The sequence below is a fragment of the Streptomyces sp. NPDC000983 genome (genome assembly GCF_040299205.1).
Classification (GTDB): domain Bacteria; phylum Actinomycetota; class Actinomycetes; order Streptomycetales; family Streptomycetaceae; genus Streptomyces.
This window is the reverse complement of record NZ_JBEPBM010000003.1, coordinates 169,305-283,905: the sequence shown is the minus strand read 5'-3', so window position 1 is coordinate 283,905 and position 114,601 is coordinate 169,305. Positions and strand designations below refer to the sequence as shown.

The 114,601-nt window shown below is 71.6% G+C and carries 101 protein-coding genes, 2 tRNA genes, 1 pseudogene and 1 riboswitch (2 of these 105 only partly in view); of the genes and pseudogenes, 61 read left to right on the top strand and 43 right to left on the bottom strand.

Features of this window, described 5'->3' with window-relative positions:
* The 3 genes from ABT296_RS05320 to ABT296_RS05310 all read left to right on the top strand — a co-directional run.
* Nucleotides 1–370, top strand: partial view of a trypsin-like peptidase domain-containing protein gene (locus ABT296_RS05320; protein ID WP_351923406.1) — the 3' end only. It extends 1,634 nt beyond the left edge of the window; only the last 370 of its 2,004 coding nucleotides appear in the window; its start codon lies off the left edge, out of view; the stop codon is at nt 368–370.
* 218 nt (nt 371–588) lie between these two features.
* On the top strand, nt 589–1,020 hold the full coding sequence (locus ABT296_RS05315; protein WP_351923404.1) for a sec-independent translocase: 432 nt from the start codon (nt 589–591) through the stop codon (nt 1,018–1,020).
* A gap of 231 nt (nt 1,021–1,251) precedes the next feature.
* Nucleotides 1,252–1,908: a hypothetical protein gene (locus tag ABT296_RS05310; protein ID WP_351923403.1), complete on the top strand. Its 657-nt coding sequence runs from the start codon at nt 1,252–1,254 to the stop codon at nt 1,906–1,908.
* An 82-nt stretch (nt 1,909–1,990) separates the two neighbouring features.
* Here ABT296_RS05310 and ABT296_RS05305 read toward each other — a convergent pair whose 3' ends face one another.
* Genes ABT296_RS05305 through ABT296_RS05295 form a run of 3 tightly spaced genes read right to left on the bottom strand, consistent with a single transcriptional unit; the run spans nt 1,991 to nt 5,034 of the window.
* A complete protein-coding gene (locus ABT296_RS05305; protein ID WP_351923402.1) occupies nt 1,991–3,124 on the bottom strand; it encodes an Mrp/NBP35 family ATP-binding protein in 1,134 nt (377 codons plus the stop codon).
* Nucleotides 3,125–3,167: 43 nt separating this feature from the next.
* On the bottom strand, nt 3,168–3,755 hold the full coding sequence (locus ABT296_RS05300; protein WP_351923401.1) for a DUF1003 domain-containing protein: 588 nt from the start codon (nt 3,753–3,755) through the stop codon (nt 3,168–3,170).
* Complete coding sequence (locus ABT296_RS05295; protein ID WP_351923399.1) at nt 3,745–5,034, bottom strand: magnesium transporter MgtE N-terminal domain-containing protein; 1,290 nt, start codon at nt 5,032–5,034, stop codon at nt 3,745–3,747. Before ABT296_RS05295 ends, ABT296_RS05300 begins: the two co-directional genes overlap by 11 nt.
* A gap of 178 nt (nt 5,035–5,212) precedes the next feature.
* On the opposite strand from ABT296_RS05295, the gene ABT296_RS05290 reads away from it, so the two are divergent.
* Nucleotides 5,213–5,950, top strand: a complete 738-nt coding sequence (locus ABT296_RS05290) for a hypothetical protein (RefSeq protein ID WP_351923397.1) — start codon at nt 5,213–5,215, stop codon at nt 5,948–5,950.
* Nucleotides 5,951–5,955: 5 nt separating this feature from the next.
* Here the strand turns inward: ABT296_RS05290 and ABT296_RS05285 are convergent, their stop codons facing one another.
* Nucleotides 5,956–6,468 (bottom strand): hypothetical protein, encoded by a 513-nt coding sequence (locus ABT296_RS05285; protein WP_351923395.1) that lies wholly within the window; start codon nt 6,466–6,468, stop codon nt 5,956–5,958.
* 33 nt (nt 6,469–6,501) lie between these two features.
* On the bottom strand, nt 6,502–7,629 hold the full coding sequence (locus tag ABT296_RS05280; RefSeq protein WP_351923393.1) for a magnesium and cobalt transport protein CorA: 1,128 nt from the start codon (nt 7,627–7,629) through the stop codon (nt 6,502–6,504).
* 485 nt (nt 7,630–8,114) lie between these two features.
* Between ABT296_RS05280 and ABT296_RS05275 the strand changes: the two genes are divergently transcribed.
* Nucleotides 8,115–8,699: a suppressor of fused domain protein gene (locus ABT296_RS05275; protein ID WP_351923391.1), complete on the top strand. Its 585-nt coding sequence runs from the start codon at nt 8,115–8,117 to the stop codon at nt 8,697–8,699.
* A 30-nt stretch (nt 8,700–8,729) separates the two neighbouring features.
* On the opposite strand, the gene ABT296_RS05270 is transcribed toward ABT296_RS05275, so the two are convergent.
* Complete coding sequence (locus tag ABT296_RS05270) at nt 8,730–9,953, bottom strand: MFS transporter (RefSeq protein WP_351923389.1); 1,224 nt, start codon at nt 9,951–9,953, stop codon at nt 8,730–8,732.
* Nucleotides 9,954–10,149: 196 nt separating this feature from the next.
* Between ABT296_RS05270 and ABT296_RS05265 the strand changes: the two genes are divergently transcribed.
* The 3 genes from ABT296_RS05265 (at nt 10,150) to ABT296_RS05255 (ending at nt 12,531) form a co-directional block, all read left to right on the top strand.
* The gene (locus ABT296_RS05265; RefSeq protein WP_351923387.1) at nt 10,150–10,791 is read left to right on the top strand and encodes a DUF6758 family protein; all 642 of its coding nucleotides are present in this window, start codon (nt 10,150–10,152) and stop codon (nt 10,789–10,791) included.
* A gap of 220 nt (nt 10,792–11,011) precedes the next feature.
* Nucleotides 11,012–11,869, top strand: coding sequence for a PHP domain-containing protein (locus ABT296_RS05260; RefSeq protein WP_351923385.1), 858 nt, complete (start codon nt 11,012–11,014; stop codon nt 11,867–11,869).
* Between the two features lie 56 nt (nt 11,870–11,925).
* Nucleotides 11,926–12,531, top strand: a complete 606-nt coding sequence (locus tag ABT296_RS05255; protein ID WP_351923383.1) for a MarC family protein — start codon at nt 11,926–11,928, stop codon at nt 12,529–12,531.
* A gap of 80 nt (nt 12,532–12,611) precedes the next feature.
* Here ABT296_RS05255 and ABT296_RS05250 read toward each other — a convergent pair whose 3' ends face one another.
* Nucleotides 12,612–12,764, bottom strand: a complete 153-nt coding sequence (locus tag ABT296_RS05250) for a DUF8834 family protein (protein WP_018544351.1) — start codon at nt 12,762–12,764, stop codon at nt 12,612–12,614.
* A 227-nt stretch (nt 12,765–12,991) separates the two neighbouring features.
* Here ABT296_RS05250 and ABT296_RS05245 point away from each other — a divergent pair, with 227 nt between their 5' ends.
* Nucleotides 12,992–13,885: an NYN domain-containing protein gene (locus tag ABT296_RS05245; protein ID WP_351923380.1), complete on the top strand. Its 894-nt coding sequence runs from the start codon at nt 12,992–12,994 to the stop codon at nt 13,883–13,885.
* 27 nt (nt 13,886–13,912) lie between these two features.
* Here ABT296_RS05245 and ABT296_RS05240 read toward each other — a convergent pair whose 3' ends face one another.
* Together ABT296_RS05240 and ABT296_RS05235 are read right to left on the bottom strand one after the other, a co-directional pair.
* On the bottom strand, nt 13,913–14,788 hold the full coding sequence (locus ABT296_RS05240) for an alpha/beta fold hydrolase (protein WP_351923378.1): 876 nt from the start codon (nt 14,786–14,788) through the stop codon (nt 13,913–13,915).
* Between the two features lie 135 nt (nt 14,789–14,923).
* The gene (locus ABT296_RS05235; protein ID WP_351923376.1) at nt 14,924–17,512 is read right to left on the bottom strand and encodes a DEAD/DEAH box helicase; all 2,589 of its coding nucleotides are present in this window, start codon (nt 17,510–17,512) and stop codon (nt 14,924–14,926) included.
* A 482-nt stretch (nt 17,513–17,994) separates the two neighbouring features.
* On the opposite strand from ABT296_RS05235, the gene ABT296_RS05230 reads away from it, so the two are divergent.
* Entirely contained in the window at nt 17,995–18,759 is a 765-nt protein-coding gene (locus tag ABT296_RS05230; protein WP_351923374.1) for a ferritin-like fold-containing protein, read from the top strand.
* Between the two features lie 267 nt (nt 18,760–19,026).
* Here ABT296_RS05230 and ABT296_RS05225 read toward each other — a convergent pair whose 3' ends face one another.
* The 4 genes from ABT296_RS05225 to ABT296_RS05210 all read right to left on the bottom strand — a co-directional run bounded on the left by ABT296_RS05225 (nt 19,027) and on the right by ABT296_RS05210 (nt 20,920).
* Nucleotides 19,027–19,296 (bottom strand): hypothetical protein, encoded by a 270-nt coding sequence (locus tag ABT296_RS05225; protein ID WP_351923372.1) that lies wholly within the window; start codon nt 19,294–19,296, stop codon nt 19,027–19,029.
* A gap of 195 nt (nt 19,297–19,491) precedes the next feature.
* On the bottom strand, nt 19,492–19,719 hold the full coding sequence (locus tag ABT296_RS05220) for a DUF3107 domain-containing protein (RefSeq protein ID WP_351923370.1): 228 nt from the start codon (nt 19,717–19,719) through the stop codon (nt 19,492–19,494).
* A gap of 134 nt (nt 19,720–19,853) precedes the next feature.
* Nucleotides 19,854–20,498 (bottom strand): TetR/AcrR family transcriptional regulator, encoded by a 645-nt coding sequence (locus tag ABT296_RS05215; protein ID WP_351923368.1) that lies wholly within the window; start codon nt 20,496–20,498, stop codon nt 19,854–19,856.
* Nucleotides 20,499–20,695: 197 nt separating this feature from the next.
* The gene (locus tag ABT296_RS05210; RefSeq protein ID WP_351923366.1) at nt 20,696–20,920 is read right to left on the bottom strand and encodes an Rv3202a family protein; all 225 of its coding nucleotides are present in this window, start codon (nt 20,918–20,920) and stop codon (nt 20,696–20,698) included.
* Nucleotides 20,921–21,240: 320 nt separating this feature from the next.
* Here ABT296_RS05210 and ABT296_RS05205 point away from each other — a divergent pair, with 320 nt between their 5' ends.
* The 7 genes from ABT296_RS05205 to moeZ all read left to right on the top strand — a co-directional run bounded on the left by ABT296_RS05205 (nt 21,241) and on the right by moeZ (nt 30,308).
* Entirely contained in the window at nt 21,241–22,254 is a 1,014-nt protein-coding gene (locus ABT296_RS05205) for an alpha/beta fold hydrolase (RefSeq protein WP_351923364.1), read from the top strand.
* Between the two features lie 7 nt (nt 22,255–22,261).
* On the top strand, nt 22,262–23,749 hold the full coding sequence (locus tag ABT296_RS05200; protein WP_351923362.1) for a DUF3152 domain-containing protein: 1,488 nt from the start codon (nt 22,262–22,264) through the stop codon (nt 23,747–23,749).
* A gap of 255 nt (nt 23,750–24,004) precedes the next feature.
* Nucleotides 24,005–25,756 carry a DUF3492 domain-containing protein gene (locus ABT296_RS05195; RefSeq protein ID WP_351923360.1) on the top strand — a complete coding sequence of 584 codons (1,752 nt, stop codon included), beginning with the start codon at nt 24,005–24,007 and terminating at the stop codon, nt 25,754–25,756.
* A gap of 275 nt (nt 25,757–26,031) precedes the next feature.
* Nucleotides 26,032–27,240 (top strand): hypothetical protein, encoded by a 1,209-nt coding sequence (locus ABT296_RS05190; RefSeq protein WP_351923358.1) that lies wholly within the window; start codon nt 26,032–26,034, stop codon nt 27,238–27,240.
* Between the two features lie 129 nt (nt 27,241–27,369).
* Complete coding sequence (locus ABT296_RS05185; RefSeq protein ID WP_351923356.1) at nt 27,370–28,329, top strand: NAD-dependent epimerase/dehydratase family protein; 960 nt, start codon at nt 27,370–27,372, stop codon at nt 28,327–28,329.
* Entirely contained in the window at nt 28,317–29,066 is a 750-nt protein-coding gene (locus tag ABT296_RS05180; protein WP_351923354.1) for a spherulation-specific family 4 protein, read from the top strand. The genes ABT296_RS05185 and ABT296_RS05180 overlap by 13 nt, the downstream gene beginning before the upstream one ends.
* A 63-nt stretch (nt 29,067–29,129) precedes the next feature.
* Nucleotides 29,130–30,308: an adenylyltransferase/sulfurtransferase MoeZ gene (gene moeZ / locus ABT296_RS05175; RefSeq protein ID WP_351923352.1), complete on the top strand. Its 1,179-nt coding sequence runs from the start codon at nt 29,130–29,132 to the stop codon at nt 30,306–30,308.
* Between the two features lie 65 nt (nt 30,309–30,373).
* Here moeZ and ABT296_RS05170 read toward each other — a convergent pair whose 3' ends face one another.
* The 3 genes from ABT296_RS05170 to ABT296_RS05160 form a co-directional block, all read right to left on the bottom strand.
* A complete protein-coding gene (locus ABT296_RS05170; protein ID WP_351923350.1) occupies nt 30,374–31,927 on the bottom strand; it encodes an alpha/beta hydrolase in 1,554 nt (517 codons plus the stop codon).
* Between the two features lie 136 nt (nt 31,928–32,063).
* A complete protein-coding gene (locus ABT296_RS05165; RefSeq protein ID WP_351923348.1) occupies nt 32,064–33,608 on the bottom strand; it encodes an alpha/beta hydrolase in 1,545 nt (514 codons plus the stop codon).
* Between the two features lie 95 nt (nt 33,609–33,703).
* Nucleotides 33,704–36,451 (bottom strand): lysylphosphatidylglycerol synthase transmembrane domain-containing protein, encoded by a 2,748-nt coding sequence (locus ABT296_RS05160; RefSeq protein ID WP_351923346.1) that lies wholly within the window; start codon nt 36,449–36,451, stop codon nt 33,704–33,706.
* A gap of 185 nt (nt 36,452–36,636) precedes the next feature.
* Between ABT296_RS05160 and ABT296_RS05155 the strand changes: the two genes are divergently transcribed.
* The 5 genes from ABT296_RS05155 to nudC all read left to right on the top strand — a co-directional run bounded on the left by ABT296_RS05155 (nt 36,637) and on the right by nudC (nt 46,913).
* Nucleotides 36,637–37,023, top strand: coding sequence for an MGMT family protein (locus ABT296_RS05155; RefSeq protein ID WP_351923344.1), 387 nt, complete (start codon nt 36,637–36,639; stop codon nt 37,021–37,023).
* A 257-nt stretch (nt 37,024–37,280) separates the two neighbouring features.
* A complete protein-coding gene (locus tag ABT296_RS05150) occupies nt 37,281–40,724 on the top strand; it encodes an ATP-dependent helicase (protein ID WP_351923342.1) in 3,444 nt (1,147 codons plus the stop codon).
* Between the two features lie 109 nt (nt 40,725–40,833).
* Nucleotides 40,834–44,388: an ATP-dependent helicase gene (locus tag ABT296_RS05145; protein WP_351923340.1), complete on the top strand. Its 3,555-nt coding sequence runs from the start codon at nt 40,834–40,836 to the stop codon at nt 44,386–44,388.
* A gap of 10 nt (nt 44,389–44,398) precedes the next feature.
* Nucleotides 44,399–45,811 carry a dipeptidase gene (locus ABT296_RS05140; protein ID WP_351923338.1) on the top strand — a complete coding sequence of 471 codons (1,413 nt, stop codon included), beginning with the start codon at nt 44,399–44,401 and terminating at the stop codon, nt 45,809–45,811.
* 157 nt (nt 45,812–45,968) lie between these two features.
* Nucleotides 45,969–46,913 (top strand): NAD(+) diphosphatase, encoded by a 945-nt coding sequence (nudC, locus tag ABT296_RS05135; RefSeq protein WP_351923336.1) that lies wholly within the window; start codon nt 45,969–45,971, stop codon nt 46,911–46,913.
* 65 nt (nt 46,914–46,978) lie between these two features.
* On the opposite strand, the gene ABT296_RS05130 is transcribed toward nudC, so the two are convergent.
* Nucleotides 46,979–47,221, bottom strand: a complete 243-nt coding sequence (locus ABT296_RS05130; RefSeq protein WP_351923334.1) for a mycoredoxin — start codon at nt 47,219–47,221, stop codon at nt 46,979–46,981.
* Nucleotides 47,222–47,427: 206 nt separating this feature from the next.
* On the opposite strand from ABT296_RS05130, the gene ABT296_RS05125 reads away from it, so the two are divergent.
* From ABT296_RS05125 to ABT296_RS05105, 5 genes are all read left to right on the top strand, one after another.
* Nucleotides 47,428–49,623: an ATP-dependent DNA helicase UvrD2 gene (locus ABT296_RS05125; RefSeq protein WP_351923332.1), complete on the top strand. Its 2,196-nt coding sequence runs from the start codon at nt 47,428–47,430 to the stop codon at nt 49,621–49,623.
* 164 nt (nt 49,624–49,787) lie between these two features.
* Nucleotides 49,788–50,117: a hypothetical protein gene (locus tag ABT296_RS05120; RefSeq protein ID WP_351923330.1), complete on the top strand. Its 330-nt coding sequence runs from the start codon at nt 49,788–49,790 to the stop codon at nt 50,115–50,117.
* A 173-nt stretch (nt 50,118–50,290) separates the two neighbouring features.
* Entirely contained in the window at nt 50,291–50,659 is a 369-nt protein-coding gene (locus tag ABT296_RS05115) for a WhiB family transcriptional regulator (protein ID WP_351923328.1), read from the top strand.
* Nucleotides 50,656–50,979, top strand: a complete 324-nt coding sequence (locus tag ABT296_RS05110) for a putative WhiB-interacting protein (protein ID WP_351923326.1) — start codon at nt 50,656–50,658, stop codon at nt 50,977–50,979. The genes ABT296_RS05115 and ABT296_RS05110 overlap by 4 nt, the downstream gene beginning before the upstream one ends.
* A 199-nt stretch (nt 50,980–51,178) precedes the next feature.
* A complete protein-coding gene (locus tag ABT296_RS05105; RefSeq protein WP_351923324.1) occupies nt 51,179–51,385 on the top strand; it encodes a hypothetical protein in 207 nt (68 codons plus the stop codon).
* Nucleotides 51,386–51,388: 3 nt separating this feature from the next.
* Here ABT296_RS05105 and ABT296_RS05100 read toward each other — a convergent pair whose 3' ends face one another.
* Together ABT296_RS05100 and ABT296_RS05095 are read right to left on the bottom strand one after the other, a co-directional pair.
* Nucleotides 51,389–52,756, bottom strand: coding sequence for an ABC1 kinase family protein (locus ABT296_RS05100; protein ID WP_351923322.1), 1,368 nt, complete (start codon nt 52,754–52,756; stop codon nt 51,389–51,391).
* Nucleotides 52,749–53,978, bottom strand: a complete 1,230-nt coding sequence (locus ABT296_RS05095; protein WP_351923320.1) for a TOMM precursor leader peptide-binding protein — start codon at nt 53,976–53,978, stop codon at nt 52,749–52,751. The genes ABT296_RS05100 and ABT296_RS05095 overlap by 8 nt, the downstream gene beginning before the upstream one ends.
* Before the next feature lie 237 nt (nt 53,979–54,215).
* Between ABT296_RS05095 and ABT296_RS05090 the strand changes: the two genes are divergently transcribed.
* The 4 genes from ABT296_RS05090 to ABT296_RS05075 all read left to right on the top strand — a co-directional run bounded on the left by ABT296_RS05090 (nt 54,216) and on the right by ABT296_RS05075 (nt 58,112).
* Nucleotides 54,216–54,812, top strand: coding sequence for a M48 metallopeptidase family protein (locus tag ABT296_RS05090; protein WP_351923318.1), 597 nt, complete (start codon nt 54,216–54,218; stop codon nt 54,810–54,812).
* A 132-nt stretch (nt 54,813–54,944) separates the two neighbouring features.
* Complete coding sequence (locus tag ABT296_RS05085) at nt 54,945–56,645, top strand: TerD family protein (protein ID WP_351923316.1); 1,701 nt, start codon at nt 54,945–54,947, stop codon at nt 56,643–56,645.
* Nucleotides 56,646–56,658: 13 nt separating this feature from the next.
* On the top strand, nt 56,659–57,339 hold the full coding sequence (locus ABT296_RS05080; RefSeq protein WP_351923314.1) for an AIM24 family protein: 681 nt from the start codon (nt 56,659–56,661) through the stop codon (nt 57,337–57,339).
* 17 nt (nt 57,340–57,356) lie between these two features.
* On the top strand, nt 57,357–58,112 hold the full coding sequence (locus ABT296_RS05075; protein ID WP_351923312.1) for an AIM24 family protein: 756 nt from the start codon (nt 57,357–57,359) through the stop codon (nt 58,110–58,112).
* A 53-nt stretch (nt 58,113–58,165) separates the two neighbouring features.
* Here ABT296_RS05075 and ABT296_RS05070 read toward each other — a convergent pair whose 3' ends face one another.
* Nucleotides 58,166–58,693, bottom strand: coding sequence for an NUDIX hydrolase (locus ABT296_RS05070; protein ID WP_351923310.1), 528 nt, complete (start codon nt 58,691–58,693; stop codon nt 58,166–58,168).
* Complete coding sequence (locus ABT296_RS05065) at nt 58,690–60,126, bottom strand: zinc-dependent metalloprotease (protein ID WP_351923308.1); 1,437 nt, start codon at nt 60,124–60,126, stop codon at nt 58,690–58,692. Before ABT296_RS05065 ends, ABT296_RS05070 begins: the two co-directional genes overlap by 4 nt.
* 193 nt (nt 60,127–60,319) lie before the next feature.
* Between ABT296_RS05065 and ABT296_RS05060 the strand changes: the two genes are divergently transcribed.
* The 4 genes from ABT296_RS05060 to ABT296_RS05045 all read left to right on the top strand — a co-directional run bounded on the left by ABT296_RS05060 (nt 60,320) and on the right by ABT296_RS05045 (nt 63,494).
* Complete coding sequence (locus tag ABT296_RS05060) at nt 60,320–61,432, top strand: SDR family oxidoreductase (RefSeq protein WP_351923306.1); 1,113 nt, start codon at nt 60,320–60,322, stop codon at nt 61,430–61,432.
* A 181-nt stretch (nt 61,433–61,613) separates the two neighbouring features.
* Nucleotides 61,614–62,075, top strand: a complete 462-nt coding sequence (locus ABT296_RS05055) for a molybdenum cofactor biosynthesis protein MoaE (protein ID WP_351923304.1) — start codon at nt 61,614–61,616, stop codon at nt 62,073–62,075.
* A 129-nt stretch (nt 62,076–62,204) separates the two neighbouring features.
* Entirely contained in the window at nt 62,205–62,363 is a 159-nt protein-coding gene (locus ABT296_RS05050) for a hypothetical protein (protein ID WP_351923302.1), read from the top strand.
* Between the two features lie 36 nt (nt 62,364–62,399).
* Complete coding sequence (locus ABT296_RS05045; RefSeq protein WP_351923300.1) at nt 62,400–63,494, top strand: YlbL family protein; 1,095 nt, start codon at nt 62,400–62,402, stop codon at nt 63,492–63,494.
* A 24-nt stretch (nt 63,495–63,518) separates the two neighbouring features.
* On the opposite strand, the gene ABT296_RS05040 is transcribed toward ABT296_RS05045, so the two are convergent.
* The gene (locus ABT296_RS05040) at nt 63,519–64,061 is read right to left on the bottom strand and encodes a PPA1309 family protein (RefSeq protein ID WP_351923298.1); all 543 of its coding nucleotides are present in this window, start codon (nt 64,059–64,061) and stop codon (nt 63,519–63,521) included.
* A gap of 166 nt (nt 64,062–64,227) precedes the next feature.
* On the opposite strand from ABT296_RS05040, the gene ABT296_RS05035 reads away from it, so the two are divergent.
* From ABT296_RS05035 to ABT296_RS05020, 4 genes are all read left to right on the top strand, one after another.
* Nucleotides 64,228–67,158, top strand: a complete 2,931-nt coding sequence (locus ABT296_RS05035; protein WP_351923575.1) for a UPF0182 family membrane protein — start codon at nt 64,228–64,230, stop codon at nt 67,156–67,158.
* Between the two features lie 41 nt (nt 67,159–67,199).
* Nucleotides 67,200–67,273 (top strand) — tRNA-Met (locus tag ABT296_RS05030).
* Between the two features lie 206 nt (nt 67,274–67,479).
* Complete coding sequence (locus ABT296_RS05025) at nt 67,480–69,297, top strand: tetratricopeptide repeat protein (protein WP_351923296.1); 1,818 nt, start codon at nt 67,480–67,482, stop codon at nt 69,295–69,297.
* Between the two features lie 72 nt (nt 69,298–69,369).
* Nucleotides 69,370–69,443: transfer RNA gene (locus ABT296_RS05020), tRNA-Met, on the top strand.
* Between the two features lie 122 nt (nt 69,444–69,565).
* Here the strand turns inward: ABT296_RS05020 and ABT296_RS05015 are convergent.
* A complete protein-coding gene (locus tag ABT296_RS05015) occupies nt 69,566–69,985 on the bottom strand; it encodes a Fur family transcriptional regulator (protein WP_351923294.1) in 420 nt (139 codons plus the stop codon).
* Between the two features lie 126 nt (nt 69,986–70,111).
* Between ABT296_RS05015 and ABT296_RS05010 the strand changes: the two genes are divergently transcribed.
* Nucleotides 70,112–71,584, top strand: a complete 1,473-nt coding sequence (locus tag ABT296_RS05010; protein WP_351923292.1) for a catalase — start codon at nt 70,112–70,114, stop codon at nt 71,582–71,584.
* Nucleotides 71,585–71,665: 81 nt separating this feature from the next.
* On the opposite strand, the gene ABT296_RS05005 is transcribed toward ABT296_RS05010, so the two are convergent.
* Nucleotides 71,666–72,058 carry a CBS domain-containing protein gene (locus tag ABT296_RS05005; protein ID WP_351923290.1) on the bottom strand — a complete coding sequence of 131 codons (393 nt, stop codon included), beginning with the start codon at nt 72,056–72,058 and terminating at the stop codon, nt 71,666–71,668.
* 118 nt (nt 72,059–72,176) lie between these two features.
* On the bottom strand, nt 72,177–72,977 hold the full coding sequence (gene hisN / locus ABT296_RS05000) for a histidinol-phosphatase (protein WP_351923288.1): 801 nt from the start codon (nt 72,975–72,977) through the stop codon (nt 72,177–72,179).
* A 242-nt stretch (nt 72,978–73,219) separates the two neighbouring features.
* Here hisN and ABT296_RS04995 point away from each other — a divergent pair, with 242 nt between their 5' ends.
* Nucleotides 73,220–73,828: a TetR/AcrR family transcriptional regulator gene (locus ABT296_RS04995; RefSeq protein WP_351923285.1), complete on the top strand. Its 609-nt coding sequence runs from the start codon at nt 73,220–73,222 to the stop codon at nt 73,826–73,828.
* A gap of 77 nt (nt 73,829–73,905) precedes the next feature.
* Here the strand turns inward: ABT296_RS04995 and ABT296_RS04990 are convergent, their stop codons facing one another.
* The 4 genes from ABT296_RS04990 to ABT296_RS04975 all read right to left on the bottom strand — a co-directional run bounded on the left by ABT296_RS04990 (nt 73,906) and on the right by ABT296_RS04975 (nt 77,552).
* A complete protein-coding gene (locus ABT296_RS04990; protein WP_351923283.1) occupies nt 73,906–74,229 on the bottom strand; it encodes a DMT family transporter in 324 nt (107 codons plus the stop codon).
* Between the two features lie 119 nt (nt 74,230–74,348).
* Nucleotides 74,349–75,359 carry a ribosome small subunit-dependent GTPase A gene (gene rsgA, locus ABT296_RS04985; protein ID WP_351923281.1) on the bottom strand — a complete coding sequence of 337 codons (1,011 nt, stop codon included), beginning with the start codon at nt 75,357–75,359 and terminating at the stop codon, nt 74,349–74,351.
* A gap of 16 nt (nt 75,360–75,375) precedes the next feature.
* A complete protein-coding gene (gene aroA, locus ABT296_RS04980) occupies nt 75,376–76,716 on the bottom strand; it encodes a 3-phosphoshikimate 1-carboxyvinyltransferase (protein WP_351923279.1) in 1,341 nt (446 codons plus the stop codon).
* 122 nt (nt 76,717–76,838) lie between these two features.
* Nucleotides 76,839–77,552, bottom strand: a complete 714-nt coding sequence (locus ABT296_RS04975; protein ID WP_351923277.1) for a M50 family metallopeptidase — start codon at nt 77,550–77,552, stop codon at nt 76,839–76,841.
* Between the two features lie 187 nt (nt 77,553–77,739).
* Between ABT296_RS04975 and ABT296_RS04970 the strand changes: the two genes are divergently transcribed.
* The 10 genes from ABT296_RS04970 (at nt 77,740) to ABT296_RS04925 (ending at nt 88,018) form a co-directional block, all read left to right on the top strand.
* Nucleotides 77,740–78,555: an SOS response-associated peptidase gene (locus tag ABT296_RS04970; RefSeq protein WP_351923275.1), complete on the top strand. Its 816-nt coding sequence runs from the start codon at nt 77,740–77,742 to the stop codon at nt 78,553–78,555.
* Between the two features lie 163 nt (nt 78,556–78,718).
* On the top strand, nt 78,719–79,351 hold the full coding sequence (locus ABT296_RS04965; protein ID WP_351923573.1) for an alpha/beta hydrolase family protein: 633 nt from the start codon (nt 78,719–78,721) through the stop codon (nt 79,349–79,351).
* A gap of 94 nt (nt 79,352–79,445) precedes the next feature.
* Nucleotides 79,446–80,306 carry a sigma-70 family RNA polymerase sigma factor gene (locus tag ABT296_RS04960; RefSeq protein ID WP_453165029.1) on the top strand — a complete coding sequence of 287 codons (861 nt, stop codon included), beginning with the start codon at nt 79,446–79,448 and terminating at the stop codon, nt 80,304–80,306.
* Nucleotides 80,303–80,605: a mycothiol system anti-sigma-R factor gene (gene rsrA, locus ABT296_RS04955; RefSeq protein WP_351923273.1), complete on the top strand. Its 303-nt coding sequence runs from the start codon at nt 80,303–80,305 to the stop codon at nt 80,603–80,605. Before ABT296_RS04960 ends, rsrA begins: the two co-directional genes overlap by 4 nt.
* Before the next feature lie 198 nt (nt 80,606–80,803).
* Nucleotides 80,804–82,096: an HD-GYP domain-containing protein gene (locus tag ABT296_RS04950; protein ID WP_351923271.1), complete on the top strand. Its 1,293-nt coding sequence runs from the start codon at nt 80,804–80,806 to the stop codon at nt 82,094–82,096.
* Nucleotides 82,093–83,382: an HD-GYP domain-containing protein gene (locus tag ABT296_RS04945; RefSeq protein WP_351923269.1), complete on the top strand. Its 1,290-nt coding sequence runs from the start codon at nt 82,093–82,095 to the stop codon at nt 83,380–83,382. The genes ABT296_RS04950 and ABT296_RS04945 overlap by 4 nt, the downstream gene beginning before the upstream one ends.
* A 156-nt stretch (nt 83,383–83,538) precedes the next feature.
* A complete protein-coding gene (locus tag ABT296_RS04940; protein WP_351923267.1) occupies nt 83,539–84,519 on the top strand; it encodes a tetratricopeptide repeat protein in 981 nt (326 codons plus the stop codon).
* A gap of 110 nt (nt 84,520–84,629) precedes the next feature.
* On the top strand, nt 84,630–85,280 hold the full coding sequence (def, locus tag ABT296_RS04935) for a peptide deformylase (RefSeq protein WP_351923265.1): 651 nt from the start codon (nt 84,630–84,632) through the stop codon (nt 85,278–85,280).
* 279 nt (nt 85,281–85,559) lie between these two features.
* Entirely contained in the window at nt 85,560–86,645 is a 1,086-nt protein-coding gene (cyc1, locus tag ABT296_RS04930; RefSeq protein ID WP_351923263.1) for an epi-isozizaene synthase, read from the top strand.
* Nucleotides 86,642–88,018 carry a bifunctional albaflavenone monooxygenase/terpene synthase gene (locus ABT296_RS04925; RefSeq protein ID WP_351923261.1) on the top strand — a complete coding sequence of 459 codons (1,377 nt, stop codon included), beginning with the start codon at nt 86,642–86,644 and terminating at the stop codon, nt 88,016–88,018. Before cyc1 ends, ABT296_RS04925 begins: the two co-directional genes overlap by 4 nt.
* A gap of 4 nt (nt 88,019–88,022) precedes the next feature.
* Here the strand turns inward: ABT296_RS04925 and ABT296_RS04920 are convergent, their stop codons facing one another.
* From ABT296_RS04920 to ABT296_RS04895, 6 genes are all read right to left on the bottom strand, one after another.
* Nucleotides 88,023–88,988, bottom strand: a complete 966-nt coding sequence (locus tag ABT296_RS04920) for a helix-turn-helix domain-containing protein (protein ID WP_351923259.1) — start codon at nt 88,986–88,988, stop codon at nt 88,023–88,025.
* Between the two features lie 214 nt (nt 88,989–89,202).
* Nucleotides 89,203–90,216: a ribonucleotide-diphosphate reductase subunit beta gene (locus tag ABT296_RS04915; RefSeq protein WP_351923257.1), complete on the bottom strand. Its 1,014-nt coding sequence runs from the start codon at nt 90,214–90,216 to the stop codon at nt 89,203–89,205.
* Nucleotides 90,216–92,573, bottom strand: a complete 2,358-nt coding sequence (locus ABT296_RS04910; RefSeq protein ID WP_351923254.1) for a ribonucleoside-diphosphate reductase subunit alpha — start codon at nt 92,571–92,573, stop codon at nt 90,216–90,218. Before ABT296_RS04910 ends, ABT296_RS04915 begins: the two co-directional genes overlap by 1 nt.
* 124 nt (nt 92,574–92,697) lie before the next feature.
* A riboswitch (cobalamin riboswitch) is annotated at nt 92,698–92,837 on the bottom strand.
* Between the two features lie 257 nt (nt 92,838–93,094).
* Nucleotides 93,095–94,690: a monocarboxylate uptake permease MctP gene (mctP, locus tag ABT296_RS04905; RefSeq protein ID WP_351923252.1), complete on the bottom strand. Its 1,596-nt coding sequence runs from the start codon at nt 94,688–94,690 to the stop codon at nt 93,095–93,097.
* Nucleotides 94,687–95,007 carry a DUF3311 domain-containing protein gene (locus ABT296_RS04900; RefSeq protein ID WP_351923250.1) on the bottom strand — a complete coding sequence of 107 codons (321 nt, stop codon included), beginning with the start codon at nt 95,005–95,007 and terminating at the stop codon, nt 94,687–94,689. The genes mctP and ABT296_RS04900 overlap by 4 nt, the downstream gene beginning before the upstream one ends.
* 151 nt (nt 95,008–95,158) lie before the next feature.
* Complete coding sequence (locus ABT296_RS04895; protein ID WP_351923248.1) at nt 95,159–95,923, bottom strand: GntR family transcriptional regulator; 765 nt, start codon at nt 95,921–95,923, stop codon at nt 95,159–95,161.
* A 362-nt stretch (nt 95,924–96,285) separates the two neighbouring features.
* Here ABT296_RS04895 and ABT296_RS04890 point away from each other — a divergent pair, with 362 nt between their 5' ends.
* From ABT296_RS04890 to ABT296_RS04875, 4 genes are all read left to right on the top strand, one after another.
* Entirely contained in the window at nt 96,286–97,566 is a 1,281-nt protein-coding gene (locus ABT296_RS04890; RefSeq protein WP_351923247.1) for an extracellular solute-binding protein, read from the top strand.
* Between the two features lie 75 nt (nt 97,567–97,641).
* A complete protein-coding gene (locus ABT296_RS04885) occupies nt 97,642–98,634 on the top strand; it encodes a carbohydrate ABC transporter permease (protein ID WP_351923246.1) in 993 nt (330 codons plus the stop codon).
* Nucleotides 98,631–99,461, top strand: a complete 831-nt coding sequence (locus ABT296_RS04880; RefSeq protein ID WP_351923245.1) for a carbohydrate ABC transporter permease — start codon at nt 98,631–98,633, stop codon at nt 99,459–99,461. Before ABT296_RS04885 ends, ABT296_RS04880 begins: the two co-directional genes overlap by 4 nt.
* Before the next feature lie 9 nt (nt 99,462–99,470).
* Complete coding sequence (locus ABT296_RS04875; protein ID WP_351923242.1) at nt 99,471–100,952, top strand: glycoside hydrolase family 3 protein; 1,482 nt, start codon at nt 99,471–99,473, stop codon at nt 100,950–100,952.
* 65 nt (nt 100,953–101,017) lie between these two features.
* On the opposite strand, the gene nagB is transcribed toward ABT296_RS04875, so the two are convergent.
* A complete protein-coding gene (gene nagB, locus ABT296_RS04870; protein ID WP_351923240.1) occupies nt 101,018–101,803 on the bottom strand; it encodes a glucosamine-6-phosphate deaminase in 786 nt (261 codons plus the stop codon).
* Nucleotides 101,804–101,969: 166 nt separating this feature from the next.
* On the bottom strand, nt 101,970–102,722 hold the full coding sequence (locus tag ABT296_RS04865; protein ID WP_351923238.1) for an SDR family oxidoreductase: 753 nt from the start codon (nt 102,720–102,722) through the stop codon (nt 101,970–101,972).
* Nucleotides 102,723–102,806: 84 nt separating this feature from the next.
* On the opposite strand from ABT296_RS04865, the gene ABT296_RS04860 reads away from it, so the two are divergent.
* Both ABT296_RS04860 and ABT296_RS04855 read left to right on the top strand, forming a co-directional pair.
* Nucleotides 102,807–103,436: a TetR/AcrR family transcriptional regulator gene (locus ABT296_RS04860; RefSeq protein ID WP_351923236.1), complete on the top strand. Its 630-nt coding sequence runs from the start codon at nt 102,807–102,809 to the stop codon at nt 103,434–103,436.
* Between the two features lie 397 nt (nt 103,437–103,833).
* A complete protein-coding gene (locus ABT296_RS04855; protein ID WP_351923569.1) occupies nt 103,834–105,300 on the top strand; it encodes a sensor histidine kinase in 1,467 nt (488 codons plus the stop codon).
* A gap of 249 nt (nt 105,301–105,549) precedes the next feature.
* On the opposite strand, the gene ABT296_RS04850 is transcribed toward ABT296_RS04855, so the two are convergent.
* Complete coding sequence (locus tag ABT296_RS04850) at nt 105,550–105,807, bottom strand: WhiB family transcriptional regulator (RefSeq protein ID WP_016639615.1); 258 nt, start codon at nt 105,805–105,807, stop codon at nt 105,550–105,552.
* Between the two features lie 320 nt (nt 105,808–106,127).
* Nucleotides 106,128–107,096 (bottom strand): diacylglycerol/lipid kinase family protein, encoded by a 969-nt coding sequence (locus tag ABT296_RS04845; protein WP_351923234.1) that lies wholly within the window; start codon nt 107,094–107,096, stop codon nt 106,128–106,130.
* Nucleotides 107,097–107,243: 147 nt separating this feature from the next.
* Between ABT296_RS04845 and ABT296_RS04840 the strand changes: the two genes are divergently transcribed.
* Nucleotides 107,244–107,678, top strand: a complete 435-nt coding sequence (locus ABT296_RS04840) for a hypothetical protein (RefSeq protein WP_351923232.1) — start codon at nt 107,244–107,246, stop codon at nt 107,676–107,678.
* Nucleotides 107,679–107,684: 6 nt separating this feature from the next.
* Here ABT296_RS04840 and ABT296_RS04835 read toward each other — a convergent pair whose 3' ends face one another.
* The 3 genes from ABT296_RS04835 to ABT296_RS04825 form a co-directional block, all read right to left on the bottom strand.
* Nucleotides 107,685–108,824, bottom strand: a complete 1,140-nt coding sequence (locus ABT296_RS04835; RefSeq protein ID WP_453166335.1) for an RNA polymerase sigma factor SigF — start codon at nt 108,822–108,824, stop codon at nt 107,685–107,687.
* A gap of 17 nt (nt 108,825–108,841) precedes the next feature.
* Nucleotides 108,842–109,255 carry an ATP-binding protein gene (locus tag ABT296_RS04830; protein WP_351923228.1) on the bottom strand — a complete coding sequence of 138 codons (414 nt, stop codon included), beginning with the start codon at nt 109,253–109,255 and terminating at the stop codon, nt 108,842–108,844.
* Between the two features lie 258 nt (nt 109,256–109,513).
* A complete protein-coding gene (locus ABT296_RS04825) occupies nt 109,514–109,774 on the bottom strand; it encodes a UBP-type zinc finger domain-containing protein (protein WP_351923226.1) in 261 nt (86 codons plus the stop codon).
* Nucleotides 109,775–109,860: 86 nt separating this feature from the next.
* On the opposite strand from ABT296_RS04825, the gene ABT296_RS04820 reads away from it, so the two are divergent.
* Nucleotides 109,861–111,456 (top strand): Na+/H+ antiporter, encoded by a 1,596-nt coding sequence (locus ABT296_RS04820; RefSeq protein WP_351923224.1) that lies wholly within the window; start codon nt 109,861–109,863, stop codon nt 111,454–111,456.
* Nucleotides 111,457–111,477: 21 nt separating this feature from the next.
* Here ABT296_RS04820 and ABT296_RS04815 read toward each other — a convergent pair.
* Nucleotides 111,478–112,368 (bottom strand): annotated as a pseudogene (locus tag ABT296_RS04815) (1-aminocyclopropane-1-carboxylate deaminase/D-cysteine desulfhydrase); the annotation flags it as partial.
* 244 nt (nt 112,369–112,612) lie between these two features.
* Between ABT296_RS04815 and ABT296_RS04810 the strand changes: the two are divergent.
* The gene (locus ABT296_RS04810) at nt 112,613–114,019 is read left to right on the top strand and encodes a family 2B encapsulin nanocompartment shell protein (RefSeq protein ID WP_351923222.1); all 1,407 of its coding nucleotides are present in this window, start codon (nt 112,613–112,615) and stop codon (nt 114,017–114,019) included.
* A 92-nt stretch (nt 114,020–114,111) separates the two neighbouring features.
* Nucleotides 114,112–114,601, top strand: partial view of a family 2 encapsulin nanocompartment cargo protein polyprenyl transferase gene (locus tag ABT296_RS04805; protein ID WP_351923567.1) — the beginning only. 587 nt of this gene lie beyond the right edge of the window; the window shows 490 of its 1,077 coding nt (coding positions 1–490); the start codon lies at nt 114,112–114,114; its stop codon lies beyond the right edge, outside the window.

The window sequence follows — 114,601 nt, the reverse complement described above, 5'->3', positions numbered from 1 at the left end:
AGGGCTCGGGTTCGCCATCCCGATCAACCAGGGCAAGCGGGTCGCCGAGGAGCTGATCAACACCGGCCGGGCGACCCACCCGGTCATCGGCGTCACCCTCGACATGGACTACTCGGGCGACGGCGCGCGCGTCGGCACCAAGGGCAGTGACGGGGGCGCGGCGGTCACCGTCGGCGGTCCCGGCGACAAGGCGGGCATCGAGCCCGGCGACGTCATCACCGAGATCGACGGCCAGCGCGTGCACTCCGGCGAGGAGCTGATCGTCAAGACCCGCGCCCACCGGCCCGGGGACCGGCTGGAGCTGACGCTCCGGCGGGACGGCGAGGAGATCCGGCTCTCGCTGACCCTCGGCACGGCGAAGAGCGGCTGACACGACTCACAGAAACCCCACAGCAGGGGCCCGCCGACCCCGTCGGTTCGGGCCCCGCCAGGCGAACGACGCGGAAAAGCACCCGCCCGCACCCACTCGGAGGCCCTGGGACGGTACCGGTCGCGGGGGAACCCCGGGTACCGTGGACCCGGCCCGGACCACGGAAGACCCGACAGGCCACCGAGGGCCGAGGACCGAGGACTCGCAAGGAGCTTCAGGTGTTCAATGACATAGGACCGCTCGAGCTGGTGACGCTCATCGTCCTCGCCGTGCTCGTCTTCGGTCCGGACAAGCTCCCGAAGGTCATCCAGGACGTCATGCGGACGGTTCGCAAGATCCGCGAGTTCTCGGAGAGCGCCAAGCAGGACATCCGGCAGGAACTCGGCCCGGAGTTCAAGGACTTCGAGTTCGAGGACCTCAACCCCAAGACGTTCATCCGCAAGCAGCTGGACAACGACGAACTGGGGATCAAGGAGCTTCGCAACGGCTTCGACCTGAAGAAGGAGATGACGGAGGTCGCGGACGCCGTCCACGGCCGCGATTCCGAGCCCTCGGCGTCGCCGTCGCCCTCCTCCGCCCCCACGGGCGAGCGCGTCGACATGACGAAGAAGCCCGAGGAGCGCACGCCGTACGACGCGGACGCCACCTGAGCCCGGGCGCCCCGCCCGGGCCGCGTACGTGATGCGTTTCATACCCCGCCGAGGGGCCCGTACGGCCTGAACACCCCGTCCCGACGCCTCGCGAACCGGGCGGTTTCCCGGCTGCTCCCACCGGTGTGGATATGCTGCCGAGTTGTTGTGCGGACCGAACGCCATACAGCGAGGCCGCCCGAAGGGGGGCGGGCCGCCCCCGGTCCGTCGAGAGCGAGGAGGCGTCCGGGCATGGAGACGACGAGTCGGGCTGTCGCGCAGGCGCCGGCTGCGGAGGGCGGACAACAGGTCCCCTCCGCCCGGCGTACGGTCGACGGCTACCTGCTGGCGCCCTTCCCCTGGTACGGCCTCGACGAGGCGTTCACGGGCCCGCGCTGGCTGATGCAGGTCGGTACGGCGGCCGACGGGGCCGTCGAGCACGGGTCGATCGGCCACGGCGACGAACCGTCCGTACGGCACGAGGGGACCGAGGACCGGGACAAGTTCGCGGTCGTGGTCACCGTCGCCGCGAACCCCTCCCGCAGGAGCGCCGACGGCACGGGTCTGCTGGAGGCGACGTCCGTCTCCTCGGCGGCCTGGCTGGCCGGGGTGGGGCTGCTGACGTTCACCTGGCCCGGGCAGATGGACCACTCGCTGCGGGACGACTGGCTGGACCAGCAGACCGAGACGGCCTGGGTGCTGGCCGACGACCTCTCCGGTCCCGACTGGTCGACGCTCTCCCTGCCGGTGGACGGGGTGCCCACGCCCTTCCACTACCGCGAGTCCGAGTTCGGCTGGGTGCTCGCCGGGTCCACGCAGGAGGGCGTGCACGTAGGCGCGTACGGGCGCGGCATGAGCGCGTACGGACTGGGCTTCGCGATGATCAAGGACATCGGCGAGTACGCGTGACGACCGCCGTGTCGGCGTGAGGCACGAGGAAGGGGCGCCGGGTCGAACCCGGCGCCCCTTCCTCATGTCCCGCCGTACGGGCTCAGAACTTGTTGCGGGGGGTGATCCCCAGCGACAGCCCCGAGAGGCCGCGCTGGCGCCCTCCGAGCTTTCCGGCGATCGCGCGCAGCGCCGAGCCGGCCGGGCTGTCGGGGTCGGTCAGGACCACCGGCCTGCCCTCGTCGCCGCCCTCGCGCAGGCGGACGTCGATCGGGATGGAGCCGAGGACCGGGACGGTGGCGCCCGTCGTACGGGTCAGGCCGTCGGCGACGACCTGCCCGCCGCCGGTGCCGAACACGTCGACCATCTCGTCGCAGTGCGGGCACGGCAGGCCGGACATGTTCTCGACCACGCCGACGATCTTCTGGTGGGTCTGCACCGCGATGGAACCGGCCCGCTCCGCCACCTCGGCCGCCGCCTGCTGCGGGGTCGTCACGACCAGGATCTCGGCGTTCGGGACCAGCTGGGCGACCGAGATCGCGATGTCACCGGTGCCCGGCGGCAGGTCCAGCAGCAGGACGTCCAGGTCGCCCCAGTACACGTCCGCCAGGAACTGCTGAAGGGCCCGGTGCAGCATCGGACCGCGCCACACCACGGGCGCGTTGCCCGGGGTGAACATGCCGATGGAGATGACCTTCACGCCGTTCGCGGACGGCGGCATGATCATGTTCTCGACCTGGGTGGGGCGCCCGTCGGCGCCCAGCATGCGCGGCACCGAGTGGCCGTAGATGTCGGCGTCCACGACACCGACCTTCAGCCCGTCCGCCGCCATGGCCGCCGCCAGGTTCACGGTGACCGACGACTTGCCGACACCGCCCTTTCCGGAGGCGACCGCGTACACCCGGGTCAGCGAGCCGGGCTTGGCGAAGGGCACCTCGCGCTCGGTCTGCCCGCCGCGCAGCGCGGTCGCCAGCTCCTTGCGCTGCTCGTCGCTCATCACGTCCAGCGTGACGTCGACCCCGGTGACTCCCTCGACCCGGGAGACCGCCTCGGTGACGCGCTGGGTGATGGTGTCCCTCATCGGGCAGCCGGAGACCGTCAGGTACACGGTGACCGCGACCGTTCCGTCCGCACCGATCTCCACCGACTTGACCATCCCGAGTTCGGTGATGGGGCGGTTGATCTCGGGGTCGTTCACCGTCGACAGTGCCTCGCGCACCGCGTCTTCCGTAGCCATAAGGACGATGGTACGGCGACCGCGGGGGCCTTCGGGATGCCCCTCAGCGGTCGTCTGTGTCACGTCGGTGCGACCGTTCTGCCGGGAATACGGCGTGTCCGTCCGGACGATGGCCGTCCAGTTCCTTCAGGACGTCCTGGAGTTCGGAGCGGATCCAGTCCCGGGTGGCCACCTCGCCGAGGCCGATCCGCAGCGCGGCGATCTCCCGGGTCAGGTACTCGGTGTCCGCGATGGACCGCTCGTTCTGCTTGCGGTCCTGTTCGAGGTTGACCCGGTCGCGGTCGTCCTGCCGGTTCTGCGCGAGCAGGATCAGCGGGGCGGCGTAGGAGGCCTGGAGCGAGAGCATCAGGGTCAGGAAGATGAACGGGTACTCGTCGAAGCGCAGGTCGGTCGGGGCGAAGATGTTCCACAGCACCCACACGATGATCGCGACCGTCATCCAGACGATGAACCGCCCGGTGCCCAGGAAGCGCGCGATCCGCTCCGAGAGCCGTCCGAAGGCCTCCGGGTCCCATTCCGGCAGGAGCCGGCGGCGCGGCGGCCGCGGCTGGTCCAGCCGGACGCGCGGCCGTCCGGCGGCGGTCGCCCCGCTCGCCGTGCGCTCGCGGCCGCCCTCGCGGTCAGGAGCCATGGGCCGCCGCCTCCTCGCCCTCGTCGAGGTGGAACTCCGTCTCCCGCCAGTCCTCGGGCAGCATGTGGTCCAGTACGTCGTCCACGGTGACCGCGCCGAGCAGCGAACCCGACTCGTCGACCACGGGCGCGGCGACCATGTCGTACGTGGCGAAGAACCCGGCGACGACCGGCAGCGCCGCGTCCGGGTCCAGGGCCTGGAGATCGTCGTCGAGGAGCGCGCTGACCAGCGTGTACGGCGGATCGCGCAGCAGGCGCTGGAAGTGGACCGTGCCGAGGTACTTGCCGGTGGGCGTCTCGTCGGGCGGGCGGCAGACGTAGACCTGGGCGGCGAGCGCGGGGGAGAGGTCGGCGTTGCGGACCCGGGCCAGCGCGTCGGCGACGGTGGCGTCGGGCCGCAGCACGATCGGTTCGGTCGTCATCAGACCGCCCGCCGTGCGCTCCTCGTACGACATCAGCCGGCGCATGTCGGCCGCGTCCTCGGGCTCCATCAGACTCAGCAGCCGTTCCTTGTCCTCCTCGGGCAGTTCCGAGAGCAGGTCGGCCGCGTCGTCGGGATCCATGGCCTCCAGGACGTCGGCGGCCCGCTCCTCCTTGAGCTTGCCGAGGATCTCGATCTGGTCGTCCTCCGGCAGTTCCTCCAGCACGTCCGCCAGCCGGTCGTCGTCGAGGGCGGCGGCGACCTCGGCGCGCCGCTTGGCGGAGAGGTGGTGCAGCACGTTGGCGAGGTCGGCGGGGCGCAGCTGCTCGAAGGTGGCGAGCAGGCTCTCGGCGCCCTGTCCCTGCTCCTCCAGGGAGAAGCCGGTCACCGCGGACCACTCGACGGTGAGCGCCTCGCCCTTGGCCCGCCTGAGCGGCCCGCTCCGGCCGCCCTTGCGGACGAAGATGCGGTCGATCTCCCAGTCCCGCCGGGCGGGCAGCTGCTGCACCGACAGGTCGAGGACCGTGACCTCCTCGCCGGTCTCGACGAGCGTGACCCGCCGGTCCAGCAGCTCGCCGAAGACCAGGCGCTCGGTCGGCCGCTGCTCGAAGCGGCGGACGTTGAGCACCCCGGTGGTGATGACCTGGCCGCTCTCGATGCTGGTCACCCGGGTCATGGGCAGGAAGATGCGGCGCCGGGTGGACAGTTCGACGACCAGTCCGAGCAGCCGCGGCGGCCGCCGGCCGACCCGCAGCATGGTGACCAGGTCGCGGACCCGCCCCACCTGGTCGCCGTTGGGGTCGAAGGCGGCGATCCCGGAGAGGTGCGAGACGAAGACCCGGGGGGTTCCCCCTGCCATGACCGCACCTCCTCCGCCGCACTTGCCCGCCATGTCCGCTCAGGTCGGCTTCAGGCTAGCCCGTCCTGATCCCGCACGCCCTGGTGAGCGGGCCGGACGGACTGGCTCCGCCGCGCCGCGCCGACCCCGGTACGCTGCCGTACGCCGATCAGGACCCGTCAGAAAGGCAGCTCCACCTGTGACTGTGATTCCTCAGGGCCGTATCCGCCGGGCCGCGTTGCTGAGCGCGTGCTGCGCCCTGGCCGTGACGGGGCTGACGGGATGCAGTAGTGAGGATCCGGACGCGGGCACCAACGGGGTCGGCAAGCTGACCGCCCCCCAGATCCAGGCGAAGACGCTGAAGGCCGCGGAGTCCGCCGACGCGGTGCAGCTGTCCGGGAGCGTGGCCACCAGCGGGCGCACGTACAGGATCGACATGAAGCTGAAGTCCGACGGGGCGATGGGCTCGGTCACCGCGGAGGGGGCGACCTTCCGGCTGCTGCGCGTCGACGAACAGCTGTTCCTGATGGCGGACGCGGGCTTCTGGAGCGACGGGGACGCGAAGGCCGACGAGGAGGCCGCCGCCAAGCTCGACGGCAAGTACGTCAAGGTGCCCCGGAACGACCCGTCGTACAAGAAGTTCATCGGCTTCACCGAGATGGATGTGCTGCTGGAGGGCCTGCTCACCCTGCACGGCAAGGTGGAGACCGACGGGCGGCACGAGCAGTCCGGCGTCCGCACCGTCCGCATCTCCGGCGACCAGGGCTCCGGCGGCACGCTGGACGTCTCCCTGGAGGGCACCCCGTACCCGCTGCGCCTGGTCCGCGGCGGCGGCGCGGGCACCCTCACCTTCTCCTCCTGGGGCAAGGGCTTCGCCCTGGAGGAGCCGAAGAAGGACGAGACGGTGGACTACGGCCAGCAACTGCCGACGTCGTAGCCGCCCTACTTGCGCCCGCGCCGCTTCAGCAACAGCTTCGGCAGGCCCGCCGGGATCGGCTGCCGGGTGGTCGCGGGGGACGGCAGCGGCGCGGTGGCGAGGTCCCCGTCCGGCAGGGGTGCCGTCGCGCCGGTCGGCTCCAGGCGGAGCACCCGGCACTCCCGCGCCCACCGTCCGGGCATCGCCTCGCCGTCGGGCGCGTTCAGCCGCTTGCCCTTCAGCTCCGCGACCGTCGCCTCCCACCGCTCCGACTCCGGTGCCAGCTCCACCGCCCGTGCCGTCCAGGACACCAGCCGGCCGCCCTTGTCCTTGCTGCGGACGGTCACCTCGGCCGCGCCGCCGTCGGTGAGCCCCGGCAGCGGCTGCTCGCCCGGCCCGTCGCCGACGACGCAGGCCGCGCCCTCGTGCCACACGTGCCACAGCGCCCGGGCCGGGACGCCGGGTCCGCCGACCCAGATCAGCCCGGACTTCTTGGTGGCCTCCTCGACGAGGGCCTGATCGAGCAGCTCGCTTGTCATGGGCCCAGCCTAGTCAGCCCCGCCTGACCCGCCCTAGAGCCAGCCGTTGCGCTTGAGCGTGCGGTGGATGCCGAAGCAGATCATCACCGTGACGCCGAGCACCATCGGGTACCCGAACTTCCAGTGCGTCTCGGGCATGTAGTCGAAGTTCATCCCGTACACCCCGCACACCATCGTCGGCACGGCGATGATCGCCGCCCAGGAGGTGATCTTGCGCATGTCCTCGTTCTGCGCGACGGACGCCTGCGCGAGGTTGGCCTGGAGGATGGAGTTCAGCAGCTCGTCGAAGCCGACGACCTGCTCCTGGACCCGGGCGAGGTGGTCGGCCACGTCCCGGAAGTACTTCTGGATGTCGGGGTCGATCAGCCGCATCGGCCGCTCGCTCAGCAGCTGCATCGGCCGCAGCAGCGGCGACACCGCACGCTTGAACTCCAGGATCTCCCGCTTGAGTTGATAGATCCGGCCGGCGTCCGTGCCGCGCGGGCTGCCCTTGCGGCCGGGCGAGAAGACGTCCGTCTCCACGTCGTCGATGTCGTCCTGGAGGGAGTCGGCCACGGCGATGTACCCGTCGACGACATGGTCGGCGATCGCGTGCAGCACCGCCGAGGGCCCCTTGGCGAGCAGCTCCGGGTCGTCCTGGAGCCGGTGCCGCAGTGCCCGCAACGAGCCCTGGCCGCCGTGCCGGACGGTGATGAAGAAGTCCCGCCCGGTGAAGCACATGACCTCGCCGGTCTCCACCACCTCGCTGGTGGCGGTGAGTTCGTCGTGCTCGACGTAGTGCACGGTCTTGAAGACGGTGAACAGGGAGTCGTCGTAGCGCTCCAGCTTGGGCCGCTGGTGGGCCTGGACGGCGTCCTCCACGGCCAGCGGGTGCAGTCCGAACTCGCCTGCGATACCGGCGAATTCGGCCTCGGTGGGCTCGTGCAGCCCGATCCACACGAACCCGCCGTCCCGCCGTACGTGGCGCATCGCCTCGTGCGGGCTGAGCTGCTCTCCGCTCTCGACGCGCGCGCCGTCGCGGTAGACGGCGCAGTCGACGACGGCGGAGGGCGTACCGGGGTCACGGGTGGCGTCGTAGGCGCTGCTGTCCACGCGCACGGCCTTGCGCAGCGTGGGACGGGACGGACGGACCGCGGCGCGCAGGTCACGGATCATCGACATGGCAGGCTCCTTCGCGAGCAGGCAGCGAAAGGCCGCTACGACGGGTGGAACTACCCGGAATGGGGACGTCCTTGAGGCTTCTCCCGCACGAGTTGGCGGGAAGGATGTTTGGCACGTCCACAAAGCGGGGAGCACCGCACCGTTGCGGTGGCGTTCTTCGCTGCTGTTTCAGCTACTGCTGCTGACTGACAGACCAGGCAAAACGAAACGAAGGCTCTTCCGCGAAAGGCAGGCGAGAGGTGGCAGCCGGCTAGAAGCAGTGCAGCTACGTCAGCGGCGGGAAGAGCGGGTGCTACTGCACGGTCGACTTCGATCCATTGCAGCCCCACCTCCTCCGGCCGGTCCCTCGTAAGGGAGTGTCGTCGGCGTCGGGGCTTGACCGCGACGCTGAAGCGTGCTGCCCCGAACCACCGCGCAAGAGTATCAGCCGACTGAAGTGTCAAGGCGTTGCTTTGCCTGGTGCTGACGAGTTCTATGCTCGCCGCATGGTTGATGTTCTTCCTCTGGTCGAGGCCCGGTTGCGTTCCGCGCTGGGCGAACCGGACGCCCGCGCCGCGGTCACCTTCCTCGGCACCGACCGCGTCGAGGTACTGCGTTTCCGCGAGGGCGACATCGTCCGCTACGCCACCCTCGGCATGTCGGCGCAGCCCATGGCGGACCCCACCGCGATGCTCGCCGACCCCGTCAAGGGGCCGCGCGCCGAACTGGTCCTGTCCGTCCGCGCGGGCGTGGCCGAGACCGACAAGGTGCTCCGCCCGCTGGCCGTGCTCGGCGCTTCCCCGCAGGTCGAGGGCGTGATCGTGGCACCCGGCGCCTCGCTCGACGTCGGTGAACCCCTGTGGCCGGGCGCCCCGTTCACCTCCGTACTGGTCGCCGAACCCGGCGGTCTGGTCGAGGACCTCGAACTCGACGAGCCGATGGACCCCGTCCACTTCCTGCCGGTGCTCCCCATGACACCGAACGAGGCCGCCTGGAAGCGGGTGCACGGCGCGCAGGCCCTCCAGGAGCGCTGGCTGGCGAACGGGACGGATCTCAGGGATCCGTCCCGCGCCACCGTCCCGCTGACGTGAGCAAGCTCACCAACCGTCAGCCGGAATCGGTCAGTTGGCGAACACGGTGATTCCGTCCCCGGTGGCGTGCCGGGGCTGTCGCTCCGCCGCCTCCAGGGTGAGCGCCCTGCGCCGTACGACGACCACGGCCGCGCCGAGGAGCGCGGAGAGGGCCGCCACCACGAACGGGACGTGGACGTCGGTCCACTCCTCGATCTTCGGCGCGAAGAAGGGCGCGGCCGCGGCGGCGAACCAGCGCACGAAGTTGTAGCCGGCGCTCGCCACGGGCCGCGGGGCGTCCGACACGCCGAGTGCCAGCTCGGTGTAGACGGTGTTGTTCACACCGATGAAGGCGCCGGACAGGACGGTGCAGACGACGGCGGTGGTGTGGTCGCCGTAGCCGAGGACCAGGACGTCGGCCGCGAGCAGCACCAGTGAGCCGCCGAGTACCCTCAGCGAGCCGAACCGCCGTTGCAGCCGCGGCGCCACGAGCACCGAGAAGACCGCGAGCAGCACACCCCAGCCGAAGAAGACGGCCCCCGACCGGTAAGGGCTCATGTCCAGCACGAACGGGGTGAAGGCCAGCACCGTGAAGAACGTGTAGTTGTAGAAGAACGACGAGACCGCGGCCGAGGCCAGGCCGCCGTGGCCGAGCGCGCGGACGGGGTCCAGCAGTCCGGTCCTCCGCGCCGGCCTCGGCTGTTCCTTCAGGAACGCGGTGATGCAGAGGAAGCCGACGGCCATCAGGAAGGCCGTGCCGAAGAACGGGTAGCGCCAGTTCGCGTCGCCGAGCACGGCGCCCAGCAGCGGACCGCACGCCATGCCCAGCCCCAGGGCGGACTCGTAGAGCAGGATCGCCGCCGCGCTGCCGCCCGCCGCCGCGCCGACGATGACGGCCAGGGCGGTGGAGACGAAGAGGGCGTTGCCCAGACCCCAGCCGGCCCGGAAGCCGACCAGTTCGGCGACCGAGCCCGAGGTGCCGGCGAGGCCCGCGAAGACCACGACCAGGGCGAGGCCGAGCAGCAGGGTGCGGCGGCCGCCGATCCGGCTGGAGACGAAGCCGGTGACCAGCATCGCCACGGCCGTGATCAGGAAGTACGAGGTGAAGAGCAGGGAGACCTGGCTCGCCGAGGCGTCCAGGCCCTGCGCGATCGACGGCAGGATCGGGTCGACCAGGCCGATGCCCATGAAGGCGACGACCGAGGCGCCGGCCGTCGCCCATACGGCCTTGGGCTGTCGCAGCAGACCGCCGGTTCCCGCGTCGAAGGGGTCCATGGTGACTCCGATCCCGGATCGAGATGGTTGGTGTTTGCATATAGTAAGTTAGCTCTGCTAATTAATGCAACATACATCTATTTTGGTGGTGGGGCGGGCGTGAGGCCGTGTGCGGGGCCGTGTGCCGGGGGCCGGTTCCGCCCGGACGGGTGATCGTCCTTGACGTGACGCGGATGGGGTAGGACCGTGGAGCCCTATGAGGGGCGAACCCAGTTGCCCGAAGTGTGGTGGCCGGGTCAGGGCTCCCGGACTCTTCGCCGATTCCTGGCAGTGTGATGTCCATGGCACGGTGCATCCGCTGCAGCCCGTGATCCCGCCCAGCGTCGAGGCCCTCAGCGTCGTCGTGCATCGCACCCAGGTCCCGGTGTGGATGCCATGGCCGCTGCCGGTCGGCTGGCTGTTCACGGGTGTGGTGAGCGCGGGGGACGACCGCAGCGGCGGGCGGGCCACGGCCGTCGCCTGTACCGGACCCGGCCCGCTCGGCGGCATGGGTGAGCTGATCCTGGTGGCCGAGGAGCTCGGCGTCGGACTCGGCGCGCGGTACGCGGGCGTCGACGGACCCGACCCCGGGCCCTATATGAACGTCGAGAAGCCGCCCCAGGCCAAGGTCCTGGCGGCGGGGCGGCCGACCCCGCTGTGGCATGTCACCGGGGCGCCCGCCGACCGGGCCGTCTTCGCCGGGGAGGCCCGCGGGCTGTGGCTCTGGGCCGTGGTCTGGCCGGAGCAGTCCGGACTCCTGATGTACGACGAACTGGTGCTGACGGATCTGCGCGACGCGGGCGCGGAGGTCGACCTGGTGCCGTGCGGGGCGTTGTCGCCCCGGCTGCTGGAACCGTAGCGAGGAGTTGCCGCCCCGGTGTGGGGCCCCGATCCTGTGGGGCCCGGCGGAGTCGCGGGCCCCCGATCCTGCGGCGCCCGCCCAAGCCGTAGGGCTCGCTCACGGCTGTCGCACAGCCGGTTCGTAAGAACCGAACCCGGGTTTCGGGTGTGACAGCACCTGTCCGTCCAGGCGCTATCCTTGCCGTGTCCCCGTTTCCGTCCGACCCGTTGGAGTCCGCGTGCGCATCGATCTGCACACCCACTCCACCGCCTCCGACGGTACGGACACTCCCGCCGAGCTGGTGCGCAACGCCGCCGCTGCCGGGCTCGACGTCGTGGCACTCACCGACCACGACACCACCCGTGGACACGCCGAGGCCGTCGCCGCGCTGCCCGAGGGGCTCACGCTGGTGACCGGCGCCGAGCTGTCCTGCCGTCTCGACGGCGTCAGCATGCACATGCTGGCCTACCTCTTCGACCCCGAGGAGCCTGAGCTGCTCGCCGAGCGGGAGCTCGTCCGGGACGACCGGGTGCCGCGCGCCCAAGGCATGATCGCCAGGCTGAACGAGCTGGGCGTGCCCGTGACCTGGGAACAGGTGGCGCGGATCGCCGGTGACGGTTCCGTCGGGCGGCCCCATGTGGCCTCCGCGCTGGTCGAGCTCGGGGTGGTGCCGACCGTGGGCGACGCCTTCACCGAGGACTGGCTGGCCGACGGCGGACGGGCCTTCGTGGAGAAGCACGAGACGGACCCCTTCGAAGCGATCCGGCTGATCAAGGGCGCGGGCGGAGTCGCGGTGTTCGCACACCCCGCCGCCGTCAAGCGCGGCCGGACCGTGCCGGAGTCGGCGATCGCCAAACTGGCGGAGGCCGGTCTCGACGGCATCGAGGTCGACCACATGGACCACGACCCGGAGACCCGGGCGCGGCTGCGCGGCCTCGGCGCCGACCTCGGCCTGCTGACGACCGGCTCCAGCGACTACCACGGCAGCCGCAAGACCTGTCTGCTCGGCGAGTACACCACCGACCCCGAGGTCTACGGCGAGATCACCCGACGCGCCACCGGGGCGTTCCCGGTGCCGGGGACCGGCGGAGCCTGAGCCCTCGCTCCGCTCCCCTCCGTACGCCCGCTTCTCTTCGCAAGGCCCCTTCACCGATGTTCGACGCTGCCGTTTTCGGCTCCCTGTTCCTGACCCTCTTCGTCATCATGGATCCCCCCGGGATCACCCCGATCTTCCTCGCGCTGACCTCGGGCCGCCCGGCCAAGGTGCAGAAGCGCATGGCCTTCCAGGCCGTCTGTGTGGCGGGCGGTGTGATCACCGTCTTCGGGCTGCTCGGCCACCAGATCCTCGACTACCTGCATGTGTCGGTGCCCGCGCTGATGATCGCGGGCGGACTGCTGCTCCTGCTCATCGCGCTCGACCTGCTCACCGGCAAGACGGACGAGCCGAAGCAGACCAAGGACGTCAACGTCGCCCTGGTGCCGCTGGGCATGCCGCTGCTGGCCGGTCCCGGCGCGATCGTGTCCGTCATCCTGGCCGTGCAGAAGGCCGACAGCGCGGCCATGCAGGTCTCGGTGTGGGCGGCGATCCTCGCCATCCATGTCGTGCTCTGGCTGGTGATGCGGTACTCGCTGCTGATCATCAGGGTCATCAAGGACGGCGGTGTGGTGCTGGTGACCCGGCTCGCGGGCATGATGCTCTCCGCCATCGCCGTGCAGCAGATCATCAACGGCGTCACCCAGGTCATCCAGTCCTCCTGAACGCCCCGGGACAGCACGCAGGGCCCTCTCCGGCACGCTGCCGGAGGGGGCCCTGAAGTCTCGGGAGACCCGCGTCGGTGTTACGAGGCCGTGGTGTCGGCCGGGCGGATCCACAGTCGCTGCCCGATGGCTGCGGCCTGTTGCACGATCCGGTTGACGGAGGCGGCGTCCACGACGGTGGTGTCCACGGTGGTTCCGTCGACCTCGTCGAGTCGCATGATCTCGAAGCGCATACGGCTTCTCCCTTCGTCTGGTCATCCTCCTGAGGAGAACTACTGGTCGGTGGCGCGCGGATCGTCGGAGTCCCGCCCGCCATAGGTATTCAACGGCATGCTTGTTACGAACATTCCCTACGCTAAAGAAATTTTTCGAACGACTAACTACTGACCGGTAAGCGGTCTGTGAGGGACCGAACGGGACCGGTTGGATCCGCTGCGTGACCGCCGGGACAATGGAGGCGATGAACGACGACCTCGCGGCGCTCGGCGCCCGCATCGACCACACCAACGAGTTGCTCCAGCGCATGCTCGCCGAGGTGGCCAAGACACCCTCGACCCATGCGATCTTCGTCGACGCGGGCTATCTGTACGCCGCGGCGGGCCGGCTCGTCGCCGGGACCGAGGACCGGCGGGCCTTCGACCTCGACGCGGAGGGGCTGATCGAAGCCCTCATCGACCGCGCCCGGACGATCTTCGCGGACAGCCGGCTGCTGCGCGTCTACTGGTACGACGGCGCCCGGCGCCGTATCCACACCGCCGAACAGCAGTCCATCGCCGAGCTGCCGGACGTCAAGGTGCGGCTCGGCAACCTCAACGCCAACAACCAGCAGAAGGGCGTCGACTCCCTGATCCGCAGCGACCTGGAGTCACTCGCCCGGCACCGCGCCATCAGCGACGCCGCCCTCCTCGGCGGCGACGAGGACCTGGTCTCGGCGGTGGAGGCGGCCCAGGGCTACGGGGCCCGGGTCCACCTGTGGGGCATCGAGGCGCCCGAGGCGCGCAACCAGGCCGAGCCGCTGCTCTGGGAGGTCGACAGCCAGCGCACCCTGGACCTCGACTTCATCAAGCCCTACGTCTCCCGCCGCACGACCGCCGCGCACGACACGGCGGCGGTCCGCCCGACCCGCGAGAACGTCCGCTTCGTGGGCGCCCAGATCGCCGCCAAGTGGCTGGCGGCGCGGGGCCGGGAGTCGCTGGTCGACCTGCTCCACGGGCACCCCTATCTGCCGGGCTCGGTCGACCAGGACCTGCTCGTCGAGGCGGAGGGGCTGCTCCAGTACTCCCTGCGCGGACAGGCGGACCTGCGACGATCCCTGCGCGACGGGTTCTGGGAGCACCTGCGGACCCAGTACTAGGGTCTGCCTTCACCCGTCCGGCCGGCGCTAGCCGTTCGCCCGGGCGTCCCAGAAGTCGGCCAGCGCCTCGGCCATGGGCAGCGGCCGTTCGGCGTTGGGGGAGTGCTCGGCGCCCGGGACGACCGTACGCCGGGCCCGGAGCCGTACGGCCATCTCGTCCAGGAGCCCCACCGGCCAGGTGTCGTCCCGCTCGCCCGACAGGACGTGGAACGGCAGCGCGGTGGCGGCCAGTTCGGCGATCCGGTCCGGCTCGGTGCACAACTGGGTTCCGGTGGCAGTCAGTTGGGCGGGCTTGTTGCCGAGCCAGCGGCGCCGCAGGTGGTCCATGCCGCCGATGCCGCGGGCCGGCCCGCCGACCTCCTCCGGGGGACCCAGGGCCAGGATCGCGTCCCACACCTCGGGCATCGTCATCACGGCGAGCGCGGCCCGGAGCAGTTTCACCCGTTGCCGCTGGGAGTCGGAGATTCGCGCCGGGCCCGACGCCACGAGCGTCAGGGACCGGAAGGGCGCGGTGTCGAGGAGGACGGCGGCACGGGCGATCTGGCCGCCGAGGGAATGCCCCACGAGATGGACCCGGCTGCCGAGGGCCGTCGCCTGCGCGATGACGTCCCGAGCCAACTCGCCCTGGGCGTAGGCCGATTCGTCGTCCGGCGGCCCGTCCGACTCGTACTGTCCGCGCCCGTCGACGGCGACCGTGCGGTACCCGCGCGCGGTGAGCGGTGCGTGCAGGAGCGTGAAGTCCTCCTTGCTGCCGGTGAATCCGGGCAGCAGCACGGCGACACCGCGTGGCTCGACGCCCTCCGGCACGGCACAGTCCACGACGGCGAACTCCCCGCGCGCGGTGCGCAACGCGTAGGCGCGCGCGCCGGAGGGCGGGGTGAGGGAGGCGGCGGGGCTCGTCACGGGGTGAGGGTAGCGGGAGCGCGGGGCGGACGGATTTCGCGGGGTGGGGGGTCAGCCGTCGCGGACGGTGCCGGGCGTGAACGCCGAACGGCCCGGTCCCACTCGACGTGGGACCGGGCCGTTCGGTACGGGGGATCAGCTCTCCGTGGGCTCCGCGGCCACCGCGGTCTTGCGGGGGCGGCGGGTCCGGGGCTTGGCCTCGGTCGCCTCGGCGGTGTCGGCCGCGGTGTCCACCGCGGCCTGGGCCGTCTTCCGGGTCCGGCGACGCGGGGCCGTCGGCTCCTCCCCGGCCTGGGCCGGGATCTCGGCCGACTCGGCCACCTTGCGCGTACGGCGAGCCTTGGGCGCTTCCTCGGCGACCGCTTCCGGGGCGGCCGTGGTGGCCTTGCGGGTGCGGCGCGCGGCGGGCTTGGCCTCGACGGCCTCCGCCGTGTCGAGCGCGGCCTCGGCGCTCACCGCGGCCTTGCGGGTACGGCGCGGCTTGGCCTCCGCCTCCGGGGCGGCCACGGCTGCCTTGCGGGTGCGGCGCACCGCGGGCTTGGCCTCGGCGGCCTCGGCGGTGTCGACCGCGACCTCGGCCGTCGCCTTGCGGGTACGGCGCGGCTTGACCTCGGTGACCTCCGCCGTGGCCTGGGCCGGGATGCCGGCGGGCTCGACGGTGGCCGTGGCGGCCTTGCGGGTACGACGGGTGGCGGGCTTGGCCTCGACGGCCTCGGCCGTGTCGAGCGCGGCCTCGGCGGTCGCCGCGGCCTTGCGGGTCCGGCGAGCCTTGGGCGCTTCCTCGGCGGCCGTCTCCGGGGCGGCCGTGGTGGCCTTGCGGGTGCGGCGCGCGGCGGGCTTGGCCTCGGCGGTGTCGACCGCGACCTCGGCCGTCGCCTTGCGGGTACGACGGGTGGCGGGCTTGGCCTCGACGGCCTCCGCCGTGTCGAGCACGGCCTCGGCGGCCGGCTCGACCGCCTTGCGGGTACGGCGACGCGGCCTGGTGACCACGGCCTCGGACTCCGCGGCCGCGGCCTCGGCGACGACGGCCTGCGGGGCCTCCACGACCGGCTGCGTCGCTTCCACGACCGGCTGCGGGCTCTCGACGACCGGCTGCGGGGTCTCGACGACCGTCGCCTCCGCCGGGACCACCGTGGCCGCCGCGGGCTTGCGGGTACGGCGGCGGCGCGGCTTCGCCGGTGCCTCGGTGAGCGCCTCAGCGATCGGCTCGGTGCTCGCCTCGGCCGTGTCGACGGCGGCCTGCGCGGACTCCGTCACCGCGGGCGTGGCCGCCACCGACTCCGGCGCCGCTCCACCGCGGGTGCGGCGACGGCGACGCGGGGTACGGGTGCCGGCGGCCTCCTCGGCGATCGGCGTCGCCTCGGGCGCGTCCGTGCCGGCCGGCGCCGCGGCACCGTCCAGGGTGGCTCCGCCACGGGTACGGCGCCGGTTGCGCGGGCTGCGTGCCGAGCGCTCGCGCTCTCCGGAACGGGACTCGTCCCGGCCGTCGCCGCGATCACCCCGGCCACCGCGCCCGCGTCCACCGCGGCCGCCCGTCTCGCCGAGGTCCTCGAGCTCCTCCGCGTCGAGCCCGGCGCGCGTGCGCTCCGAGCGCGGCAGCACACCCTTGGTGCCCGCGGGGATCTTCAGCTCCTCGAAGAGGTGCGGGGAGGTGGAGTACGTCTCCACCGGGTCGTTGAACTTGAGGTCCAGCGCCTTGTTGATCAGCTGCCAGCGCGGGATGTCGTCCCAGTCGACGAGGGTGATCGCCGTACCCGAGGCGCCCGCGCGGCCGGTACGGCCGATGCGGTGCAGGTACGTCTTCTCCTCTTCCGGCGACTGGTAGTTGATGACGTGCGTCACGCCCTCGACGTCGATGCCGCGGGCGGCGACGTCGGTGCAGACGAGGACGTCCACCTTGCCGTTGCGGAAGGCCCGCAGCGCCTGCTCACGGGCGCCCTGCCCCAGGTCGCCGTGGACCGCGCCGGAGGCGAAGCCACGCTGCTTGAGCTGGTCGGCGAGGTCGGCGGCGGTGCGCTTGGTGCGGCAGAAGACCATGGCCAGTCCCCGGCCGTCGGCCTGCAGTATGCGCGCGACCAGTTCGGGCTTGTCCATGTTGTGCGCGCGGTACACGTGCTGCGAGATGTTCGCGACCGTCGCACCCTCGTCGTCCGGCGCGGTGGCGCGGATGTGGGTGGGCTGCGACATGTAACGGCGCGCGAGACCGATGACCGCGCCCGGCATGGTCGCCGAGAACAGCATGGTCTGGCGGCGGGCCGGAAGCATGTTGATGATCTTCTCGACGTCGGGCAGGAAGCCCAGGTCGAGCATCTCGTCGGCCTCGTCGAGGACGAGCGCCCTGACGTGCTTGAGGTTGAGCTTCTTCTGGCCCGCGAGGTCCAGCAGCCGGCCCGGGGTGCCGACGATGACGTCGACGCCCTTCTTCAGGGCCTCGACCTGGGGCTCGTAGGCCCGCCCGCCGTAGATGGCGAGTACGCGGACGTTACGCACCTTGCCGGCGGTCAGCAGGTCGTTGGTGACCTGGGTGCACAGCTCGCGGGTGGGGACGACGACGAGCGCCTGCGGGGCGTCGGTCAGGTCCTCGGGCTTGGCGCGCCCGGCCTCGACGTCGGCGGGAACGGTGACGCGCTCCAGGAGCGGGAGGCCGAAACCCAGCGTCTTGCCGGTGCCGGTCTTGGCCTGGCCGATGACGTCGGTGCCCGAGAGGGCGACGGGGAGCGTCATCTCCTGGATGGGGAAGGGGGTGACGATGCCGACGGCCTCAAGCGCCTCGGCGGTCTCGGGGAGGATTCCGAGCTCTCGGAAGGTGGTAGTCAGGGTGCTGCCTCTTCTGTGTACGCGGTGCGAGGCGAGCGAGGGGGTCTTGGACGGACCGTGCCGGGGACGTCGGCTGCCTTACGGGCAAGCCGTAGGGCACGGGACCACTGCCGACGCTCTAGCGCTCGTACCGCTGAGGGTGTCCCCCCGGGAATCCGTACGCACAGTGCCGTACGGACGAGGGGCTGTCGGGTCGGAGCCGATCGGGCCACCGACCGGGCATCCTCATACACGCGGCCCGTCGAGATTCCGTCGAACAGCGTCGACGTACTCAGCAGGCGCATTACCACCATACCCCGGAATCGCGCACATGCGATGGCCGATTTGGTCACGTAGTCGTTGTCACACTGATTGACCAGGGACTTCCCCCCTGCGGAGAGCGGGCTATTGTGCGCTCCATGACCACCTCTGACAAGCCTGAGCCGGCCGCGGACAGCGCGGAAGCCCCTGTCGAGCACACCGGGGTCGCCGCCCAGGACTGGGCGACCGCCTCGGCCGATCCGCAGTACCGCGCCGCGGTCGTCGACCTGATCGGCGCACTGGCGTACGGGGAGCTCGCCGCGTTCGAGCGGCTCGCGGAGGACGCCAAGCTCGCGCCGACCCTGGCGGACAAGGCGGAGCTGGCGAAGATGGCGTCGGCGGAGTTCCACCACTTCGAGCAGTTGCGTGACCGGCTGACGTCGATCGGTGAGGAGCCGACGCTCGCGATGGAGCCGTTCGTCGCCGCGCTGGACGGGTTCCACAAGCAGACGGCGCCGTCCGACTGGCTGGAGGGGCTCGTCAAGGCGTACGTCGGCGACTCGATCGCCAGCGACTTCTACCGCGAGGTCGCGGCGCGCCTCGACTCGGACACGCGGGAGCTGGTCCTGGCCGTGCTGGACGACACGGGGCACGCCGGGTTCGCCGTGGAGAAGGTCCGCGCCGCCATCGACGCCGACCCCCGGGTGGGCGGGCGGCTCGCGCTGTGGGCCCGGCGGTTGATGGGGGAGGCGCTGTCGCAGTCCCAGCGGGTGGTCGCCGACCGGGACGCGCTGTCGACGATGCTGGTGGGCGGTGTGGCGGACGGGTTCGACCTCGCGGAGGTCGGGCGGATGTTCTCGCGGATCACTGAGGCGCACACGAAGCGGATGGCTGCGTTGGGGTTGGCCGCGTAGCGCTCCGCTTGGGTTGTGCTGTCAGGGTGCCGGTGCGTGTTCTGGGCCGGTGCCCTGCCTTGTGTTCGGGTGCGGGTGCGGGTGCGGGTGCGTGGGAGTTTTCGCGCAGTTCCCCGCGCCCCTGATGGGGGCCTCGCGCCGGGTGTTTGGGTGCGGCTTGGTGGGGGTTTCTCGCGCAGTTCCTCGCGCCCCTGTGGTGGGTGCGGGTGCGTGGGGGCTTGTCGCGCAGTTCCTCGCGCCCCTATAGGTGGGATGCCTTGGGGCGGGTCAGGCTGTGGCGCTGCGGTTCAGGCGTCTGGTTGTGGGGCGGAGGAGGAGGGAGAGGGAGGCCGCCGAGACCGCTGCCGAACCGGCGAGGATCAGGAACAGGTTGCCCAGATCCAGTGCCGTGTGCGTGATGAAGGCGCCGAACAGCGCGCCCGCCACACCGGTCGGCAGGACCAGCGTGCGGGAGGGCAGACGGTGGGGGAAGCGGCGGGCCGCCGCCCATGCCAGAGCCAGGCCGAGGATCGCGGAGCTCAGCGCTTCCAAGAGCATGTTGGGGTCCCTCCCACACGGTCGGCCTGCCCATATCGGTCGTAGCCGGTCTTACCCCTGACCTGCGGAATCCAATCCTCCTGTGTGTGCCTCCTGTGGGCCATCCGTGAAGGAGTCCGGGTCGTGCGGCGGTCGAGGAACGACGAAGGGCCCGGCGGTTCGTGAACCGCCGGGCCCTTCCCTGTCAGCTGTCGCCTACAGCGCGCCGAAGCCCACCTTGCGCGGGGCCGGCTCACCGAGCTCGACGTACGCGAGGCGGTCGGCCGGGACGAGGACCTTGCGGCCGTGCTCGTCCACGAGGCTCAGCAGCGCCGTCTTGCCCGCGAGCGCCTCGGACACCGCCCGCTCGACGTCCTCGGCACTCTGACCGCTCTCCAGAACGATCTCGCGGGGCGCGTGCTGCACGCCGATCTTGACCTCCACGGCTATGTCCCTCCGACGGTCAGTGAAGTGCGCGACCTTCCGCGCCGTACCCCGCACACATTAGCCCGGTGAGGGGACGTTCACGCTCCGCGCAAGAACGCCAGGAGCGAACAGCGGACGGGAACAAGCTGCCGTCAGTGCTGCTGGTCGATGCCGTGCAGGGGGAAACCCGCGATACCGCGCCAGGCCAGCGAGGTCAGCAACTGCACCGCCTGGTCGCGCGGGACGCTGCGGTCGCTGTGCAGCCAGGAGCGGGCCACCACCTGGGCGAGCCCGCCCAGACCGGAGGCCAGCAGCATCGACTCGTCACGGGAGAGCCCCGTGTCCTCGGCGATGACCTCGCAGATCGCCTCGGCGCACTCGTTGGTGACCTTGTCCACGCGCTCGCGCACCGCGGGCTCGTTGGTCAGGTCCGACTCGAAGACCAGTCGGAAGGCGCCACCGTCGTCCTCGACGTAGGCGAAGTAGGCGTCCATGGTCGCGCGGACCCGCTGCTTGTTGTCGGTCGTCGACGCGAGCGCGTGCCGCACGGACTGGATCAGCGCCTCGCAGTGCTGGTCCAGCAGGGCGAGGTAGAGGTCGAGCTTGCCCGGGAAGTGCTGGTAGAGCACCGGCTTGCTGACCCCGGCCCGCTCGGCGATGTCGTCCATCGCGGCCGAGTGGTAGCCCTGCGCCACGAAGACTTCCTGCGCGGCACCCAGCAGCTGATTGCGTCGGGCACGGCGCGGCAGGCGCGTCCCTCGCGGGCGCGCCGCCTCTGTCTGCTCGATGGCTGTCACGCCGCCTCCCAAAATCGTCCACTTGCGGTGTGCGCCGCGCCGCCATCGTACTTTTCGGTAACCGTGGTGTGCGCGGTGCGAGCGCAGAATTTCACGGACCGGACGGTGGCGAAAGCCGTATGGAAGGTTTGAAAGCCGGGTGAGCCGGGCAAAAATCGGCCTCCCTCCAGCTCAGCGCTGCCCGGTGACGGCGCACGTCACCGATAGTCGTCCTCGTCCAGCGAGACGACCCGTGCCTGTTCCGCCAGGTCGGCGACGTTGGCCCGGTCCTGGTCGGCACCGTCCAGCGGATCGTCGCGGTCGGGGGTCACGGCGGCCTGCTGCTCGGCCGCGTCGGCCGCGGGCGCCTCGACGTCGAACTCCTCGGATCGCCGGCTGTCCTCGTCCTCGAAGGTCTCGGGGTCGGTGGGGTCTACGGTCATGGCGGGCTCCCTTCCTACGAACGTCCCTGGGAGAAGCAGGGGCCACAGCGGGTGCCCTCTTCTCGAGCCTAGGAGACACCCGATCCGGACGCTATGCGATGCGCGTCCGCGGGGTCACTCCGCGCGTATCCGGCCCGTGCGGCCCGGCTGTGCGCCCGGCCCCTGCTCTGGCCTGCGCGTCCGGACGGTGGGGACGGTGGGGCGTCCGGTCGGTCGGGCGAAGCCATGTGGGCGGCGCCGAGTGTGGGTGCGGGACACACGAGAAGCTTGTGACGGCGAACACATGAACCACTGCGTGATCGTCTCGTAACATTGCCCGCATGTCTTCGACCGAGCTGCCGTCCGCCGCCCCGGCGGCCAACGTACTGCCGAAGGTGGCGACCGTCAGGGTCGCCGAGGGAGAGCGGCTGAGGTCGGTCGGACTGCCGGGCATCACCCTGTCGGTGCGGTCCAGGCCGCCGGTCCGCGAGGGCCTGCCGCCCGCGCTCTTCGTCCACGGCCTCGGCGGTTCCTCGCAGAACTGGTCGGCGCTGATGCTGGAGCTGGAGACGGCCGTCGACGGCGAGGCCGTCGACCTGCCCGGCTTCGGTGACTCCCCGCCGCCGGACGACGGCGACTACTCGGTCACCGCCCACGCGCGCGCCGTCATTCGCTACCTCGACGCCTCCGGGCGCGGTCCCGTGCACCTCTTCGGCAATTCGCTCGGCGGCGCCGTCGCCACGCGCGTCGCCGCCGTACGGCCGGACCTGGTCCGTACGCTCACGCTCGTGTCGCCCGCCCTCCCCGAGATCCTGGTCCAGCGCACCGCCGTCCCCACGGCGCTGCTCGCGCTGCCCGGAATCACCGGGCTCTTCTCCCGGCTCACCAGGGGATGGTCGGCGGAACAGCGGGTCCGCGGAGTCACGGCCCTCTGCTACGGCGACCCCGAGCGGGTCTCGCCCGAAGGGTTCCGCCACGCCGTCGAGGAGATGGAGCGCCGGCTCCAACTGCCCTACTTCTGGGACGCGATGACGCGTTCCGCACGCGGTATCGTCAACGCGTACACGCTTGGTGGCCAGCACGCGCTCTGGCGCCAGGCCGAGCGGGTCCTCGCCCCGACGCTCCTCGTCTACGGCGGCAGGGACCAGCTCGTCGGCTATCGCATGGCCCAGCGGGCCGCCCGCGCCTTTCGCGGATCCCGGCTGCTGAGCCTTCCGGAGGCCGGGCACGTGGCAATGATGGAGTACCCGGACGTGGTGGCGCGGGCCTTCCGGGAGCTGCTCGCCGAGTCCGCGGGTGCTGCCGACACGGCCCCGGACGCAGGCGGGGCCGTGACCGAGACCATGAGGAGCTGAGCCGCGAGTGGGACGCCACAGCCGCCGCGGGCCCGCGCCCAAGGGGGAGCCCAAGGGCACCGCCGGACGGCGGGGGGCACCGCAGGCGGCCCCGCCCTCCGGAGGGCCGCGGGTATCCGACGGGACCCCGGCCCGCGGGGTGCCGCGCTTTCCCGACGACTCGTCAGTCCGTCCCGGGACCAGATTCCCTGACGGAGCATCCGCTCGCCCTGGGCCGCGCCTTCCTGACGGAACGCCGGCCCACGGCTTTCCCCGGCTCCCGGACGGAACGCCCGCGCACGGCTTCCCGCGCCTTCCTGACGGGACGCCCGCCCACGGTTTTCCGCGGCTTCCGGACGGCACCCCCGCGCACGGCAGCCCCCGGTTTCCCGACGGCACCCCCGCGCACGGGTTTCCGCCGGTGCGCGGCGGGCACCCCGAACAGCGTGAAACCGGCGGCGGATGGGGCGACATGAGGCGGGGACCGGCGCGGACGGGCGCCGGGATACCGCGACAGCGGCCCACGGGTGCGCGGGGCGGGCCCCGGCAGGACTACCTCGACGCGTTCGACGAGGGCGCCGACGTCTTCACCCCACGGACGAGCGCCGACCCGTATGCCCTGGTCACCGACTGGTCCGCCCCCGACGTCGGCGTGCCGGGCGGGACCGGGGCCGACCACCCCGCGCCCACCGGCGCACCCGCCCCCGGCCGCGGTTCCAAGGGGCGCGCCTTCACCGGCATCGCGGCCGCCGCGATCATCACCGTGCTCGCGGTCGTGGTCGCCGGGCAGATCACGAACCGGGGCGAGGAGGCCGACGCGCAGCCGCAGGCCGCCACCGACCAGGCACGGGACACGCGGGACTCCGCCTCGCGCGGGGACGGACGGCCCACGCCCTCCGAGTCGCCGGTGGTGCCGCTCACGTACCAGCAGAAGATGGGCCGTACCTACGCCCTGAGCGCAGACCTCGACGGGTCGGGGAAGTTCGAGGCCGTGCCGGGCGTCGACAAGGCACCCGGCAAGGGGCAGAAGTTCACCTACCGCGTCGACGTGGAGGAGGGGCTCGGCCTCGACGCCGAACTCTTCGCGCAGGCCGTGCAGAAGACGCTGAACGACGACCGGAGCTGGGCCCACGACGGCGCCCGGACCTTCGAGCGGATCCACTCCGGCGAGCCCGACTTCGTGATCACCCTGGCCAGCCCGGGGACGACCGCGGACTGGTGCGCCAAGTCCGGCCTGGACACCACTGTCGACAACGTCTCCTGCGACTCGGCCTCCACCGAGCGGGTCATGATCAACGCCTACCGGTGGGCACAGGGTTCGAAGACCTACGGCGACGAGATCCACGCCTACCGCCAGATGCTCATCAACCACGAGATCGGCCACCGGCTCGGCTTCCGCCATGTGACCTGCGACAAGGACGGCGACCTCGCCCCGGTCATGCAGCAGCAGACCAAGTTCCTGAACCACGACGGAATCACCTGCCGCGCGAATCCCTGGGCCTACCCGGGGGAGTGACGGCGGCAGCGACGGGACACGCCGGTCCGCGGGCCCCGCGCGGCCCGTGGCGGGCGCCGTCGTGGCGGAACGTGCCCGCTTGATCTCTTAGCGTCGGCGAACGCGACCCGCACCGGAAAGTTACGACCGTTCACCCCTTCTGGTGGCGCGATGGACAACCGTCCGTCGCGCCACCGCCTTGTCCGCATACGTTCGTCCCGCTGCGAGCCGCCGGGTCAACGGCGGCTCCCCTTAAGGGAGATCGGGGGTGCACACGTGCGCATCGGACTGCTTACGGAGGGTGGCTATCCGTATGTGAGCGGTGACGCCAGGCTCTGGTGCGACCGGCTCGTGCGCGGGCTCGGGCAGCACGAATTCGACGTCTACGCGCTCAGCAGCAGCGAGCGCCAGGAGGACGAGGGCTGGATCCCGCTGCCGCCGCAGGTCAGGCGGGTGCGTACGGCGCCGCTCTGGAGCGCCGACGACGACCTCGGCGGCGGCCGGCTCAAGGGCCTGGTCGGCCGGGTCGTCACGGGTGACGGATGGGCGCGCGGCCGCCACGCGCGCCGGCGGTTCACGGAGTACTACGGAGCGCTGGCGGCGGTCGTGTGCTCCGGAGCCGACGGAGAACGCGCCGCGGACGGGTCGGCCGACATGGCGGACCGTTTCGGCAACGCGCTGTACGGGCTCGCCGAACTCGCCCGCGACGAGGGCGGCCTGGCCGCAGCACTCCGCTCCGAGACCGCCGTACGGGCGCTGGAGCGCGCCTGCCGTGCGCCGGGCGCCCTCCGCGCGGCCCGCGAGGCACGCGTCCCCGAACTGCTCACGGTCGCCGCGTCCCTGGAGCGCGCCCTGCGCCCCCTCTCCCTCGACTGGTACGAGGAGGACGGACTGGGCTCGGTCGACCTCTGCCACGCCGCCTCCGGCGGACCGGCGGCGCTGCCCGGACTCCTCGCCCACCACTTCTTCGGCGTCCCCCTGGTCGTCACCGAGTACGGCGTACGGCTGCGCACGCACTACCTCGCCGCCTCCGACGCCCCGCCCGCCGTACGCGCCCTGCTCGCGGCCTTCCACGGCCGACTCGCCGCGGAGATCTACGGCCGGGCCGAGATCGTCACCGCCGGCAACGCGCACGCCCGCCGCTGGCAGGAGCACTGCGGGGCCGACCGCGCCAAGCAGCGCACCGTCCACCCCGGCATGGACGCCGCCCGCTTCACGGAGGTCGGCGAGGCCCCGGAGAGCGCCGACCCGGACACCGTCGTCTGGGTCGGCCGCGTCGAGCCCGCCAAGGACCTGGTGTCGCTGCTCCACGCGTTCGCCGAGATCCGCAAGGAGGAGCCGAAGACCCGGCTGCGTGTCGTCGGCTGCCCCGTCGGCGCCGAGGGCGAGGCGTACCTCGGCCACTGCAAGGCGCTGGCCGCGCAACTGTTCCCCGACGAGGCGGACGGTCCGCACGCCGTCGGCGACAACCCCGTCTCCTTCGAGGAGCCCGGCGGTCCGGAGCTGCCGACACCGGCCGAAGCGTACGGCTCGGGCGCCGTCACCGTGCTGTCCAGCGTGGTGGAGGGCTTCCCGCTCAGCCTCGTCGAGGCCATGCTCTGCGGTCGCGCGACGGTCTCCACCGACGTCGGCGCGGTGGTGGAGGTCATCGGCGGCACCGGACTCGTCGTGCCCCCGCGCAATCCGCGGGCGCTCGCCGAGGCGTGCGTGGCGCTGCTGCGCGACCCCGAGCGCCGGGAGCGCCTGGGCGCCGCCGCACGCGCGCGTGCCCTGGAACTCTTCACCGTCGAGCAGAACGTGACGGCATTTCACGGCATTTACCTGGAGGTCGTCGCGCGCTGCCCGGTCCGCCGGGTGGTCCTCGACGAGGCCGGCGACCCCCTGCCGTTCGCCTTCCCCGCCGAAGCCCATCTCCCCGGCCGCTGGACCGGCCCGGCCGCGCGGCTCGTCGCCCGCGGCGGCCCCGCCTGGCCACCGGGGCCGCCCGTACGGGCCACCTCGCGCGTGACTCCGGAGGGAGCGCTGTGAGCGGCCTCGGTGAACTGGACCGCCCCGGGACACCGGCCGGCCCCGGAGCGCGGGGGGCACGGTCCGAGGACCGGCGCGCGGTCGACCCGGAGGAGCCGGCTGCAGGCCCTGCCAGGACGGAGCGGGAGCGCGCTGCTTCCGACATGGACCGGGTCGCGGCGGAGCCTGGATACGGTGCGGATCCCACGGGGTTGGCGGCGGCGTTCGGGTCGTTCGGGTCGGTCGGTTCGGTGGAGTCGGTCGGGTCGTTCGGGTCGGTGGGGGAGCCGGACGCTGTGGCTGTGCCGGAGACGGCGGTCCCCGTGCAGTCGGCCGTCCCGGCGTCGACGGCAGGCGCGTCGACGACAGGCGCGCCGACAGTCGCGGAGCCGGTCGAGCGGCGCCGCAGTCCCGTCCGCCCCCGGACCGCGGCCGACCCCGTGAAGGCGCTGATGCACCGGCATCGGGAGCTGTGCGAACGGGCCGTGGACGCCCTGGAGATCGCCGCCGGCCTGGAGGCGCACGGCGTCACCGACCGCACCGCGGCCCGCTTCCGCCACCGGGACGTCTTCTCCCTCGCCGAGGAGATGTACGCGCGCGTGCCCCGCGACGGCGACGCCCCGGCACGCACCGCGGTCCCGGAAGCCCCCCGGGCCCAGGCAGACCGGGCGCTGCTCGCCCTGCTCCCCGGGGTGCTGTGCGCGGCGGGCGTGACCGGGATGCGGCTCACCGACGGCCAGGCACGCCTGGCCGTGGCCGCCCTCACGACCGCCGCCGTCACCGTCGGCCTGCGCGTCGCCCTCTCCCGCGGCCCCCTGCGCATCGCGGCCCGCGCCCCACGCCCCACCGGGCTCTGGGCCTGCTGCCTGATCGCTTACGCGGCACTCGGCGACGGACTGCTCCGTGCCCTCCTCACCCCCGGCCCCGACATCCTGCCCACCCGCCACCCGGACGCTCTGTGGCCGCCGGACACCTCGGGGCTCCTCGCCCTGGCACTGGCCTGCGCCCCCGCCGCCGCGTGCGCCCACCTCTTCGCCGCCCGCGCCCGCCGCAGACTCGTCGCCAGCCGTGGCCTCGCCGAGTACACCACCTCCGTACAGCCCCTGCTGCTGGGCACGTTCGCCCTGTTCCTGGCGGCGCTCACCGCGCTCACCGCCCTGTGCGCCGCCGTCCTCGGCGAGCCGGCCGCCCACGCCCAGATCCTCACCCTGGGCGCCCTGCTGCTCCTCGCGCGCCTCCTCTCCGCCCGCCGTTTCACACACGCCCCCGCGGCGGTCCTCGCCGCCGTGACGGCGACCCAAGCCGCGGCGCTCGCCTCGGCGTTCGCGGCCCGCTTCCCCGGATGCGGCTTCCTCGCCGCCCCCGTGGAGTCGCTCGTCACCGCATGGGGGCCGGGCGCCGTCCCCGCACTCGCCTGCGGCGCGGGCGCCCTCGCCCTGCTCGTCCACTCCTCCCGCACCCTGACCCGGGCCTCGGCCCACGCCGCACCGGACGCCCCGTGCTGACGCGCCCGGCGCCCACGGGCACGTGCTCCCTCCACACGCCCGGGCCACCGCAGGACACGACCACCCCTCTGAAGGAGAACCTCACATGATCACCTCCCGACCCGAGCTCTCGGCCACGGGAGCCGCGCGATGAGAGTCCTGCTGATCGGAGCCAACGGCTACCTCGGCCGGTTCGTCGCCGACCGTCTGCTCGCCGACCCCGCCGTCCAGCTCACCGCCCTCGGCCGCGGCGACGACGCCGACGTCCGCTTCGACCTCGCGTCCGGCAGCCCCGGTGCCCTCACCCGCTTTCTCGACGCGGTCCACCCGGGCGTCGTCATCAACTGCGCCGGCGCCACCCGGGGCGGTGCCCGCGAGCTCACCCGCCACAACACCGTGGCCGTGGCCACCGTCTGCGAGGCACTGCGCCGCAGCGGCTGCGGGGCGCGCCTGGTGCAGATCGGCTGCGGCGCCGAGTACGGCCCCAGCCAGCCCGGCTCCTCCACCGCCGAGGACGCCGTGCCCCGCCCCGGCGGCCCGTACGGGGTGAGCAAGCTCGCGGCCACCGAACTCGTCCTCGGCTCCGGCCTGGACGCCGTCGTGCTGCGCGTGTTCTCGCCCGCCGGCCCCGGCACCCCGGCCGGCACCCCGCTCGGCCGGCTCGCCGAGGCGATGCGCCGCGCGATGCAGTCCGGCGACGGCGAACTCAAGCTCGGCGGACTCGGCGCCCAGCGCGACTTCGTCGACGTCCGCGACGTCGCCCGCGCCGTGCACGCGGCCTCGCTCTCCGCCGCACAGGGCGTCATCAACATCGGCTCCGGCCGCGCCGTGCGGCTGCGCGACGCCGCCGCCGTCCTCGCCCGCGTCGCCGGATACGGCGGCGCCCTCCACGAACTCGACGGACCGCCCGGCCCGCTGCGGGCCGCCATCGGCCACCCCCGTTCCGAGTCCGACCACGCCGCCCCCGCCGCGTACCCGTACCCCGACGGCTGCGGCAACTGGCAGCAGGCCGATGTGCGCACCGCCCGCGACCGGCTCGGCTGGCGCCCCCGGATCAATCTGGAGGAGTCCCTCGCCGACATCTGGATGGAGGCGGCATGCCGCATCTGACCAGCGCCGCACCGGACACCGCCGGCACCGGCCTGCGCCCCGGACTCGGCGTCCCCGGGCTCGCCCACCCGCTCGTCGCCCCGGCCGAGTGGGCCGAACTCATCCGTCCGGGCGCGCCGGTGCACTGGGCCGCCCTCGATGTCGCGGAGGGCCCCGGCAGCCGCCCCGACCCGCACTGCGCGCACGCGGCCGCCCGGCTGCGCACCGCGGGAATCCGCGTCCTCGGCCGCCTGGACGCCACCTACGGCGCCCGGCCCTTCGGCGAGGTGATCTCCGAGGCGCACCGCTACCTCGACTGGTACCAGGTCGACGGCTTCCTCCTGGACCGCTGCCCCGCGGAGCGGACCGCGCTCCCGGAGATCCGCCGGACCCTCGCCACGCTGCGCACCCTGCGCGACGACACCCACCTCGTCCTCGGCCACGGTCTGCACCCCTACCCCGGCTACGCCGAGGTCGCCGACCAACTCGTCACCTTCTCCGGCCCGTGGAGCGACTACCGCTGGTCCCAGGTCGCCGAGTGGACCGCGGACTATCCCCCCGACCGCTTCTGCCACTTCGTCCACGGCACACCCCGCGGCCACCTGGAGGAAGCACTGCGCATCGCCCGCTGGCAGGGCGCCGCCACCGTCTGGTTCACCGACCGCACGGACGGCGACGGCCGCCTCGATCCCTGGGAGACCATGCCCGGCTACTGGGACGAGATCGTCTCGCGGATCGGAACGGGTGTCTCGGAATGAAAAAGGCCATGGCACTGTTACGGGGAGAACAACCGTAGTGATGAACCGACCAACGGAGCCCCCGTGTCGCTGCCACCCCTGGTCGAGCCAGCTCCTGAGCTCACCGTAGACGAGGTCCGCAGGTACTCCCGCCACCTGATCATCCCCGATGTCGGGATGGACGGGCAGAAGCGGCTGAAGAACGCCAAGGTGCTCTGTGTCGGCGCCGGCGGCCTGGGCTCGCCGGCGCTGATGTACCTGGCCGCCGCGGGCGTCGGCACCCTCGGCATCGTGGAGTTCGACGAGGTCGACGAGTCGAACCTGCAGCGCCAGATCATCCACAGCCAGGCCGACATCGGCCGCTCCAAGGCCGCGTCCGCCCGTGACTCCGTCCTGGGCATCAACCCGTACGTGAACGTGGTCCTTCACGAGGAGCGGCTCGAGGCCGACAACGTGATGGACATCTTCAGCCAGTACGACCTGATCGTCGACGGCACGGACAACTTCGCCACCCGCTACCTGGTGAACGACGCCTGTGTGCTGCTGAACAAGCCGTACGTGTGGGGCTCGATCTACCGCTTCGACGGTCAGGCCTCGGTCTTCTGGTCCGAGCACGGGCCGTGCTACCGCTGCCTCTACCCGGAGCCCCCGCCGCCCGGCATGGTCCCCTCCTGCGCCGAGGGCGGCGTCCTGGGCGTGCTCTGCGCGTCCATCGGCTCCATCCAGGTCACCGAGGCCATCAAGGTCCTCACCGGCACCGGCGACCCGCTGGTCGGCCGACTGATGATCTACGACGCCCTGGAGATGCAGTACCGCCAGGTCAAGGTCCGCAAGGACCCGAACTGCGCGGTCTGCGGCGAGAACCCGACCGTCACCGAACTCATCGACTACGAGGCCTTCTGCGGCGTCGTCTCCGAAGAGGCCCAGGAGGCGGCCGCCGGTTCGACGATCACTCCCAAGCAGCTCAAGGAGTGGATCGACGACGGCGAGAACATCGAGATCATCGACGTCCGCGAGATCAACGAGTACGAGATCGTCTCCATCCCGGGCGCCAAGCTGATCCCGAAGAACGAGTTCCTCATGGGCACCGCCCTGGAGGGCCTGCCGCAGGACAAGAAGATCGTCCTGCACTGCAAGACGGGTGTCCGCAGTGCGGAAGTCCTCGCCGTCCTGAAGTCCGCGGGCTTCTCCGACGCCGTGCACGTCGGCGGCGGCGTGATCGGCTGGGTCAACCAGATCGAGCCGAGCAAGCCGGTCTACTGAGCCGAACTCCCGGCCTGAACGGCGGGGGCTCCGGGTGCCGACGGCGCCAGGGGCCCTCGCCGCCGTCATGAGCAGACCTTGCCGTCCTTCGGCACCGTCCCGGAGACCAGGTAGGCGTTGATCGTGGAGTCGACGCAGTCGCTGCCACTGCCGTAGGCGCCGTGGCCCTCGCCCTTCCAGGTGAGCACCACACCGACGCCCTTGCCCAGTTCGTCCGCCATCCTGCGGGCGCCCTCGTAGGGCGTCGCCGGGTCGCCGGTGTTGCCGACCACCAGGACCGGAGCCGCCCCGGGCGCGCTCACCTCGGGGGTGTCGTGCTGTCCGGGCACCGGCCACTCGTGGCACCAGCCGGCCGTGTCCCAGCCCAGGAACGCGCCGAAGACCGGTGAGATCCGATCGAACTCCGGCAGCCGCCGCTTCGTCTCCTCGACGGTCGGCCGCTGCTTCGCGTCCAAGCACGATATGACCCGTTGGGAGTGCGTCGTCGTGCCGTAGCGCCCCGAGGCGTCACGCTCGTTGTAGCCGTCGGCCAGCGTCAGCAGCTCGGAGCCGTCGCCGTCCTCGGCCGCCTCCAGCGCACTGGTCAGCGTCGGCCAGCTGGACTCGCTGTACAGCGGCAGCACGATGCCCGTGACGGCCAGGGTCTGGGTCAACTCGCGGCCGGACGACGCCGGCAGCGGGTCCGCGTCGATCCGCTTCAGCAGGTCCGCGATCTTCCGTGACCCCTCCTCGGGGTCCTGGCCGGTGGACCTCAGGTAGTTGTTCAGCGCGCGCTGGAAGCCCCGGGCCTGGTTCTTGGCGTGGTCCACGGTGCCCGCGCTCGGGTCGACGACCGCGTCCAGGACCAGCCGCCCCACCCGCTGAGGGAACAGGTGTGCGTACACGCCGCCGAGTTCGGTGCCGTAGGAGATGCCGAAGTAGTGCAGCTTGTCGTCGCCGAGAACCTGGCGCATCAGGTCCATGTCGCGGGCGGTGTCGGTGGTGGAGACGTGCGCCAGCAGCTTCCCGGCCGACTTCGCGCAGCCCTTGCCGAAGTCGGCGGCGTCCTTGAGGTAGGCCGTCTCCTCGGCCGCGGTGTCCGGGGTGCCGTCCACGGTCTCGGCGGCCTGGATCTCCTTGTCGCCCCGGCAGCGCACGCCCTCGCTGGCGGCGACCCCGCGTGGATCGAAGCTGACCAGGTCGTAGCGCTTGTGCAGGGCGGACGCGACCGTGGAGTAGTACGGCATCATCGACACGCCCGAGCCGCCGGGGCCGCCGAAGTTGAACAGCAGCGAGCCGATGCGGTCGCCGCCGGTCGCCTCGGAGCGGATCAGCGCGATGCCGATCGTCTCGCCCTCCGGTTCGGACCAGTCCAGGGGCACCTTGAGTGTCGAGCACCGCCACTCGTCGCCCGGCGCGGCGGAGTCCTCGGTGGCCTCGCACTTCTTCCAGTCGAGCTTCTGGGAGGTCAGTGCGGCGGGCAGCCGCGAGCCGGGGTCCGGGGAACCGGCCGACGGTGTCCCGCTGCTGGTCCCCTCGCCGCCCTTGTCGTCATCGCCCTCGTCGCCCCCCGAGCCGCAGCCCGTCACCAGGAGTGCCGTGGCGGCCGTCAGGGCCGCCCATCGTACGAATCGCGCCATGTGCCCTACCCCCTCGCAGGCCGTCCGCACCGGTGCAGCGGATGGCTGTCAGGCCATAGTAGGCGGAGCGCAACCCAGGCGTTCCAGCCTGTGGATAACCCTCTGAGCTGCGGTTTCGCTGGGATGTGGCGGGGTGTCAGGAGCAGACGGTACCGGCCGCGGGCACTTTCCCGTTCAGCAGGTAGCCGTCCACGGCACTCTGCACGCACCGGTTCTTGCTGTCGTAGGCCCCGTGCCCCTGCCCCTTGTACGTCAGCTCGACGCCCACGCCCTCGCCGAGGGCCTGCACCATCTTCCGGGCGCCCTCGTAAGGCGTCGCAGGGTCGCCGGTGTTGCCGACGACGAGGATCGGCGCCGATCCGGGCGCGCTGACGTCGGGGTGGTCGGCGGCGCCCGCCACGGCCCAGTCCGTGCAGCTGATCATGGACCAGGCCAGGAAGTCGCCGAACAGCTCGGAGGCGGCCCGGAACTCGGGCAGCTTCGACTCCACGTAGTCGGCGGTGTAGCGCGGCTTGTCGTCGGCGCAGTTGATGGAGACGTTGGCGGCGGCGACGTTGCTGTACTCACCGTTCTCGCTGCGGCCGTTCATCGAGTCGGACAGCAGCATCAGGATCCTGCCGTCGCCGGTGTACGCCTGCTCGAGCCCTTGGGTGAGGTACTCCCAGAAGTCCTTCGAGTACAGGGCCTGGGCGATGCCGTTGGTCGCGGCGGTCTGGGTCAGGTCGCGCGGGAAGATGCCCGGGAGCGGCTTGCGGTCGAGGTCGGCCAGCAGTTTGGCGATACGGTCCTTCACGTCCTGCGCGGTGTCGCCGACGGGGCAGTCCTCGATCTTCGACGTGCAGTCCTCGGCGTAGTTGTCGAGCGCCCTCTGGAACCCCCTGGCCTGGCCGAGCGAGCCCTGTTCGGGGGTCTGTGTCGGATCGACGACGGCGTCGAAGACGGCCCGGCCGACCCGCTGAGGGAACAGGTGTGCGTACACGCCGCCGAGTTCGGTGCCGTAGGAGACGCCGAAGTAGTGCAGCTTGTCGTCGCCGAGGACCTGGCGCATCAGGTCCATGTCGCGGGCGGCGTCGGTGGTGCGGACCTGGGGCAGCATCTTCTCTGAGTTCTTCTCGCACGCCGCGTTGAAGTCCGTGGTGTTCTCCAGCAGTTCCGCGCGCTCGGCGGCGTCGTCGGGGGTGGCGTCCTGCTGGAAGTAGGCGTCCAGCTGCTGGTCGTTCTCGCACTCCACCGGGGCGCTGCGGCCGACCCCGCGGGGGTCGAAGCTGACCAGGTCGTAGCGGGTGCGCAGCTTCGCGTAGTCCTCGCCGAAGGCGGGCAGCGTGGTGACGCCCGAGCCGCCGGGGCCGCCGAAGTTGAACAGCAGCGAGCCGATGCGCCGGCTCTTGTCGCCGCTGGTCTCCGCCCGGATCAGGGCGAGGTCGATGGTGTCCCCCTCGGGGTCGTCCCAGTCCAGGGGGGCCTTCATGGTGGCGCACCGCCACTCGTCGCCGTCCGGCAGCGGAGACGGGGCGTCGCCGCCGCCCTCCGCCTGTGAAGGGGCCGGGCACTCCTCCCAGCTGAGCTTCTGCGCCGTCAGATCCTCGTCCCGGGAGTCGTCTGCGCACCCCGTCAGCAGCGAGGACAGCAGTACTGCGGTGGCGGTCAGGACGGTGGCGCTGAGGCGGGAGGGGTTCGGCATGATCCCATCCTGCGGTCGGGCGCGACGCGCCGCTCGGGGCACGGGCCGTCCGAGGTAACAGGAATCTGCCGTCTTCGTCCCGCCCGCCAGGGAGCCTAGAGCGCGCCCTTGCGTGTGAGCTGGTTGAACGCCAGCCAGCCGGGCAGGACGGGCAGCCACAGGGTGAGCAGCCGGAACAGCAGCACGGAAGGTGCGGCGACCTCGCTCGGCAGGCCGACGGCGATCAGACCGACCGTCAGGGTCGCCTCGACCGCTCCCACACCGCCCGGTGTCGGGGCGGCCGAGCCGAGCGCGTTGCCCGCGAGGAAGACCACGGCGACGCTGGCGATGCTGATCGAGGTCGTCTCGTCGCCGAACGCGCGGATGGAGGCGTCCAGGCACATCACGAAGCAGGCCGTCAGCAGCAGCATGCCGCCGATGCCCGTGATCAGCTTCTGGGGCCGCTGGAGCACGTCCAGCATGCGCGGCACGACACCCGCGAAGAGCGACCGCACGCGCGTGACGACGAACTTCCGCAGGAACGGCACCGAGGTCACCACGAGCACCAGCACCGCGACGGTGAGCAGACCCGCGATGACCGTGCGGGACGGCGACAGCGACGGCGTCTTCTCCGTGCCCGTCAGATAGCCGAAGGCCAGCAGCATCAGGATGTGGCAGCCGAGCCCGAACAGCTGGGACGCGCCGACGCTCGCCACCGCGAGTCCCGGCCGTACTCCCGAGCGTTGCAGGAACCGCGTGTTGAGGGCGACCCCGCCCACCGCGGCCGGCGCGACGATCTTCACGAAGGACCCGGCGACCTGCGCCCCCACGGTCCGCATGAACGGCACCCGCTCCGGCACGAACCCCAGCAGCGCCATCGCCGCCGCGAAGTAGCTGGCCGCGGAGAACAGCACGGCCGCGGCGACCCAGCCCCACTCCGCGGTGGAGACCAGCGGGCCGAACTCGATGTGGGTGAGCTGCGTCAGCAGGAAGTACGCGCCGATGGCGCCGGCGATGAAGCTGATCAGCGTGCGTGGACGCACCCGTTCCAGCCGGGCCGGCTCGACGGGCGCCTGCGGTCTGATCCGCAGGACGACGTGCCGGATCTGGGTGAGCAGGTCCTCCTCGCGCGCTTCCTCGATGGCCTCGTCGATCGCCCGCTTCTCGGCGCGTGCCTCGGCCCGCACCGCCTTCTTCCCGTTCTTCTCCAGGACCACCGGCCCGGTGTCCTCCGCGGCCGCCTCCGCGCGCGCCAGCTTGGCCTGCCGGGAGGCCTCCAGGACCGCCTCGCGTTCGCGTTCGGCCCGCTCCCGGGCCCGTCTGCGCAGCGTCGCGCGCGTGGAGCGCGTCAGGGCGATGGGCTGGAGCATGGGCAGACAGGCGGCGACCGCGTCGGGACCGAGGACGGCCACCGCGGAGGCGACCGCGCGTTCGGCGCCCACCCGCAGTCCGAGGGTCGTCACCAACTGGGCGACGTCCATGCGCAGCAGCAGCTCTCCGGCCGCGATCTCACCGCCGCGCAGATCGGTGAGGATCACCTTGCCGGAACGATCCACCAGGATCGCGTCGCCCGCGAGCCTGCGGTGCGCGATGCGGCGGGACTGCAGCGCCCTCACCTGTTGCCAGGTGAGGTGCAGCAGCTCGTCGGTGATCTCGTCGTCGTCGAGCGAGTCCAGGGTGCGTCCGCCGGTGTGCTCGTAGACCAGCATCACCGCGTCGGGGCCCAGCTCGGAGGTGGCGATCAGCTTGGGCGCGTTGGCGCCGGCGGCGATGGCCGCGTAGGCGAGCAGCGCCTCCTGTTCGAGGGCCTGGCGCAGCGACTGGAGGCTGCGGCGGGTGGCGATGCCGCGCAGGGTCAGGTTGCGCCACACGCGGTAGAAGAAGGCCTGGGCCTGCTGTTCGCGGTCGACCACCGTGACGTCCAGCGGCCGGCCGTCCTCCAGGGTGACGAAGTAGCGCCGGCCCCGGTCACCGCTGTCGCCGTGGTCCGTCGTCTCGTCCCGGGCCGCGCTGACCGGGCGGAAGCCGACCGTGCGCAGGCCCGCCACCAGCGTGCGGCCGGTGGGCCGCACGTTCGGGGAGCCCACCGCGTAGAGCGTGCCGTAGGCCACCGTCCAGCCGATCAGCACCGTGAGGATGATCGAGAAGGGGGTGGTGTAGCCGGTGACGAGCATGGAGAAGGCGTCGAGCAGCAGCACCATCCACAGCACCGCGCGCCAGCGGGGGCGACGCGACATGCCCACGGCGGTCATGTACGCGATGACCGGGGCCAGATAGCCGTGCACCGGGTCGGTGAGCGCGCTGAGGTCGCCCGGGGAGGGCTGGGTGAGCGCCTCCTGGATCGAGTCGGGGGCGGCCTTGGCGACCCAGAGATCGGTGGCGAGTGTCACTCCGTGCGCGAGGACCGCGGCGAGCACGCCGTCGGCGATGCGCAGACCGTCGCGCTTGATCAGCCGTTCGATCGCGAACGCGACCGGGACCAGCAGGATCGCGATGCTGGAGGCCAGTCCCGCGATCTTGATGAGCAGGTCGGGCGCCTGTCCGGTGCCCTTGTTGATGTCCTGTTCGAGGCCCGAGGTGGTGCCGTGCGCGAACGCCGCGACGGCCAGCAGCACGGCCACCGCGAGGACGCCCACCAGCAGCCGCATGAGGTCGGAGGGACGGTGCACGCGCGCGGGGAGCAGCGGTTCGTCGCCCTCCACCTCGTCGGTGTGCGGCTCCGCGGGGTCCGGCGCGGGCGCTCGCCCGGTGGGCCGGTCGGCGTCGTTCGTCTCCCCGCCCTCCCTGTCGTCGGCGGCGTCCGGGCGCGACGAATCCCCAGAAGTGCTCTCCGCATCCTCGGGGTGCACACCCTGCTGCTTCATCGTCTCTTCTTGATCTCGTTCAAAGGTCACCGCCCGCACGATGGTGGCATGCTCCACCGACACATGGGGGCGTCAGGGTGCACAAGCGGGGGCGCACAGTCTGCCGGAAGCGCCGTTCCGGGGCGAGGGCCACGCATCGTCGCGGGCCCGTCACATTGTCGGTGGGGTGGTGCAGGATGGGGCGGATGAGCGAGGAGAGCCTTCCGCAGGACGCCCGCCCGGAGTACGCGGACGAGCTGCCCGAGTATGCCGAGCGCGTCCTGGAGGTCGCGGAACTGATCCCTGCGGGGCGGGTGATGACGTACGGGGACGTCGCCGAGTGGCTCCAGGAGGGCGGCCCGAGGCAGGTCGGCCGGGTCATGGCCCTGTACGGCGGCGCCGTACCGTGGTGGCGGGTCGTCCGGGCGGACGGCGCGCTGCTGCCGGGACACGAGCTGCGCGCGCTGGGGCACTACCGCGCCGAGGGCACGCCCCTGAAGCAGGCGGGCCGGACCACCGAGGGCCACCTGCCGCGCCTGGACATGCGACGGGCGCGATGGGACGGCGACGAACGCGCGGAAGGTCACACCTGACAGCTTCGGCCATCCGCCGGGCCCCGGTGCGACCTGTGATCCGTACGGGGGAACCGGGGCACGTCCGTGGCATGACGTACGTTCGTGAGCCGAGGGACGTATGTGGCACACGCGCCCCGAGGGATGAATCGGAAGCCCTGCTTCCGTCGACTCCGTCGGCGTAGCGTCGGCTGCGCACATCCCCCTCATCCCACCGCCACCGCCTTCCACACGCGGGGGCCGACCCACCAGCACACCCACCAGGACCGGCGAACCACGTGAGCTCCTCCTCCTCCACCAGGCGCCTGCCGCACCCCGCAGTGCGGCAGGGGAGCCGTGGCGCTTACCGGCTGGTCCGTACCCCGCCGCCCCGGGTGGACCCCCCTCGTCTGGACGCGGCCCAGCGCTCCGTGGTTGACCACGCGCGCGGTCCCCTGCTCGTGCTCGCCGGTCCCGGCACCGGGAAGACCACCACCCTGGTGGAGTCCGTGGCACGGCGGATCGCCCGCGGCGGCGACCCCGCGCGCATCCTCGTACTGACGTTCAGCCGCCGGGCCGCCGTCGAACTGCGCGACCGCATGGCCCTGCGCACCGGCGCCGCGCGCGCCCCCCAGGCGACCACCTTCCACTCCTTCTGCTACGCCCTGGTCCGCGCCCACCAGGACAGCGAGCTGTTCGTGGAGCCGCTGCGGCTGCTGTCCGGTCCCGAGCAGGACGTGGCCGTGCGCGGGCTCCTCGCCGGCCAGCCCGACCTGGAGCGGCTCGGCCTGGCCCATGTGCGCTGGCCCGACGAACTGCGCGCCTGTCTGACCACCCGCGGTTTCGCCGACGAGGTCCGGGCGGTGCTCGCGCGCAGCCGCGAACTGGGCCTGGGCCCCGAGGCCCTCGACGCCTTCGCCCGCCGGATCGGCCGCCCCGACTGGCGGGCCGCCGCCGCCTTCCTCGCCGAGTACCTCGACGTCCTCGACCTCCAGGGCGTCCTCGACTACGCCGAACTCGTCCACCGCGCGGTGCTCCTCGCCGGGCGCCCCGAGGTCGGCCGGCGACTCGCCGAGCGGTACGACGCCGTCTTCGTCGACGAGTACCAGGACACCGACCCGTCCCAGGTGCGCCTGCTGCACGCGCTGGCCGGCGGCGGCCGCACCCTGGTCGCCTTCGGCGACCCGGACCAGTCGATCTACGCGTTCCGGGGCGCCGACGTGAACGGCATCCTGGACTTCCCGGCGGCCTTCCCGCGCGTGGGCGGCCGTCCGGCGCCCGTCGCGGTGCTGCGCACCGCGCGCCGGTCCGGCGGCGACCTGCTGGCGGCCACCCGGCTGCTGACCCAGCGGATGCCGCTGACCCGCCTGCCCGCCGACAAGGTCCGCGCCCACCGTGAACTCACCCCCGTCCGGGACGGGGGCCGCGTCGAGGCGTACACGTACCCGACCTCCGGCACGGAGCTGGACAACGTCGCCGACATCCTGCGCAGGGCGCACCTGGAGGACGGGGTCCCGTGGCGCGAGATGGCCGTGCTCGTACGCGCCGGCTCCCGCACGATCCCCACCGTCCGCCGCGCCCTCACGGCCGCCGGCGTCCCCCTGGACATAGACGGCGACGACCTCGCCCTGCGCCACGAACCGGCGGTGGCACCCCTGCTGACGGCCCTGCGCGCAGTCGCGGAGGCGGAGGCGCGGGGGAGCGAGGAGGGTGGCGCCGACGCCGACGGCGATACGGATGCCGATGGCGATGCCGATGCCACTGCGGAGGCCCGCAGCCACCCCGATGCCGACGCGGATGCCCGCAGCCACCCCGATGCCGACGCGGACCCCGATCCCGACGCGGCGGACGAACCGCCGGCGGCCCCCTGCTGGCTCGGCACCGAGACCGCCCTGACCCTCCTCACCTCCCCCCTCGCCGGCATGGACGCCGCCGACCTGCGCCGCCTCGGGCGCGCCCTGCGCGACGAGGAACGGGCGGCCGGGATCGCCCTGCCCCCGCCCTCCGACGTCCTGCTCGCCCGCGCGCTGGCGGAGCCGGAACGGCTCGTCGCCCACGACCCCGGGTACGCGCGCGGGGCGCAGCGGCTCGGCGCGCTCCTGCGCAGGGCCCGTGAACGCCTCGCGGGCGGCGGTACGGCCGAGGAGGCGCTGTGGGACCTGTGGAACGGCACTCCGTGGCCCGCGCGCCTGGAACGGTCCGCCCGGCGCGGCGGCGCGGCCGGCCGCAACGCCGACCGCGACCTGGACGCCGTGTGCGCGCTGTTCGCGACCGCCGCCCGCTCCGAGGAACGCACCGGTGGCCGCGGCGCCCTGAACTTCCTGGAGGAGATCGAGGCCGAGGACATCGCCGCCGACACCCTCACCCGGCGCGCCCTGCGCCCCGACGCCGTCCGGCTGATGACCGCGCACCGCTCCAAGGGCCTCGAATGGCGGCTGGTCGTCGTCGCGGGCGTCCAGGAGGGCCTGTGGCCGGACCTGCGCCGCCGCGGCTCCCTGCTGGAGGCCGACCGGATCGGCCGCGACGGACTCGCCGAGCCCCTCACCCCGGGCGCCCTGCTCGCGGAGGAGCGCCGCCTGTTCTACGTGGCCGCCACGCGCGCGCGTGAACGCCTCGTCGTGACCGCCGTGAAGGCCCCCGCCGACGACGGCGACCAGCCCTCCCGCTTCCTGACCGAACTCGGCGTCGAACCCAAGGACGTCACGGGACGCCCGCGCCGCCCGCTGTCCGTCGCCGCCCTGGTCGCCGAGTTGCGCGCCACCACGGTGGACCCCCGCGTGTCCGGGGCCCTCCGGGAGGCGGCCGCCCGCCGCCTGGCCAGGCTCGCCGCGCTCGCCGACGAGGACGGCCGCCCGCTGGCGCCCTCGGCCCACCCCGATCGCTGGTGGGGCATGTTCGAGCCGACCGAGAGCAAGGTGCCGCTGCGCGACCGCGACCAGCCCGTCGTGCTCTCCGGCAGCGCCCTGGACCAGCTCGCCAACACCTGCTCCCTGCAGTGGTTCCTGGGCCGCGAGGTGAAGGCCGACGCCCCCGCGACCGTCGCCCAGGGCTTCGGCAACGTCGTGCACGTCCTCGCCGACGAGGTCGCCTCCGGGCACACCCCGGCCGACCTCGCCGTCCTCATGGAGCGCCTGGACTCGGTGTGGAACGCGCTGGCCTTCGACGCGCCGTGGAAGTCGGCGCAGGAGAAGGAGAACGCGCGCGTCGCGCTCGAACGGTTCCTGAAGTGGCACGTCACCGACCGCGCCGGCCGTACGCCGGTCAGCAGCGAGCACGACTTCGACGTCACCCTCGAAGCGGGCGACTACGAGGTCCGCATCCGCGGCCAGATGGACCGCGTCGAGGCGGACGGCGAGGGCCGCGCGTACGTCGTCGACTTCAAGACCGGCAAGCAGGCACCGAGCTCGGCCGAGGTGGCCCGCCATCCCCAGCTCGCCGTCTATCAGCTCGCCGTGCGCGAAGGGGCGGTCGACGAGGCGTTCGAGGGGCGGCGCCCCGAGCCGGGCGGAGCCGAACTGGTCCAGCTGCGCCAGGGCGCGGCCAGGCGGGACGGCGGCGAGACCCTGCCCAAGGTGCAGGCCCAGGAGGCCCTCGAAGGGGAGTGGGTCGGCGACCTGCTCGCCACCGCGGCGGGCAAGGTCCTCGACGAGCGCTTCACCCCGACCGCCGGACAGCAGTGCACCCACTGCTCCTTCCGGGCCTCGTGCAGCGCCCGGCCCGAAGGGCGCCACGTCGTCGAGTGACGCCCCGTGGGGGAGTGACGGACAGCACCCCCCGTGCTGACCTGCAACTCCTCCCGCCCGGCGGCGGATTCGTCCGCCACTGTCGGTGCGCGCCGCTAGCCTCTCTCAGGTGCCACCACGTATCACCGACCCCGAGCAGCTCAAAGAGCTCCTCGGCATCCCCTTCACCCCGGAGCAGACGGCCTGCATCACCGCGCCGCCCGCCCCGCAGGTGATCGTGGCCGGAGCCGGGTCGGGCAAGACCACGGTGATGGCCGCGCGCGTGGTCTGGCTGGTCGGCACCGGACAGGTCGCGCCCGAGCAGGTCCTCGGCCTGACCTTCACCAACAAGGCCGCCGGCGAACTCGCCGAGCGCGTCCGCAAGGCGCTCGTCAAGGCGGGCGTCACCGACCCCGACGTCATCGACCCGGACAACCCGCCGGGCGAGCCGGTGATCTCCACGTACCACTCCTTCGCGGGCCGCCTGCTCACCGATCACGGACTGCGCCTCGGCCTCGAACCCACCTCCCGGCTGCTCGCCGACGCCACCCGCTTCCAACTGGCCGCCCGCGTGCTGCGCGAGGCCCCGGGCCCGTACCCGGCGCTCACCCGGTCCTTCGCCGACCTGGTCGGCGACCTCCTCGCGCTCGACGCCGAACTCGCCGAGCACCTCGTACGCCCCGAGGCCCTGCGCGCCCACGACGCCGAACTGCTGCTGACCCTCCAGGGCGCCAAACTGTCCAACGCCGATCTGCGCAAAGTCCCCGAGACGGCCGCCGCACGCCGGGAACTGGCCGACCTGGTGGTCCGCTACCGGGCCGCCAAGCGCGAGCGCGACCTGCTCGACTTCGGCGACCAGATCGCCCTGTCGGCACAGCTCGCCGGCATCCCCGAGGTGGGCCGCGTCCTGCGCGAGGAGTTCCGGGTGGTCCTCCTCGACGAGTACCAGGACACCTCCGTCGCCCAGCGCGTCCTGCTGGCGGGCCTGTTCGGCGCTGGAACCGGCCATCCGGTCACCGCCGTCGGCGACCCCTGCCAGGCGATCTACGGCTGGCGCGGCGCCTCCGTCGCCAACCTGGACGACTTCCCCGAGCACTTCGCACACCCCGACGGCAGTCCCGCCACCCGCCAGGCACTCAGCGAGAACCGCCGCAGCGGCGGCCGCCTCCTCGACCTCGCCAACGGCCTCGCCGAACCCCTGCGCGCCATGCACGCGGGCGTGGAGGCCCTCCGCCCGGCCCCGGGCGCCGAACGCGACGGCACGGTCCGCTGCGCGCTGCTGCGCACCCACGCCGAGGAGATCGACTGGATCGCCGACTCCGTCGCCCACCTCGTGAACACCGGCAAGGCGCCCGGCGAGATCGCCGTGCTGTGCCGCACGGCCACGGACTTCGCCGAGATCCAGGGCGCGCTCGTCGCCCGGGACGTCCCCGTCGAGGTCGTCGGACTCTCCGGGCTGCTGCACCTGCCCGAGATCGCCGACCTGGTCGCGGTCTGCGAGGTGCTCCAGGACCCCGGCGCCAACGCCTCCCTGGTACGGCTGCTGACCGGCCCGCGCTGGCGCATCGGCCCCCGCGACCTCGCCCTCCTGGGACGCCGCGCCCGTTTCCTGGTGTCCCACGCGCGCGTGGACGGCGACGACGACCCCGACCGGCGGCTCGCCGAGGCGGTCGAGGGGGTCGACCCCTCCGAGGTGATATCGCTCGCGGACGCCCTCGACACCTTCCTGGAAACGCCCATGGACGGCGTGGGCGACGACGACAGGCTGCCGTTCTCGCCGGACGCGCGCGTGCGGTTCGCCCGCCTCGCCACCGAACTGCGCGACCTGCGCCGCTCCCTGTCCGACCCGCTGATGGACGTCCTGCACCGCGTCCTCGCCGTCACCGGTCTGGAGGTGGAGCTGTCGGCGTCCCCGCACGCCCTCGCCGCCCGCCGCCGCGAGACCCTGTCGAACTTCCTCGACGTCGCCGCCTCCTTCGCGGCCGGCGACGGCGAGGCGAGCCTGCTGGCCTTCCTCGGCTTCCTGCGCACCGCCGCCCAGTACGAGAAGGGCCTCGACAACGCCCTCCCGGGCGGCGAGAACACCGTCAAGGTGCTCACCGCGCACCGGTCCAAGGGCCTCGAATGGGACGTGGTGGCCGTCCCCGGCCTGGTCACCGGCACCTTCCCGAGCGCGCAGGGCCGCGAGAAGTGGACCGCGCAGGGCAAGGTGCTGCCGCACGCGCTGCGCGGCGACGCCGACACCCTGCCCGACATCGAGTCCTGGGACTCGCGCGGGCTGAAGTCCTTCCACGAGGCGATGAAGGAGCACCAGCACACCGAGGAACTCCGCCTCGGCTACGTCACCTTCACCCGACCCCGCTCCCTGCTCCTCGGCTCCGGCCACTGGTGGGGCCCCAGCCAGAAGCGGCCCCGCGGCCCCTCCGACTTCCTCCAGGCCCTGTACGAGCACTGCGCGGCCGGCCACGGCGAGATCGAGGCGTGGGCGGACGAGCCCGCCGAGGACGAGGAGAACCCGGCGCTCTCGGCGGCCGACACCGACCACCTGTGGCCCCTGCCCCTGGACGCGGCGGCGCTGACCCGGCGCAGGGCCGCCGCCGACACGGTCCTCGCCCACCTGGAGGCGCTCGGCTCCTTCCCGGCCGGCCCCCCCGCGGCCCCCCACGACCCGGACTGGCCGACGCCCCCGGAGGAGGACGAGGAGGACGCCTACGACCTCGCCGCCGAGGACCCCTACGACATCCCCGACCTCGCCGACCTCCCTGATCTCCCCGGCGAGGCCGACTACGACCTCGCCGAGGAGGACCCTTTCGAGGAGGACCGATTCGAGGAGGACCGCTTCGCGTCCTTCGGGGCCGACACCCCCGAGGCGAGCCCCGCCGGGCGCGGCCGCCCGCTCGTCCCGCACCAGGCGACCGCCCCCGACACTTTCGGCGCCCCCGACCGCGTGCGCCTCACCCCGGAGGAGGCCCGCACCGTCGCTTCCTGGGACCGCGACCTCGACGCCCTCACCGGAGAACTCCTCCGCGCGCGGGACAGCGTGACCGAGGTACCCCTGCCCGCCTCCCTGACCGCCTCCCAGCTGCTGCTCCTGGCCGCCGACCCGGACGGCCTCGCGCAGGAGCTGGCCCGCCCCATGCCCCGCCCGCCGCAGCCCGCGGCGCGCCGCGGCACCCGCTTCCACGCCTGGGTCGAGGCGCGGTTCGAGGAACTCACCCTGCCCATGCTGGAGCCGGAGGAACTGCCCGGCAGGGAGGCCGAGATCGCCGACGAACGGGATCTCGAAGCACTCAAGGAGGCGTTCGAGCGCACCGAGTACGCCCGGCGCACGCCCTACCGGGTCGAGGCCCCCTTCCAGCTGACCCTCGCGGGCCGCGTCGTCCGGGGCCGCATCGACGCCGTCTACCGGACGGACGACGGCGCGCACACCACGTACGAGATCGTCGACTGGAAGACCAACCGCGGGCGGGACGCCGACCCGCTGCAACTGGCCGTGTACCGGCTGGCCTGGGCCGAGCAGCAGGGGGTGCCGCTGGAGTCGGTCACCGCCGGCTTCCTGTACGTGCGCGGCGGCGAGGTCGTCCGTCCCGAGGGCCTCCCGGACCGCGCCGCCCTGGAGCGGCTGCTGACCGGGGAGCCCTCGTGTGACGAACCGCCCAGCAAGGATGTCCCCGCGGGCCGATAGGCTCGTGACCATGAGCCAGCCCGTTGACAGTGCAGTCAGCGCCGTCCGTACGTACATCGAGCAGCACCGCGCGGCCTTCCTCGACGACCTCGCCGCCTGGCTGCGCATCCCCTCCGTGTCGGCTCAGCCGGACCACGCGCCCGACGTCCGCCGCAGTGCCGACTGGCTCGCCGCGAAACTCACCGGGACCGGCTTCCCGACCGTCGAGATCTGGCCGACACCCGGTGCCCCCGCGGTCTTCGCCGAGTGGCCCTCCGACGACCCCGAGGCCCCCACGGTCCTCGTCTACGGACACCACGACGTGCAGCCCGCCGCCCGCGAGGACGGCTGGGACAGCGACCCCTTCGAGCCCGTCGTCCGGGGCAACCGCCTCTACGCGCGCGGGGCGGCCGACGACAAGGGCCAGGTGTTCTTCCACACACTTGGCGTCCGCGCCCACCTCGCCTCGACCGGCCGCACCACCCCGGCCGTCAACCTGAAGATGCTGATCGAGGGTGAGGAGGAGTCCGGCTCGCCGCACTTCGACGCCCTGGTCGCCGAGCGCGCGGCCCGGCTCGCCGCCGACGCCGTGATCGTTTCCGACACCGGTATGTGGTCCGAGGACACCCCCACCGTGTGCACGGGTATGCGCGGCCTCACCGAGTGCGAGATCCACCTCCACGGCCCGGACCAGGACATCCACTCGGGTTCCTTCGGCGGCGCCGTGCCCAACCCGGCCTCCGCCGCCGGCCGCCTGGTCGCGGCCCTGCACGACGAGCACGGACGCGTGGCGATCCCCGGCTTCTACGACGGCGTCGTCGACCTCACCGACCGCGAGCGGGAGCTCTTCGCCTCGCTGCCCTTCGACGAGCGGAGCTGGCTGCGCACCGCGAAGTCGCACGCCACCTGGGGTGAGGCCGGCTACACCACCCTGGAGCGCGTCTGGGCGCGCCCCACCGCAGAGGTCAACGGCATCGGCGGCGGCTACCAGGGCCCCGGCAGCAAGACGATCGTCCCCTCCGATGCCATGCTGAAGCTCTCCTTCCGCATGGTCGCGGGCCAGCGGCCCGAGCACATCGAGAAGGCCGTCCGCGCCTGGGCGGCCGAGCAGGTGCCCGCCGGAATCCGCTGCGAGGTCGTCTTCGGCCCGGCCACCCGCCCGTGTCTGACGCCCCTGGACCACCCCGCCCTCCAGGCCGTGGCCCGCGCCATGGGCCGCGCCTTCGACAAACCCGTCGGCTTCACCCGCGAGGGCGGCTCAGGACCGGCCGCCGTCCTCCAGGAGGTTCTCGGCGCCCCCGTGCTCTTCCTGGGCATCTCGGTCCCCTCCGACGGCTGGCACGCGCCGAACGAGAAGGTCGAGCTGGATCTGCTCCTCAAGGGCGTCGAAGCCACCGCGTACCTCTGGGGAGACCTCGCGCACAGCTGGCTCCGCGCGCCCTGAGCGCCCCACGCCGTCCGGGGCGGCACCGCGCGCGGGGCACACTGGTAGGACCGCCGTGCCCCGTGGTGGTCTGCCGGACCGGTCCCCTCCCGTCCCACGTCCCGCTGAACCGAACCGCCGAACATCAACCGTTTTATCGGGGGAGTTGGAAGCACCCGTGACCACCTGGACCGACCACACCGCCGACCGCCCCGTTTCGCTCACCGCCCCGAGCGGCATCGACCGCGCCGCCCACCACCGCCTCGACGAGGCATGGCTCGCGGCGGCGTGGAGTCACCCCACGACCCGCTGCTTCGTGGTCTCCGGCGGCCAGGTCCTGATCGACGAGACCGCGGACGACCGCACCGAACTCGTCATGACCCCCTCCTTCGAGGCCCCCCTCACCGAGGCGCACCGCTACTTCCTCGGCATCGACGAGGACGGCATCCGCTACTTCGCCCTCCAGAAGGACGCCCTGCCGGGCCGGATCGACCAGTCCGCCCGCCCGGCCGGACTGCGCGAGGCGGGCCTGCTGCTGTCCCCGCGCGACGCCGGACTGATGGTGCACGCCGTCGGCCTGGAGAACTGGCAGCGCACCCACCGCTTCTGCTCCCGCTGCGGCGAGCGCACCGTGATCGCAGCGGCCGGCCACATCCGCCGCTGCCCGGCCTGCGGCGCGGAGCACTACCCGCGCACCGACCCGGCCGTGATCATGGCCGTCACCGACGAGGACGACCGCATCCTGCTGGGCCGACAGGTCCACTGGCCCGAAGGCCGCTTCTCCACGCTCGCCGGCTTCGTCGAGCCCGGCGAGTCCATCGAGCAGACGGTGCGCCGCGAGGTCTTCGAGGAGGCCGGCATCACCGTCGGCGGGGTCGAGTACGTCGCCAGCCAGCCCTGGCCGTTCCCGTCCAGCCTGATGCTCGGCTTCATGGCCCGGGCCACCTCCACCGAGGTCGACGTGGACGGCGACGAGATCCACGAGGCCCGCTGGTTCTCCCGTGACGAACTCGGCGCCGCGTTCGCGTCGGGCGAGGTGCTGCCGCCCTACGGCATCTCGATCGCGGCCCGGCTGATCGAACTCTGGTACGGCAAGCCACTGCCGACCAGGACCTTCGTCTGACATGGCGGAAGGCGGTTCCCGGGAGGACCTGGGAACCGCCTTCAGGGGCGCCGGACTACGAGCCGTCAGACCCCGATCTTCTGCTTGACCTGAGCCAGCGAGGGGTTGGTGAGCGTCGAGCCGTCCGCGAAGAGCACGGTCGGGACCGTCTGGTTTCCGCCATTGGCCTTCTCGACGAACGCCGCGGACTGCGGGTCCTGCTCGATGTTGATCTCGGTGTACGCGATGCCCTCGCGTTCCAGCTGCTTCTTCAGCCGCTGGCAGTAGCCGCACCAGGTGGTGCTGTACATCGTCACACTGCCCTGCATGTCTCGCGCGCTCCTTCGATGGCTCGGGAACCGGATCGTCCAGCAGGGGAACGTACGCGGCCGTGCCACCATTCCCGCCGGGGGTATGTCCGCCGACGTGATGCTCGCCGCACAGCCACCCACCACCGCCCCTATTAGTACGACCGGAACCCCTCACCTGTGGACAACGGGCTCACCCGTCACCGGCGACCTGGCAGCATGGCAGGGTGACAGCAGCAACGCACTCCTCCCTGTTCCCGCAGGTACCGGACTCGGCCGACGCGGTGCTCGACGGGCTCGACCCCGAGCAGCGCGAGGTCGCCACCGCCCTGCACGGACCGGTGTGCGTGCTGGCCGGAGCCGGTACGGGCAAGACGCGGGCGATCACCCACCGCATCGCCTACGGGGTGCGCGCCGGGATCCTCCAGCCGTCCAGCGTGCTCGCCGTCACCTTCACCAACCGCGCCGCCGGAGAGATGCGCGGCCGGCTGCGCCAGCTCGGCGCCGGGGGCGTCCAGGCCCGCACGTTCCACTCCGCGGCCCTGCGTCAGCTCCAGTACTTCTGGCCGAAAGCGGTCGGTGGCTCCCTGCCCCGGCTCGTCGACCGCAAGATCCAACTGGTCGCCGACGCGGCCGCGGCCTGCCGCATCCGGCTGGACCGCGGGGAGCTGCGGGACACCACCGGCGAGATCGAGTGGTCCAAGGTCACCCAGACCGTCCCCGCCGACTACGCGCTCGCCGCGGCCAGGGCCGGCCGTGAGACCCCCCGCGACCCGGCCGAGATCGCCCAGCTGTACTCCGCCTACGAGGACCTCAAGCGCGAGCGCGGTGTCATCGACTTCGAGGACGTGCTGCTGCTGACCGTGGCGGTCCTCCAGGACCGCCACGACATCGCCGAACAGGTCCGCTCCCAGTACCAGCACTTCGTGGTCGACGAGTACCAGGACGTCAGCCCCCTCCAGCAGCGCCTGCTGGAGCTGTGGCTCGGGGAGCGCGACAACCTGTGCGTCGTCGGCGACGCCAGCCAGACGATCTACTCGTTCACGGGAGCAACCCCCGACCACCTGCTCGACTTCCGCACCCGCCACCCCGGCGCCACCGTCGTCAAGCTGGTCCGGGACTACCGCTCCACCCCCCAGGTCGTCCACCTCGCCAACGGCCTGCTCGGCCAGGCCCGGGGCCGCGCCGCCGACCACCGCCTCGAACTGATCTCCCAGCGCGGCGCGGGCCCGGAACCCGGCTACGCCGAGTACACCGACGAGCCCGCCGAGGCCGAGGGCGCCGCCCGCCGGATCCGCGAGCTGCTCGACTCCGGCGTGCCGGCCAGCGAGATCGCCGTCCTGTTCCGTACGAACTCCCAGTCCGAGACCTACGAGCAGGCCCTCGCCGACGCCGGGATCCCCTACCAGCTGCGCGGAGCGGAGCGCTTCTTCGACCGCCCCGAGGTGCGCAAGGCCGGGATCGCCCTGCGCGGAGCGGCCCGCTTCGGCGGCAACGACTCCCTGCTCGACGACGCCGTCGACCTCCCTTCCCAGGTCCGCGCCGTGCTCTCCGGCGAGGGCTGGACCTCCCGGCCCCCGGCCGGGTCGGGCGCGGTCCGCGAACGCTGGGAGTCCCTGGCCGCCCTGGTCGGGCTCGCCCAGGACTTCGCCGCCGCCAGACCAGGCGCCACCCTCGGCGACCTCGTCGCCGAGCTCGACGAGCGGGCGAACGCCCAGCACGCCCCCACCGTCCAGGGCGTCACCCTCGCCTCCCTGCACTCGGCCAAGGGCCTGGAGTGGGACGTCGTCTTCCTCGTCGGTGTCGCCGAGGGCATGATGCCGATCACCTACGCAAAGACCGACGAGCAGATCGAGGAGGAGCGCCGCCTCCTCTATGTCGGAGTCACCCGCGCCCGGGAACACCTCCATGTCTCCTGGTCCCTGGCCCGCTCCCCGGGCGGCCGCGCCAACCGCCGCCCCAGCCGCTTCCTCGACGGCCTGCGGCCCGGCTCCGTCGGCACCGCCGGCCGCACGGGTGCCGGCCGCTCCGGGGGAGTCGAGCGCGGCTTCACCAGCAGACCCGATGTCGTCCCGCGCCGCACCCAGCGCACCGTCGCCCGCTGCCGGGTCTGCGGCCGCACGCTCACGGACGCCGGCGAGATGAAACTGATGCGCTGCGACGACTGCCCCTCCGACATGGACGAGGGACTGTACGAACGGCTCCGTGAGTGGCGCGCGGACCAGGCGCAGCGCAGTGGCCAGCCCGCCTTCTGCGTCTTCACGGACAGGACGCTGATGGCCATCGCCGAGTCGAGCCCCGACGACGAGGGCGGTCTCGTGCGGATCCCCGGCGTCGGCCGCCGCAAGCTCAACCGCTACGGCGCCGACGTCCTGGCCATCTGCGCAGGCCGCCGGCCCCAGGGAGAGGACGAGCGGGACTGATGCGAACTCGTCGAAAAAATAGTTTGCGCATGCCCCAGCAATCCCCATAGGTTCTTAAGCACGGAAACGGAGGCCTTCCTGAGGCCCCGATTCCGTGTTGTACTTGCATACCCGTCGGACTGGTTCATCCCAGTCCCCCTAGACGCCGAGAGGAGGCGAGTCCAGTGATCAGCATCAACGCCAGCTCCCTTGTCAGCACCGCGAAAATGACCGATCCCTCGGTCGTCGCCTCCCTGTGCCTGCTCGGCGCCTCGAACAAGGGCACCGGTCTGTCCGGCATTCGTGCCGTCCGTCCGGCGTCCGCCGTGTCTCTCGCGGGTCTTCCCGTCAATGAGCGCGATGAGCGACCGACCCAGGCACTGGAAGCGGCAGTAGTGGCACAGGCCAAGGCCTATGCCTTTACGGCAACCGGTGCCGGATTCCGGACGCAGAGCACGAAGCACCACCAGATGTGGGCCTTCCGTGGGCCAGAACCCTGGAGTGATCCAGCCTGATCGACTCAGGCCGGCGCCTTCAGGGCCGCGGAACCCCATCCGGGATCCGCGGCCCTTCTGTTTTTCCCGAACGGGGACAACGGAGCGAAGGGGCCTCGGGACAAGAAAAGAACCCGGTACCAGCCGCCACCCGGTCCCACCCGACCGGAACGACCAGACGAGGAAGACGAACCGTGCAACTCGAAGCGCACGCCCCGTCCGTACCGCCTTCCGAAACGATCCCCCCGCCCGGCCTCACGGAGGACTCCGCCTTGACCCCGCTCACTGCGCTCACCGCGCTCGACGACGCCATCGAGAACCTCGGCGTACCCGTTCCCTGCCGCTCCTACGACCCGGAGGTCTTCTTCGCCGAGTCGCCCGCGGACGTCGAGTACGCCAAAGCCCTCTGCCGTACCTGCCCGCTGATGGAGGCCTGCCTCGCCGGTGCCAAGGAGCGGCGTGAGCCTTGGGGCGTCTGGGGTGGCGAGCTGTTCGTCCAGGGTGTCGTCGTCGCCCGGAAGCGGCCGCGTGGCCGCCCGCGCAAGAACCCGGTCACAGCATGAACACCCCAGGAACCATCGACCGTCCCCTCACGCACGACCCCAAGAAGCAGGCCCCGATGAAGCCGTCAACCAGCGAACACGCAGGCAGCGCGCCTGAAGACTTCACCACCACCGGCGTGATCGAGTCACGCCAGAACAGGACCCGCGAAATGCAACTCATCCCAGAAGCCCTGGCCCGTGCGCATATGCAAGAGCGCCTGCGCGACGCCGAGAGCGAACGACGGGCGGCCAGCCTGCTGACCGCGCGCCGGATGCAGCGTCGTGCCGAGCGCGCCTCCCTGCGCGCCCGCCGCGCGATCGCCATCGCGGTCATGCAGTAATCGAACCGCCTGAGGCAACGGCCTCCCCGTGAGGGAGGAAAGCAGCTTCCCCGCGGGGGCCGGTCCGTCCGAACGGACCGGCCCCCGCGGTGCGTCGTGCGCACCGTTCCGGGTCCGACCACGCGGCGCCGCCGCCCTGCGGGCGACGACCGGAACGGCCCGACACGACCTGGGGCGGCTACGGCGTTATCGTCGCGATGTGACGCGTCTTCCCGGAGGCAGTGACGACGGCTTGGCCACGGAGCGGCAGCCGCTGGTGTGCGCCGGCTGCGGCGCCGAGAGCGAAGGCCCCCGGCCCACCTGGACCTGCTCCGTGGAGAACGGCGAGCGCCGCTACTTCTGCGACAGCTGCTCCCGGGAGAACCTCCGGGCGATCGAGGGACGGCTGGACTCGGCCTGGTGGTAGCCCTCAGGCCTCCGCGGCCGAATCCTCCTCGATGTCCTCCTCCGGCAGGAACCCGGGCAGCCACTCCTCCAGTTCCTCACGCAGCCGGACCGTCGAACCCAGCTGGCACAGGACGCCGATCGTGCTCAGCGTCACCCGGTGTATCAGCAGGTAGGAGGGCGGCAGATTGAGCTGCTTGCCCAACTGGTGGGCGGGGGAGCGGGGGTCGGCGACACGGGCCGCCTGGCTGCGCATCCAGCCCCGGGTGAAGGTGAACGCGTCGACCTCGGCCGGTTCGATGATCGGCAGAAGGTAGTCGAGGACCGCGTCCGGGTCCAGCTCTATGGACTCCTTGACGAAGCCCTCCCGGCACAGCAGCTCGTAGACGGCCTCCGCGTCGCCCTCCAGGGTCATGCGCAAGGAGTCGCCGATCGGGGTCGGCAGCCCGCCCGGCAGACGGTCGACCGTGCCGAAGTCCAGGACGCCGAGACGCCACGCCTCCTCGTCGTCCGGGTCGCCGGGCAGCAGCCGGAAGTTCCCCGGATGCGGGTCGGCGTGGAGCAGGCCGGTGCGGGCCGGACCGGAGAAGAGGAAACGGGCCAGCAACTGACCGGCGCGGTCGCGCTGTTCCTCGGTGCCGTCGGCGATGATCTCCGACAGGGGGATGCCGTCGATCCACTCCGTCACCAGGACCTGGTCGCACTGGTGGACCACGCCGGGCACCACGACGTCCGGGTCCTCGGCGAACTCCTCCGCGTGCACCCGTTGGGCCTGCGCCTCCAGGCCGTAGTCGAGTTCCTCCGAGACGCGGTCCTTCAGCTCCGTGATCAGCGGCTTGATGTCCATGCCGGGAATCAGCGGGCCCAGCAGACGGGCGAACCTGCTCAGTTGGGTCAGGTCCGAGAGCAGGGCCTCGCCGGCGCCCGGGTACTGGACCTTGACCGCCACCGCGCGGCCGTCCTGCCACACCGCCCGGTGCACCTGCCCGATGGAGGCCGCGGCGGAGGGCTTGTCGTCGAACTCGGCGAACAGCTCGCGCCAGTCCTCGCCGAGCCGCTCGGCGAGCACCGCGTGCACCGTGCGGGTCGGCATCGGCGGCGCCGCCTCCTGGAGCTTCGTCAGCGCCGCACGGTAGGGACCCGCGACCTCCTCCGGCAGCGCCGACTCGAAGACGGACAGGGCCTGCCCGAACTTCATCGCGCCGCCCTTGAGCTCGCCGAGCACCTTGAACATCTGCTCGGCGGTGCGCTGCTGGAGCTCTCTGCCGACCAGCTCCGCGGACTCGCCCACGATCCGCTTGCCCAGTCCCCAGGTGGCCCGCCCGGCGAAGCCGAGCGGGAGCGCGGCGAGCTTGGCGGTCCGGGTGACCGCCTTCCGGGGAAGATCAGACATGCGCCCTCCAGGTCCCAGCCGGCCGTGCGCCCACCTGACGGCGTGACGTTCTCGACGGCCGTTGCTCCGCCATTGTCTCGTGCGCCTCCCCGTCCGTGGGGGTGTGTCCTTCCTTACCTTTCCGAGCGCTCTTCCCCGCGGCGCCGCACGGGCAGCCGGGATGCGCCCAGACCGGGCGCGCGTGCCAGGTCAGACCGGGCAGCGACACCTCCCAGCGGACGCCGGCGCTCGACGGAGTCCGTCCGTCGAGGAAGGCGAGCGCGTGCGCCGCCGCCAGTCCCGCGACGGTGGTCGCCAGGGCCAGATCGCAGGCCGGCACCGGACGGGCCCTGCCTCCGCCCGAACGCCACTGCGCGACCAGCCGGGGCCAGACCGGGTCCCGGTCCGCGCGTCCCTCCTCCAGGCACCCGGCGCAGCTCGTCTCGCCCGGCAGGACGAGCGGGCCGACCACCCCGGTTCCCTCGACCACCCCGGCGTAGAGGTGCGGAGTGCCGGAGGCGATCAACGGCTCGGCGGCGGACGGCACGGGAGCGTGCACCGAGACGTCGTCCCGCGGGGCGAGGATCACCAGGGAGCGCCCCGGTTCGGCGTCGGCGGGCGGCGCCTTCGGACCGCGGCGGGCCTGGCCGGCCGGAGCCGCCCGGCGTACGGCCCGGCGGGCCGCCTCGTCCCGGCGCTCGCCGACCGCCTCGGCGGGCAGTCCGCCGGGCGCCACGTCCCACGGCTCGACCCGTCCGCCGTCGCACACGTCGACCTCGCAGACGCCCGCGCCCGCCAGCAGCGCGGCCAGCACCGCGCCCACCCGGCCCGCGCCGCGCACCTGCACCCGCAGCGAGCCGCGGGCGGCCAGCCGGTGGATCGCGTCGCCCGGCTCGGACGTGGTCAGGGAGAGCGAGGCGAGGTCCGGGCGGAGCCGGTCCAGGGTCTCCTTGCGCCGGCGCAGTTCCGCACCGGGCGCGCCGCCCCCGCGGGCGTCGTCGAGCAGTCCCGCCCGGGCCAGCCGTGCCACCAGGGCGTCGACATGCTCGTCGGGCAGCCGCATACGGCGTCCCTCCGTGCGCAGCAGGTCCACTCCCCGGGTGCCGTTGAGCAGGTCCAGAAAGCTGCCCGTCGCCGTGTCCATCGGCCCGAGTGTCATCGCGTGCGCGGGAGTCATCCCGAACTGCACGGTGTTGAGATCGCGCCAGCCGCGCCTGAGCGCCGGCTTCACCATCGGATGCATGCCATGCCCCCGTTGCTCCTGTTCCGTTCCCCTGCACCGGGAGCGGTCGGCCGTGCGGTCACGAGTCGGCCGCGGTCGTCCCGGCGAGAGCCAGCATGCCCGGCACCCGCCGGCCGCCGCCGAAAGTTGTCCACAGGCCCGGGGATTCGTCGTACAAATCCGACGCATGGCGGCGTCCGGGCGCCGAACCGTACCGGAGTCGGGACTTCCCCCATGTGCAGCGGGTAACGTCGGGGCGTGTCCGTCGACCCACTGCACCGCGCCGGAATGCCACAGCGCAGCACGACGAGCCCGCCGCCGAGCGGTTCGGGGGCGAGCGCGATCGAGGTGCGCAGAAGCGCCCGGCGCCGCAGGACGGTCTCCGCGTACCGCGAGGGCGATCGCACCGTCGTGCTCATCCCCGCCCGGATGTCCGAGGCCGAGGAACAGCGCTGGGTGAGCGTCATGCTCGACAAGCTGGCCGCCCAGGAGAGCAAGCGGGTGCTCGGCGACGCCGAACTCGCGGAGCGCGCGCAACGCCTCTCCGACCAGTACTTCGGCGGCCGCGCCCGGGCCGACTCGGTGCGCTGGGTCACCAACCAGAACACGCGCTGGGGCTCGTGCACCCCCGCCGAGGGCAGCATCCGCCTCTCCCACCGCCTCCAGGGCATGCCCGAGTACGTCGTCGACTACGTCCTGCTGCACGAGCTCGCCCATCTGCTCGTCCCGGGGCACGGGCCCAACTTCTGGCGGCTGCTGGAGGCCTACCCGCGCACCGAGCGGGCCCGCGGTTATCTCGAAGGCGTGGTCGCCGCCGACCGGCTGCCGCACCTGCCCGGCGCACGCGGAGAGTGACCGGGATCCGACCCACAGACATCCCGGGGCGTCACTTCTGTACCGGCTCTGTACCGACTTCGTCGAGTGTCCGGGTTTGCCGTTAGCCTGGCGCGACGCACTCGCATTCGGGATGGGGGACGGTCGTTACGCATGGCCAGGGAATTCCAACGCGGCCACAAGGCCAAGATCAGTGACCTCACCGCGGGCACGGACCTGTACGTAGGCGTGCAGATCTCCGGCCCCGGACTGACGTTCGACATCAGTTGCTTCGGGCTCGACGCCGACGAGCGGCTCTCGGACGACCGTTACTTCGTCTTCTTCAACCAGCCGAAGTCGCCTGAGGAGTCCATCCAGCTCCTGGGCGCCCAGTCCGGGGACACGGAGTCCTTCCGCGTCACGCTGGACCGGATCCCCGCGCAGATCCAGAAGCTGTCGTTCACCGCGACGATCGACGGCGCCGGCCAGATGTCGCAGGTCGGCCCCGGCTACCTGCGGATCGTCGCCGGCGGCGAGGAAGTCGCCCGCTACGCGTTCAACGGCTCGGAGTTCACCACCGAGCGCGCCGTGATGCTGGGCGACTTCTACCTGAAGGACGTCTGGCGGTTCGCCGCGGTCGGACAGGGCTTCGACGGCGGTCTCGACGCGCTGCTGAAGAACTTCGGCGGCGAGGTCGCGGAGGAGGAGACGCCCGCGGCGGCCCCGCAGCAGCCCCAGGCAGGTGCGGCCCCCGGCTTCGCGCCCCCGCCCCAGGCCGCCGCCCCGCCCGCGTTCGGCGCCCCGGCGGCAGCCCCGGCACCGGCCCCCGCGCCCGCCCCGGCTCCCGCACCCGCGCCGCAACCCGCCCACCAGGGCTTCACGCCGCCCCCGGCCCCCGCTCCGTCGATGCACGCCCAGCCGACGATCATCGCCCCGATGACGCCGCCCGGCGGAACCCAGGTACCGCCGCCGCCCCCGGCCCCCGCGCCCTACGGGCAGCCGCCGCAGCAGCCGTACGGACAGCCGCCCGCCTCCGGCGCGCCGATGCCCCCCGGCTACGGCCACCCCGCGCCGCCGCAGGCCCCCACCCCGCCCCCGGGGTACGGCCAGCCGACCCCGCCTCCCGGCTACGGTCAGCAGCCGCCGGCGTACGGGCAGGTCCCGGGACAGCAGGCCGCCCCCTACGGCGCCCCGCAGGGCGGCGGCTCCCAGGCGCCCGGCGTGGCCGCCGCGCTGGACAAGTTCCGCGAGACGCCCACCGGGCAGCGCTGGACGCAGCAGAACAAGAAGATGGTCCGCGTCGACCTCGGCATCGGCGGCCAGCCGGTGCTGGCCCGGCAGGGCAGCATGGTGCTCTACCAGGGCAAGGTCGACTTCAGCTACAAGGGCGCCGGGTTCGCCGGCCGCGTGGTGGGCAACGCCACCGGCCAGGAGATGCAGCTGATGCGCTGTACCGGCCAGGGCCAGGTGTTCCTCGCCGAGAACAACACGATGGTGCACCCCATCGAGCTCCAGGGCGACGGCATCTGCGTCTCCGCCGAGAACGTCCTCGCCTTCGACGAGAGCCTCCAGTACGAGGTCCGTCGGATCGAGGGACACGGCATCCCCGGCGGCGCGCTGTTCACGATGCAGTTCACCGGCACCGGCACGATCGTCGTCAAGACGCACGGCACGCCCGTCGTCCTGCCGGTCACGCCGACCACCTTCGCCGACTGCAACGCCGTGGTCGCCTGGTCGGCCGCCTCCCAGGTGGTCGTCTCCAGCCAGGTCCGCATGCGGCGCAACGCCTACCCCGGCGACACCGGAGAGAGCGTCAACCTGCAGTTCCGCGGCGCTCCCGGCAACTTCATCGTCGTCCAGCCGTACGAGATCTGAGGGAGAGTCCGTCATGAACCAGCCGCTCGCGGGCTACGCTCCCGCACCCGTCACCGCCCGCATGGAGAACCACGGCAACCACATGCTGAAGGTCGCCATGCAGAGCGGACACGACCTCCTCGCGCGCGTGGGGTCGATGGTCGCCTACGAGGGGTTCGTGCAGTACGAGCCCAACCCGCCCGCCGTCCGCCAGATCGCCAAGGACTGGATGACCGGTGAGGGCGCGCCGCTGATGAAGTGCTCCGGCGACGGACTGCTCTACCTCGCCGACTACGGCGCGAACGTCGTGGTGATCAACCTCAACGGCGACGGGATCTCCGTCAACGCCACCAACCTGCTCGCCTTCGACGCCCATCTGACGTGGGGCGTCGAGCGGGTCAAGGGCCTGGCGAAGTTCGCCGGCCAGGGCCTGTGGAACACCAAGATCTCCGGGCAGGGCTGGGTCGCGCTGACCTCCCGGGGCAAGCCGATCGTCGTGGACTGCGGCGGCGGCGAGAACGAGACGTACGTCGACCCGGACGCGCTCGTGGCCTGGTCCCCGAACCTGAAGGTGAAGGGCAAGCGCAGCTTCAAGGCGCAGTCGCTCATCGGCCGGGGCAGCGGCGAGGCCTTCCAGATGGCCTTCTCCGGCCAGGGCATCGTCGTCGTCCAGCCCAGCGAGGACAGCACCGACCGCCTTCGGGTCCGGGGCTGAGGGGGAGCCAGAACGTCATGCAGAGTCCGCTTTTCGCCTACAACGACCAGCAGTCCCAGGAGCGCTGGAGCCTGCAGAACAAGCAGATGCTCCGGCTCACCCTGGAGGGACACGACGACATCCTCGCCCGCAAGGGCACCATGGTCGCCTACCAGGGCCTGGTCGAGTTCGACGCCGAGTACCAGAACAGCGGCCAGGGACGCTCGCGTGCGCAGACCGGCGAGGGCCTCGACCTCATGCGCTGCCACGGGCAGGGCACGGTCTACCTCGCCAACCTCAAGCAGCACATCCACATGGTGGACGTGGACCAGGACGGGCTGACCGTCGACAGCACCTACGTGCTGGCGATGGACTCCTCCCTGCACCACGAGGTGATCGCCGTGGACAGCCTCTACGGCATCTCCGGCTCGGGGAAGTACCAGCTCAACATCACCGGCCGCGGCAAGGTCGCCCTGATGACCTCCGGCATGCCGCTGATGATGCAGGTCACGCCCGACAAGTACGTCAACTGCGATGCCGACGCCATCGTGGCCTGGTCCACCGGGCTGCGGGTGCAGATGCAGGCCCAGACGCATTCCTCCGGGGTGTGGCGGCGCCGCGGCAGCACCGGCGAGGGCTGGGAGCTCAGCTTCATGGGCAGCGGCTACGCGCTGGTGCAGCCCAGCGAGCTGCTGCCGCCGCAGAACGCCCAGATCGGCTCGGGCCTCGCCGCGCAGTACGGCATGGGCCAGCAGGGCGTCCGCGCCCAGAACCAGGGCAACGTCTGGAACTGACCGAGCACCGAACGAGTGAGGGGTGACCGCCCGGGCGGTCACCCCTCACTCGTTCACAGCCGCGCGCGGGCCGCTTCGACCAGGCGTACGACGGAGTCGTCGGCCACGGTCGCCACCTCGTCGTAGGGGAACCAGCGCAGGTCCAGGGACTCGTCACTGATGGCCTCCAGGGCACCCGGCGGGGCCACGGCGGCGTACTGGACGTCGAGGTGCCAGGCGCACGGGGTGTGATGGCGGTCCAGCCGGACCGGGCCGCCCGGCAGCAGCACCAGGTCCGCGATGCCGGACTCCTCGGTGCCCTCGCGCAGGGCCGCCGCCGCCAGCGTCGCGTCACCCGGCTCGCAGTGCCCGCCCATCTGGAGCCACATGCGCAGCTTCCGGTGCAGGGTCAGCAGCACCCGCCCGCGCGAGGGGTCGATCACCAGGGCGCTCGCCGTGATGTGCCCCGCCTCGCAGGCCTTCCACATGCCGTCGGGGCGGGCCGAGAGGTGGTCCAGATAGACCTGGCGCAGCTCGGCCTGGCCCGCGGTCCCGTCCTCGTACCCCTTCAGGACCAGGACCGCGTCGTCGAACAGGGTCACTTGTCGTCGTCGTCCTTCTCGGGGTCCTTGGTCAGGTCCGGCTTCCCGGTGGAACCGCCGGCCGCCTCGCCGAGCATCTTGTCCAGCTCGGAGAAATCCATCTGCTCACGGTGGACGAATCCGTCCGGGTCGTCCAGGTCGGTCGCCGTCGGCAGCATGTCCGGGTGCGCCCACAGCGCGTCCCGGCCGTCCACCCCGCGCGCGTCCGTCAGGGAGGCCCACAGGCGCGAGGCGTCGCGCAGCCGGCGCGGACGCAGTTCCAGACCGATCAGCGTGGCGAACGTCTGCTCGGCCGGCCCGCCCGAGGCGCGGCGGCGGCGCAGCGTCTCACGCAGCGCGTCGGCGGACGACAGCCTCGGCTTGGCCGCCGCGTGCACCACCGCGTCCACCCAGCCTTCGACCAGGGCCAGAGCCGTCTCCAGACGGGCCAGGGCCGCCTTCTGCTCGGGCGTGTCCTCCGGCTGGAACATGCCCTGCTGAAGGGCGTCCTGGAGCTGCTCGGGGTTCTGCGGGTCGAACTGGCCGACCACGTCCTCCAGCTTGGCGGTGTCGACCTTGATCCCGCGCGCGTAGCCGTCGACCGCGCCGAACAGGTGCGAGCGCAGCCACGGCACATGCGCGAAGAGGCGCTGGTGGGCGGCCTCGCGCAGGGCGAGATACAGCCGCACCTCCTCCTTCGGCACGCCCAGGTCCTTGCCGAACGTCTCGATGTTCACCGGCAGCAGCGCGGCCTTACCCGCCGGGCCGAGCGGCAGGCCGATGTCGGTGGAGCCGACGACCTCGCCCGCGAGGACGCCGACGGCCTGCCCGATCTGGGTGCCGAACATGGCGCCGCCCATGGAGCGCATCATGCCGATCAGCGGGCCCGCCATGGCCTGCATCTCCTCGGGCAGGACATCGCCCATCGCGGTCCCGACCCGCTCGGCGACCGGGTCCACCAGCTCCTTCCAGGCCGGCAGCGTCGCCTCGACCCACTCCGCGCGCGACCAGGCCACCGAGGAGCCGGCGCCGGACGGCAGCGAGGTCGCGTCGTCGAGCCACAGGTCGGCCAGCCGGACGGCCTCCTCGACGGCCGTGCGCTCGGCGGGGCCGACGCTCGCGTCCTTGACGCCGTCGGAGGTGCCCTGGGAGACCGTCTGGCGGGCGATCTGCTTGGCCATGTCCCAGTTCACCGGGCCGCCCTCGTAGGAGAGCATCTGCCCGAGCTGCTGGAAGGCGGCGCCCAGGTCGGTGGGGTTCAGCGAACCGAACATGGCAGCGAACGGGTTGTCCGCGCCGGGGCCGCCAAAGCCACCGGCACCGGGCAGCCCGCCGAATCCGAACGGGTTGGCCGGTCCCTGACCTCCACCGCTCTGCTGGTCCTTCTTCTTGCCCTCGTCGCCGTCGTCCGGCTCCTCCGGCGGAAGGCCGAATCCGAATGGGGTGTCACTCACGGGATTCCTCGGCTGGTAAGGCCGCCGGTCTCACTCCGACGGCGCGACTGCCCGATAACACCACCCAGCGTAGACACCACGGGCGGTTGGGGCCTCGGTGCTTCGCCGACTCCCGGCCTGCGGCAGGATGGATGCCACCTGGTACGTACGCGTCGTTCGCGCCCGTACTGAAGACAACCGCTGGAGACGCCCGGTGAGTTCCCCTGATCCGCAGGTTCGCGCAGCGCGAAACCAGTCAACCAGTCCCGCCTCCCGCGGGCCCGTCGTCGCGGTAACCGGTGCCGCGTCCGGCGTCGGAGCGCTGCTCACCGAGCGGCTGGCCGCGTCCGAGGAGATCAAGCAGGTCATCGCCATCGACGAGCGCCGGGGCGAGTGCGCGGGTGTGCAGTGGCACATCCTGGACGTGCGGGACCCGGCCATCGCGGAGAAGCTGCGCGGCGCCGACGTGGTGGTGCACCTCGCCCTCGATCTCGACCTGGAGACCGACGGAGCCGCCCGGACGGCTTACAACGTCCGGGGGACCCAGACCGTCCTGACCGCGGCCGCCGCCGCCGGGGTGCACCGGGTCGTGCTGTGCACCTCGTCGATGGTCTACGGCGCCCTGCCCGACAACGAGCTGCCGCTGTCGGAGGACGCGGAGCTGCGGGCCACCGCCGAGGCCACCGGGGTGGGAGACCTGCTGGAGGTCGAGCGACTCGCCCGGCGCGCCCCGCGGGCGCACCCGGGGCTGAACGTCACCGTGGTACGGCCCGCCGTCCTCGTAGGAGGCACCGACACCGCGCTGACCAGGTACTTCGAGTCGCCCCGGCTGCTGGTGGTGGCGGGCTCGCGGCCCGCCTGGCAGTTCTGCCACGTCGAGGACCTGTGCAGCGCCCTGGAGTACGCCGTCCTGGAGAAGGTCGACGGGGAGCTGGCCGTCGGCTGCGACGGATGGCTGGAGCAGGAGGAGGTCGAGGAGCTGAGCGGGATCCGGCGGATGGAGCTGCCCTCCGCGGTCGCGCTCGGGGCCGCCGCCCGGCTGCACCGCATCGGGCTGACGCCGTCGCCCGCCGGGGACCTCGCCTACACGATGTACCCCTGGGTGGTGAGCGGCAGCCGGCTGCACGACGCGGGGTGGCGGCCGCGCTGGACGAACGAGGAAGTGCTGGCCGAGCTGCTGGAGGAGGTCGCCGGCTGGCACACGGTGGCCGGGCGGCGGCTGGGCCGCAAGGACGCGACGGCCGCGGGCGCGGCCGGGGCGACGGTGGCGCTGCTGGGCGCGGCGGCCGTGGTGCGCCGCGCCCGCAAGGCCCGGCGGCGGATCTGACCCCTGACCTCGGCGCGCCGGGTCGGCGGCCCGGCGCGCCGAGGCCAGCCGTACGGAGAAGTCGCCCGTGCCCGTACCGCCGTACGGGCGTCGCTCCTGTACGAGGCTCCAAAGAGGTACGTGTGTCTGACGGGTGATTTCGGTATTCCCGGTTGTCCGAGGGGTGGGGCACGATGGAGCCATGGCACCCACGAACGACCACCCCGGTGAGCTGGCCGCGCAGGACCCCATCAAGCTGATCTCCATCAGGGAGAGCGCGCTCTCGCTCGACGAGGTCTTCCGGGCCGTGGGCGACGACGCCGCCGGGGGGACCGCCCTGTTCGTCGGGACCGTGCGCAACCACGACGGCGGAGCCGACGTCGACGCGCTCGGGTACTCCTGCCACCCCAGCGCCGAGAGCGAGATGCGGCGCGTCGCCGAGAAGGTCGTCGCGGAGTTCCCGGTGCGTGCCCTGGCCGCCGTCCACCGGGTCGGGGACCTGAAGGTGGGTGACCTCGCCGTCGTCGTCGCCGTCTCCTGCCCCCACCGTGGTGAGGCCTTCGAGGCGTGCCGGAAGCTGATCGACGACCTCAAGCACGACGTGCCCATCTGGAAGCATCAGACGTTCTCCGACGGCACCGAGGAGTGGGTCGGCGCTTGCTGACCCTCGTTCGGCACCAGAGGTCCCTTGTTCCGCTTGCGTAACCGCACCCCCGGCACGAGCGTTGTCACTGCGGATGGTTAATCTGCTGATCAGTCAGTTGCGGTCGCTCATTGGGGTCGGGAGGACGGTATGGCGGCGCTCGCCTGGTTGCTGATTCCGCTTGTCGCTGCGATCGGTGCCGGGTTGTGGGGCGGTTGGGCCAATCGGACCCGCAAGGCCCGCAGCGACGGCCCCGAACTCGACGGATATGCCCGGTTTCGTGCCGCCATGGAGAAGACGCGGCCCTGACGGGACGCTGACAGGAGCGTCCCGTACTGTCGAGGCATGCCACGCCGCACCGCGACGATGCTCGCCTCCACCCTGATGCTGATCGCGCTCCTGTGCGCGGGAGTGTTCATCCCCGTGCCGTATTCGGAGATGTCCCCGGGGCCGACGGTGAACACGCTCGGGGACCACGACGGCGAGCCGGTGCTCCAGATCTCGGGCCGCAAGACCTACGCGACCAGCGGGCACCTGAACATGACCACGGTCAGGGTGACCAGCGCCGACTACCGGATGAACCTCGTCGAGGCCGTCTACGGCTGGCTCGCGCACGACAACAAGGTCGTGCCGCACGAGACGCTCTACCCCGACGGCAAGACGGAGGAGCAGTCCACCCAGGAGAACGCCGAGGAGTTCAGCCAGTCCCAGGAGAGCGCGAAGGTCGCCGCCCTGGAGGCGCTGGACATCCCCGTGCAGTCCTGGGTGATCGTCTCCACCGTCGTCAAGGACTCCCCGGCCGAGGGCCGGCTGCACGCCGGCGATGTGATCAAGGCCGTGGACGGCAAGGCCGTCGAGGAGCCCGCCGACGTCGCCGAACTGGTCACGAAGCATCAGCCGGGCGACGAGGTCACCTTCACGATCGTGCCCGCCGAGGAACAGGCGGCGGCCGAGAAGGAGCAGCGCGAGGCGACCCGGACGCAGAAGGTGAGGATCACCACCGCGGCCTCAGACGACACCGGCGAGAAGCGCGCCATCGTCGGGATCTCCGCGGGCACGGACCACACCTTCCCGTTCACCATCGACATCAAGCTCGCCGACGTGGGCGGGCCGAGCGCGGGCCTGATGTTCGCGCTCGGCATCTACGACAAGCTCACCCCGGGCAGCCTCACCGGCGGCGCCTTCGTGGCCGGCACCGGCACGATCGACGACGACGGCAAGGTCGGCCCCATCGGCGGAGTGGAGATGAAGACCGTCGGCGCCCGCGACAAGGGCGCCGAGTACTTCCTCACGCCCGCCGACAACTGCGCGTCCGCCGCCAAGGACATCCCCGACGGGCTCACCCTCGTCAAGGTCGGCACCATCGACGACGCGCTCGGCGCCCTCAAGGACATCCGCGCCGGCGACACCGCCGACCTGCCGAAGTGCTCGGCCGGCTGATCCGGGAGACGGTCGGCCGCCCGGCTACTCCTCGAACGTCGCGGCCAGTGCCTCCGCCAGACCCGGCACCAGGTCCTTGCCGGTGAGGACCTCCGTCGGCGAGTCCTTCTCGCGCAGCCGCAGCGCCGAGTCACGGCTGCCGTCGCGCAGCACCGCGACCGTCATCCGGACCTCCTGACGCTCGGGGTGCCGCGCCACCCACTTCGTCAGGGCGGCCTCGTCGAGATCCTGCGGAACCTGCGCCTCCGCGGACGGCGGCAGCATCAGACGCTCGACCGTGAGCGCGCAGCCGGCCACGGCGTCGGGCCAGGCGATGGTGGCCAGGAACTCATCGAGCGCCTTGCCCGTTCCAATTTCGTCCTGCTCGATCGGGGTCAGGCCGGAGGTCTCCTGCCCGTCCTCCAGACCGAGCTGGGCGGCGAGGCCGGGTTCCTGGGCCCGCAACCGTGCGGTGTCTACGAGGGCGAACAGTCGGGCGGGCTGGTCCCAGCCGAGGCCGGAGGCGTACTCGTCGATCTCGAGTACGGCCCGGGTGAGCGGGCTCGCCGCCATGGGAGTGTTGGACATGGTCACAATCCTGCCTCGTTCCCACCCGGAATCGGGAACCGAGTAAAGCGTGAGTAAGTTGCATAGGTGTGGGCCTACGATCACGAGGCCCCCCGGAGGGTCCGACGCGACGAGGGCCTGACGGATCGACAGCGAGCTTTTCGAGGTGCGCACCTTGGCTTTCCAGATGCCGGACCGCGGCGGAGGCCCGACGGGGCCACGGATCAGAGTGGGCCGCCCGTCCCGGCGTGTCCGGACCCTGCTCATGACGCTGGGCGTCCTTGCCGTACTCGGCATGGCGTTCACCATGTTCGCGGGCTTCTGGACGGACTGGCTCTGGTACCGGTCGGTGAACTACTCCTCCGTCTTCACCACCACGCTGTGGACGAAGATCGGTCTCTTCTTCGTCTTCGGCCTGCTGATGGCCGCGTCGGTCGGCTTCAACATCTGGCTGGCCCACCGGCTGCGCCCGCCGCTGAGCGCCATGTCGATGGAGCAGCAGAGCCTCGACCGCTACCGGATGGGCATCGCGCCGTACAAGCGGTGGCTGCTGCTCGGGATCACCGCGCTGGTCGGCCTGATCGCCGGCGCCTCCGCCTCCGGGCAGTGGCGTACCTGGCTGATGTGGGTCAACGGCGTGTCCTTCGGCCAGAAGGACCCCCAGTTCAAGCTGGACGTGAGCTTCTACGCCTTCGACCTGCCCTGGTACCGGTTCCTGCTGGGCTTCGGCTTCGCCGCGGCGATCCTCTCGCTGATCGCGGCCGCGCTGACCCACTACCTCTACGGCGGGCTCCGCGTCACCAGCCCCGGAGCGCGCGCCACCGCGGCGGCCACCGGGCACCTGTCGGTGCTGCTGGGCATCTTCGTGGCGCTGAAGGCGGTCGCCTACTGGCTCGACCGGTACGGCCTGGCCGTGAAGTCCAGCGACTTCAAGGCCACCGACAACTGGACCGGTCTGAGGTACGTCGACGCCAACGCCTATCTGCCGGCCAAGACGATCCTGTTCTGCATCGCGGTGATCTGCGCGCTGCTGTTCTTCGCCACCCTGTGGCGGCGGACCTGGCAGCTTCCGGTCATCGGCTTCGGCCTGATGGTGCTCTCGGCGATCCTCATCGGCGGTCTCTACCCCGCGATCGTCCAGAAGTTCCAGGTCCAGCCCAATGAGCAGGCCAAGGAAGCGCCCTACGTCGAGAAGAACCTCGCGGCGACGCGCGCGGCGTACGGCATCGACGACGCCCAGGTCACCGAGTACTCGGGCCAGAGCGCCACGGGCGACAAGGCCAAGCTGCGGGACGACGTCGACAAGGCGGCGAGCATCCGCATCATGGACCCGAACGTGGTCTCGCCGACGTTCCAGCAGCTCCAGCAGATCCGGAACTACTACGGCTTCCCGACCAACCTGGACGTCGACCGGTACAGCAAGGACGGCAAGGACCAGGACACCGTCATCGGTCTGCGCGAGCTGAACCTCGACGGCATCCCGAAGAACAACTGGATCAACGACCACTTCCGCTACACGCACGGCTACGGCGTGGTCGCCGCCGAGGGAACCAGCGCCGACTCCCAGGGCCGCCCGGTCTTCACCGAGTCCGACCTGCCCTCCAAGGGCGACCTCGGCGAGTACCAGCAGCGCGTCTACTACGGCGAGAAGACCGACACGTACTCGATCGTCGGCGGTCCCCAGAAGGAGATCGACTACTCCGACGACAGCGGCGAGAAGACCTACAGCTACAAGGGCAACAGCGGGGTCAACCTCTCCAGCCCGATCAACCGTGCCGCGTACGCGGTGGCGTTCAGCGAGCCGCAGATCCTGTACTCCGGCGCGATCGGCGAGGGTTCGCGGATCCTCTACAACCGCACCCCCAAGGAGCGCGTCGAGGCGGTCGCGCCGTGGCTGACCATCGACGGCGACGCCTACCCGGCGGTCGTCGACGGCAAGATCCAGTGGATCGTCGACGCGTACACGACCACCAACGGATACCCCTACGCCTCGCGCACGACCCTCGGTGACACGACGGCCGACTCGCTGACCGCGACGAACGACTCGCGTGCGGTGGTGGCCCAGCAGAACCAGGTCAACTACATCCGCAACTCGGTGAAGGCGACCGTCGACGCGTACAGCGGTGAGGTCAAGCTCTACGAGTGGGACACCCAGGACCCGGTCCTGAAGACCTGGATGAAGGCGTTCCCGAACACCGTGGAGCCCAAGGGCGACATCTCCGAGTCGCTGATGGCCCATCTGCGGTACCCGCAGGACCTGTTCAAGGTCCAGCGCGAGCTGCTCACCCGCTACCACGTGGACGACGCGACCACGTTCCTCAGCGGCAGCGAGGTGTGGCAGGTGCCGGACGACCCGACCAACAAGGCGGGCGACGCGGTGCCTCCGTACTACCTGAGCATGAAGATGCCCGACCAGCAGGAGCAGGCGTTCTCACTGACCACGACGTTCACACCGAACGGCCGTGACAACCTCAGTGCGTTCATGGCGGTCGACGCGGAGGCCGGCACCACCGACTACGGCAAGATCAGAATCCTGAAACTGCCGACGAACACCACCGTCAACGGACCCAAACAGGTCCAGAGCCAGTTCAACTCCGAACAGGACATCGCCGAGACGATCAGCCTCCTCAGCAGAGGCGACTCCAACGTCGAGTACGGCAACCTGCTCGCGGTGCCACTGGACGGCGGTCTGCTCTACGTCGAACCCGTCTACGTCCGCGGTGGCGGCCTCAAGTACCCGCTGCTGCGCAAGGTTTTGGTGACCTACGGCGGCAGCACGGCCTTCGAGGACACCCTGGACCAGGCGCTCGACAAGGTCTTCGCAGCCGAGGGTTCGACACCCGAGCCGCCGGAGGACGACGGCGGCGACACCCCGGAGCCGACGCCACCGCCGACCAACGAGAACCCGACGGTCCAAGAGGCGCTCAACGACGCGCAGAAGGCCTTCGAGGACGGCCAGCAGGCGCTGAAGGACGGCGACTGGGAGGCCTACGGCAAGGCGCAGGAGGCCCTGGAGGACGCCCTGCGGCGGGCCGAGGACGCCGAGGCCGCGGCGTCCGGTGACGGCGACGGGGGCGGGGAGAGTCCCAGCCCCACCGCCAGCCCCGACAGCGGCTGATCAAGCCCGCCCCGCGCCGTGATACGGTTGATTCACAACGGCGCGGGGTGGAGCAGCTCGGTAGCTCGCTGGGCTCATAACCCAGAGGTCGCAGGTTCAAATCCTGTCCCCGCTACTGAAAGCGAAGGCCCGGATCCTCACAGGATCCGGGCCTTCGTGATGTGCGAACGCATGTGCCGGGCGGTGCCTGCGGCCGTGCCGCTGTGGGGAGTTGGCCGATCTGTGTTTGACTTGTCTCTCTGTGGGCATGTCGACAAAACGCTGAAGTGACCTCACTGGCTGCGGTATACCAGGTGTACCCAGGTTGCAGGTGGTGCGACGATGGACGTTATGGGGGACAAGGCAACTCTGTTGGAGACAGGGCGTTTTGTGCAGTCTTCCGACCGGGACGAAGCCGGTGAGGCAGCCGAGGAGCTGCGCCTCAGGCTCGCGGCCGACGCGGGCGACGCCGAGGCGATGAGCGTGCTCGGCGCGCTGCTGCTGCGCCGCGGTGATCTCGACGGAGCCGAGCCCCAGTTGCGTGCCGCCACCGCCGCCGGGGACCGTGCGGCCGCCAACAATCTGGGAGTTCTGCTCCACCAGCGCGGCTACGCCGACGAGGCGGCCGGCTGGTGGCGGATCGCCGCCGTCGCCGGATCGGCCGCCGCCGCCCACGCGTTGGGGCGGTACCACCGTGAGCGGGGGGACGAACCGGCCGCCGAGTACTGGCTGCGCCAGTCCGCCGAGCAGGGGCATGCGCTGGGCGCGTACGCGCTCGCCGATCTGCTGGAGCACCGCGGTGACACCGGGGCCGAGCGGTGGATGCGGGCCGCGGCGGAGCGCGGGCACCGTGAGGCCGCGTACCGGCTCGCGCGCGCCCTGGACCGCAGGGCCGCGGGGGAGGCCGACGGCGACAACGGTGTCGGAGGCGATCCTTCCGCCGTCGCGGACACCGCGGCGGAGACCGAGCAGTGGTACCGGCAGGCCGCCGCGCGCGGACACCGCAGGGCCGCGCTCCAGCTCGGCGCGATCCTGGAGCGGCGCGGGGAGCTGAAGGAGGCCGGCCGCTGGTACCTGACGTCCGCCAAGGACGGCGAGGCCCGGGCCGCCTGCGCGCTGGGCTTCCTGCTCCGGGACGCCGGCGACGAGGAGAGCGCCGCCGTGTGGTGGCTGCGGGCCGCCCAGGAGGGCGACGGCAACGCCGCGAACGCGCTCGGCGCCCTGCACGCCGAGCGGGGCGAGACCCAGACCGCCGAGCGCTGGTACCGGGCGGCCATGGACGCGGGCGACGACAACGGCGCCTACAACCTCGGGCTGCTCTGCGCCGAGCAGGGGCGGGTCGCGCAGGCCGAGCAGTGGTACCGCAGGGCGGCGTACGCCGGGCACCGCGAGGCGGCGAACGCGCTGGCGATCCTGCTGCTCCAGGTCGGGGACACCGCGGGTGCCGAGCCGTGGTTCTCCAAGGCTGCCGAGGCGGGGAGCGTGGACGCCGCCTTCAACCTGGGCATCCTCTTCGCCGGACGGGCCGAGGGCGCCATGGCGCTGCGCTGGTACGAGCGGGCGGCCGCCGCCGGGCACACCGAGGCCGCGCTCCAGGTCGGCATCGCCATGCTGCGGGACGGCGACGAGGCCGGGGCCGAACGCCATCTGCGGTGCGCCGCCGGCGGCGGGAGCGCGGAGGCCGCGTACCGGCTGGCGACCGTGCTCGACGCCCGGCGGCCCGCGCCTCCCACGCACGAGCTGGGGGAGTCGGTGCACGAGAAGAGCGAGTGCGAGGAGTGGTACGAGCGGGCCGCGGGACAGGGACACCGGCGTGCCCAGGTGCGGGTGGGCATGCTCGCAGCCGCCCGGGGCGACGTCGTGGAGGCGGCCCGGTGGTACCGCGAGGCGGCGGAGGCCGGCTCGCGCAACGGCGCCTTCAACCTCGGGCTGCTGCTGGCCCGGGAGGGCAGCGAGCCCGAGGCCGCGGTGTGGTGGACACGGGCCGCCGACGCCGGTCACGGGCGGGCGGCGCTGCGGCTGGCCCTGGTCTACGCGCGTCGTGGGGAGCTGGCCGAGGGGCAGCGCTGGGCCGACCGGGCCGTGGCGCTGGGCCCCGGTGAGGTCTCGGAGCGGGCCGCCCGACTGCGGGACGCACTGCGGGAGGAACTGTCGGCGTGAGGGCGCCGGGCGGAGGTCCGGGGAAGCGATTTGCCTCTGTCCGCGTCCTTGACGTAACGTTGCATTCACCGACGCGGGGTGGAGCAGCTCGGTAGCTCGCTGGGCTCATAACCCAGAGGTCGCAGGTTCAAATCCTGTCCCCGCTACTCAAGGCCGAGGGCCGGAACCCGATCAGGGTTCCGGCCCTCGGTGTTTCCCGTCGACGGCGGCCCGCCAACGAAAAATCCCCGGCACCGGGAGATCGGTGCCGGGGATTCCTCGTGAGCCGTTACGCGGCCGCCGCGCAGTTCGGGCAGACGCCGCGGTAGGTCACCTCGACGTCGGAGACCGTGAAGCCGAAGCGCTCCGTGGCCGGCAGGTCGGCCAGCGGGTTGCCGGTCGGGTGCACGTCCCGGATCGCGCCGCACTGGGCGCAGACCAGGTGGTGGTGGGGGCGGTGCGCGTTCGGGTCGTACCGCTTGGCCCGCTTGTCGGTGGCGACCTCCAGCACCTCGCCGAGCGAGACCAGCTCGCCCAGGGTGTTGTACACGGTCGCCCGGGAGATCTCGGGCAGCTTCGCGACAGCCCTGGAGTGGACCTCGTCGGCCGTCAGATGGACGTGTTCGCCGTCGAGGACCTCGGCCACGACGCGCCGCTGCGCGGTCATCCGCCATCCACGTCCGCGCAGCCGTTCCAGAAGGTCGCTCATGCGCTACAGCGTAACAGCAAGCAGACCAGGTTCCGAATGGGTGTGACTTTGGAACTTCATTTGACTTAGACATTGTCCATTGTAGGATCGAGACCGGATTTGGCCGAGGGGCAGGAACAGCAGGGAATGGCGCAGGAGGCAGACGTGACGCAGGGACCGCTCACTACGGAGGCCGGGGCACCGGTCGCCGACAACCAGAACAGTGAGACCGCGGGCGTCGGCGGCCCCGTGCTCGTGCAGGACCAGCTCCTGCTGGAGAAGCTCGCCCACTTCAACAGGGAGCGCATCCCGGAGCGCGTGGTGCACGCCCGCGGCGCCGGCGCGTACGGCACCTTCACGGTGACCGCCGACGTCACGCGCTACACCCGGGCCGCGTTCCTCTCCGAGGTCGGCAAGGAGACCGAGACCTTCCTGCGCTTCTCCACCGTCGCGGGCAACCTGGGCGCGGCCGACGCCGTGCGCGACCCGCGCGGCTGGGCGCTGAAGTTCTACACCGAGGAGGGCAACTACGACCTCGTCGGCAACAACACCCCGGTGTTCTTCATCAAGGACGCCATCAAGTTCCCCGACTTCATCCACACCCAGAAGCGCGACCCGTACACGGGCTCGACCGAGGCGGACAACGTCTGGGACTTCTGGAGCCTGAGTCCCGAGTCCACCCACCAGGTGACCTGGCTCTTCGGCGACCGGGGCATCCCCGCCTCGTACCGTCACATGAACGGCTACGGCTCGCACACCTACCAGTGGAACAACGAGGCCGGCGAAGTCTTCTGGGTCAAGTACCACTTCAAGACCGACCAGGGGATCAAGAACCTCACCCAGGGGGAGGCCAACCGGATCGCCGGTGAGGACCCCGACTCCCACCAGCGCGACCTGCGGCAGGCCATCGAGCGCGGCGAGTTCCCGAGCTGGACCGTGCAGGTGCAGATCATGCCGGCGGCGGACGCGGCGACGTACCGCTTCAACCCGTTCGACCTCACCAAGGTGTGGCCGCACGAGGACTACCCGCCGATGGAGATCGGCCGGCTGGAGCTGAACCGCAACCCGCGGAACGTCTTCGCCGAGGTCGAGCAGAGCATCTTCAGCCCCGCCCACTTCGTGCCCGGCATCGGCCCCTCGCCGGACAAGATGCTCCAGGGCCGCCTCTTCGCCTACGGCGACGCCCACCGCTACCGCGTCGGCATCAACGCCGACCACCTGCCGGTGAACCGCCCGCACGCCACCGAGGCGCGCACCAACTCCCGCGACGGCCTCCTCTACGACGGCCGCCACGGCGGAGCGAGGAACTACGAGCCGAACAGCTTCGGCGGCCCGGCGCAGACCGGCCGCCCGCTGTGGCAGCCCTTCGACGGCTTCGGCGGCGGCACCGGCAACCACCCGGCGCCGGTGCACGCCGAGGACGACGACTTCGTGCAGGCGGGCAACCTCTACCGCCTGATGGACGAGGACGAGAAGGGGCGTCTGATCGAGAACCTGGCCGGCTTCATCGCCCAGGTCTCGCGCGAGGACGTCGTCGAGCGGGCGGTCGGCAACTTCCGCGCCGCGGACGACGACTTCGGCAAGCGGCTGGAGGCCGCGGTTCAGGCCCTGCGCGGCTGACACACCCACCAGCACTGGATCGCTTGCCGAAGCGGGCCGGACCCCCGAGGGATCGGGGTCCGGCCCGTTCGCGTACCCGGCTCAGGCCGGGATCTGCTGCCGCTGGGGAACCCAGCAGCGGATGATGTCGCGGACCGAGACGATGCCGACGGGCTCGTCCCGGCCGAGGACGATCAGATGACGAAAGCCGCCGTGCGCCATCGCGTGGGCGGCCTCGTCCAGCGTCCAGGACGGCGCCGCGAACACGACGTCCGTGGTGGTGTGGGCGTGGGCGTGCTCCGCGTCCGGGTCCTGGCCCAGGCCGACGGAGTTGAGGATGTCGCGCTCGGTGAGGATGCCGATGCCGCCGGCGTCGGGGTCGAGGACGACGGCCGCGCCCACCCGGCGGGCGGACATCAGCGCGGCGGCCTGGCGAAGGGTGTGGGTGGGGCCGATGGTGAGGACCACGGTGCTCATGGCGTCACGGACGAGCATGGATGCAGCCACCTCCTGAGGGGGGTACCCGCGCTTGTTCGTTGTTTCACAAGTTCACAAGGGCGGGGGTTCTCAGAGTGGCAGGCAAAGGAAGGGTCAACAAGAGGGCGCGTGAGGCTCAGTAGCGCGCGTTGAGGTGATCCAGGAGCTCGTCGTGGAGCAGACCGTTGGAGGCGGCCGCGTTGCCGCTGTGCGGGCCCGGACGGCCGTCCAGACCGGTGAAGGTCCCGCCGGCCTCCGTCACGATGATCGCGTTGGCCGCCATGTCCCACAGGGAGAGCTCGGGCTCGGCACAGATGTCCACGGCGCCCTCGGCCACCAGCATGTACGGCCAGAAGTCGCCGTACGCGCGCGTGCGCCAGACCCCGCGGGTCAGGTCCAGGAAGCCGTGCAGCCGGCCCTGCTCCTCCCAGCCGCTGAGCGAGGAGTAGGCGAAGGAGGCGTCGGCGAGCTTCGCGACCTGCGAGACCCGCAGCCGGGACGCGGAGGAGAGGCTGCGCCCGGTGAAGGCGCCGTGCCCCTTCGCGGCCCACCAGCGGCGGCCGAGCGCCGGGGCGGAGACCAGGCCGACGACGGGCTGGTAGCCGCCCTCCCCGGCCTCCATCAGCGAGATCAGGGTGGCCCAGACGGGGACGCCCCGGACGTAGTTCTTCGTGCCGTCGATGGGGTCGATCACCCAGCGCCGAGGGCCGGTGCCCTCGATGCCGTACTCCTCGCCGAGCACCGCGTCACGCGGGCGGGCGCGCTGGAGCTGGCCGCGGATCAGCTCTTCCGCCGCCCGGTCCGCCTCACTGACCGGGGTCATGTCCGGCTTGGTCTCGACCTTCAGATCGAGGGCCTTGAAACGGTCCATGGTGGCCGCGTCCGCGGCGTCCGCGAGGACGTGGGCGAGACGGAGGTCGTCGAGGTAGTCCGGCATATGACGAACGGTATCCGCAGGGGGCCGGACGGGGCCAGACGGTCCCGGGGGGTGAGAAACCGACGGGCGGGCCGACGGACTGGGGTCCTGTGGGGTGAGTAACCGACGGCGTGTCGAAGGGCGGGCGGTCCGGCCCGCACCGGCGCGCAGCCGGAACGCGCCCCCACCACCCCCCGGCCCCCTTGACAGTGCTGCCTCGCGCGTCAAATCTGGGCGCAGAGCCGGGGGTCTGGGAGGCGACGATGCCTGCAGCACGGGAATCTCTGCTGGATGCCGCGTACACGGCGCTCGCGCGCCGGTCCTGGTCGGCGGTGCGGATGGTGGACGTCGCCGCGGCGGCCGGGGTGTCACGGCAGACGCTCTACAACGAGTTCGGGAGCAAGGAAGGGCTCGCCAGGGCGCTGGTACGGCGCGAGGCCGACGCGTATCTGGTGGGAGTGGAACGGGCGCTCGGCACCCACTGCGACGCCCGCGAACGGCTCGCCGCCACCGCCGAGTGGACCACCGCCGCCGCCCGCGACAACGCGCTCGTCCGCGCCATGCTCACCGGCTGCTGGAGCGACCGCCTGCCGGCGCCCGTCCTGTCGCCCGTCCCGTCCTCCTCGGTCGTCCCGGCCCAGCGCCGCGCGGACGGACCGCTGCCCTCGCCCGCCGACCTGGTGTGCGTCGTCCGTGACCGGGCGGTGGCGGCCCTCGCCGCACCGGGCGCCGGCCGGGCGGAGAGCCTGGAACTCGCCCGCTCCTGCGAACTCGTCGTCCGGATCGCGCTGTCGTGCGTCTCGGCCCCGCCCGCCGACGGCGGCGTGGGCGACCTCGTACGGGGCTTGCTGTACCGGCAGTTACCGGTCTGACGGCTCCCGGGACGGATCCCCCGGGCAAGGACCCTCGGCCGGGATCCCTCGCGCGGGACCGCTCGGTGCGGGACCGCTCAGTGCGCGGAGCCCGACAGCTGGAGGCCGACGACGCCGACGATCACCAGGCTGATGGAGACGATCTTGAGTGTGGAGACGATGTCGCCCAGGAAGATCATTCCGTAGATCGCGGTGCCGGCCGCGCCGATGCCGGTCCACACCGCGTACGCCGGACCGACGTCGAGTTTCCGCAGGGCCAGCGTCAGCAGACCGAAGCTGCCGAGCGCGAAGACGCAGAACGCGATCGTCGGCCAGAGCCGGGTGAACCCGTGCGACAGTTTCAGACAGACCGCGAAGCCGGTTTCGAGCATCCCCGCCACGATGACCAGCAGCCACGCCATGTGCTGTCCTCCCGTATCCCCACGTACTGTGACCGCTCGTCAGGCTCTGATCGGACTCGGTTCCGGCTCGGTGCGATTATGCCCTTACCGGACTCGGGCGGGGACAAACAACGCGGAGGTCAGTCGCCTTCCTTGCGCTCCCTCGTCGACAGCAGCCGGCGCAACGAGTACAGCCGCGCGGGGTCCGCGTGACCCTCCGCCACCCAGTCGTCGAGCGCGCAGTCCTGCTCGTCGTGACTGCACGCACGCGGACAGCCCTCGGTCCCCGCCTCCAGGTCCGGGAAGGCGTGGATCACCCGCGAGGGGTCGACGTGGGCCAGCCCGAACGACCGCACGCCCGGGGTGTCCACCACCCAGCCCTCCGCGCCGTCGAGCGGGAGCGCCAGCGCCGAGGTCGTCGTGTGCCGGCCGCGTCCCGTCACCGCGTTCACATGACCGGTCAGCCGCCGCCGCTCCACCGGTACCAGCGCGTTGACCAGGGTCGTCTTGCCGACACCGGAGTGGCCGACGAACGCGGTCACCCGGCCGTCCAGTTCGACGCGCACCCGGTCCGCCGCGTCGCCGCTCTCCAGCTCGGCCCGGCTGGTCACGACGTAGGGGATGTCCAGGTCGCCGTAGAGCTCCAGGATCTTGTCGGGCGGCGCCAGATCCGACTTGGTCAGCACCAGCAGCGGCTCCAGACCGCCGGCGTACGCCGCCACCAGGCAGCGGTCGATCAGCCGCGGCCGGGGCTCGGGGTCGGCCAGTGCGGTGACGATGGCGAGCTGGTCGGCGTTGGCCACGACCACCCGCTCGTAGGGATCGTCGTCGTCGGCCGTGCGGCGCAGGACCGAACTGCGCTCCTCGATGCGGACGATCCGCGCGAGGGTGTCCTTCTTGCCCGACATGTCGCCGACCAGGGCGACCCGGTCGCCCACCACCGCGGCCTTGCGGCCCAGTTCGCGTGCCTTCATCGCCAGCACCACCCGGTCCTCGACCAGGCAGGTCAGCCGGCCCCGGTCCACGGTGAGGACCAGGCCCTCGGCCGCGTCCTCGTGCTTGGGTCGGATGTTGGTGCGCGGCCGGTTGCCCTTGCGGTTGGGGCGGCTGCGGATGTCGTCCTCGTCGGTGTGCTTGCCGTAACGGCGCATGATCCCGGTCCGCCCGTCAGTTCCCGAGCATCCCGGTCCACAATTCGGGGAAGTCCGGCAGGGTCTTCGCCGTCGTCGCGACGTTCTCGATCTGCACGCCCTCGACGGCGAGGCCGATGATCGCTCCGGCGGTGGCCATACGGTGGTCCTCGTAGGTGTGGAAGATGCCGCCGTGCAGGCGGCGCGGGCGGATGTGCAGGCCGTCGGCGGTCTCGGAGACATCGCCGCCCAACTCGTTGATCTCCTTGGTGAGCGCGGCCAGCCGGTCCGTCTCGTGCAGCCGCAGATGCGCCACCCCGCGCAGGGTGGACGGGGAGTCCGCGAGCGCGGCGACCGCCGCGATGCCGGGGGTCAGCTCGCCGACGTCGCCCAGGTCCACGTCGATGCCGTGGACGGCGCCCGAGCCGGTGAACTCAAGGCCGTACTCGGTCAGTTCGCAGGAGCCGCCCATCTCGGTGAAGATCTCGCGCAGCCGGTCGCCGGGCTGCGTGGTGCGCGACGGCCAGTCGGGGATCAGCACCTTGCCGCCGGTGACCAGCGCGGCCGCCAGGAACGGCTGCGCGTTGGACAGGTCCGGCTCGATCGTCAGGTCACGGCCGAGCAGCGCACCCGGCTTGACCCGCCAGACGTTCGGCTCGCCCCCCGACTCGGGGGTGTCCACCTGGGCGCCGACCGCGCGCAGCATGTCCACCGTCATCCGGATGTGCGGCATCGACGGCAGCCGGGAGCCGGTGTGCCGGACCTCGACACCCTGGTTGAAGCGCGGCCCGGACAGCAGCAGCGCCGAGACGAACTGCGAGGAGGAGGAGGCGTCGATCTCGACCGGGCCGCCGTCCAGGGCGCCCCCGCCGTGCACGGTCAGCGGCAGCGCGCCCCGCCCGTCGTCGTCGATCCGGGCACCGAGGACGCGCAGCGCGTCGATCACCCCGTGCAGCGGCCGCTCGTACGACCGGGGGTCGCCGTCGAACCGGATCGGACCGTCGGCCAGCGCGGCGACCGGCGGCAGGAAGCGCATCACCGTGCCGGCGTTGCCGACGTCGACCGTGGCGGGGCCGCGCAGCCCCGTGGGCAGGACCCGCCAGGCCTCGCCGGAGTGGTCCGGGCCGCCCACGACGGCGGAGCTGGACGACACCGTCTCCTCGATCTCGACGCCCATGGCGCGCAGGGCGCCCGCCATCAGCAGGGTGTCGCGGGAACGGAGCGGGCGGCGCAGCCAGCCGGGCTCGCTGGCGAGGGCCGCCAGCACGAGGGCGCGGTTCGTGACCGACTTGGACCCGGGCACGTGGACGGTCGCTTCGACGGCACCGCGGGCGTGAGGGGCGGGCCAGAGGGCGTTCGGTGCGTGGTTCGGGGCCATGGCTCCACTCTATAAGGAGGCGGTTGCCCGGGCGCCGCGCCGTTGTGGCTGGTCCGGCCCGCGCGCGGAGTCACCCGCCGCCACCGCCCCGCGCCCCTCACGACACCCTTCCGCCGGAGCGCTCACCGCTCCAGCAGCCACCGCCCGCCGCCTATCAGGGAACACAGCGACACCGCGTGGAACAGGAAGAGCCACAGGCCCGCCGGCACATGCGTCAGCCGCGACAACTGGTCCGCGTCCGAGTCCCCGGCGCCGCCGCGGCGCCGCTTCGCCTGCAGCTCGAAGGCCGGACGCACCCCGCCCAGCAGCAGGAACCACACCACCGCGTAGGCGAACGCGGCCTGCACCTGGGGCCCCGCGAGCCACGACACCAGCACGAACGTGCCGCCGGTCAGCACGACCGTCAGCGCGCCGTAGGCGTTCCGGATCATCACCAGCACGGCCAGCAGCAGCGCGGTGGCCAGCCACAGCAGCAGGGTGATGCGGTCCGCGCCGAGCAGGGCCGCGCCGCCGAGCCCCAGCAGCGGGGGAGCGGTGTAGCCCGCCGCCGCCGTGAGGATCATGCCGATTCCGTGCGGCTTCCCCCGGCTCACCGTGAGCCCGCTGGTGTCGGAGTGCAGCCGTATCCCGGTCAGCGTGCGGCCGGTGAGCAGTGCGACCAGGCCGTGACCGCCCTCGTGGGCGATGGTGATCGCGTTGCGGGAGACCCGCCACACACCGGGCGGGACGACCACCGCCAGCGCGGCGACCAGGGTCGCGATCACCACCCACAGGTCCGGCGTGGACTGGGTGCCGGCCAGTTCGTCCCAGAGAGAGGTCGCAGTGCTGGTGTCCATCGGTCCGGTCGTTCCCTCTCCTCGTACGGACTCGGCAGTGTGACACGGTTGGATGTGTGGACGGCATGTCAACGGCCAGGACGCCGGGAACGTCCCCGGACACCCCGGATGCGGCGGTGAGTTCGGGCCGAGAGCGGCTTTTCGCGTCCCCGCATGAGCCGTACGGGTGAAATGTAAGGTGGTGAAGATGTGCGGACGGTACGCGTCGAGTCGTAGGCCCGAGGACCTGGCCGGGATCTTCGAGATCGAGAAGTGGGAGCCGGAGGAGACCCTGGAGCCCGACTACAACGTCGCGCCCACCAAGGAGGTCTACGCCGTCCTCGACCGCCCGCTCAAGGACACCGGCGACAAGCGGCCGGTCCGCCAGCTGCGCAGGCTCAAGTGGGGACTCGTCCCGTCCTGGTCCAAGACCCCCGAGGGCGGCGCCCGCATGATCAACGCGCGTGCCGAGACGGTCCACGAGAAGCCGTCCTACCGCCGCGCCTTCACCTCCCGCCGCTGCATCATCCCCGCCGACGGCTACTACGAGTGGGTCACCGGCACGCAGGAGCGGGACCTGGAGGTCGAGGGGAAGAAGAAGCGCCCGCGCAAGCAGCCGTACTTCGTGCTCCCCGCCGACGGCTCGGTCTTCGCGATGGCCGGGCTCTACGAGTTCTGGCGGGACCGGACCCTGCCCGACGACCATCCGCTGGCCTGGTGGGTGACCTGCTCCGTGATCACGACCGAGGCGGAGACCACCCCGCTCGCCGTGGCCCCCGCGGACGGGCCGCACACGCTCGCCGAGATCCACCCCCGGATGCCGCTGATGCTCACCCCGGACCGCTGGGACGCCTGGCTCGACCCCGCCCGCACCGACCCCGACGGACTGCGCGAGCTGCTCGCCGCGCCGCCCGCCGGGCTGATGCGCGCGTACCCCGTCGCCACCGCGGTCAGCAACGTCCGCAACAACGGGCCGGACTTGCTGAAGGAGCTGGAGGGGCCCGAGGAGGGCACACTCTTCTGATGTGACGAACGAGGCTGCTGTGACGAACGAGGCCGCTGCGCAGCATCAGGCCGCTGCGCAGCATCAGGCCGCTGCGAAGAACCAGGCCGCTGTGACCGATCAGGCCGCTGCCGAGAACCCGGCCGCTGCGAAGAACCCGGCCGCCCGGACCGGCACGCCCGCCGTGACGACCGAGACCGTCGCCACCGACGCGGGAGACGCCCGGATCACCTGGCATCCGGCGCGGAAGAAGGCCCGGCTCGTGCTCGCGGTGAGCCACGGCGCCGGCGGCGGCATCGAGGCGCGCGATCTCAGGGCGCTCGCTCAGGTCCTGCCGGGCCACGGCGTCACCGTCGCCCTCGTGGAGCAGCCCTGGCGGGTCGCCGGCAAGAAGGTCGCCCCGGCGCCGAAGACCCTGGACACCGGCTGGCGCGGCCTGTGGCCGGCCCTCGCCGCCCCAGGCCTGCCGGTGATCTCCGGCGGCCGCAGCGCGGGCGCCCGGGTGGCCTGCCGCACCGCCACCGAACTCGGCGCGCACGCCGTCCTCGCCCTGAGCTTCCCGCTCCACCCGCCCGGCCGGCCCGAGCGGTCCCGCGCCGCGGAACTGCTCGGCGCCGGGGTGCCCACCCTCGTCGTACAGGGCGGCAACGACCCGTTCGGCCGCCCCGCGGAGTTCCCCGAGGGGCCGTACGAGATGGTCGAGGTGCCCTTCGGCGACCACGGCCTCGCCGTGCCCAAGCGGGCCGGTGTCACCCAGGAGCAGGCCGTGGCCCTCGTGACCGACGCGGTCGTGCGGTGGACCGCCGCGCGCGGGTAAAGGTTGGGGAATGTTGCGGCCCCGGTCTCTGTTGTGGCGGACAGAAGTGCTGAACGACCAGCACCTGTTCGTCCGAGGAGAGGAAGTCCGCCGCATGGGTTCGACCATCTGCCCGAGCCGCAGCAGCCGTGCCGACCTGGACTGGACGGTGCTGCACGCGGGCAAGACCGCTCCTATTCGAGCGGCGGCCGGGCCGGAGGTTCGTCTATCCTCCGATTCTGGCGACACCGGCTTCGGTGCTGCCCGGAATTCTGAGGAGGTGGGTCCGGTCACCGGTACCGACGCAGGGACCGACAACGGCCAGGCGGAGCGGCCCGAGGGCCAGGGCGCGAGCGGGGACACGCCGGCGGAGACCACCGCCGAACGCAGCGCGCGCTTCGAGCGGGACGCGCTGGAATTCCTCGACCAGATGTACTCGGCGGCCCTGCGCATGACGCGCAACCCGGCCGACGCCGAGGACCTGGTGCAGGAGACGTACGCCAAGGCGTACGCGTCCTTCCACCAGTTCCGCGAGGGCACCAACCTCAAGGCCTGGCTGTACCGCATCCTCACCAACACCTTCATCAACTCGTACCGCAAGAAGCAGCGTGAACCCCAGCGCTCCGCGGCCGAGGAGATCGAGGACTGGCAGCTCGCCCGCGCCGAGTCGCACATGTCGACCGGTCTGCGCTCCGCGGAGTCGCAGGCGCTCGACCACCTGCCCGACTCGGACGTGAAGGAAGCCCTCCAGGCGATCCCCGAGGAATTCCGCATCGCCGTCTATCTCGCGGACGTCGAGGGCTTTGCGTACAAGGAGATCGCGGACATCATGGGGACACCCATCGGTACGGTGATGTCCCGGCTGCACCGGGGCCGCCGTCAACTGCGCGGCATGCTGGAGGACTACGCCCGTGAGCGCGGGCTGGTCCCGGCGGGCGCCGGAGAGTCGAACGAAGCGAAAGGCTCGGGCTCATGAGCTGCGGAGAGCCGCACGAGACGGACTGCAGTGAGGTACTCGACCATCTCTACGAGTTCCTCGACAGTGAGATGCCGGACGTCGATCGCGACAAGTTCAAGCAGCACTTCAGCGAGTGCTCGCCGTGCCTGGAGAAGTACGGGCTCGAAGAGGCCGTGAAGAAGCTGGTCAAGCGCTGCTGCGGGCACGACGACGTGCCCTCCGACCTGCGTTCCAAGGTCATGGGACGGCTCGACCTGATCCGCTCCGGGCAGGCGGTCCCCGACCACGACGTGACCGCGACGGCCCAGGAGTCCTGAACTCCAGCGGGGGTGCTGCGACTCCGGAGTGCTGCAAGTCCAGCGGGAGTCCTGCAACTCCACCAGGAGTCCTGAACTCCCGCCCCGGGAACGCGCAGTCGTCACTCGAACGTGCTAATCAGCGGGTGATACGCCCGCACCCTCCCCCTGGCCGTCCTAGGCTCCCGACCTGGACAGGCATGGTCAGGGGAGGGGCACATGGAGGGGATTCCCGCGCGGGCGCGCGTGTACGTGGCCTGCGCCGCCCTCGGCGCCCTGCTCTGTCTGCTGCCGCTGCCGGCCCCGCGCACCCCCTGGTGGGCCCTCGCCCTCCTGGCCGCGCTGTACGCCGGCTGCGAGCAGATCGCCCGCCGCCGCTTCGCCGGCACCTTCTACCCGGTGCTCCTCGCCGGCGCCTTCCTGCTGCCCCCGCCCGCCGCCGCCCTGGTGGCGATCCCGGGGGCACTGCTCTCCCGGGGCGAGCCCGTCCGGCGGATCTGGCGGGCCGCGCAACTGGCGCTCGCCGTCTGGGCCGCCGCCCGGGTGCACGGGGCGCTCGGCGGGCGGGACGCGGTCGCCGCCTCCGACTCCCCCTACGCCCTGCTGCCCGCCGGGGCCGCGGTCCTGGCGTTCTGCCTGGCGCTGACCCTGCTCGACGGAGGCATCCTCGCGCTCGCCGAGCGGGTGCCGGTCCGCCGGGCCTGGCGGGGGCTGTTCCTGCGCTCGCTCGCCCCGGTCGCCGTGCACGGCCTGGCCGGACTGATGATGGCCGTGCTCTGGCGCAGCCCCTACGGACCGGTCGCCGCGCTCTTCGTGCTGCTGCCCATGGGCGTCTCCTGGTGGGTGTTCGCGCAGTACCACCGCGAGCGGGCGGCCCACCGGGCGACCATCCGGGCCCTGGTGCAGGCCGTCGACATCAAGGACGGCTACACCCGCGGGCACAGCGAGCGCGTCGGACAGGCCTCGATGATGATCGCCCGGGAACTGGGCATGGACGCCGAACGCGTGGAACTGCTGCGGTTCGCCGGGATCCTGCACGACGTCGGCAAGCTCGGGGTGCCCACCCGGCTGCTGCGCAAGGACGGCCCCCTCACCCCCGAGGAACGACGCGTCATCGAACTCCACCCGGAGTACGGGCACGAGATGGTGCGCGGCATCTCCTTCCTCGGCGAGGCCAGGGCCGCCGTACTCCATCACCATGAGCGGCTGGACGGGAGCGGATACCCGTACGGGCTCGTCGGCGGGCAGATCCCCGAACCGGCCCGGGTCGTCGCGGTCGCCGACGCCTTCGACGCGATGACGTCCACCCGCTCCTACCGGCGGGCCCGGCCGGTCGACGCCGCCCTGGCCGAACTCCGGCGCTGTGCCGGGACGCAGTTCGATCCGCGGATGGTGACCGCGCTGGCGCGGGTGATCGGCAGGTCCGGCTGGTGTCCGGAGGTCACCGCGGGAGAGGGGCGCGTTCCGCCGCCCGGGGCGCCGGCCGCCGACCGGCCGGGGGCCCGGCGATGAGCCCGGCGCGGCCCGCCCGGATCCTCGTCAGCGTCCACACCTCGGCCGCCCTGCTCGCCGTCGGCTGTCTCCTCGGCACCCTTTGGAACGGACTGGAGGAACGTCCCGTCGCCCTCGCGTTCGGGCTGCTGATCACCGTCGGCGAACTCACCCGGTGGACCGGACCCCAGGTCCGTGAGCCGGCCCCGCTCGCGGCCGCCGGGGCCCTCGCGTACGCCCTGCTCGGCGAGGACGCGGGCACGCCCACCCACCACGGCATGGCCCAGGCCGTCACCATCGTGCTCACCGCGATCCTCCTCGGCTGCGTCCCGCACATCGCCCGCGGCCGCGGCCCCGACCCCGGGCAACTGGCCCGGCGCCTGCTCACCGTCGGATTCGCCGCCGTCTGCTTCCAACCGCTCTACAACCGGGGCCTGTTCGAGCAGTGGAGCGGCGCCGCCTACGCGCTGCTGCTGGCGGCGCTGCTCGCGCTGACCGCCCTGTGCGACGCCGTGCTCGCCGCCGCCCTCGCCCGCTCCCGGACCGGCTGGCCGTTCGGCCCGCTCCTCCGCGACGAACTGCGGGGCCTGCTCGGCATCGGCTCGGCCGTCGGCGCGACCGGGGCGGTGATGGCGCTGGCGGTGGCCGTGGCCGGACTGTGGGCCCTGCCCGTCTTCTGCGTTCCGCTCCTGCTGACCCAGCTCGCCTTCCGCCGCTACGCCGCCGTCCGCGCCACCTACCGGCAGACCATCGCCTCCCTGGCCCGCGCCACCGAGGTCGCCGGGTACACCCCGGCCGGTCACGCCCGCCGGGTCGCCGCGCTCAGCGTCGCCGTCGGCCGGGACCTGGGCCTGTCCGGGGCCGAACTCACCGTGCTGGAGTACGCCGCCCTCATGCACGACATCGGACAGCTCAGCCTCGTCGACCCCGTCCCGGCCGGCGCCACCGCCCCGCTGCCCGCCGCCGAACAGCGCCGGATCGCCCTGCTGGGCGGCGCCGTCGTCCGCCAGACCGGGGTGGACGCCTCGGTCGCCGTGGTCGTCGAGCGGCAGGCCGACCCGTGCCGCGAGCAGCCGGCGGCCGCACGGATCGTCCGGACCGTCAACGCCTACGAGGAGAAGGCGTACGGCGCGGGCGCGGACGGGCCGCTGAAGGCGCTGGAGGAACTGCGGCTGGCGACCGCCGACGAGCATGACCCGGAGGTCGTCGAGGCACTCGCCCGGGTGCTCAGGATCAGCGGCGCCGGGACCGGGGCGACCCCGGGCGCGCGGCTGCGGGGCGGCGTGGGGCAGGGTGGTGCCGGGTGACCGGCCGCGGGCGGTCTGACCTTGGGGCAGGCGGGGTAACCCATGGGTAATGAGCGCCTCTCCAGCGGTACGTGGTTGGATGCGAAGGGAGAGGGTCTCCGAGAGGCTGTCCGGGGGCACAGCCGGCCCACTCCACGGAACTGGCAGGCGGGAATCGTGAGGATCTTCGGCAAGGGACGGCACCGGCCCTCCGCCTCCTGGCGGCAGGCCACCGATCGCGCGTTCACGCTGATCGGCGACGGTCGGTACGAAGACGCGGGCGCGCTGCTCACACGCGCGGCCGATCTGGAGCCCTGGCTCTCCGAGTCCTGGTTCAACCTCGCCCTGCTGCACAAGTTCCGGCACGACTGGGAGCAGGCCCGGGCCGCCGGACTGCGGGCCGTGGCACTCCTCGACCGGGAGACCGGCGCCCCCGACTGGTGGAACGTCGGCATCGCGGCCACCGCCCTTCAGGACTGGCCGCTGGCCCGGCGGGCCTGGCAGGCATACGGGCTGCGGGTGCCGGGCGGAGCCACCGACTCCGGTGAGCCCACCGGCATGGAGCTCGGCAGCGCCGCCGTACGGCTCTCCCCGGAGGGGGAGGCCGAGGTGGTGTGGGGGCGGCGGCTGGACCCCGCGCGCATCGAGGTGCTGTCGATCCCGCTGCCCTCCTCCGGACGGCGCTGGGGCGAGGTCGTCCTGCACGACGGGGTGCCGCACGGCGAGCGGACCACCGCGGCCGGCCACGCCTACCCGGTCTTCGACGAGATCGAGCTGTGGGCGCCCTCGCCGGTGCCGACCTGGGTGGTGCTGCTGGAGGCGGCGACCGAGGCCGACCGGGACGCGCTGGAACAGCTCGCCGCGGACGCCGGGTACGCCGCCGAGGACTGGTCGTCCTCGGTGCGGCTGCTGTGCCGGACCTGTTCCGAGTCCCGGATGCCCTCGGACGAGGGGGACGGCGAGCACCTCGATCCGCACGACCACAGCGAGCCGGGACACCCGGGGCCGCTCGGCCACCGGACGGACGGGCAGCTGTGGGTGCCGGAGCGCGAGTGCGGGGTGGCCGCGCCGGCCTCCCTGGTGCGGGGGCTGCTCGACGGGTGGGTCGCCGACAGCCCGGACTCGCGCGACTGGCGGGATCTCGAAGAGGTGTGCTGACCTCCGGGCCCGTCCCGGTCGCATCGACCGGTTCCCCGCGCCGCTGACGCGGACGTCACCGTAGTCTGTATCAGCAGCAACCCCAGGTTTTCAGGAAGGCATACGTCGGCATGGCGCAGCAGGACACCGATCAGCAGCACGCGGGCGTGCTCCCCGTGGACGACGAGGGCTTCGTCGTCGACACCGAGGAGACCGAGGAGCGCGAGAACGCCTGGCGCGAGCGGGGTACCTCGCGGCCCATCACCGTCGTCGGGAACCCGGTCCTCCACAAGGAGTGCAGGGACGTCACCGAGTTCGGGCCCGAACTGGACCAGCTGGTCGCGGACATGTTCGCCTCGCAGCGCACCGCCGAGGGCGTGGGCCTGGCCGCCAACCAGATCGGCGTCGACCTGAAGGTCTTCGTCTACGACTGCCAGGACGACCAGGGCGAGCGGCACGTCGGCGTCATCTGCAACCCCAGGCTCGTCGACCTGCCCGCCGAGCGGCGCAGCCTGGACGACAGCAACGAGGGGTGCCTGTCGGTGCCGACCGCGTACGCGCCGCTGGCCCGGCCCGACTACGCCGAGGTCACCGGCCAGGACGAGAAGGGCAACCCGGTCAAGGTGCGTGGCACCGGCTACTTCGCGCGCTGTTTGCAGCACGAGACCGATCACCTGTACGGGTACCTGTACATCGACCGGCTCTCCAAGCGGGAGCGCAAGGACGCGTTGCGGCAGATGGCCGAGAACGAGCCCCGCTACCCGGTCGTCGCGAACGACTGACACCCCACAAGTCCCCCTCGTACGGCGTCTGTTCGGCAACCCCTCGCGGAACAGGCGCCGTTCGTCCGTGCGTTGCACGTTCGATCCCGTGTGTGGTTCTCCTCATCCATATTCAGTCACACAAGGGGAGATTCGCGGCATCGTGGGGTAGTGAATGAAGCAAATCCGTTCCCAGATCGGTCAGTTGTAGTGCTGAATGGGAAGTGCGGGGATACGCAACGGCGCACGCCCGGCTCGGCGGGAGGGCGTGCGCAACTGGCGGCTGAGAGGGGTTTGTTCGTGCACGCTTTCTCACACAGCACCACATCGACGCCGACGGCGGTCGCGGTCCCACCATCGCTCTCACTCCCGGTGATCGAGGCGCGGTTTACCAGGCAACTCCATCCGTATTGGCCCAGGCTTCAGGAGAAGACCCGCGCCTGGCTGCTGGAAAAACGGCTCATGCCGGCGGACAAGGTGGAGGAATATGCCGACGGCCTTTGCTACACCGACCTCATGGCGGGGTACTACCTGGGCGCCCCCGAGGGTGTCCTCCAGGCGATTGCGGACTACAGCGCGTGGTTCTTCGTCTGGGACGACCGCCACGACCGGGACATCGTGCACCGCCGCCCGGCCGCCTGGCGGCGGCTGAGGTTCCGGTTGCATCGCGCACTGGACGCGCCCCAGGAGCATCTGCACCACGAGGATCCGCTGGTCGCCGCGTTCGCGGACAGTGTGGCCCGGCTGTACTCGTTCCTGCCGGCGACCTGGAACGCCCGCTTCGCCCGGCACTTCCACGCGGTGATCGAGGCGTACGACCGGGAATTCCACAACCGCACGGACGGAATCATCCCCACCGTCGAGGAGTATCTCGCACTGCGCCGCCTCACCTTCGCCCACTGGATCTGGACGGATCTGCTGGAGGCGAGCGCCGGGCGTGAACTCCCGGACTCCGTGCGGAAACACCCCGCGTATCGGCGGGCGGCACTGCTGAGCCAGGAATTCGCCGCCTGGTACAACGATCTCTGCTCGCTGCCCAAGGAAATAGCGGGTGACGAGGTGCACAATCTCGGAATCAGTCTCATCAAGCATCACGGGCTGACGCTCGAGGAATCGGTGGCGGAAGTCAGGCGGCGCGTCGAGGAATGCATATCCGAATTCCTGGTCGCCGAGCGGGCCGCTCTCCGATTCGCCGACGAACTCGCCGACGGCACCCTGCGCGGAAAAGAACTGAGTGCCGCGGTGCGGGCCTGTGTCGGCAATATGCGGAACTGGTTCAGCACCGTCTACTGGTTCCACCACGAGTCCGGCCGATACATGGTCGACAGTTGGGACGACCGGTCCACACCCCCATACGTCGACAACGAAGCGGCAGGTGAGAAATGACCGTCGAGTCTGTGAAGCCCGAAACGCAGATATATGCGGAATCCGAGCTGCGGGAACCACCGCTCGTCGGCGGCGGCCTGCCCCTGCTCGGGCACGGCTGGCGGCTGGCGCGGGACCCCCTCGCCTACATGGCGGGGCTGCGCGAGCACGGCGACGTCGTCCGGCTGAAGCTGGGCCCCAAGACCCTGTACGCGGTCACCACTCCGGAGCTGACCGGCGCCCTGGCGCTGAGCCCCGACTTCAAGATCGGCGGGCCGCTCTGGGAGTCCCTCGAAGGCCTGCTCGGCAAGGAGGGCGTGGCCACCGCGAACGGCCCCCGGCACCGGCGTCAGCGGCGGACCATCCAGCCGGCGTTCCGGCTCGACGCCATCCCCGCGTACGGCCCGATCATCGAGGAGGAGGCGCACGCGCTCACCGAGCGCTGGCGGGCCGGCGGGACCGTCGACTGCACCTCGGAGTCGTTCCGGGTGGCCGTCCGGATCGCGGCGCGCTGTCTGCTGCGCGGGCAGTACATGGACGAGCGAGCCGAGCGGCTGTGTGTGGCGCTCGCGACCGTGTTCCGCGGTATGTACCGGCGCATGGTGATACCCGCCGGGCCGCTCTACCGGCTGCCCCTCCCGGCCAACCTCAAATTCAACCGGGCGCTGGCCGATTTGCATCTGCTGGTCGATGAGATCGTCGCCGAACGACGGGCATCTGGTCAAAAGCCGGACGATTTGCTGACGGCATTGCTGGAGGCGAAGGACGACAATGGGGAGCCCATCGGGGAACAGGAGATCCACGACCAGGTCGTCGCGATACTCACCCCGGGAAGCGAAACCGTCGCGTCCACGATCATGTCGCTGCTCCAAGTGCTCTCGGAACACCCGGAGCACGCCGACCGGGTGGCGGCGGAGGCCGAATCCGTCACCGGCGGACGTCCCGTCGCATTCGAGGACGTCCGTAAGCTGCGGCACACGAACAATGTCGTGATCGAGGCCCTGCGTTTGCGTCCCGCCGTCTGGATATTGACGCGCCGGGCGCTCACCGACACGGAGCTGGGCGGGTATCGCATTCCGGCGGACGCCGACATCGTGTACAGCCCGTACGCGATCCAGCGGGACCCGGAGTCGTACGCGGACAACCTTCGGTTCGACCCCGACCGGTGGCTTCCGGAACGCGCGAAGGATGTACCGAAATACGCCATGACCCCCTTCAGTGTGGGCAACCGGAAGTGCCCGAGCGACCACTTCTCCATGGCGCAGCTGACGATCGTCACGGCGGCGCTGGCGTCGAAGTACCGCTTCGAGCAGGTGTCCGGATCCGATGCCTCCACCCGGGTCGGGATCACGCTCCGGCCGAACGACCTGAGGCTCAGGGCGGTACCCCGGTGACGGCTCAGGCCGCCTCGGGGCCCCGGAACGTGCGCCGGTAGGCGTTCGGGGTGGTGCCCAGCGCCCGCATGAACTGATGGCGCAGCGCGGCCGCGGTGCCGAATCCGGTACGGCCCGCGACCGTGTCCACCGTCTCGTCCGTCGTCTCCAGCAACTGCTGGGCCAGCAGCACCCGTTGGCGCAGGATCCAGCGGTAGGGGGTGGTGCCGGTCTCCTGCTGGAAGCGGCGGGCGAAGGTGCGCGGTGACATGTGCGCCAGCTCGGCGAGCTGCTCGACGGTGACCTCCTCGTCGAGATGCCGTTCCATCCAGTTCAGGACGTCTCCGACCGTGTCGCACTGGGAGCGGGGCAGCGGGCGGTCGACGTACTGCGCCTGGCCGCCGTCCCGGTGCGGGGGGACGACCATGCGCCGGGCGATGGCGTTGGCGACCTCCACGCCCTGCTCCTTGCGCACGAGGTGCAGGCAGGCGTCGATCCCGGCGGCGGTGCCGGCCGAAGTGATCACCGGGTCCGCGTCGACGTACAGCACGTCGGGTTCGACGGCCGCGCGGGGGTAGCGCCGGGCGAGTTCGTCCGCCTGGCGCCAGTGCGCCGCGCAGCGGCGGCCGTCCAGCAGTCCGGCCGCGCCGAGCACGAACACGCCGGAGCAGACGCTGAGCACCCGGGCCCCGCGGGCGACGGCCCGGACCAGCGAGTCGAGCAGCTCGGGCGGGTACTCCCGGCCCATGTAGTCGCTGCCGGCCGGCAGGGCGATCAGGTCGGCCTCCTCCAGCCGCTCCAGCCCGTGCGGGGTGGAGACCGTGAACCCGGCGACATGCGTGTTCAGTTCGGGGCCCTCCGCCGAGACGACCGCGAAGTCGTACGTGGGCAGGCCCTGGTCGCTGCGGTCGAGTCCGAAGATCTCGCAGACGACGCCGAGTTCGAAGGGGTGCACACCGTCGAGGAGGACGGCGGCCACGTTCTTCAGCATGGGGCCAGTCTGCCATGATGCTGGCAGTAATTCGATGCTGTGCGGCAGTCCTGCCACTGTCAGGAGTGTCCGCAGAGGACGACGATTACCTCATGGACGCAATCATCGGATTCATCGCCGCAGTCGTTCTCTTCTCCCTGCTGGCCGCGCCGGCGCTCGTGGGCCTGGTCCACGAACGCCGGATCGACCGTCAGCTACGGGCGGCCCGCCCCGCTCAGAAGTCCTCGTCCAGGTCGACGGTCCCCTCGACCGCGACCTGGTACGCCGAGGGCCGCCGCTCGAAGAAGTTGGTCAGCTCCTGAACCCCCTGCAACTCCATGAAGGAGAACGGGTTCTCCGAGCCGTAGACGGGGGCGAAGCCGAGCCGCGTCAGACGCTGGTCGGCGACGCACTCCAGGTACTGCCGCATCGACTCGGTGTTCATGCCGGGCAGTCCGTCGCCGCACAGGTCGCGCGCGAACTGCAGCTCGGCCTCGACCGCCTCCCGCATCATGTCGGTGACCTCCTGCCGGAGCAGGTCGTCGAAGAGCTCCGGCTCCTCCTTGCGGACCGTGTCGACGACCTCGAAGGCGAAGCTCATGTGCATCGTCTCGTCGCGGAACACCCAGTTGGTGCCGGTGGCCAGACCGTGCAGCAGGCCCCGGCTGCGGAACCAGTAGACGTAGGCGAAGGCGCCGTAGAAGAACAGGCCCTCGATGCACGCGGCGAAGCAGATCAGGTTGAGCAGGAAGCGGCGGCGGTCGGCCCGCGACGTCAACTGGTCCAGCTTCTCGACCTCGTTGATCCACTTGAAGCAGAACTCGGCCTTCTCGCGGATGGAGGGGATGTTCTCCACCGCCGCGAAGGCGGCCGTGCGGTCCTCCGGGTCGGGGAGGTAGGTGTCCAGCAGCGTCAGATAGAACTGGACGTGCACCGCCTCCTCGAACAGCTGCCGGCTCAGATACAGCCGCGCCTCGGGGGAGTTGATGTGCTTGTACAGCGTCAGCACCAGGTTGTTGGCGACGATCGAGTCACCCGTGGCGAAGAACGCCACCAGCCGGCCGATCAGGTGCTGCTCCATGGCGGACAGCTTCGCGAGGTCGGCGACGTCCGAGTGGAGGTCGACCTCCTCCACGGTCCAGGTGTTCTTGATCGCGTCCCGGTAGCGCTCGTAGAAGTCCGGGTAGCGCATGGGGCGCAGCGTCAGCTCGAAGCCGGGGTCGAGCAGGTTCTTGTGCTGGCTGGACATTACTGGCAGGCCTCGCAGGACTCGGGGTTCTCAAGGGAGCAGGCGACCGCCTCGGGGTCGGCGGCCTGCTGCACGGGCAGGGTGGCCTGCGCGGCGCGGGCGATCCTCGTCGCCGGGCGCGAGCGCAGGTAGTACGTCGTCTTCAGCCCGGACTTCCAGGCGTAGGCGTACATCGAGGAGAGCTTGCCGATGGTCGGCGTCTCCAGGAACAGGTTCAGGGACTGGGACTGGTCCAGGAACGGGGTCCGGGCTGCGGCCATGTCGATCAGACCGCGCTGCGGGATCTCCCACGCCGTGCGGTACAGCCGCCGCACCTCGTCGGGGATCCACGCGAACTCCTGTACGGAGCCGTTGGAGTCGCGCAGCGCCTCCCGGGTGCGGGCGTCCCACACCCCGAGGTCCTTGAGGTCCCGCACCAGGTAGGAGTTGACCTGGAGGAACTCGCCCGACAGCGTCTCGCGCTTGAACAGGTTGGACACCTGCGGCTCGATGCACTCGTAGACGCCGGCGATGGAGGCGATGGTCGCGGTGGGCGCGATGGCCAGCAGCAGGGAGTTGCGCATGCCGACCGCGGCGACCCGCTCGCGCAGCGCCGCCCAGCGCTCGGGCCAGGTGAGTTCGGCGTCGTAGTGGTCGGGGTGCAGCACGCCCTGCGCGGTGCGGGTCCTGTCCCAGGCCGGGAGCGGGCCGTTGCGCTCGGCGAGGTCGGCGGAGGCCTCGTAGGCGGCGAGCATCACGCGCTCGGCGATCCGGGTGGACAGCGCCCTGGCCTCGGGCGAGTCGAACGGCAGCCGCAGCTGGAAGAAGACGTCCTGCAGACCCATCGCGCCCAGGCCCACCGGACGCCACTTGGCGTTGGAGCGGCCCGCCTGCTCGGTCGGGTAGAAGTTGATGTCGACGACCCGGTCGAGGAAGGTCACCGCGGTGCGGACGGTGGCGTCCAGGCGCTCCCAGTCCAGGTCGCCGGCGGCCCGGTCGACGAACGCGCCGAGGTTGACCGACCCCAGGTTGCAGACCGCCGTCTCGCCGTCGTCGGTGACCTCCAGGATCTCCGTGCAGAGGTTCGAGGAGTGCACGACATGGCCCGGCAGGGCGGTCTGGTTGGCGGTGCGGTTGGCGGCGTCCTTGAAGGTCATCCAGCCGTTGCCGGTCTGCGCCAGGGTCCGCATCATCCGGCCGTACAGGTCGCGGGCCGGGAGGGTCCGGCGGGCGAGGCCGGCGGCCTCGGCCTTGCGGTAGGCGGCGTCGAACTCCTCGCCCCACAGGTCGACCAGTTCGGGCACGTCCGCGGGGGAGAACAGCGACCACTCCTGGTCGGCGTCGACCCGGCGCATGAACTCGTCCGGGATCCAGTGCGCGAGGTTCAGGTTGTGGGTACGGCGGGCGTCCTCGCCGGTGTTGTCCCGCAGCTCCAGGAACTCCTCGATGTCGGAGTGCCAGGTCTCCAGGTAGACCGCGGCCGCTCCCTTGCGCCGGCCGCCCTGGTTCACGGCGGCGACCGAGGCGTCGAGGGTCTTGAGGAACGGCACGATGCCGTTGGAGTGGCCGTTGGTGCCGCGGATGAGCGAACCGCGCGAACGGATGCGGGAGTAGGCGAGGCCGATGCCGCCGGCGTGCTTGGAGAGGCGGGCGACCTGGTGGTAGCGGTCGTAGATGGAGTCCAGCTCGTCCAGCGGGGAGTCCAGCAGGTAGCAGGACGACATCTGGGGGTGCCGGGTGCCGGAGTTGAACAGGGTGGGGGAGGAGGGCAGGTAGTCCAGGCGGCTCATCAGGCGGTAGAGCGCTGCGACCTCGTCGAGGGAGCGGACGGAGTCGTCCTCGGCGAGACCGGCGGCGACCCGGAGCATGAAGTGCTGGGGCGTCTCCACGACCCGGCGGGTGATGGGGTGGCGCAGCAGGTACCGGCTGTGCAGGGTGCGCAGTCCGAAGTAGCCGAAGCGGTCGTCGGCCCCGGTGTCGATCAGCGCGTCCAGGCGGGCGCCGTGGATCCGCACGAACTCGGCGGTCCGGTCGGCGATGAGCCCCTCCCGGTGCCCGACGGCGACGGACCCGGTGAAGGAGGTGACGCCCTGCGAGGCGGCCTCGGCGGCGACGGAGAGGGTGAGCAGCCGGGCGGCGAGCCTGCTGTACGCCGGGTCCTCGGAGATGAGGCCGGCCGCGGCCTCCGTGGCCAGTTCGCGCAGCTCCGCCTCGTCGGCCCGGGCCGAACGGCCGCGCAGCGCCGCGGCGGCGACCCGGCCGGGGTCGGCGTCGGGGAGGTCGGCGGTCAGCTCGGTCAGGGTCCGCAGCAGCGCGGTACCGGGACCGTCGGTCTGAACCAGGTCGGCTGAAGCCGGATCGGCTGGCGCGATGGTCACGTGGGGCTCTCCCTCGCTCGGCACAGGGCTCTGCGGAGGGCAGGGGGCGGCTCACGAGCGCACGGGGCGTCGCGTCCACCGGCCCATTCCACGAGGCCCGGACGTCGAAAGCGCACCGGCCGGATGGCCGGGCGCGCTGTCGGCAGGTCCTCGGACTGACTCCTGTGCAGGTCTGTTCGGGGAACGGACATGCACAGGTACACCGTTGCGGGACAGTTCCGGATTCACACCGGATTCCCCTGCGGCGGCAGCGAGCACGAGCATACATCTTGTGCCGGGGCGCGGTGGTACCCCCAGATGTTGTGTCGCCCTGGCTTCAGAGCGTCAACTGACAGATGAGGAGAGTGAACCCGCGATGCTCCGGCACGGGGTTCCGGTTGGGGCACGGGGCACGGGGCACGGGGCGTGGGGCGTGGGGCGTGGGTACGGCGACGGGCCGCCGCCGTACGGCGCGTGGGTACGTACGACGACGGGCCGCCGCACAGCGCGTGCTGTCCGGCGGCCCGTCGTGGCGGCAACGCTCAGTGCAGCGGGGCCAGGTCCTTCTGCACACCCGGGTCGCCCGCGTCCGCGGTGTAGTCCCCGGGGCTCGTCTCGTCGACGCCCTCCGGGGCCTTCGCCGCCCGCAGCACGAAGGTCAGGACCACCGTGACGGCCAGGTTGAGCACGAAGGCCGTGAGCCCGATGTACCCGATCTCGCCGATGCCGGGGATCTCCTTCGAGGAGCCGCCGAAGTGGGCCTGCGTGGGCGAGGCCACGCCGTACGCCGCCACCGTGCCGTAGAGCATGCCGACCGCCCAGCCGCCCAGCAGCGCCCAGCGGTGGAACCAGCGGGTGAACAGGCCGCCCACCAGGGCCGGGAAGGTCTGCAGGATCCAGATGCCGCCCAGCAGCTGGAAGTTGATGGCGACCGTCTTGTCCATCGTCAGCACGAAGACCAGGGCGCCCACCTTCACCAGCAGCGACACGATCTTGGAGACCTTGGTCTCCTGCGCCGGCGTGGCGTCGGGCTTGAGGAAGTCCTTGTAGATGTTGCGGGTGAAGAGGTTGGCGGCCGCGATCGACATGATCGCCGCTGGCACCAGCGCGCCGATGCCGATCGCCGCGAAGGCCACGCCCGCGAACCAGGCCGGGAACATGTTCTCGAACAGCTGCGGGATCGCCAGTTGGCCGTTGTCCACCTTCACCCCGGCCGCGATCGCCATGAACCCCAGCAGCGCCAGCAGGCCCAGCATCAGGGAGTACAGCGGCAGGATGGTGGTGTTGCGGCGGATCACGTCACGGCTCCGGGACGACAGCGTCGCCGTGATCGAGTGCGGGTACATGAACAGCGCCAGTGCCGAGCCGAGCGCCAGGGTGGCGTAGGTCCACTGGCCCGCCTCCGGCGGGACCAGACCGCCGGTGCCGGTGCTGGTGAACTTCTCGCCCGCCTTGGCGAAGATCTCGTCGAAGCCGCCCAGCTTGATCGGGATGTAGATGATCGCCACCGCGATGACCAGGTAGATCAGGGTGTCCTTGACGAAGGCGATCAGGGCGGGCGCGCGCAGCCCGGAGGAGTAGGTGTACGCCGCCAGCACGCCGAAGGCGATCAGCAGCGGCAGGTCCTTGACGAACCAGTTGGTGTCCTCCCCGCCGCCGACACCCATCACGTCCAGCACCGCCTGGATGCCGACGAGCTGGAGGGCGATGTACGGCATCGTGGCGAGGATGCCGGTCAGTGCGACGGCCAGCGACAGGCCCTTGGAGCCGAAGCGTCCGCGCACGAAGTCCGAGGTCGTCACGTATCCGTGCCGGTGCGACACCGACCACAGCCGGGGCAGGAAGGTGAAGATCAGCGGGTAGACGAGGATCGTGTACGGCACCGCGAAGAAGCCGGCCGCGCCCGCCGCGTAGATCGCCGCCGGGACGGCCACGAAGGTGTAGGCCGTGTACAGGTCGCCGCCGAGCAGGAACCAGGTGACCCAGGTGCCGAACGACCGCCCGCCCAGGCCCCATTCGTCGAGGCTGTGCTCGTTCTCGGCCTTGCGCCAGCGAGCGGCGAGGAAGCCCATCACCGTCACGGCCAGGAAGAAGAGGATGAAGACGGCGAGTGCCACGCCGTTCACGCCGTCGTTCATTCGGCACCGCCCTTCGCCGAGGCGGAGTCCGAGTTCGGGGTCGGGGCCGAGGTCGAAGCCGCCGTCGTGCGGGCGCGGGCGCGGGCGCGCTGGTCACGCTGCCACAGCTGGTAGGCGACCATCGTCAGCGCGGTCGACAGCAGCACCCAGGCCATCTGGTACCAGTAGAAGAACGGGATGCCGATGAACTCCGGGTCGGCCTTCGCGTACGAGCCCACCCACAACATCGCCACGAACGGCGCGAAAAGGCAGAGGCCGATGATGACGCGCACGGGCGTCACCACCGGCTCTCCACTGACCTCTGGGGCCTCTGACATCTGACGGCTCCGTCCCCTCGCAGATCACCTGGGTAACGCGCAGGCAATCTAGGTCACGCCGTCATGCAAACGGAACCCCTCGTCCCTATAACGGATCGGACACGACGGGTCGGAAGCCCTGGCGCCGATCCCCCAAGTCCTCCGGACAGCCCTAGTCCTGAGGGCGCTTCAGGCGGGCGACGAACTTGTAGCGGTCGCCGCGGTACACCGAGCGCACCCACTCCACCGGCAGTCCGTCCCGGTCCAGCGAGTGACGGGAGAGCATCAGCATCGGCAGGCCCACGTCGGTGCCGAGCAGTCCGGCCTCGCGGGGTGTGGCCAGCGAGGTCTCGATGGTCTCCTCGGCCTCGGCGAGATGGACGTCGTAGACCTCGGCCAGTGCCGTGTAGAGAGAGGTGTACTTGACCAGCGAGCGGCGCAGCGCCGGGAAACGCTTGGCGCTCAGGTGGGTGGTCTCGATCGCCATCGGCTCGCCGTTGGCCATGCGCAGCCGCTCGATGCGCAGCACCCGGCCGCCGGCGGTGATGTCGAGCAGCTCGGCGAGGCGGTCGTCGGCCGTGATGTACCCGATGTCCAGCAGCTGGGAGGTCGGTTCGAGACCCTGGGCCCGCATGTCCTCCGTGTACGAGGTCAGTTGCAGCGCCTGGGAGACCTTGGGCTTGGCGACGAAGGTGCCCTTGCCCTGGATCCGCTCCAGCCGGCCCTCGACGACGAGTTCCTGGAGGGCCTGGCGCACCGTGGTGCGGGAGGTGTCGAACTCCGCGGCCAGGGTGCGCTCGGGCGGGACCGGGGTGCCCGGTGCCTGTGTCTCCGTCATGTCGAGCAGGTGCTTCTTCAAGCGGTAGTACTTAGGCACGCGCGCGGTACGGACGGTGGCCCCACCCTCGTGCTCCGCACTGCTGACGTCGGTGCTCATGCTCTGCCTTCCCGGCTCCGGATGCGGCTCACATCGTGGCACGGCAGCGTACCGGGATGGCCCCGTACGCTCCGTGATCCCCTCTGTATACCTCCGCCCGTCGCTTTTGGTCTAGTCCATCGGGTCAAGTGGTCTACCGGAAGCATGCGCTCCTCGGCCGGTGTTTTCGCTGCCTTGTTACTTAAAGGTTCCTTCATATGTAGGTCCCATAACGGCTGGTCAGAGCCGATTCGAGCACCCTTGACAGGCCTGTTGGTCTGGGCCAAGCTCCGGGTACTGGTCTACACCATTGGTCCAGGTCCCGGCCCCACGTGACGCGGGGGAGCCAGGGGGGTTTCGTGGGCATCCCTGAGGAGGGTGGCGTGAAGCGCAAGCTCATATCCGCGATCGGTGTCGCGGCAATGATGGTCTCCATCGCGGCGTGCGGGAGCGACGACGGCAGCGACGAGGGCGGCAAGGCCGGCGCGGACGGGTACGCGGGCCAGACCCTCACCGTCTGGGTGATGGACGGTTCCTCCCCCGACCAGTGGCAGAAGGACGTCGCCGCCGCCTTCGAGAAGAAGACCAAGGCGAAGGTCAAGTTCGAGGTCCAGCAGTGGAACGGCATCCAGCAGAAGCTGACCACCGCCCTGTCGGAGGAGAACCCGCCGGACGTCTTCGAGATCGGCAACACCCAGACCCCGGCCTACGCCAAGACCGGCGGCCTCGCCGACCTGGCCGACCTCAAGACCGAGATCGGCGGGGACTGGACCGAGTCCCTCAACAACTCCTCGGTCTTCGAGGGCAAGCAGTACGCGGCGCCCTGGTACTTCGCCAACCGTGTCGTCCTCTACAACAAGAGCATCTGGGCCGAGGCGGGCATCAAGGACACCCCCAAGACCCGGGACGAGTTCTACGACGACCTGAAGACCATCGGCGAGAAGACCGACGCCGAGCCGATCTACCTGCCCGGCCAGAACTGGTACCACTTCGTCGGCCTCACCATCGGTGAGGGCGCCGAGCTGGTCAAGAAGGACGGCGACAAGTACGTCTCCAACCTGGCCGACCCCAAGGTCGCCGCCGCCATGGAGACCTACAAGAAGTTCCAGGCCCTGTCCGAGGCCCCCAAGGACAAGGACGAGGCCACCCCGCAGCAGGGTGAGGTCTTCGGCAAGGGCAAGGTCGGCGCCTTCATCGGCATGGGCTGGGAAGCCGGCATCGCCATCGAGGCCAACAAGAAGATCGAGAAGGAGATCGGCTACTTCACCATCCCCGGTGCCACGGCCGACAAGCCCGAGGGCGTCTTCCTCGGCGGCTCCAACCTCGCCGTCGCCGCGGGCAGCAAGAAGCAGGAGCTGGCCAAGGAGTTCCTGCGGATCGCCCTCTCCGACGAGCACGAGGGCCAGCTCGCCAAGCTCAACGGCGTCATCCCCAACAAGGAGTCGCTGCAGAGCAACCTCGCGGGCAACGTCGTCGCCGAGGCCGCCGCTCCGGCCGCCGCGGGCGGTGGCACCACGCCGCTGATCGCGGAGTGGGCCGCGGTGGAGAACGCGCCCAACCCGATCAAGACCTACATGACCGCCGTGCTGAACGGCAAGTCCCCGGCCGAGGCTGCCGCCCAGGTCGAGGAAGAGTTCAACAAGCGCCTGTCGCAGCAGCAGTAGGCGCACTCGGGTGGGGGCCGCTCGCGCGGCCCCCTTCCCGCGTTCAGGTAGGTCGAGGAGGAAGAGAACGCGAGCATGACCGTGCAGACCGAACGGCCGCCCACAGGCCCGGCGGACGTCCGCAAGGACCCCTCGGGATCCGGCGGGCCCACCCCGAGAGCCGCCTCCCGCATCGGCGCGCTCGCCCCGTACCTCCTGCTGCTGCCGGCCTGCGCGGCCTCCGTGCTGCTGCTCGGCTGGCCGCTGCTGAAGGACGCGCTGCTGTCCTTCCAGAACCTCAACATGGCGCAGCTGATCCAGCACGTCACCGAGTGGAACGGCGTCGACAACTACACCGAGGTCCTCGGCAGCGAGGACTTCTGGCGCGTCACCCTGCGCTCGATCCTGTTCACGGCGGTCAACGTCGCCCTGACCATGATCTTCGGAGCCCTCGTCGGCCTGCTCCTCGCCCGCCTCGGCAAGCGGATGCGGTTCACGCTGATGATCGGCCTGGTGCTGGCCTGGGCCATGCCCGTGGTCGCCGCCACCACCGTCTACCAGTGGCTCTTCGCCCAGCGCTTCGGCGTCGTCAACTGGGTGCTGGACAAGCTCGGCTGGCACTCCATGGCCGACTACAGCTGGACCAGCGACCAGATGTCCACGTTCTTCGTGGTCACGATGCTGATCGTGTGGATGTCGATCCCCTTCGTGGCGATCAACCTCTACGCGGCCACCACCACCATCCCCGCCGAGCTCTACGAGGCCGCCTCCCTCGACGGCGCCGGCGCCTGGAAGAGCTTCGCCACGGTCACCTTCCCGTTCCTGCGGCCCTTCCTCTACGCGACCACGTTCCTCGAAGTCATCTGGATCTTCAAGGCGTTCGTGCAGGTCTACACGTTCAACCAGGGCGGCCCCGACCGCCTCACCGAGATCCTGCCGGTCTACGCCTACATCGAGGGCGTCGGCAACCAGCACTACGGCATGGGCGCCGCGATCGCCCTGCTGACCATCCTGATCCTGCTCGGCCTCACCGCCTACTACCTGCGGATCGTGCTCAAGCAAGAGAAGGAAGAGGAGGCCGGGCTGTGAAGCGCTCGCTCTTCGGCCGCATCTGGCCCAACGCCACGGCCGTCGTCCTGTTCATCGGGTTCGTCTTCCCCGTGTACTGGATGTTCGCCACGGCCTTCAAGCCGACCGGCGACATCATCTCCGAGGACCCCGTCTGGTTCCCGACCGACGTCACCCTCGAACACTTCAAGACGGCCACCGGGGTCGACAACTTCTGGACCCTGGTCACCAACTCCCTGACCGTGACGGTCTGCGCGGTCCTCTTCTCCCTCGCCATCTCGCTGGCCGGCGCCTTCGCCCTGGCGCGCATGCGGTTCAAGGGGCGCCGCGGCTTCATCATCGGCTTCATGCTGGCCCAGATGGCGCCCTGGGAAGTCATGATCATCGCGATGTACATGATCGTCCGGGACGCCGAGATGCTCAACAGCCTCGTCCCGCTGACGGCCTTCTACACGATGATGATCCTCCCCTTCACCATCCTCACCCTGCGCGGATTCGTCGCCGCGGTCCCGGCCGAGCTGGAGGAGGCGGCGATGGTCGACGGCTGCACCCGGATGCAGGCCTTCCGCCGGGTCATCCTGCCGCTGCTCGCCCCCGGTCTGATGGCCACCTCGCTGTTCGGCTTCATCACCGCCTGGAACGAGTTCGCCCTCGTCCTGGTCCTGAACAAGGACGCCGAGGCGCAGACCCTGCCGCTGTGGCTGACCAGCTTCCGCACCGTCTTCGGCGACGACTGGGGCGCGACCATGGCGGCCTCCTCCCTCTTCGCCGTCCCGATCCTCATCCTCTTCGTCTTCCTCCAGCGCCGCGCGGTCAGCGGACTGACCGACGGCGCCGTGAAGGGATAACGCCACCCGATGACGACATTCGCCAGCGACACCCTGACGCGGGACGCCCTCACCGTCCTCCAGCCCGGCTTCCCGGGCACCACCGCCCCCGACTGGCTGCTGCGCCGGATCGGGGAGGGCCTCGCCTCGGTCGGCCTGTTCGGACGGAACATCGCCACTCCCGAACAGGTGGCCGCGCTCACCGCCCAACTGCGCGCCGAACGCGAGGACGTCCTCGTCGCCATCGACGAGGAGGGCGGCGACGTCACCCGCCTGGAGGTCCGCACCGGCTCCTCCTTCCCCGGCAACCACGCCCTCGGCGCCGTGGACGACGTCGACCTCACCCGCGAGGTCGCCCATGAACTCGGCCGCCGCCTCGCCGCCTGCGGGGTCAACTTCAACTGGGCGCCGTCCGCCGACGTCAACTCCAACCCGGACAACCCGGTCATCGGGGTCCGCTCCTTCGGCGCCGACACCGGCCTCGCGGCCCGGCACACCGCCGCCTACGTCACCGGCCTCCAGGCCGCGGGCGTGGCCGCCTGCACCAAGCACTTCCCCGGCCACGGCGACACCGCGATCGACTCCCACGAGGCGATGCCCCGGATCGAGGTCGGCCTCGACGTGCTGACCGAGCGTGAACTGGTGCCGTTCCGCGCGGCCATAGCCGCCGGCTCGCGCGCCGTCATGACGGCCCACATCCTGGTCCCGGCCCTGGACGCCGGCCTCCCGGCCACACTCTCCCGCCCCATCCTCACCGACCTGCTGCGCGGCGAACTCGGCTACGACGGCCTGATCGTCACCGACGGCATGGAGATGCAGGCCATCGCCGCCACCTACGGCATCGAACGCGGCAGCGTCCTCGCCCTGGCGGCCGGCGCCGACGCGATCTGCGTGGGCGGCGGGCTCAACGACGAGCAGACCGTACGCCGCCTGTGCGACGCCCTGGTCGCCGCGGTCCGCGCCGGTGAACTCGCCGAGGAGCGCCTGGCGCAGGCCGCGGAACGGGTCCGTGCCCTGGCCCGCTGGACGGTGGACGCGGCCCCTGCCGGGGACCCGGTCCGCTCCGACATCGGCCTGGTGGCCGCCCGCCGAGCCGTGCGGGTGACCCGCACCGAGGCCCACACCCCGCTGACCGAGCCGCCCTACGTGCTCGCGCTCAGCCCCGTGGCCAACATCGCGGTGGGCGACGAGACCCCGTGGGGCGTGGGCGCCGAACTGGCCGAACTGCTCCCCGGCACCGAGGCGGCCCACTGCACCGACGAGTCCGCCGCCCTCGCCGCCCTGGAGGCGGCCGGCGACCGCCGGATCGTCGCGGTGGTCCGCGACGAGCACCGCCACGCCTGGATGTCCCGGACCCTGGACACCCTGCTGGACAAGCGCCCGGACACGGTCGTGGTCGAGATGGGCGTGCCCCAGTCGGAGCCGAGGGGCGCCCTCCACCTGGCCACCCACGGCGCGGCCCGGGTCTGCGGCCGGGCGGCCGCGGAGATCATCGCCGGCTCGCGGGGCTGACGACGACGAAGGCGCCGGTCACGCCCTCCTCGGAGGGCGTGACCGGCGCCTTTCGCGCGTCCGGCTCAGATGCCCTGCCAGGCAGGCTTGTTGGCGAAGGTGTGGCGGAAGTAGTCCCCGAGCTTCAGCTTGGAGGCGGCGGCCTCGTCCACCACGACCGTGGCGTGCGGGTGCAGTTGCAACGCCGAGGCGGGGCACACCGCCGCGACCGGCCCCTCCACGGTCGCCGCGACGGCGTCGGCCTTGCCCTCACCCGTCGCCAGCAGCACCAGATGCCGTGCTTCGAGGATCGTGCCGATCCCCTGGGTGATCACATGGTGCGGCACCTGCGCGATGTCCCCGTCGAAGAAGCGCGCGTTGTCCACCCGCGTCTGCTCGGTCAGGGTCTTGATCCGGGTACGGGAGGCCAGCGAGGAACACGGCTCGTTGAACCCGATGTGCCCGTCGGTCCCGATGCCGAGCAACTGGAGGTCCACGCCCCCGGCCCCGGCCAGCGCCGCGTCGTACGCCTCGCACGCCGCTTGGACGTCCTCGGCGGTCCCGTCCGGGCCCATGAAGGCCGACATGCCGACCCCGAGCGGCTCCAGCACCTCGCGCCGCAGCACCGAGCGGTAGGACTCCGGGTGTTCGGCCGGCAGGCCCACGTACTCGTCGAGCTGCGCGATCCGCGCCCGGGAGGCGTCCACCGCACCGGAGCGCACCTTCGCCGACAGCGCCTCGTAGATGGGCAGCGGCGTCGACCCGGTGGCGACGCCCAGCAGGGCGTCGGGCTTGCGCACCAGGAGCTGTGCCATGGCCTCGGCGATGAGCTCGCCACCCGCCTTGGCGTCCGGAACGATGACAACTTCCACGCTGGGCCTGCCGATCTGGAGAGGGGACTCAACCGGTACCCGAGAGGGCTATGTGGTTTAGACCAATCTAACAGAGGAGGGCCCTCCCTCCCAGGTGGACGCGGGCGCCGCGGACGCCTTCGCGCACCCCTCACGGGCGATGATTCCCCCCGTCCGGCACACCCCGCTACTGGAGGCTCAGCAGCGCACCTCCCGTCGCGTCCAGGTGCTGACCGGTGACCCAGCGGGAGTCCGGCGAGGCGAGGAAGGCCACCACGTCGGCGACCTCGGCGGGCGTCCCCACCCGCCCGAAGACCGAGACCGACTCGGCGTGCGCCCGCAGTCCGGGATCGGCCAGGACGGCGCCGGTGAGGTCGGTGTCGACGAAGCCGGGCGCGACCGAGTTGGCCGTGATGCCGCGCGGCGCCAGCTCGACCGCGAGGGAGCGGGTCAGTGCCGTGACCGCGCCCTTGGCCATGTGGGTCGCGGCGATGGCGGGTATGCCGGCCTCGGTCGCCGCGGTGACATTGACGATCCGGCCGTGGTCGCGCAGCCGGGACAGGCCCTCGCGGACGATGAAGAACGGCGCCCTGGCGTTGAGCGCGTGCGTCCGCTCGTAGAGCTCCTCGTCCGTCTCGCCGACGGTCGCGAAGAAGGCCGCCCCCGCGTTGTTCACCAGGATGTCCACGCCCTGCGCATGCCGGTCGAAGGCGTCCCACAGGGTCCGTGCGTCCCCCGCGACCCCCAGCTCGGCGCGGATCGCGAAGGCCCTGCCCCCGGCCGCCTCGATCGCGGCCACCGTCTCCTTCGCCGCCGCCTCGTTGCTGCCGTAGTGCACGGCCACCCGGGCGCCGTCCCGCGCCAGCCGCTCGGCCACAGCCCGTCCGATGCCCCTGCTCGCCCCCGTGACCAGCGCCGTCCTGCCCGTGAGCACGCCCATGCCACACCCCTCCCCATTCGCTATCGATCGCTACAGAAATAAGCTACTGCGCGGGACGGACCGTTTTCTAGTGCTCGCTATAAAATGCACTCCATGGTGAGCACCGAGGGCGCCCAGCCCACCGCCGGCCGTCGCGGCCGCCCCCGCTCCTTCGACCGCGCGACCGCCCTGGAGAAGGCCGTCATGGCCTTCTGGGAGAACGGCTACGAGGCCACCTCCGTCTCCGACCTCACCCGGATCATGGGCATCGGCGCCCCCAGCCTCTACGCAGCCTTCGGGGACAAGCGGGCCCTGTTCGACGAGGCCGTGGCCGAGTACGGCAGGCGGTACGCGGCCTTCGGTGAGCGCGCCCTGGCCGAGGAGCCCACCGCCCGCGCCGCCGTGCACCGCATCCTGCGCGAGGCCGCCGTCCGGTACACCTCCCCCGACCGCCCGCACGGCTGCCTCTACGCCCACGCGGCCACCAACTGCACCAGCCCCGAGGTGGGGGAGTCCCTGCGCGACCGGCGCAACGCCGGCATCACCGCGGTCGAGGACAGGATCCGGGCGGACGTCGCCGCCGGCGTCCTCCCCGAGGGCACCGACGCCGGCGCACTGGCCCGCTGCACGGGCGCGATCGTCCAGGGCATGTCCCAACAGGCGCGCGACGGCGCGAGCCGGGCGGAACTGGAGGCGCTCGCGGAAATTGCCCTGTCCATCTGGCCCCGCACATGAACCCGCAAGGGTTAGGCTGCGTGGTGAATGCTGGGAAGTCCGAGTAGTTGGCGAGGCCGCCCCGCAGGATCCGTCACCACCACGTACACCCTCCGACGCATGGACACACCGAGTGGTCTAGTCCACAATGGTCAAGAAGAGTCCATGTGATACGAGGACGCGGACTTCCGCCTTCCCCGCACAGGAAGGCGGACCGAGGAACCGGTGCTCTCTGCCCTGACTGCTCCGGATCCTCATCCTTCGGCCGACCGGGACCGCACACCCCACGGCCGTTGTTGCTCCGGGCTGCGGTGCCGGGAGGGTTGAGGGTCCCTCTCAGGCGCCGCGGCCCGCGGGTGTTTCCGGCACCGTTTCAGAGCCGTACAAACCGCCAGGTACGCTCGCACCCGTGCCCTCCATGAACGAGCTGGTCCACCAGCACACCGCCCTCGACGAGTCCGACCTCGAGTGGCTCCATCTGCTGGTCTCGGAGTGGCAGCTGCTCTCCGACCTCTCCTTCGCCGACCTCGTCCTGTGGGTCCCCACCAGCGACGGCACCCGGTATGTGTCGGTGGCCCAGATGCGGCCCAACACCGGCCCCACCTCCTACCAGGACGACATGGTCGGCCATCTCGTCCCGCGCGGCCGCCGCCCCATGCTGGACGCCGCCCTCGACGAGGGCCGCATCGTGCGCGAGGGCGACCCCGAGTGGCGCGAGGAGGTCCCGGTCCGCGTCGAGTCGATCCCCGTCCGCCGGGACGGCCGGGTCCTCGGCGTCATCGCCCGCAACACCAACCTGCTCACCGTGCGCACCCCGAGCCGCCTGGAACTGACCTACCTCCAGAGCGCCTCGGACCTCGCCCAGATGATCGCGGCCGGCTCCTTCCCGTTCGCGAACCAGCAGGTCGACATGGACGCCTCGCCCCGGGTCGGCGACGGCCTGATCCGGGTGGACGCGGACGGCGTCGTCCAGTACGCCTCCCCGAACGCCCTGTCCGCCTACCACCGCCTCGGCCTTGCCGCCGACCTGGTCGGACACCACCTGGGCCAGACCACCGCCGAACTCGCCCCGACCCACGGGCCGGTGGACGAGGCGCTCGCCAAGGTGGCCAGCGGCTGGGCGCCCCGGGAGTTCGAGATCGAGTCGGACGACGGCGTGATCCAGTTCCGCGCGATCCCGCTCAAGCCCAAGGGCACCCGCATCGGCTCCCTGGTCCTGCTCCGCGACGTGACCGAACTGCGCCGTCGCGAACGTGAGTTGATCACCAAGGACGCCACCATCCGGGAGATCCACCACCGGGTGAAGAACAACCTCCAGACGGTCGCCGCGCTGCTGCGCCTCCAGGCCCGGCGCATCGAGTCCGACCGTGGCCGGGAAGCGCTCGAAGAGGCGGTCCGCCGGGTCGGCTCGATCGCGATCGTGCACGAGACGCTCTCCCAGAACCTCGACGAGCGCGTGGAGTTCGACGAGATCGCCGACCGGGTGCTGGCGATGGTCGCCGAGATCTCGCCCGGCAAGGTCACCGGCCGGCGCACCGGACGCTTCGGCATCCTCGACGCCGAGGTCGCCACCCCGCTCTCCATGGTCCTGACCGAGGTGCTGCAGAACGCCCTGGAACACGGCTTCCGCCAGGGCGAGACCGGAACCGTCGAGGTCTCGGCGGTCCGCGGCGGCACCACCAAGGAGGCCCGCCTGCTGGTCACCGTCCAGGACGACGGCGTGGGCCTGCCCGAGGGATTCGACCCGCGCACCGCGGGCAACCTGGGCCTGCAGATCGTACGGACCCTGGTCGAGGGGGAGTTGGGCGGCTCGTTCGACATGGTCCGGGCGCCGGAGCGCGGCACCCAGGTCATCCTGGACATTCCGGTGCGGGGGCACAAATAGCCGCGGGGCGGTGATGGAGGGGCGCGGCCCGTGCATTCGGGCCGCGGAAATCGACCCCGTGCGCCGGACCCGAAAAGCAATGAGCCCCGAACCTCTTCGGTCCGGGGCTCAAAGCTCGTGCGATGGGGGTACCCCCACGCCCTTTGGGGCTCAGGGGGAGCATCGATCGGGGGTACTGCGCGCTGCGGCTCGGGGGCGGGAGATGCGTACTCGCTGTACGCGCCGCCAAGCTCAGGCGGGGTGGGTGTGTCAGGCAGATGCCTGACGGGCCCGGTTGCGGGCGGCACGGCGCTTCATCGCGCGACGCTCGTCCTCGCTGAGACCACCCCAGACGCCGGAGTCCTGACCGGACTCGAGCGCCCACTGCAGGCACTGCTCCATAACCGGGCAGCGACGGCAGACGGCCTTGGCTTCCTCGATCTGCAGCAGCGCAGGACCGGTGTTGCCGATGGGGAAGAAGAGCTCGGGGTCTTCCTCGCGGCAAACGGCGTTGTGACGCCAGTCCATGGCTGCTACCTCTCCTTGGTATTACGTGCGGGTTGCTTGTGAATGTGAACGCTTTCACGAATCCCTCAACAAGTGAAGGGCCGCCCGTCAGGTTTCCCTGCCGTGGTCCTGTGAGTTGAAGAGGGGTTCCGGTGATCTGTGGGAGCCGGTGTTGCGGGCTGTCCCGATCGCCACGTAGAGACTCGCAAACCTCAGCGGCGGATACAACCCCTTCTGGAAAGTTTTTTTTGATTCCTCGGTGTCGACTAGGTCACAGCCGTACTTCCATGGGGTGGACCGTGGTCTAAACGTTCGAGTGAAAGGACTTTGGCGCCTTCTGCTCACACAATCACACGCAGTGCACGGCGTACGCCTGTGAACGTCACGCTCGTACGCAGTCCAAGGTGATCGCCGTCCATCTGAAGGGGCAGCGGGACCTTCGAATGCAAGGTGAACTGGTCAAGGTCGTGCAGTGAGGCGGCATGCCTGCCGTGCGGTCCCCGCTCGGGGGACGAAGTGAGCAACTGGGTCGCATACCGGGCAACCGCGACCGTGGACATCCGGCTGAGCCCGAGTACGTCGAGCCCCGTATCGAACGAGGCCTTAGGCGAGGCGTACACCGGGCGATTGCCCAGATAGGTCCACGGAGCGGTGTTGCAGACTATGGAAAGCACCAAATCGGTCACCGGGTCGGCGCCGGGCCGCTCCAGCGTGATCGTGCCGTGCCGCCGGTGCGGCTCCTGGAGGAACTGGCGCAGGGCCTGACGCATATAGAGGGCGTGCGTGGACTTCCGGCCCCGCTCCCGCTGCTGCTCGACCCGGCCGACGACTCCCGCGTCGAAGCCGAGCCCCGCGCAGAAGGTGAACCACCTGGACGGCACCCCTTCGTCCTCGGTGCCCGGCGTCCCGGCGGCGATACCCATGCCGACCGTCCGCTCGCTCTCCCGGCTCAGCGCGTCCAGCAGCGCGCCGGTGGCCTCGACCGCGTCGTTGGGCAGGCCCAGCGCACGGGCGAAGACATTGGTCGACCCGCCGGGGACCACCGCGAGCCGCGGCAGCCGCTCGGGGTCGGGGCCGGCGTGCAGCAGACCGTTCACGACCTCGTTGACCGTGCCGTCACCGCCGAGGGCGACCACCAGATCGATGTCGTCGCTCTCCGCCGCCTGCCGGCCGAGGTCGCGGGCGTGGCCGCGGTACTCGGTCGTGATCGCGTCCAGCTTCATCTCGCTGGCGAGTGCATGGATCAGGACATCGCGCGTACGTGCGCTTGTGGTGGTTGCCGCCGGATTGACCACGAGAAGTGCACGCATGGATGGCAGGGTACCTACTGGGGGGTACCGATCCCACACCGAGCCGGGGATTCAATAGGAGAATCGGCGAGTGAACCTCGCCACGGGCGTCCACGAGGTGCCCCGGGTGCCCGGGGGAGCGGACCCGGCGACGGCTACCCTTCAGGGGTGAGTGCTGAGCAGACCCCCGCCCCGGAAGCCGGACCCCGCCCGCGGCGGCTGACCTACGCGGCGGCGCTCGCCGCGCTGGAAGGGCTCGCCCTGGTGGCCGGCGGGATCTGGATCCTCGTCCTGGGCCTGACCGGCGACCCCGACGACCGGCAGCAGGCCGTCACCGGCGGTGTGACGCTGGCCGTGCTCGCGCTGCTGCCGCTGCTGGCCGCCCGCGGACTGCTCGCCCGGCGCAGCTGGTCCCGCGGCCCGGCCGTGATCACCCAGATCCTGGCGCTGCCCGTGGCCTACAACCTGCTCCAGGCCGACAGCATGGCGATCCCGGCCGGGATCGCCCTCGCCGTGGTGGCGGTGACCGCGCTGGTGCTGCTGGTCAACGCCGAGACGACCCGGGCCCTCGGGATCCGGGGGCCCGGCGGCGCCCAGCAGTAGCGCGCCTCACTCCTCCACGAGGAGCTTCTCCCGCAGCTGGGCCAGGGTGCGCGCCAGCAGGCGGGAGACGTGCATCTGGGAGATGCCGACCTCCTGCGCGATCTGCGACTGGGTCATGTTGCCGAAGAACCGCAGCAGCAGGATGCGCTTCTCGCGCGGCGGCAGGTCCTCCAGCAGCGGCTTGAGGGACTCGCGGTACTCGACGCCCTCCAGCGCCTCGTCCTCCGCCCCGAGGGTGTCCGCCACGGCCGGCGACTCGTCGTCGGTGTCGGGGACGTCCAGCGACAGCGTGGAGTACGCGTTGGCGGACTCCAGGCCCTCCAGGACCTCCTCCTCCGAGATGGCCAGCTTCTCGGCCAGCTCGTGGACCGTGGGGGAGCGGCCGTGCAGCTGGGACAGCTCCGCGGTGGCCGTGGTCAGCGCCAGCCGCAGCTCCTGGAGCCGCCGCGGTACGCGCACCGCCCAGCCCTTGTCGCGGAAGTGCCGCTTGATCTCGCCGACGACCGTGGGGGTCGCGTAGGTGGAGAACTCCACCCCGCGCTCCGGGTCGAAGCGGTCGACGGACTTGATCAGACCGATGGTGGCGACCTGGGTGAGGTCGTCCAGCGGTTCACCGCGGTTGCGGAAGCGGCGGGCGAGGTGCTCGACGAGCGGCAGGTGCATCCGGACCAGCTTGTTGCGCAGCTCCGCGTACTCCGGGCTGCCGTCCTTCAGCTGTCGCAGCTCGATGAACAGGGCGCGCGCGCCGGTGCGGTCGTGGGCCGGCGTGTGCACCGGCGTCTCGCGCCGCGGTGCTTCGTGCGTCTCCTGCTGTGGTGCCTCGCGCTGCGGTGTCTCGTGCCGCGTGGCCGGCGCGGCCTGATCGTCGTCTCGCTCGTGCTCGCTCATCGTCCCGCCCGTCGCCCTCTGTCGAGCCCTTGTCTCAGCCCGGCCGGGGGTGCCCCCGATCCGCCTCTGCCGAGGCGATTCCTGCACGGCGGTGTCCGGGAAGCCCGCCCGCGCGGTGGCCGCGTCGTCCTCAGGGTGCGGCCTGGCCTGCTCGGGAATGCCGTCGACGCCTTCCGTCACATGCCCGGAACCGCCCGGAGCGGCCGCGTCGTCGGTCCCGGCCGGCAGCTCCCGTGTGCCGCGCTCCTCGTCCCGCACCGGCCCGTCCCCGTCCTTCACGCCGGCCCGGGTCCCGCGCCGCGCTGTTTGTAGAGGCTGATCGAAACGGTCCTGTCGTCGTCCACGGCCGAGGAGACCTTGCCCGCCAGCGCGGACAGCACGGTCCAGGCGAAGGTGTCCCGTGACGGTGCGTGACCGTCGGTGGTCGGCGCGGAGACGGTGACCTCCAGTGAGTCGTCGACGAGCCGGAATACGCAGCTGAGCACCGAGCCGGGCACGGCCTGCTGGAGCAGGATCGCGCAGGCCTCGTCCACCGCGATGCGCAGGTCCTCGATCTCGTCGAGGGTGAAGTCCAAACGGGCCGCGAGGCCGGCAGTCGCCGTACGCAGCACCGACAGGTAGGCACCCGCAGCCGGCAGCCGGACTTCCACGAAGTCCTGGGTCGCGGGCTCGCCTGCGATCTGGGACACCCTCACCTCCAAGGTGGTACAAGCTTTTCGGGGCCGAGGGTCGCCCCCCGGGGTAACGCGATGTGTGTTCAGCGGTGACGCTACCGCGCTCCGAACTTTCCTGTCCCCGGGACCCCAACCCCCCGCTGTCACTCATAGTAAACCTACGGATACGCTCCGTGGCTAGGGGTTCGGCGGGCCCAAATGGGAAGAGCGCGCGCCGGGTTGACGTACCCAGACGTCAGACGGTCGAACCGTCCTGATCCGGAGTCGTGCCGGTCACACCAGGACGTGGTCCAGGAAGCACCAGCGCCAGGCCTCTCCGGGCTCGAAGGTCCGTATCACCGGATGTCCCGACTCCTTGTGGTGCAAGGTGGCGTGCCGTCCCGGCGAGGAGTCGCAGCAGCCGACGTGACCGCAGGTGAGGCAGAGCCGCAGCTGTACCGGATGGGTTCCGTCCGCCAGGCACTCGGGACACGTCTCGGTGAGCGGGACGGGCTCCGGGTGCGGCAGCGCGTCGGCGTGCGTGCACTGTTTCATGATTGCCAGGTTACGACGGGTGCGCGGAAGGCCGCGCGGAAAAACGAGGGTGGGCGAACGGTGATGATCGAGGGCGGGCGAGGTCCATGGACGTGATGCCGCTGCTGTTGTTGGTGGCGGGCAGCGCCGCGATCGCCGCGGGGGCCCGGTGGACGCCGGTCCCGGCACCGCTGCTGCTGGTCGCCGCGGGTCTGGCGGTGTCGTACGTGCCCGGGGTGCCCGAGTACACGCTCGACCCGCACGTCGTGCTGCCGTTGATCCTTCCGCCGCTGCTGCACACCGCGGCCACCGACAGCTCCTATCTGGATCTGAGGGCCCAACTGCGGCCCGTGGCACTGCTGTCGGTCGGATACGTGCTGTTCGCGACCTTCGCGGTGGGCTGGGCCGCCTATCTGCTGATCCCCGGGCTGCCGTTGACCGCGGCGCTGGTGCTGGGCGCGGTGGTGGCGCCGCCCGACGCGGTCGCGGCCACCGCCGTCGCCCGCCGGGTGGGGCTGCCGTCCCGGATCACCACGATCCTCCAGGGCGAGTCCCTGGTGAACGACGCGACCGCGATCACCGCCTACCGGGTCGCCCTCGCGGCGGCCGTCGGCGAGGGCGCCACCTGGGCCGGCGGGATCGGCGAGTTCCTGCTCGCGGCGTTCGGCGGCATCGGTATCGGCCTGGTGCTGATGGTGCCGATCCACTGGCTGCGCACCCATGTGAAGGAGACGCTGTTCCAGAACACGCTGTCGCTGCTGATCCCGTTCGTCGCCTACGCGGTCGCCGAACAGGTGCACGCCTCCGGTGTCCTCGCGGTGGTCGTCGTCGCGCTCTGGCTGGGACACCGCGCGTGGGAGGTCGACTTCGCCACCCGGCTCCAGGAGGAGGCCGTGTGGAAGATGGTCGCCTTCGTCCTGGAGTCGGCGGTCTTCGCCCTCATCGGGCTCCAGCTGCCGGTCGTCCTCAAGGGCCTCGGCGCGTACGAGGGGGGCGAGGCCGCCTGGTACGCGCTGGCCATCTTCCTGGTGGTCGTCGTCTCGCGGTTCGTGTGGGTGTATCCGGCCACCTTCCTGCCGTGGATGCTGTCGGCGCGGATCCGGGAACGGGAGGAGAACCCGACCTGGAAGGGCCCGTTCATCATCGCCTGGGCCGGGATGCGGGGCGTGGTCTCGCTGGCCATCGCCTTCTCCATCCCGCTCACCGTGCACGGCGGCGAGGAGTTCCCCGAGCGCAACCTGATCCTGTTCCTGACCTTCACCACGGTGATCGGCACCCTCGTCGTGCAGGGCGTCACCCTGCCGCCGCTGATCCGCCTGCTGAAGCTGCCGGGCCGTGACGTGCAGGCCGAGACCCTCGCCGAGGCCAACGCCCAGGCGCAGGCGTCACGGGCCGCCGAACGGCGGCTGGACGAACTCCTCACCGACGAGCGCAACACCCTGCCCCAACCGCTCGCCGACCGCCTGCGCACGGTCCTGGAACGCCGGCGCAACGCCGTCTGGGAGCGCCTCGGCCAGGTCAACCCGGTCACCGGCGAGACCGTCGACGACACCTACCGGCGCCTGTCCCGCGAGATGATCGGCGCCGAACGCGAGGTGTTCGTCAGACTCCGCGACGGCCGCTACATCGACGACGAGATGCTCCGCACCCTGCTCCGCCGCCTGGACCTGGAGGAGGCCGCGGCGTTCCGCGAGGCGGAGTGAGGGGTCAGGCGAAGGGGCCTGGGGGAACGGGCGGCCGGTCACCACGGCCGCGACCGTCGTGCCCTGCGGGAAGGCGCCCTCCCCGGCCAGGGTGAGCAGGCAGAACAGCAGTTTGGCGACGTACACCCGTTCCACGGGGACGCCGTGGCGCTGCTCGAAGTCGTCGGCGAAGGCGTCGAGTTCGGGCGTGCTGCGGGCGTAGCCGCCGCAGTGGAAGCGGTCGTCGAGGGTCCAGGTGCCCCGACGGCCGCCGAAGGCCTCGTGTTGCAGGTCCTGTATGTCGCCGGCGAGGAAACCGCCCTTGAGGACCGGGACGCCCAGGGCGCGCTGGCCGGGGGCGAGTCCGGCGGCGAGGCCCGCGAGGGTGCCGCCGGTGCCGCAGGCGAGGGCGACGAGGTCGGCGTGGCCGCGGAGTTCCGCGCCGAGGTCCCGGCAGCCGCGCACGGCGAGGGCGTTGCTGCCGCCCTCCGGGACGACGTGGGCTCCCTCGGCGTCCGCCGCGCGCAGCACCGCGGCCAGGACGTCCGGTTCGGCCTTGCGGCGGTACGTCGCCCGGTCGACGAAGTGCAGGCGCATGCCGTCCGCCGCACACCGGGCCAGGGAGTCGTTGAGCGGGCGGTCGGCGAGTTCCTGGCCCCGGACCACGCCTGTCGTGGGGAGGCCGAGGAGCCGCCCGGCGGCGGCCGTGGCCCGCAGATGGTTGGAGTAGGCGCCGCCGAAGGTGAGCACGGGCCGACCGGCCGCGGCGGTGAGGTTCGGGGCGAGCTTGCGCCACTTGTTGCCGATGAGTTCCGGGTGGATCAGGTCGTCCCGCTTCAGGAGCAGCCGGACGCCACGGCGTGCGAACCGGTCGTCGACGAGTTCCTGGAGCGGCGAGGGGAGCCGGGGCCGGAGGGCGTCGAGGCTGGTCACCGCACCATTGTCGCCCGGCGCGGGACAAGCGTGCGAGCGGTCCGGACCCCGGAGGGGAGCCGGGACCACGACCCCGGGCGGAACCGGCACGGTGGACAAACGCGGCGCATCTGCCCAGTCCACCGTGATCCATTCCCGCTCTTTCGTGTAATAGCACCGGCACGCTCCGTGAGGAAGGCTTGGTCCTGCGATTCGATGCCCGGCGCCGAACGGCGTCGGTGCATGACCGGGAGGGCAATTCCTTATGTCGGTAGGCGAAGAGATCCGCACTGACGAGAGCAGGCCGCAGCAGAGTCTCGGCACTGCCGCCGCGCGGAACCTGGCCACCACGACCAAGTCCGCACCCCAGATGCAGGAGATCAGCTCGCGCTGGCTGCTGCGCATGCTGCCGTGGGTGAACGTGCAGGGCGGTACCTACCGGGTCAACCGCCGCCTCAGTTACGCCGTGGGGGACGGCCGTATCACCTTCGTGAAGACCGGGGACCGCGTCGAGGTCATCCCTGCCGAGCTGGGCGAACTGCCGGCACTGCGCACCTACGACGACCAGGACGTGCTCACCGAACTGGCCCGGCGCTGCCAGCAGCGGGAACTCGCCGCCGGCGAGGTGCTCGCCTCGTTCGGCAGCCCCGCGGACGAGGTGTACCTGCTGGCGCACGGCCGCGTGGAGAAGGTCGGCACCGGCCCGTACGGCGACGACGAGTCCCTCGGCGTGCTCGCCGACGGCGCCCACCTCGGCGAGCAGTCGCTGCTGGCGCCGGACGCCATCTGGGAGTACACGGTCCGCACGGTCACCGCGTGCACCCTCCTCGTCCTCTCCCGCGACGACGTCGAACAGGTCGCGGAGCGCGCCGAGTCCCTGCGCGCACACCTGGAGGAACAGCGCTCGATCCCGGCCCAGCGCGGCAACAAGTACGGCGAGAAGGAGATCGACCTCGCGGCCGGCCACAGCGGCGAGCCGGACATCCCGCACACCTTCGTCGACTACGACGCCAGCCCCCGCGAGTACGAACTGAGCATCGCCCAGACCGTGCTGCGCATCCACTCGCGCGTCGCCGACCTCTACAACCAGCCGATGAACCAGACCGAGCAGCAGCTGCGGCTGACGGTCGAGGCGCTCAAGGAGCGCCAGGAGCACGAGCTCATCAACAACCGCGAGTTCGGGCTGCTCACCAACTGCGAGTACGACCAGCGGATCCAGCCGCACGACGGCGTGCCCGGCCCCGACGACATGGACGAACTGCTCAGCCGCCGCCGCGGCACCAAGTTCTTCCTCGCCCACCCGCGCGCCATCGCCGCGTTCGGCCGTGAGCTCAACAAGCGCGGACTGGTCACCGAGACCGTCGAGATGGCGGGCAACCGCATCCCCACCTGGCGCGGGGTGCCGGTCTTCCCGTGCAACAAGATCCCGGTCACCGAGGCCCGCACCACCTCGATCATCGCCATGCGCACCGGCGAGTCCGAACAGGGCGTCATCGGGCTCCAGCAGGCGGGCATCCCCGACGAGATCGAGCCGAGCCTGTCGGTGCGGTTCATGGGCATCAACGAACAGGCCGTCATCAACTACCTGGTGACCGCCTACTACTCGGCCGCGGTCCTCGTCCCGGACGCGCTCGGCGTGCTGGAGAACGTCGAGATCGGGCGCTGGCGGTGACCCAGCCCGGGGCAACCGGTGTTCCCGCCCTCCGGGGCGGGTACACCCTCGGGGTACGGCGACCGACCCAGACGCGTGAAAGGCGGAAGCCCATCGGGACCCAGACGCACGCCGGAGCCGGGCCGGTCGATGGCCAGGAGGCCACGGCGATCCTGGAGCGCGCGCGAGGCTTCGTCGACCCCGAACTGCGGTCAGCCGTCGACTCGTTGCCGGGCACCATGCGCCGTGTCGCGCTCTACCACTTCGGATGGCAGCACGCGGACGGCACACCCGCGGCGGGCAACGCCGGCAAGGCGATCCGGCCGGCGCTCGTCCTCACCGCGGCCGAGGCGCTCGGCGGTCCCGCGGCCCGCCGGGCGGCGGGACGGGCCGCCGCCGCGGTCGAACTGGTCCACAACTTCACGCTGTTGCACGACGACGTGATGGACCGGGACACCACCCGCCGCCACCGGCCCACCGCCTGGACCGTGTTCGGCGACGCCGACGCGATCCTCGCCGGGGACGCACTCCAGGCACTCGCCCTGCGTCTGCTCGCCCAGGACCCGCATCCGGCGGCCCCCGCGGCCGCCGCCCTGCTCGCCT

Bases quoted from the DNA above. Each gene is read 5' to 3' on its own strand.
- ABT296_RS04950 (WP_351923271.1), top strand. From the start codon at position 80,804: ATGGAGGGGATTCCCGCGCGGGCGCGCGTGTACGTGGCCTGCGCCGCC.
- ABT296_RS05300 (WP_351923401.1), bottom strand. From the start codon at position 3,755: ATGGCTCCTGACCGCGAGGGCGGCCGCGAGCGCACGGCGAGCGGGGCG.
- def (WP_351923265.1), top strand. From the start codon at position 84,630: ATGGCGCAGCAGGACACCGATCAGCAGCACGCGGGCGTGCTCCCCGTG.
- ABT296_RS05210 (WP_351923366.1), bottom strand. From the start codon at position 20,920: ATGACCGTAGACCCCACCGACCCCGAGACCTTCGAGGACGAGGACAGC.
- ABT296_RS04845 (WP_351923234.1), bottom strand. From the start codon at position 107,096: ATGCGTGCACTTCTCGTGGTCAATCCGGCGGCAACCACCACAAGCGCA.
- ABT296_RS05095 (WP_351923320.1), bottom strand. From the start codon at position 53,978: ATGCATCCGATGGTGAAGCCGGCGCTCAGGCGCGGCTGGCGCGATCTC.
- ABT296_RS05005 (WP_351923290.1), bottom strand. From the start codon at position 72,058: ATGCTCGTCCGTGACGCCATGAGCACCGTGGTCCTCACCATCGGCCCC.
- ABT296_RS05270 (WP_351923389.1), bottom strand. From the start codon at position 9,953: ATGGACCCCTTCGACGCGGGAACCGGCGGTCTGCTGCGACAGCCCAAG.
- ABT296_RS05080 (WP_351923314.1), top strand. From the start codon at position 56,659: ATGAACCAGCCGCTCGCGGGCTACGCTCCCGCACCCGTCACCGCCCGC.
- ABT296_RS05045 (WP_351923300.1), top strand. From the start codon at position 62,400: ATGCCACGCCGCACCGCGACGATGCTCGCCTCCACCCTGATGCTGATC.
- ABT296_RS05245 (WP_351923380.1), top strand. From the start codon at position 12,992: ATGAACGACGACCTCGCGGCGCTCGGCGCCCGCATCGACCACACCAAC.
- ABT296_RS05235 (WP_351923376.1), bottom strand. From the start codon at position 17,512: ATGACGCTCCCCGTCGCCCTCTCGGGCACCGACGTCATCGGCCAGGCC.
- ABT296_RS05305 (WP_351923402.1), bottom strand. From the start codon at position 3,124: ATGGCTACGGAAGACGCGGTGCGCGAGGCACTGTCGACGGTGAACGAC.
- hisN (WP_351923288.1), bottom strand. From the start codon at position 72,977: ATGCCGGACTACCTCGACGACCTCCGTCTCGCCCACGTCCTCGCGGAC.
- ABT296_RS04855 (WP_351923569.1), top strand. From the start codon at position 103,834: ATGAACGAGCTGGTCCACCAGCACACCGCCCTCGACGAGTCCGACCTC.
- ABT296_RS04820 (WP_351923224.1), top strand. From the start codon at position 109,861: ATGGACGTGATGCCGCTGCTGTTGTTGGTGGCGGGCAGCGCCGCGATC.
- ABT296_RS05110 (WP_351923326.1), top strand. From the start codon at position 50,656: ATGAACACCCCAGGAACCATCGACCGTCCCCTCACGCACGACCCCAAG.
- ABT296_RS05310 (WP_351923403.1), top strand. From the start codon at position 1,252: ATGGAGACGACGAGTCGGGCTGTCGCGCAGGCGCCGGCTGCGGAGGGC.
- ABT296_RS05130 (WP_351923334.1), bottom strand. From the start codon at position 47,221: ATGCAGGGCAGTGTGACGATGTACAGCACCACCTGGTGCGGCTACTGC.
- ABT296_RS04900 (WP_351923250.1), bottom strand. From the start codon at position 95,007: ATGTCAGAGGCCCCAGAGGTCAGTGGAGAGCCGGTGGTGACGCCCGTG.
- ABT296_RS04990 (WP_351923283.1), bottom strand. From the start codon at position 74,229: ATGGCGTGGCTGCTGGTCATCGTGGCGGGGATGCTCGAAACCGGCTTC.
- ABT296_RS04825 (WP_351923226.1), bottom strand. From the start codon at position 109,774: ATGAAACAGTGCACGCACGCCGACGCGCTGCCGCACCCGGAGCCCGTC.
- ABT296_RS04875 (WP_351923242.1), top strand. From the start codon at position 99,471: ATGACGACATTCGCCAGCGACACCCTGACGCGGGACGCCCTCACCGTC.
- ABT296_RS04945 (WP_351923269.1), top strand. From the start codon at position 82,093: ATGAGCCCGGCGCGGCCCGCCCGGATCCTCGTCAGCGTCCACACCTCG.
- ABT296_RS04915 (WP_351923257.1), bottom strand. From the start codon at position 90,216: ATGTCCAGCCAGCACAAGAACCTGCTCGACCCCGGCTTCGAGCTGACG.
- ABT296_RS05185 (WP_351923356.1), top strand. From the start codon at position 27,370: ATGAGAGTCCTGCTGATCGGAGCCAACGGCTACCTCGGCCGGTTCGTC.
- ABT296_RS04895 (WP_351923248.1), bottom strand. From the start codon at position 95,923: ATGAGCACCGACGTCAGCAGTGCGGAGCACGAGGGTGGGGCCACCGTC.
- ABT296_RS05275 (WP_351923391.1), top strand. From the start codon at position 8,115: ATGGTTGATGTTCTTCCTCTGGTCGAGGCCCGGTTGCGTTCCGCGCTG.
- ABT296_RS05165 (WP_351923348.1), bottom strand. From the start codon at position 33,608: ATGCCGAACCCCTCCCGCCTCAGCGCCACCGTCCTGACCGCCACCGCA.
- rsgA (WP_351923281.1), bottom strand. From the start codon at position 75,359: ATGCGCCGTTACGGCAAGCACACCGACGAGGACGACATCCGCAGCCGC.
- ABT296_RS05075 (WP_351923312.1), top strand. From the start codon at position 57,357: ATGCAGAGTCCGCTTTTCGCCTACAACGACCAGCAGTCCCAGGAGCGC.
- aroA (WP_351923279.1), bottom strand. From the start codon at position 76,716: ATGGCCCCGAACCACGCACCGAACGCCCTCTGGCCCGCCCCTCACGCC.
- ABT296_RS04865 (WP_351923238.1), bottom strand. From the start codon at position 102,722: ATGGGCGTGCTCACGGGCAGGACGGCGCTGGTCACGGGGGCGAGCAGG.
- ABT296_RS05170 (WP_351923350.1), bottom strand. From the start codon at position 31,927: ATGGCGCGATTCGTACGATGGGCGGCCCTGACGGCCGCCACGGCACTC.
- ABT296_RS05025 (WP_351923296.1), top strand. From the start codon at position 67,480: ATGGACGTTATGGGGGACAAGGCAACTCTGTTGGAGACAGGGCGTTTT.
- rsrA (WP_351923273.1), top strand. From the start codon at position 80,303: ATGAGCTGCGGAGAGCCGCACGAGACGGACTGCAGTGAGGTACTCGAC.
- ABT296_RS04970 (WP_351923275.1), top strand. From the start codon at position 77,740: ATGTGCGGACGGTACGCGTCGAGTCGTAGGCCCGAGGACCTGGCCGGG.
- ABT296_RS04960 (WP_453165029.1), top strand. From the start codon at position 79,446: ATGGGTTCGACCATCTGCCCGAGCCGCAGCAGCCGTGCCGACCTGGAC.
- ABT296_RS05010 (WP_351923292.1), top strand. From the start codon at position 70,112: ATGGCGCAGGAGGCAGACGTGACGCAGGGACCGCTCACTACGGAGGCC.
- mctP (WP_351923252.1), bottom strand. From the start codon at position 94,690: ATGAACGACGGCGTGAACGGCGTGGCACTCGCCGTCTTCATCCTCTTC.
- ABT296_RS05280 (WP_351923393.1), bottom strand. From the start codon at position 7,629: ATGTCGATGATCCGTGACCTGCGCGCCGCGGTCCGTCCGTCCCGTCCC.
- ABT296_RS05050 (WP_351923302.1), top strand. From the start codon at position 62,205: ATGGCGGCGCTCGCCTGGTTGCTGATTCCGCTTGTCGCTGCGATCGGT.
- ABT296_RS05205 (WP_351923364.1), top strand. From the start codon at position 21,241: ATGTCTTCGACCGAGCTGCCGTCCGCCGCCCCGGCGGCCAACGTACTG.
- ABT296_RS05265 (WP_351923387.1), top strand. From the start codon at position 10,150: ATGAGGGGCGAACCCAGTTGCCCGAAGTGTGGTGGCCGGGTCAGGGCT.
- ABT296_RS05085 (WP_351923316.1), top strand. From the start codon at position 54,945: ATGGCCAGGGAATTCCAACGCGGCCACAAGGCCAAGATCAGTGACCTC.
- ABT296_RS05035 (WP_351923575.1), top strand. From the start codon at position 64,228: ATGCCGGACCGCGGCGGAGGCCCGACGGGGCCACGGATCAGAGTGGGC.
- ABT296_RS05250 (WP_018544351.1), bottom strand. From the start codon at position 12,764: ATGCGCTTCGAGATCATGCGACTCGACGAGGTCGACGGAACCACCGTG.
- ABT296_RS05040 (WP_351923298.1), bottom strand. From the start codon at position 64,061: ATGTCCAACACTCCCATGGCGGCGAGCCCGCTCACCCGGGCCGTACTC.
- ABT296_RS04925 (WP_351923261.1), top strand. From the start codon at position 86,642: ATGACCGTCGAGTCTGTGAAGCCCGAAACGCAGATATATGCGGAATCC.
- ABT296_RS04995 (WP_351923285.1), top strand. From the start codon at position 73,220: ATGCCTGCAGCACGGGAATCTCTGCTGGATGCCGCGTACACGGCGCTC.
- ABT296_RS04850 (WP_016639615.1), bottom strand. From the start codon at position 105,807: ATGGACTGGCGTCACAACGCCGTTTGCCGCGAGGAAGACCCCGAGCTC.
- ABT296_RS05015 (WP_351923294.1), bottom strand. From the start codon at position 69,985: ATGAGCGACCTTCTGGAACGGCTGCGCGGACGTGGATGGCGGATGACC.
- ABT296_RS05295 (WP_351923399.1), bottom strand. From the start codon at position 5,034: ATGGCAGGGGGAACCCCCCGGGTCTTCGTCTCGCACCTCTCCGGGATC.
- ABT296_RS05225 (WP_351923372.1), bottom strand. From the start codon at position 19,296: ATGCTCTTGGAAGCGCTGAGCTCCGCGATCCTCGGCCTGGCTCTGGCA.
- ABT296_RS05285 (WP_351923395.1), bottom strand. From the start codon at position 6,468: ATGACAAGCGAGCTGCTCGATCAGGCCCTCGTCGAGGAGGCCACCAAG.
- ABT296_RS05160 (WP_351923346.1), bottom strand. From the start codon at position 36,451: ATGAAGCAGCAGGGTGTGCACCCCGAGGATGCGGAGAGCACTTCTGGG.
- ABT296_RS05100 (WP_351923322.1), bottom strand. From the start codon at position 52,756: ATGTCTGATCTTCCCCGGAAGGCGGTCACCCGGACCGCCAAGCTCGCC.
- ABT296_RS05155 (WP_351923344.1), top strand. From the start codon at position 36,637: ATGAGCGAGGAGAGCCTTCCGCAGGACGCCCGCCCGGAGTACGCGGAC.
- ABT296_RS04810 (WP_351923222.1), top strand. From the start codon at position 112,613: ATGTCGGTAGGCGAAGAGATCCGCACTGACGAGAGCAGGCCGCAGCAG.
- ABT296_RS04860 (WP_351923236.1), top strand. From the start codon at position 102,807: ATGCACTCCATGGTGAGCACCGAGGGCGCCCAGCCCACCGCCGGCCGT.
- ABT296_RS05055 (WP_351923304.1), top strand. From the start codon at position 61,614: ATGGCACCCACGAACGACCACCCCGGTGAGCTGGCCGCGCAGGACCCC.
- ABT296_RS05140 (WP_351923338.1), top strand. From the start codon at position 44,399: ATGAGCCAGCCCGTTGACAGTGCAGTCAGCGCCGTCCGTACGTACATC.
- ABT296_RS05255 (WP_351923383.1), top strand. From the start codon at position 11,926: ATGTTCGACGCTGCCGTTTTCGGCTCCCTGTTCCTGACCCTCTTCGTC.
- ABT296_RS04975 (WP_351923277.1), bottom strand. From the start codon at position 77,552: ATGGACACCAGCACTGCGACCTCTCTCTGGGACGAACTGGCCGGCACC.
- ABT296_RS04920 (WP_351923259.1), bottom strand. From the start codon at position 88,988: ATGCTGAAGAACGTGGCCGCCGTCCTCCTCGACGGTGTGCACCCCTTC.
- ABT296_RS04885 (WP_351923246.1), top strand. From the start codon at position 97,642: ATGACCGTGCAGACCGAACGGCCGCCCACAGGCCCGGCGGACGTCCGC.
- ABT296_RS05180 (WP_351923354.1), top strand. From the start codon at position 28,317: ATGCCGCATCTGACCAGCGCCGCACCGGACACCGCCGGCACCGGCCTG.